Here is a 115343-nt window from a genome sequence, read left to right as displayed (position 1 = left end):
CAGCGTGACGTTAAATACACTTTTAGCGGGAATGCTTCCCACGCCCTTGGGCGTGCCTGTCATTACGATATCGCCCTCATCGAGACTGATAAATGCCTGTAGCTCGGACAATATGGTCTGAGGTTTGTAAATCATTAAATCGATATGCCCCTCTTGGACCAAGTTATCGTTGATACTCAAGGTGAAATGCAGCTGTGCCTCTGCATCATCAATCGCCACAAACGGACTGAATAACGCAGCACCATCGAAGGCTTTTGCTCGCTCCCAAGGTAATCCCTTAGCTTTTAACTTAGTTTGCAAATCACGTTTTGTGAGATCTAAACCGACGGCGACGCTACTGAAACGGCCATTTTGAAACATAAAACACAGCTCGGTTTCATAATGCAAGGTTTCCCCTTGATGCTCAGAATGAAGCACAGTCGAAATAGCCGAATTGGGCTTTAAAAATACCACCATATCCTCGGGGATTTCGTTACCTAATTCATGGATATGCTCAACATAGTTACGCCCAATGCAGAGAATTTTTGTCGGTACGATAAGGTTTTCACCTAACACGACTGATTTCATCTTTAATCCTTTTCAAGATAGGGTTGAGATTATTTTAAATAATAAAACCAATTAGTTAACCTAAATTAAATCTAAACGTTCAATTGAACTAATCACTGTACTTATGACGAACTCTGCTACACTTAAATCAATATTTCAACGAAAACAGCGATCTAACCATTAATAAACCCATTTTACAGGGACAGTCATAGAAGAGGTTTTCGCACTATGTTAACGCTTACCATAAAACAAAAAATCATCTTTAGTTTTAGTGCAATTGGCGCGCTGCTCATCGCTGGTAGTAGCTTTTTCTACTATTCACTCTCCCAAGTGCAAACCGCCTATCAAAATATTGAAACCTTAGCCGTACCCGTGCAAAAGCAGAGTAATAGCTTACAACTAGTGCTATTAAAAATGTCACGCCTTGCCACCCTAGCCCATAGTCAGCAAGACACTGCCGCCTTAACCAAAAGTCAGCAAGCATTTACCGCGCTGCAGAAGAAATATCAAAGTATCGAAAATGAGTTAATTGAGCGAGTTGCAGATCAACCTAAGATGCAAACATCCCTAAACGAAGCGCAGGCAAGATACCAAGCCTATTTGCAGCAAAGCCAAGCCATGTTTAGCGCTAAACTCGCCAATGAACAAGCAAAACGGCAGTACCTGCAACTCTTTGAGCGCTTTAACCATGCCAAGACCAACGCCAGTAATGCGATGATTGATCTCGAAACTCTTTCCATCCCCGATAATCCGACTTTACTCGAAGAAATTGTCGGCACAGGTACTCGCATTGACGACATGCTCTATACGCTAGCCAACACTATGGGGGAACTGATCCACACTCAAAGTTTGGATGTTATTCAATCGCACCAACAGGATGTCGGTATTTTACTGGGAAATCTCACCACTAACTTTACCTTTTTAAAACAACAAACTGATGGGCTTGATACCTTAGGCCTACTGCAAACATTCGAGCAAGAATATGCGATTATCAATACCTTACTCGCAGCGCCTGCCGAACTTTATAAAGTGCAACAAGCCGTAGTTGAGGCACAACAACAAGCAGAGCAACATTACCTCGATGCCGATAAAGAGTTTAATGCGAATAATCTCGCCTTAGATAAGTTAATCAACTTAGCCGACCGCCGATTTACCAGCCTGCAAACCATCGCCAGTAATGATATTCAACAGGGTCAAACCCTAGCGATTGTACTCGCACTGGTATTTATCATCATGGTGAGCTTTATCTCTTTCTTCACCTCCAAGGCTATGCTCAATCCCTTAGCCTTAGTGAACGGCGCACTCGCCAGTATCGCCCAAGGGGATTTATCTAAACGCATTCATAAACGCCATAACGATGAATTTGGTGCCCTAATCGATAACATGAATACCTTGAGTGACGATCTTGCCAAGCTGTTAACCAATATCAGCCAAAATGCCCATTCATTGGACAGCTCTGCCACGCAAACCAATGAGCAAGGCCAGCGCATCGCCAATGCCGCAACGGCGCAAATCAGTCGAGTCGATGAAACGAAAGCCTTGGCAGAACAGATGTTTACTAGCTCAAATCTAGTGACAGAACAGGCCAGTGAGTCGGCGAGACAAATCAGTCAAGCCTCGAAATACGGTAATCAAGTGAAGCAAATTGCCGATGATAATCGCAATAAAATTGCCGAACTGAGCGCCCGTTTAAGTAGCTCAGTTGAAGTCATGTCTCGCTTGAGCATTCAAAGCGATAATATTGGCAGCATTTTAACCACCATTAGCAGCATTGCCGAACAAACCAATTTGCTGGCACTGAACGCCGCCATTGAAGCCGCCAGAGCGGGGGAACATGGTCGTGGTTTTGCCGTCGTGGCCGATGAAGTGCGATCACTTGCCTCACGCACCCAAGCCGCCACCGCCGAAATTCAAACCATGATCACGGCCCTGCAAAAAGAAACGTCCACGGCAGCCGATGCAATTACTACGGGGCAAAATCAAGCAAATGAGTGTGTCGGACAAAGCCAAACCCTGCAGGATGCTATCGCTCACATAGAAAGCACCTTACATACCCTCAATAAAATGAGTCTAGAGATCACCCACGCCGCCCACGAGCAGTTAGATTACAGCCAACGGATTGAGTCGAGCATGAGTGAGGCGGCACAATCTGCAGACCAAAATGCCAATGAAGCTATGGACATGGCCAAACGCAGCAACGAAGTCACTCTGCTTGCCCATTCACTCACCTGCTCAGTAGAGCGATTTAAATTGTAGGGATGATGGGACCTAGAATCTAGGCATATTCCATCAGGAATTCATCGAGCTGTTCGTTGGCAATTTCAATCTCGTCACCTTCGAACTGGGCGATATGAAACATCCCCTCACCTTCGTTAGTCACAGGGATATTACTTATTCCTATGATAATACCGTCGGTTGGCGCGCGAATGGCCACACTGTCACCGCCGTGAGGACTAACGATATGGGCAATGATATAACCCTTAGTCACCCGCTGGCCGAGTTTAAGCTTCATATTCACTAAACCATCGGATTCACTGCGCACCCAATAACTGCGAATAGCACTGACACTCGCGCCTTTGTTACTTACTCGCCCTTTAAGCATATCTAAACTGCGCATCACATTGAGCACGCCCTTGAGACCGGATTTTATCGACAATTCACTGAAACGCAGTGCCTCGCCCGCCTCGTACAAAATACACGGAATGCCCTGCTGGTTAGCGTAGCCCCGCATCGAAACACTGCGCGCTTTAGAATGCATAATAAGCGGCGCACCAAAGGCATTCGCCATGGCGAGCATAGTCTCATCATTAGTATCACAGCGAATTTGCGGCAAATTATCCCTATGGACGGCCCCTGTATGTAAATCAATCACATGGGTTGCATGAACTAATAACTGAGTGGCAAACAGATTAGCTAAACGGCTTGCGAGCGCCCCTTTGCTAGAACCAGGAAAGCAACGATTTAAATCACGACGATCGGGTAAATAACGGGATTGCTGAATAAAACCAAACACATTCACTATTGGCACCACAATTAACGTGCCCGTCAGATTCTTGGGATTCACTCTGGCTAATAAACGCCGACAAATTTCGATACCATTGAGTTCATCCCCATGAATGGCGGCACAAACCAGTAAAGTCGGGCCAGGTTTGGCTCCGTGAAACACTTCCACATGAATATCAAGTTGCGTATCGGTATACAACTTAGCGGCAGGCAGCTTGATCCCTAATTGCGTCCCAGCTGTGACTCGTTTTCCCGCTAATTCAAATGCTTCACGTCTTTTTACCATGGCAACTCCCTTGTTCTATCAAATGTTATCCCGCGCGGTTGGCTCATGTTTACCGCATTTTGCCAAAGTGATCCGCTATTACATATCAGCCGACTTTAAAGACTAAAGTGGGATTTTAAACGAATTATTGCGGCTCAAATTGGTTCAGCCAAGATTTTAAAATCTGCAGTAACACAGGCCTATCTTCAGCACTCACGCCCGCGAACAACGCACTTTGACATTGAATATGCTGAGGTAATGCCTTATCAATGAGCGACTTACCCTCAGCAGTTAACGAGACATGGACGGCGCGGCGATCTTCCTTACTGTGCTCCCGCTCAATCAGCCCCTTATTTTCGAGTCTGTCTAAACGACTGGTCATAGCGCCAGAACTTAGCATCATGCTCTGATAAAGTTGCGAAGGCGAGAGTGTGAACGGCTCTCCCGAGCGCCTTAACGTCGCGAGCACATCGAACTCCCCCTGACCTAAGCCAAATTCGGCGTGGCATTGCAGCAGTACCACTTCGATATATTTCGTTAAACGAGCGATTCGCCCGAGCACAGCCATAGGGATCAAATCCTCAGTAACCCCTTGCTGTTGCCACTGTTCAACAATTCTATCGAGGCCATCTTCTTTAGTATTCGAATCCGCTTTCTTTTTATCCGTAGAACTCGCGTTAGTATCCGCAGGACTGGCATTAGTTAGCGTCATTTTAGCTGTCATAGGTTTATCTCAATATAAAGATTCTTTACATCATTCTTTACATCTTAGTCATTTTCTCGCAGAATTAAAATATCTTTATATCAAGATACATCTGAAAGAGATTCTTTTTGAATTGTAGTGATGTGGTTTCAACCTACTGTTGTTGAAAGGAAATCATCATGAGTATGCTAAATGCTGCTACAAATCACTTTTTCAGCAAATCAAACTCAGCTTATTTTTGGAGACAATCCATGCGATCCCCCCTGACAGAGAAAGTGAATTTATTGCTGCTCGGACTCGCGTTCATCCTTATTGGTCTAAATCTACGGCCCATTCTCGCCTCCGTTGGGCCTTTACTGCCCAGCATACAAAAGGATATCAGCTTAAGTTTTACCTTAGCATCTATGCTGACATTGCTGCCCGTGCTCGCCATGGGACTGGGTTGTTTTGTAGGCTTTAGTATCGCCAAACGCTTAGGATTCAATACCGTAATGACAGGATCATTGCTACTGCTGATCGCCGCTACTGCAATGCGATTCTGGACAATAGATGCCAATTGGCTTATCTGCTCGGCATTACTGGCAGGGGTCGCAATCGCCCTCATTCAAACCATAATGCCCGCCATGATTAAGCTTAATTTCGGTGAACGGGTGCCCTTAATGATGGGGCTTTACGTCACCGCCATTATGGGCGGCGCCGCATTAGCGGCGAGTAGCGCGCCTTTTATCGAGATGAACTTAGGTTGGCGCGCGGGTCTAGGTCATTGGACTTGGCTAGGCATATTCGCACTCGTGCTGTGGCTCCTGATTAAACATAAAGCCGCATTACCGAGCCAAGCAAAAGAGCAAGCTTTGCAACTTAACTTTTGGCGTTTTCGTCGCAGTTGGCTATTGGCGATATTTTTTGCATTAGGCACAAGTTGTTATGTCTGCGTACTTGCATGGTTAGCACCCTACGCGGTCGAGCTAGGTTATAGCCAAACTCAATCTGGATTAGTGTTAGGTTTTTTAACCAGCATGGAAGTGATCGCGGGCTTAGTGTTTCCTTGGCTTGCCAGCAAGTCGACGGATAGACGCGCCATCATAGCCCTACTCTGCTTGCTACAACTCATTGGCTTTATGGGACTGGCACTCGCCCCTCAAGTATCGCTATTTTTATGGGCGGGACTTGCAGGATTAGGTATTGGCGGGATTTTTCCACTCGGGCTGATTGTCACTATGGATCATCAACAGAATCCTATGTTAGCAGGTAAATTAACCGCCTTCGTGCAGGGTGTGGGATATACCATAGCGGCTATCTCGCCTTGGATTGCCGGATTAATTCGCGATAATTTCAACAGCTTTAACAGTGCTTGGTTATTACTCGGTGGCTTAAGTGTGATCGCGTGGATATTATCTTGGCAATTTAATCCGCAGGGCTATGCACGCCAATATCAAATCACCCGCTGTGTATCTTAACCATCTAATTTAAAATAAAAAAACCGCCATGTCGGCTAACGATCATGGCGGTTTTTATTGTGTTGAGCTAAATAAATCGCGCTCACACTAAGCGAAACTTAAGACTTTTTAACGAAGCACGTCAGAATCACAATACGAGTACCGTTAACGCGGCCTTCGATATGCTCTGGGTTGTTGGTCAAAGCAATGTTACGCACAGCTGTGCCACGCTTAGCCACAAAGCTAGTGCCTTTCACGTTTAAGTCTTTGATGATGACCACAGTATCGCCAGCATTGAGCACTGCACCATTACTGTCTAACGTTGGCGTAGCATCGTCACCTGCTGCGGCAACTTCGGCATCACCCCACGCTTTTAAATCGTCTTCAAGATAAAGCATATCCAGCAAATCTTGCGCCCAGCTTTCGCCATTTAAGCGCTTAAGCATACGATATGACATCACTTGAACTGCCGGTACAGGACTCCACATGCTGTCATTCAGACAACGCCAATGGTTCATGTCCATGGTATCCGGTGCCGCAATTTGGCCACTGCAGGTTTCACAAATCATGATCTCATTGTCACGGCCATCGGAGGCTGGCAGATCATAAATAGAGAGTTCAAGCTCGCTGCCACACAGTTCACACTTGCCGCCACAGCGACTTAGCAATTCATTTTCAGTCATTTTTCTGTTCTATATGCCTAGTAAAACGCGGATTATGCCATAAACTGGCATTTTTCGGCAGGGGGCTGAGGCAATATAACCCTATTTTTTATGAGCTATATATGCCTAGTCCACACAGCCTTAGTGATTAGTCTTTAAAATTCATAGGCTAAACTCAAACGAACATCACGCCCAGCTGCGGGGATCCCATCGGAGAGAAACGGCACCACTTGCAGATCCGTAAGATTTTTTACCATCAAACGCACACTTAATCCCTTTAAGATGGCTTGAGGTTCATAGGCGAGATACACATTCTGTAGGAAGTAATTTTCGCTTGGCGACTCGGCATTAAAGATATCACCGTGGGGAACATTGGTTTGCGCATCATACCAAGCGCCCTGCCAAGCGATAGAAATGTCATCTGTGATATACATGCCTAAACGCAGACGAATATCGAGCGGGGCTATGTTAGCTAAATATTCATCGTCATCTTGGCTATCTCTGAGTGACCCATTGTGCTGTCCTTGCAGCCATGAAACCGCAAGATCACTGAACACATCTTGATAGCGATATTGGGCTTCAAAATCGGCACCGTAAATATGGTAACCATCAAGATTTGTATAACCACTTTGAATTAACTGGGTTTTATCAGACTTAGCTCCGCGGCGCTGGGCAATATCATCACGACCTAAATTGGCAAACAGGGTGATTTGCGTCGACAAAGCATCCTCATTGGCAAGTACATGCTGATGCTGCGTCATTAGGCCTAATTTGAAGGCATGTAAGCGTTCGACATCAATGTCGCGACTCGTGCCGGTAATGCTGGCTTTAGCGTATTGCACGGCATAAATCTCATCCACCACAGGGGCTTGCAAGCTATAAGCGTAATCAAAGTTTAACCGAGCGTGATTTGTCAGTTGATAATCTATGCCTAATCTGGGTGAGAACCCCGAATGATGGGTTGAGCTATAGTCATGGCCCGCAGCAATATCATTGTAATCTGGTGCAATATTGGGTCGACCTATGCTGTAGATAAAGTCATATCGCAGCGAGGGAGTCACAGTTAAGTCATTAGTAAGATGAATTGCATCGCGAATATAGGCAGCATAGGTATCTTGACGGCCTTCAGGTTGGTAGTAAGGTGTGTACCAGCCAAAGTTTTTCTCGGGATTTGTTTCATAACTTTTGTTAAACACGAGCGAAGTGCGGTCGAGACTACGGTACTGTAATCCTGTGGTGATCTCATGGTCACCAATCAAGCTCAAGTTGTTAATATCAATGTAGTCACGTTTATAGTCTAGCCAAGATTCGTGACCGAAGTTGCCTACGGAAACCGTCATTTTCTCCCACGCGATATCGGGTCTTACCCAGTGGCGTGCATTCGCCGAATGGGAAATCACCACTTGGGTATCGATCAGGGGATTACTCGGCGAATAGCGATAATTTGCCGACCAAGTGTTGTCTTCATAGGTGTTGTAGGCGGTTGTGGCATACAGAGCCTGCTCGTAGGAACCGTACTTTTTAATGTTGTAGTCCGAAATTGCAGGCATAGGGCCACGGCGGTTAGCCCAAGGTTTGCGGCCCTCATCAAGATAATGGGTCACGCTCAAGGCTAATTGGTGATCGCCCTGCGCGTAATCCATCTTACCTAGGTAGTTATTTTGCTCATAACCTGAATATTCAAACTCTTCACCATTGGCTAAAGTGACATCCCCCGCATCGCGACGCGTAAGATGCAGCAAGCCAGATAGATGTGAATTCACGCGGCCATAAACTGTCCCCGTATAACCCATAGCGTCATTATTGCTGGCGTAGCTGGTTTTGACTCGCGCGCCAAGGGATTGATCATATTTAAGAAAATCATCAGCCGATTTAGTGACCACATACATGGCACCACCAAAACCGCCATTGCCCGAGCGCACATCATGGGCGCCTTTGATCACTTCCACTCGTTTGATGAGGTCAGGATCGAGGAAAAATGAGCCGTAGCGATACTGCTCAAATCCCACCGGAGCATTATCCACATAAACGTTAAAATCTTCAGTCTCGCCAAAGCCCCAAATATTAATCCGCTCACCGCCGCTGCGGGTACCGCCATCGATATGCGCCCCCGCCATATCATCGATCACTTCGGCGAAAGTTGTCGCCTGCATCTCCTCGATTTGATCCATGGAAATAATCGCTTCACCGGGTTTAGCGACTGTGATAGCCCTGCGATATTGCTGCCCATGAACCTGCAGGATCTCAATCGGCTCAACCTTAGGCTCGCCCAATACCTCAGCGGCGTACAACGGCATTGAGGGCAATATACATAATCCCATAAGCGACAGATTTCTATTCGCTTTCCACTTATCACATTTAGGCAGGCAACCCATTCAACGTCATCCTATTAACAAACCAATCTAAAAATAGGGCGGCATTATAGGCACTAACGAACAAGATAAGAATAGTTCTCACTTAGCTTTACGTGTAAATAACCGACTTATTGAAAACAAGGTAGAAGCGGCACAATGCAAAAATTTAAGTGAAGATCTTGCCGAAGGATGGCAGTATTGGCACCCAACTTGACAGTCTTAACTATCGTGTTTTAACTATCGTGAGAAGAACGGGCAGGCGATACGGAAGGATATGTCAGCAACTCACCTTGCTCCTCAATCGGCATTAATACTGCTTGTGCTCGGTTTATCTGCATTAATAAGGTTCCCTGATAATGGCCACTCTAACAACTAAAATCCCCATCGCGACTGGTGCAACGTTCAGCGCGGCGAGCCTGCAATTTTTAAATCAACTGGCACAAAACAACTCCCGCGACTGGTTTAAAGCCCATCAGGCGGAATACGAAGAAACAGTGCGAACGCCTGCACTGCAGTTTATCGAGCAAATGCAGCCCAGTATCCTCGCCCTCTCGCCTAGGCTCACTGCCGTACCAAAAAAAGTCGGCGGCAGCTTGATGCGTCCCCAGCGAGACAGCCGTTTTAGCAAAGATAAAACGCCCTATAAAACCAATGTCGGCATTCAATTTCGGCATTTTCAAGGTAAAGACGTACATGCCCCGGGACTGTATCTACATATTGCCGAAGATGGCTGTTTTATTGCAGCAGGGATTTGGCACCCAGAATCAAAAGCCTTAAATGCCATTCGCACTTGTATTGATGAGAACCCTAACGGCTATAAAAAGGCGCTACAGACCTTACAAGGTCATGGATTTAATATGGATGGCGACAGCTTAACTAGACCACCAAAGGGATTTGATAAAAACCACCCTATGCTGGCAGAGCTAAAACGAAAAGATTTTATCGCAGTTAAAAATATCGCCTTTGAGGAACTCTGCCGCCCAGATACAGCCAGTTTTTGTGCCGAGCAGTTTGCATACAGCACTCAACTGATGGCCTATCTGTGTTTTGCGCTAGACTTGGACTTTTAGAAATAGACTTTTAAAAATAAACTTTTAAAAAATAGATTTCTAAAAAATCATGGCCTAGGCAAAAACCTAGGCCAATCAAACTATGTCATTTGCAGTTATGCCGTCTGATTAGCACTCAAACTACGTAAATAGTCTTGCAATACAACAAATGCATTGTCTAACAACTCATATTCGCCCGCCTTGCCTAACACTCTAATCCCTTGTAATTGCAGCACTAAAAAAGCAGCAACTTGATGTGGTTGCACATGGGCTAATAGCTCTCCACGCGCTTGGCAAACTTGTAACACTTGGGTGAATGAGGTCTGTAATCGACAAAATAATCGCTGACATTCCTGCAGCACACTTTCATCGTTAAGGCTCTTTTCGAGCACGGCATTTTGCATAAAACAGCCGTACTTTTGCTCCCGCTGCAAAGCAACAAAGCGCGCTAAATAAGCTTCTATTTCAGCCAAGCCCGCTTTTTCATGCAGCAAAGTATCTGAAGCGCCAAAAGAGTAATGATCAAGGTAAAAACGGAGGCACTCGCGGTAAAGATTCTGCTTGTCGCCGAAACTGTTATAGAGACTAAATCGATTAATGCCTAAATGGCCGACGAGATCGGAAATCGAGGTTTCGGCAAAGCCCTTTTGCCAAAAAAGCTCCATCGCCAATATGAGTTTTTCTTGCCGATCAAAATTACAACTCCGTGCCATAGCCTGCGACCTAATCTCTTGAATACGCGTTCACGATCAGCTTCACCATTCCTCTTTACTACAGAAAGTTGAGGGGTAAATCATTCTTGACTGTTCGTTTAGATATAGCGTAAATTCTAACCTAACCGAACGTTCAGAAAAAGCCTTATGTGCCCGAATCGAGCATAAAGCACTGATAAAAACTACAGGACTTTAGATGAAACTCTACGAATTAGCTCCGACTCCCAGCGCACGCCGCGTCAGTATTTTTCTTGCGGAAAAAGGCATAGAAGTGCCAAGAGTGAACGTCGATATCCGTGGAGGAGAAAATTTAAGCGCCGAGTTTAAAGCCAAAAGTGTAAATGGCCGCATTCCACTGCTCGAACTCGATGATGGCAGCTACCTGTGTGAATCTGTTGCCATTTGCCGCTATTTAGACGAAATCCACCCGAGTAAGCGTTCACTGTTTGGTAATACACCGCTTGAGCGCGCCAAAGTAGAAATGTGGCAACGCATCATAGAGTTACAAGGATTAATGGTCGGGTTTCAAGCCTTTCGTAATTTAAGCGGTGTCTATAAAGACAGGGAAAATTGTGTCGAGTCTTGGGGCGCAGAATCACGCCAAAGGGTCATTGACTTCCTACCAACCTTAGACCAACAATTGAGCAAGTCACCCTTTGTGGCAGGCGATGCATTCAGTATTGCCGATATTTCGGCTTACGTTTTTATCAGTTTTATTAAAAATTTAGACATCGAAGTGACTGATAACTTGCCGCATCTCAAGGCTTGGTTCAACACTATGGCGCAGCGTCCTGCCATAGTATCGTTAACCCCTAAAAAATAGCGGCGCTAATGCCTGATGATGAATATTCATGGGCACTAAAGTGAGTAGCTATAAGCATTATAACCTAAAGGAATCATCATGATAGATTTATACACAGCCGCGACCCCTAACGGTTTTAAAATTTCCATCGCACTGGAAGAAATGGGACTTGAATATCGCGTCCATAAATTAGATTTCAGCACCAGTGAGCAAAAACAGCCAGAGTTTATCGCCATCAATCCCAATGGTCGCATTCCCGCCATTATCGACCGCGATAACGAGGATTTTGTGGTATTCGAATCGGGTGCGATTCTGCTGTATCTCGCCGAAAAAACAGGTAAATTCCTGCCAGCCGACCCGAAAAAGCGCTCACAGGTGATCCAATGGTTAATGTTCCAAATGAGCGGCGTCGGCCCCATGATGGGACAAGCCAACGTATTCTTTAGGTACTTCCCTGAAAAAATCCCCGCAGCCATTGACAGGTATCAAAAAGAAGGTCGACGTTTATTCGAGGTTATGAATACTCAACTAGCTACAAATCAATACCTTGCTGGTGACGAATACACGATTGCCGACATCGCAACTTGGCCTTGGGTGCGGATCCACGAGTGGAGCGGCATCAATATGGAAGGTCTGACACATTTGCAACGTTGGTTAGATGAGTTAGCACTCAGACCCGCGTGCCAAAAAGGCATAGTCACGCCACCACCGGTGGAAATGAGTGATGAAGAACGGGCTAAGCAAATCCAAAAGATGGTGACGAAATAATCACCTTCCAAGCGGTAATTGAGTGATAGTCTGCAAATAACCCTTTGGTACTGAATGCACTATAAGTCTCAGTGACTCAACCACAAAAAGCCCCGCAAGTTGATGCGACTTTGGGGCTTTTTTTCTGCCTGTTATCGGGCAAAACTGCTACACTCTGCGCCACTTATTTTTCCCCTCTGTTACAGTTATGCCTCCTACATAAGGCGCAGCCACAGAGAGCATAATTCAGGCTAAATTTATGGGTAATCCAAGCAGCTTCTCTTCCGGTATGGCATCTAACTCAGTCACATCATCGGCTTTAAATGTTCAGGCGAACACTCCTACGCAAAAACGTGCACTCAGTTACGCCAGTACAATTAAGCAATTATTCGATGAAATTCAAAGCAGTAAAATGCCCGCCGACCGTATTCTGGCCAACTACTTTAGAGAACATAAAAAACACGGCTCGAAGGACCGTAAAGTCATTCGTGAATCCTTATTTAGTCTGTTCCGCTGGTGGGGGTGGTTTCAGCGATTAGGCGATCAGCAAGAATCTGCCGTTTATTTTGCCAGCCTAAGCGCCAGTGCCCTATTGGAAGCCCATGCTTGGCAAGATATCGCCAACGCTTGGCATGAGTTATCGCAATCGCCCATCGATTATCAGCAAGCTCAAGCACTTGCCGTTGAAAGTCTCGACGACAAACTCACGCTAATGCAGCATTTATTTCCCGCGACTGAGTTTAAACCACAGGATTTATTACCCGACTGGTTCTGGCAAGTGTGCCCTGTAGATACGGCGCAGCAAACGCAATTAATTAATGCTATGTCTAGTCGCCCACCGATTTGGGGACGCGCGCAAGGGATCACTAGCCAAGATGCGGCGGCGCAGCTGCAAGCGATAGGTATCGATGCTAGTTATGGTCATTACTTTAACGATGCGATTAACCTTGGCAATAAGAGTATGAATCTTAATGAAATCGCCCTGTATATAGACGGTAACATCGAGATCCAAGATTTGGCTTCACAGGTCATAGGGCAAATTTGCGCGCCAGAACCCGATGCCCATTGGTGGGATGCCTGCAGTGGTGCCGGCGGTAAAACCCTGCAACTGCGGTCTTTGATGCTGACCAAGGCTGCTGATACTCAAACACCCTCTACGGGCAGCATTATATCGTCAGATATTCGCTCCAATGCCCTAGAAGAACTCACTAAACGCGCCCAAAGAGCTCACTTTAACGGTATTAGCGTTGCCCGTTGGAAGAGCGATGCCCTGCCGGTATCTGCGGATCATTTCGATGGTGTGTTAGTCGATGCCCCGTGCAGTTGTACTGGCACTTGGCGACGTAATCCTGATATGCGTTGGTTGGATGGTGTTGAAGCCGTGGCCGATAAAGCCGCGTTACAGCTCGATATTTTAAGCCGCAGTAGCCGCGCAGTTAAAGCGGGCGGCGTACTCGTTTACGCCACGTGTTCCCTGTCGCCGCTCGAGAACCAAGACGTGGTGACGGCGTTTTTACAGCAACATCCAGAGTTCATGCTCACGCCAATACGCAATCCTTTTACGGGTGAACAAACAGAAATGTTGACCGTATGGCCCTTTGAAGCGAATAGTGATGGTATGTTTGTCGCGCGTATGCTGCGCAACAAGTAACACTAACTCATTATTTTGTATCAAAACTTGGCGCCTTTCATTCTGGGCGCCAGTTTCAATCATATAATATAATTTCCGATGATAATTACACTTATCCTTTAATTATCATAAGGATAATCCACATATTCCCCATTGAAATCTCAGATACGGCCATTTCAGTGGCAAGATATAGCCTTTGGACAAAACTTTTCACCATCAGTGATGAAATATTTCGCTTTAGCTTCATCTCACCTTTGGGTAAAAAGATCGGGTGCTGCGAATGGCACAGGTATTTTTGGAATTTTGACCATGTCACACTCCTATGAATTTGACGACGATGATGCGCCATGGGGCGATAACGTCAAAGGTAAGCAAAAGAATAAACGCGTGAAACAGCGCCGCAGAGATACTAAGCGACGTTACTCGGACGATAATACAGAGGTGGATTTCTACCAAAATAAATCGAAGTAACTAAATCTAAGTACCCTTGCTCTCACGGGTTTGTTTTACAAATTCGTTCTGTGCTAAACCTGCCAAATCTGAGCAAGTTGGATAATATCCAACTTGCTACTCAACCCCGTTATCCCCTATCAAATACTTAATCACTCCAGTGTAAAATCAATGGGCTTAATTGCTTATTTGCCCTATGCTTTTTGGGCTATAACTCCCAAATCATTGGACTTACACTGAAATTTAAGGATGAACGCCATGGAAAAACAGCGCCCCGACTTTATTTATCCCCAAGGCAGTATGTTGATGCACTCGCCCTTAGTGCTAAATAAAGCCGATATGTACGGTTTTTTTCTTAAGGGGAAACAGGAAAACCTGCAACGCTCTATCGATAAAACCCTGAATCAAGTTGCCGGTAGCGCAATGTATTTTAAGGTGCTGTCTCCCTACGTACTGACAACCTTCACTCAAATTGAAAAAGCATATTCCGCTTATCCAGAGGACAGAGCTAAGGGCTGGATCCAAGAAACGGACATCATCACTTGGGTCATGGTCGGGCGCCAAGATAGCAGCGACAGTAAACAAATCAGCCAAGTGTATTTTCAGCCGCTACACATTTGGGTGAACGATGCCATGGCCTTAATTAATGGCAGAGAACTCTTTGGTTATCCTAAGTATTTATGTGAATACACTATGCCAGCGGTTGGCGAGCCTCTGACGCGATTATCCCTTGAGACCAAAAGTTTTTTACATTTCTCACCCGAAACCGAACTTGCCCTGCATCCATTAATTGAAGTGAATTGCAATGCCAAACCCGAGGCACAGCTCTCAACCCTTGAAGCGATAACCCAAACTTGGCAACTCTTTAAAGAACAAACCGATTTTATTCCAGAACTTGACCAGCTTGGCGAAGAGCAGCTATTTCATCTGTTATTTAAACCCGCTATCGATCAAGTATTTCTAAAACAGTTCCCCGACTCGTCAGGGCAAAAAGCCATTTATCAAGCCATCGTTGCCGCGCCAGCCCAAGTGAATAAAGTGCACAGTGTTGCCCTGCTAAAAAATGATTTTGTCGCGACCATTTTTGATAATGCCAGCTTCCCGTTAAAAGATACGCTCGGGGTCGAGATTGGTGAGCAGCACGTTTTACTCCCTTACCATGTGAACTTCGATTTTGAAGTGCCGCCCGGCGAGGTATTAGTCGATAACTCCGAAATCAAAAAACAGAAAATAGCCATTCTCGGTGGAGGTGTCGCGGCAATGACAGCAGCCTGTTATCTAACCGATAAACCCGGCTGGCAGAATCAATATGAGATTGATGTCTATCAACTCGGCTGGCGTATCGGTGGTAAAGGGGCAAGTGGCCGCAATGCCGCTATGGGGCAACGCATCGAAGAACATGGTTTACACATCTGGTTTGGTTTCTATCAAAACGCGTTTGCCTTAATGCGCAAAGCGTATGAGGAATTGGATAGGCCAGCAAACGCGCCGCTTGCGACTTTTTTTGATGCCTTTAAACCCCATAACTTCATCGTCTTACAGGAAGAAGTTGATGGCCGTTCTGTAAGTTGGCCAATCACTTTCCCAATGTTACCAGGCATCCCAGGTGATGGCACCGAAACCCTCACCTTCTGGAAAGTCGTTAAAGTCGCCTTTGCGTGGATCAAAGAATGGCTCAAAGACATGGATGACCTGCTCGATGCAGATGAAAATGCCATGGGAACACCTAAAAACTGGCTCGATAGCAGCTGGTTTGAACGCTTAAAAGATAAGTTAGAGGATTCGGTCGAAGATGCCAAAGAATCACTCGACGCGCTCGGTGATAAGCTTGAATGCCATTTTAATCAAATGATTGGCCGCGAGTGCGATGAGCATGTACACAGTGAAAGTGACGATGGTTTTGTAGAATCGGCCGTCGATGCCCTGCATCAAAGACTCGTGAAACGTTTTAGCGGACATTTAGATAATAATGACGAACTGCGCCACTTATATATAGCCGCCGATCTGGGGCTCACGATCCTCAAGGGCATGTTTGCCGACGATGTGTTTGAGAAAGGCTTTGACGCCATCAATGGTTATGATTATCGCGAATGGTTAACCAAACACGGCGCCAGCCTTAAGTACACAGTCGACAGTGCGCTAGTGCGCGGTTTTTACGACTTAGTGTTTGCCTATGAGAAAGGCAACTTCGACAAACCTAATGTCGAAGCGGGCACAATTATCCGCGCTATGTTGCGTATTGCCCTGTGCTATCAAGGTGGCGTGATGTGGAAAATGCAGGCCGGAATGGGTGATGTGGTCTTTACGCCTTTCTACGAAGTACTCAAACGCCGCGGAGTCAATTTCCACTACTTCAATCGAGTTGATAATCTCGAATGCCGTAATCAAAGTATTCAAGCGATTGAGATCACTGAGCAAGTAGCTCTGGCGCCGACTGTCACAAACTACGATCCCTTGGTCGATGTTAAAGGTCTCGCCTGCTGGCCGAGTACGCCCAATTATGAGCAACTTGAGCCTGAACAAGCTGCGCTGCTCAAAGCCCATAATATCAATCTTGAACACTTCTGGAGCGATTGGGACAGCGTATATGAAACGCACTTTGGGAAAGCCCTACCGAAAAAGCGCTTAGTCAAAGGTGTGGATTTCGACAAAGTCATCTTCGGTCTTTCCATAGGTTCTGTGCCCCATGTGGCGAGTGAAGTCATGGCACAAAGCCCAGCCCTCAAGCTTTGCGTTGATAAGGTGCAAACTGTCGCCACTCAAGCCTATCAACTGTGGATGAACCAAGATCTGAATGGGATAGGCTGGCCTAATTACTCTGAAGATGGCGAGGAACCCGTATTATCGGGCTTCACCGAACCCTTCGATACTTGGGCATCAATGAACCAACTGCTAGACAAAGAAGATTGGCGCGGCTTAGAACCTAAAAATGCCAGTTACTTTTGCTCGGCATTGCCTGTCGAGGCCTATCCACCAAGCTCGGATGTAGATTTCCAACAACGGAAAACCTTAGAAGCAAAAGCGGGTGCTATCCATCAACTCAATACCGAAATCCATAAACTTTGGCAAAATGTCGGTGATAGCTTCCCTTGGGAATGGTTACACGATGAACATGACCGTCAAGGTGTTGCCCGTTTCGATAGCCAATATTGGCGCGCAAATGTAGACCCATCCGAGCGTTATGTCTTATCGGTTAAAGACAGCTCGCAGTATCGCATCACGACGGATGGCACAGGGATAGATAACCTGTATATGACGGGCGATTGGATAAAGACAGGCCTTAATGCGGGCTGCGTCGAAGCGGCGACGATGGCGGGAATGCACACTTCAAAAGCGATATCGGGTCATCCTGCGGTGATTAAGGGCGAAAAAGACTTCTAAGCTCGTCCTTAAATCTAGCTAAGTCGCAAACTTGGACACTGCTGAGTCCAAGCAAAATGAAGCTAATAAATCTAAGATAAAAACATAAACGGCGCAGATAAATTCTACGCCGTTTATGTTTTCTAATGTTCTACTAAAACGATTATTTTAACTTTTTCAATAGCTAGCTTAAATGTAGCCTCACATCGACACCGCGAGTATCTGCATACTCTTGACGACGCTTATCCATACGCGATTGATATAAGTGAGTGTCAGCAGAACGCAACCACTCATGGGGATCTGCGACCTCAGTGTTTAACGACATCCCAAAACTACACTGGCACTCTTTAAAACCATGGCTTGCTAATTCTTCACCTAAGCCACTCAAAGCACTCTGTAATAACTGGATACCAGCAGAAGGCGTCACAATCACAAACTCGTCACCACTAATACGATAAACCTTCATGTGCGCTAAGTCTGTTGCTTGCAATAACTGCACTATCAACAGCAATAATCTATCGCCTTCTTGATGGCCGAGTGTTTCATTGACACTTTTCAGACTATCGATATTCAATAGTGCTAACGCCATCGGTTGCACGACTTTATCGGCAAATCCTAATTGTGAGTTCATATATTCGTCAAAGGCATAACGATTACCGACTCGCGTTAATCCATCTAAACGTGCCTTTTCCCATGCAATCGCTAACTCTTCAATATGCGCCTTACGTTCCTCAGCAAGTAATTTCAGCTTATTCGCTAACGCTAAGGACAGTAATAACGCATCAGCCGTACCGCCCATCAGAGTCGCAAGCTCTGCATGTTCAATGAAATCAGGAGTGAGCCCCATATTTCCGGGTAAAATAATCACCGCAGGCAACAGCAAGCAAGTAAAGGCAAGAATAAAATAACGCGCAGGAGCAAAGCCTTTCATCAAGCACACATTACCGCAGGTAATCGCTAAAGCAATCCATAGCATAATCAGTACAGAGGCAATAATTGCCGTATAGGATAACAACCAAATACTGGTCGGCAGAGCCACAATACAGGCAAACATTAAATACTGACTAAGACGCCACAGCCGCGGAGAGTAACTAGGCAACTGCAGGAAGTGCTTGTAAAACATGATATTAAAAATAGGCAAACTGATGAAAAACAGATGATGCAACTCAAGGTAATGGAAATTAAATAAGTGTGCGGGCAAATGGAAAGTCAGTGCCCAGCCACCAAAATAAGCAAATACGTAAAGGCCATAGTAGAGAAAGGCTTTATCAAGAATAGAGATATAAATCAAAATATTATATAAAGCGATAAACAATAATCCGCCTAAACACAGCAGCACTGCCATTGCGAGACGGTCAGACATAAGTTGATGATCCGCCACACTTTGCAATGCTATCTCAGGGGGAGAGGAGTAATAACGGCTGCTCAGCTTCACTACCAGCCAATAATCCGTGCCCATATTCAAGGTGACCTTACGGCCATAATCGAATAAAAACTGGTATGGAGCACTGTAGCCACTGTGGGCATGTTGTACGCTGCCGTCACTGCCGAGTATCCAATAATCTACGGATTCAATAATCGAATTACTTGCATCCACTACCCAGTTTGATTGACGTTGATTGACCATCACAGGTGTAATCATCCAATAATCGCCACCGGTTAAGCTGACCGAACTAGCTTCGTCGAGTTGTCCCATCCAATGGGGCACGGTTTCAAACCGCTCAGGAGGCTGTTGATCCGCTTTAACATGGAACAAATACGGGGAGTCCAACGCAATTTCAGCGCTTAATACAGAGGGACTTAATGTCCACAAGAAAAGTAAAAAACACCCAAATAGAGTTTGTTTAAGTTTGTTCATCGGCTTATTTAGTTAAAGGGCCATAGATCATTTTTACAGCTATGAAGAAAATGCTAATGCTGTCAATCTTAGTCGATAGTTGGATTTGTAGGTTAACTTTATGGCTACATTTAGTTTTTTACAATCAGTTAGGCTAAATTAGTCGGATATACCATACCTTATGATGCTATTTTAGTCTCAAAGTCCAAACTGCGGCATGAAATTCAAGATACACCTTAATACTGACTTATTTTTGCTGGGATCCTATGCAGCCTCTATTGATGATTTTAGCCGCACAACTCCTAATTGCCAGCGGTAACCTATTGGTTAAGTTGCTTGAAACCAATGCGCCTGTTTTTCAACTGGTGCTCTACAGGCAATTATTTGCCACTCTGCTTGTACTGCCTTTTGTGTGGCACTTACAGGGTAATCTTAAACTGAGTCCTTTTTACAAAGTGCATCTCGCCCGCGCACTATTGATTGGACTGGGCAACGCCATTTTTATGCTCGCTATTTTGCATCTTCCGCTCGCAACAGTAACAGCCGTGATTTATACCTCACCCCTGTTACTGCTAATACTATCGGCCATTTTTTTAAATGAACGTATTGGTTATCGACGCACGGTCGCAGGTCTTATCGGCTTTAGCGGCATTTTGCTTATCAGCCAACCAACAGAATTTAACCTGTACATAGGTTTAGCCTTTTTCGGTGCCATGACATCAGCGTTGAATAGTTTGATTTTAAAGGCCTATTCGACCCATGAACATCCTTTTTCCATGCTCTTTTGGTCTAATGCCTTTGCGATGATATTTCTGATACCTGCGACCTTATACGAAGGCGCCGAATTTAATTTACCAGTGGCGCAAGTGGGACTGACTTTGGGACTATTTTACATTGCCATGACCTATCTCATCATCCATGCCTATCGACGTGCCGATGCGAGCCAAATGGCACCAGTAGAATATACAGGATTGATTTTTGCAGCCTTGTTAGGCTGGTGGATACTCGATGAAGAACTCAGCCTAGTGATTTTAATCGGTATTGGATTAGTCATTTTCTCATCCATATTGCCAAGCTACAGTGAGCTAAAGGCGAAATGGAAAAGCCGGCGAAGTTAACCTCGGCCGGCTCTTTAATTCGACATCACGATCGCAATATAGCTAAATCAATATGCCTTGTGCTTAGAAACGGAATTTACCGCCAATATACACACCATCTTCGAAAGTAAAATTGCGAGCATCATCGTATTCGAAGGCAATCTTGCGGTAACCAACATAAAGTGCCATGTTTGGCGTTATACGGTATTGCACTTTTGAGTCTAATTCATAATGACCATCAACATTGCCAAATGACAATACAGACGGTGCATAGTAAGCCGCGGCGTGCAGTGAAATATTGGGTCCCATTGATAGTGCATAACGACCACCAACAGAAACGGCACTGCCATTGGGTGAATAGTCAGACCAAAGCTGGCTTAACTGAGCACCGACCTCAAAGTGATGCACACCCGCATCATGAGTCATGTGCATTGCACCTTGAGCGATATGGCCGCCTTCATCCGCATAGATATAACCCAAAACCGCGTTAGTATCTTTGTTCAATTGCAGTTCTAACTCAGTTGAAACCACATTGTTGTTCAACCCAAGATTAAATTCTGACGCATTCACTTGCAGCGCTGCTGCACTCAATAATAAGACACTTGCTACTCTGAACTTAGCCATAAAAAAACACCTCAATAATGACTGTGGGTAATAGCCGCGGATCATACCGAATAAATAAAGAAAATCAGCCTATTTGCGTATAAAGAGGGATTATTTGCGAGGAATATACAAATATAAAACAAGATTAAAACACATTAAGATCTAAGTATTTTCACTTACAACACAATTAGACCGCAGGAGTACGATCGCCAACTAAAGACTGCATTATCGCTTCAGCATCGACACTAGCGCTTAAAGCTAAGTAATACCAACCCACAGTATTTCCTGTGCCACGGATACTCAAATAATTACGCCAAAACTGAAAACCTGCCTTCAATAAATTAGCTTGACTCGACGTGTTCTCGGCGCGAATTGTGGCGTATAAAATCAATATCCCTAAAGCCTTAGCCACTTCGATACGTTTTTGCGTTAAACCTTGAGCTATGCCTTGACGCCGATAATAGGGCGACACCACCAGATAACCCAGTTCACCGACAGTGCCTTTATCGACAGTGCCTTTACCGGCTTTTATCGCGGCGCAACCGACAATCTCACCCTCGATAGTTTTCGCTAAGATCACCGCACGAGAATGGAAAAAAACCTGATGATCCAACGGATGAGCATTATCATCACGTCCATCAATTAATTGTGCCGCCAGCGCTAATTCTTCCGGCTTTTCACCTATAACAAACTGAATGTTATTCATATCCAGATTAAACCGTTAATGTTGCCAACATACGGTGAATGCACACCAAATTGCCGTGCATTCATCTTCCAAACTCACCCAAGAACCTACGCTACAGATATAACAACGTCGCCATACCTAAGAAAGTAAAGAAACCCACCACATCGGTCACAGTCGTTAAGATCACTGAACCCGATAACGCCGCATCTTGATTAAACTTCTGCAACACCATAGGCACTATCACCCCAGCAATAGCGGCAACGGCCATATTAATCAATATCGCACAGCCAATCACTATACCTATCGTCGCTTCACCGAACCACCAGCCAGAGACTAAACCTATCACTATCGCCCACAAAAATCCGTTAACTATGCCAATGCCGAGTTCGTTTTTCATTAGCGAAAACAAGTTACCCGCCGAAATCTGTCCCATGGCCATGCCACGGATCATTAGCGTTAGAGACTGGCTCCCCGCGATACCGCCCATAGAAGCGACAATCGGCATCAACACAGCTAATGCAACCACTTGCGATAGGACATTTTCAAATAAACCAATGGTCGCTGAGGCAAGGAAAGCCGTCAGTAAATTGATCCCAAGCCATACTGCACGGCGCTGAGCACCTTTCATAATAGGGGCGAACAAGTCGTCGGATTCATCCATACCCGCTGTTGCCATCAACTGCGCCTCATAATGCTCACGCACTAATGCCGTTGCGGTTCGTAGCGTCACTCGGCCGATTAACTCTCCGGACTCATCAATCACAGGCAATTCAATTTCGCGGCTGTGCTCTATCGCTTCGGCCGCTTCCAAAAGACTCGTATCGGCGGATAACGCACGGCAGTCCTCAGACAAAAGTGAAATCAATAATTCATCGGGATTATGTTTAAAAATATCATAACGACGAACAGTACCTTGATACTTATCCAGATCATCAACGATAAACAAATTGTCGTTACAGTCGAGCTCGATACGGCGAAAGAAGCGCTGAGCTTGAGCAACTGTCGCCTTATCACTGAGCACCAACATTTGATGATCGGTATAACGGCCGATTTCATTCTCAGAGTATTGATCATAAAGTTCGAATCGTTGTCGCTGACGCTCTCCCATCTGAGCCAAGGCACGATCGGTAAAACTTTCAGGAAGATAATCACTCCACTCAATTAAATCTTCTGGGCTTAATTGTGCAAATAACAGATCCACTTCATTGTCAGGCATCCGCTTCAGGATCCCCATACGTGGATCGGCACGCATTAGGCTCAGCACAGTCACTCTGTCAGCAAATTCAACTTGCTGCCAACGCTCGTAACGCTCATCCAAGGGCAAGGATTCAAGCGCTAAGGCTATGGTTCCAGGTTCTGAGTCATTCAGAATTTCACTAAACACTTCAGCCTGTTCTTCGCCTTCAACTTCAGTGAGTTGTTGAACTACTTGCCCCACATCCGCTTGCATGTTTGTTTCGTATTCTGCGTCATTTTCTATCACACAGATGCCCTTTTCTTTAGCCACAAAATTGCTGTAACTATATTGATAATTAAGTAAATTAGCAAACCCACAAAATAAATTGCGCGCAATTATATTGCTGAAAATTATTTTAAGGTTTATGCTGTTTGGCTAAGATCCTACGGAGGTGAACATGACTACGAATATATACAGCCAATCAGCAACAGACATTCAAGGCAACGCGGTAAGCTTAGAGCAGTATCGGGGCAAAGTACTCTTAATCGTCAACACCGCCAGTGAATGTGGATTTACACCGCAATACAAAGGATTAGAAGCGCTATATCAAAAATACAAAGATCAAGGATTAGTGATTTTAGGCTTTCCTTGCAATCAATTTGGCGCCCAAGAAAAAGCCGATGAACAAGGCATTCAAGCCTTTTGTGAATTGAATTTTGGCGTGACGTTTCCGCTATTTTCTAAAATAGAAGTGAATGGCGAACATACCCATCCACTTTATCAATACCTTAAGAAAGCCGCTCCCGGCGTATTAGGCACTCAAGGTATTAAATGGAATTTCACTAAATTTTTAGTTAATCGCCAAGGCGAAGCAATCGAAAGATTTGCATCAACGACCAAACCCGAAGCATTAGAAAGTAAAATTGCTGCTTTGCTAAAATAATTTAATCACTATCTATTTGAAATCTTGCAGTTTATAAAAATTTAGATTTATTTTAATTTTTTTATGGAACTTTAACCGTACAAGGCCCCTCAAATGTATTGAACAGTGAATGTCTTTTTCATATTCATCATCTCCCTGGGGCTTCTAGCGCAGCCCCCTTGACCTAGGAATAGGTCATTAGGCAACCATTAGGTTGCCTTTTTTTATCCCTTTATTTTATATGTAAAATAAATGTAACAACTAAGTGTGAGCACTCAATATCTCTCAAAAACTTTTTTTGTCTTTTTTCTGATATCGGTGAACTTAATTAAAAATGGCGACTCTGAGTATAGGTAAGGATTAACGGATAAGATTAAATGCACCTTGAGAATGAAATATGTGAAGTCGCAGTTTCATGCACTCAAATGACACAGTTTCTGTTTTATCGCATTGAGTCGAATTGGTTGGTCGTTCATCATCATCTCCCTTTTGGGGCACAATAGAAAACACGCTAGCGCACTGAATTCTATTTGTATCCCGCACTGATTTCCTTGTGGCAACCTTAGGTTGCCATTTTTTTTGCTCAAATTTCAACAAGTGCTAACGCTAGCTCATAGATTAATAAATCTGGCACGCGTTTAATTTTTATCCCCATGATTTTAATGTAAAACAAATGTAACACTTAAGTGTAAGCACTCAGTATTCCCCAGAAAATGCCCCAGAAAATCTTTTTGAAACTTTTTAGGATTTTTTTCTGATATCAGTGAACTTAATTAAAAATGGCGACTCTGAATATAGGTAAGGATTAACGGATAAGATTAAATGCACCTTGAGAATGAAATATGTGAAGTCGCAGTTTCATACCCTCAAATGACACAGTTTCTGTTTTATCGCATTGAGTCGAATTGGTTGGTCGTTCATCATCATCTCCCTTTTGGGACACAATAGAAAACACGCTAGCGCATTGAATTCTATTTGTATCCCGCACTGATTTCTTTGTGGCAACCCATAGGTTGCCATTTTTTTTACCTAAATTTCTATAAGCTGAGTGATTTGTCCAATTGAACTTGAATCGAAGGATGATAGCCTGCACGCGCCTTTGTATAGATGTCTTTTAATTCAGAGTGATATCCCGCAATTTGTAACTCAGCATAGAGTGGCCGCACAAATTTACCACGTCCAATACGCACTAAATAGGCACTTAATGCCGGCAACACAGGATCATAATGATTACGAATCGCGACTCGAAACCAATCACAGGCAATTTCTACATTAGTCGATTGGGTTAATTGGAAGGTTTCATCCAGATCCATCAATTGAACTTGACTAACGACTTCAGGTAATTGGGTCAGAAAATATTGCCAATGGTGCACTCGCCAATCTTTAACGCTTAACCGACCCGCTGCCGTTCCCTGTAGAAAACACGCCAGCGCATCATCGACTTTATCTAAACTCATGGATGTTGGTCCGCAATAGCCCTCAGGTAAGCCTTCACCATAAATCCACGTTAATAGTTCAGCTTCAGTGATTTTATCTGCATGTAATTGCTGTAAAGTTTGTTTTGCGTACTCGACAAACACTTCGGTGGTAATGGCTTTAAACGCAAAATGATTCACATAAGTGAGTAAAAATTTATCAAATTCTACTCGCCCTAGCCTGCGCTCTAAATCATGGACAAACATCGAAGCCTTATCATAAGTAAAACGATTAAAGGCAAGATTAGGATCGTCCTGCTGCACATTAGCGGGTAAAGTTTGCTTATCCTTAGGCAAAGACGCTATTTCTTCTTTTAAGCGACCAAACTCTATTACCCATTCTAATTCTGCCTGTTCTTTGCCGTAGACAGCCTCGACAATACGGTTAGTAAAATAGGTCGTGAAACCTTCGTTTAACCAGAGATCACGCCAAGTCGCATTACTGACCAAATTGCCCGTCCAAGAATGCGCTAACTCATGGGCAACGGTTGACACTAAGCTTTTATCACCAGCAATGAGTGTGGGCGTTAAAAAGGCTAAACGCGGATTCTCCATTCCACCGAATGGGAAACTCGGCGGCAAGATAATCATGTCATAGCGGCCCCATACGTAAGGACCTAACAATGACTCGGCAACGTCGAGCATGTATTCAGTATCTTCAAACTCTTTTGCGGCGGCCGCTAGCATGCTCGGCTCGGTATACACGCCGCATCTTGGACCTATCGCTTGAAAGGCAATATCACCCACAGCCAAGGCCATTAAATGGGTCGGAATAGGCTGTTCCATCTCAAAGTGAAACACACCATTAAGTGGCGTATCGGGATGATTCATCGCGCTCATAACGGCGCGCATGCCTTTGGGCACTTGCACCTTAGCATCAAAAGTGATCCGCGCCTTAGGCGTATCTTGTAATGGGATCCAACTACGGGCATTGATCGGTTGCGATTGACTAAAGAGGTAAGGTAACTGTTTACCCGCGGTTTGCTCAGGCACTAGCCACTGTAATCCTTGGGCGGACGGAGAGGTTTGATAGTGAATACAAACCTGCTTGCAAAGAAATGCAGGTAAAGTGATACACAATTTTTGCCCGAGTATGGGGTCAGCTTCATTAAGCACAAAGTCGAGCGGTTCTTCATCCATTTCTGTTAATGCATTCACCCCCTTTGTAGCATTAAAGCAAGTCACAGCAAGTATGGTTAGATCTCGACTATCAAGCCAAAGCTCTGTTACATCACACTCAAGAAAATCCAAGGACAGCGTCGCTTTAGCGAAAAGACGCTGCGCGTCAAAATCCACCATGACATCCAAAGAGACATGGGTCACTTGCACTTGTTCGGTATTCGCAAAAGAATGGTAATCTCGGGTTAAATCCCAAGGGGCTACATCAGCTAACATACTCTTAGTTGGTTGCAACACTGTCGCCTCGATATTCAAGTTTTGAGCGGTATGTTCTAAATAGTGAGTTATGAATTACCTTGCGGTGGTGACGGGCTTGATAACTTATCACTAATCATTGGAAGGTATTATCGACTGCAAATTTACTCAGAGGCAAATCGTAACTGAGCTTTAAAGATCCTTAGGAACAAGTTTTTTGTAACAGTTCATCTTTGGGTGTAGGTACCGAGTTTGCAATAAGCTATCTCTAGCTTGCTGGATTTATCGGTAGTCACAGTAGAAGCAGCTAAAATTGAGACGTGCAAACTTGGCAAAAAATCGAGTCAGCCTCTTTTTATAAAAACAAAATGCAAAATTATTTAAAATATTTCGCACTTTCCCTGAACTAATTTGATGATGCTGAGTCAGATATTATGAACCGAATCTTTGTAATGAGTTTCTTCGTTCATCATCATTCTCCTTTAGATGGTTTCTAGCGCGACCGTCCCAAGATTCCGAATTGGAATTTACAGCAACCTACTTAGGTTGCTTTTTTTATGTCTTTAATTTGTTCTAAATTCGACATCATCAAACATTTAAAACCACAAAAACAAAAAGGACCTCCTGAGAGGTCCTTGATTAACAAGCCGTTTGGCTTACAAGCGAATACCTACTTGCTCTAAATCTTTAGCAACTACGCTATTAGGCACAGGTACATAACCGTCTTTTTCTACCACTTGCTGACCTTGCTTAGACAACACATAACGCAGGAATTCTTTTTCCATTGGTGCTAAGTCTTTGTTTGGTTGCTTGTTCACGTAAACGTATAAGTAACGTGATAGTGGGTAAGTACCATTAGCCGCGTTTTCAGCTGTAGCTTCGATAAACTCATTGCCTTTCTTAGCGATGGCAACAGCTTTAACACCTGCAGTTTTGTAACCGATACCTGAGTAGCCAATCGCATTCAGAGATTGAGAAACAGATTGCACAACAGAAGCTGAACCAGGTTGCTCGTTTACGTTAGCTTTAAAGTCACCTTTACAAAGCGCGTGCTCTTTAAAGTAACCGTAAGTGCCCGATACTGAGTTGCGACCGTAAAGTTGAACGTCTTTGGCAGACCAGTTACCGTCTAAGCCTAAATCGCCCCAACGTTGGATGTCACTGCTACCACATTTGTGAGTTGAAGAAAAAATGCCATCAACTTGCTCAACGTTTAAACCTTTGATTGGGTTATCTTTATGTACGAATACGGCTAAAGCATCGATAGCTACACGAATCGCAGTTGGCTTATAACCAAAATGCTTTTCGAACGCTTCAACTTCATTAGGCTTCATCTTACGGCTCATAGGACCGAACTGTGAAGTGCCTTCAGTCAACGCTGGTGGCGCAGTAGAAGAACCCGCCGCTTGGATCTGAATGTTGACGTTAGGGTACATTTGTTTAAATTCTTCTGCCCAAAGTGTCATCATGTTGGCTAAGGTATCTGACCCTACAGATGATAAGTTGCCAGATACACCGCTCGCTTTTTCATAAGTAGGCAGAGATGGATCAATCGATGCCATCGCAGTGGCAGAGAATACACCAGCGGCTGTTAGAGTAATCGCGCCGACAAGCTTTTTCAGTTTCATTATGTGCTCCAGTAGTAAGCTAACTAATTTGTAACTTAAGTTTCTTCAGACGCAGCCAGTATCAATCGCTACAATGACAATTCTATGTCCGTGATATGACACTTAAATGACAATGCACTATTTATCGCTTTTTTCTGTCATTAAATAAAGACTCAATAAACCTAGAAATAAAAACAGGCCCTAATGGCCTGTTTTTATTATTTATTGTAAATATTTCACTCACACATACTATTTCTTACGTTCGATAAGATGCAAAGGGATAATAAAGCTAAAAGTACTGCCTTTACCGACTTCACTGCTGATTTTAAGCTTACTGTGATGGTGGTTAAGCGCATGTTTTACTATCGCTAAACCTAAACCACTACCACCAGTTTGCCTTGAGCGCGCACTGTCTACCCGATAAAAGCGTTCCGTTAATCGACCAATATGCTGAGCCGCAATACCTTCACCCGTATCCGTTACGCTAAAGATGGCACCCGTAGCCACACTGCACCACTGCACTGTAATTTTCCCGCCAGGTTCTGTGTAACGAATCGCATTAGAAATCAAGTTAGAACAGGCACTTCTCAGCTGCAATTCATTGCCGTGAGAATCAAGTCCAGGCTCACAATAGAAACTCAATTCATACTTATCTTGTGCCAGCGCCTTAGCTTCCTCCTTGAGCACCTCCATCAACTGCGTCATATTCACAGTGTTTTCGAGGTTAATATCCGCCGCATCTTCAATTCGCGATAACATCAATAGCTGTTCGACCATAGATTGCATTCGTCGTGTCTGCTGCTGCATCAATGCTAACGGCTTGACGTTCATCGAATCAGGCTCAGCCATGCTTTGCATCATTTCGAGGTAACCCTGTAGCACAGTGAGCGGCGTTTTTAATTCATGCGACACATTCGCGACAAACTCTTTTCGCATTCCCTCAAGCTGACGTATACGAGTGATATCCCGCGCAATTAACAGTAACTGCCTGTCACCGTAAGCCATTATACGGATTTCAAGCAAACGCCTATCCGATACCGGCGAAGGTAACTCCAGCGGCTCTTTGTATTGTGCGGATTTAATGTAAGCAGAAAAATCAGGATGACGGATTAAATTATCGATTCGTTGACCATTATCCTGTGGCCACACAAAACCGAGAATGAGTTGCGCTAACTTGTTGCACCATAAAATATTATGCTCTGAATCAAGCACGACAGCGGCATCGGGTAACGCCTCAGCACCTTGACGAAATCGTGCCAGCAGTGCGGCCAGTTGACCGACACGTCGACGATTCTTCCCTTGAAGGCGATAAATACCGTTAAATACACCTTCCCAGCTCCCACTGCCCTGCGGCGGCGTAAGTTTCCTATCCCGCCATAACCAAAAGTTAAGCCGTGATAATTGTCGGTAATGCCAGCAAACTAACCCTAGCGTGCCGATAAAGAGTATCCAGAGAAGTTTCCCTACCAATAAACCTATTAGCGCGCAAAGCAGTAGATATAAACCTAAGCGCGTAAACAACCGATACCCTGAATAAGAGTCAGACATAAATAAACCCAAACATCAGGCTAAATAAGAGGAGCACAAGATAGCGTAAAAGCTAACTTGTGCCTAACAGTTATTCAGCACTAAATGCGTGTAGAGAAACGATAACCAGCGCCACGAACCGTTTGGATCAAGCGGTCATGACCAGACTCTTCAACGGCTTTACGAAGGCGTCTGATATGCACGTCAACGGTTCTGTCTTCAACATACACATTGGTGCCCCACACATTATCGAGCAGCTGTTCACGGCTGTAAACACGCTCAGGATGGGTCATGAAAAAGTGTAATAAACGAAATTCGGTTGGGCCCATATCTAATACAGTTTCACCCACACTCACCCTGTGACTCACAGGATCGAGCATTAAGCCCTGTACATCAATGGTTTCTTCTAAACGAGTCGGTGCACTACGACGCAATACGGCTTTAATACGTGCGACCAGCTCTTTAGGGGAAAAAGGTTTAGTGATGTAATCATCGGCGCCAACTTCGAGGCCTTTGACTTTATCTTCCTCTTCACCGCGGGCGGTTAACATAATGATCGGAATTTGGCGCGTAAACTCATCTTGCTTTAAGCGTTTCGCCAATTGAATACCACTTCCGCCAGGAAACATCCAATCCAATAAAATCAGATCGGGGTAAGGCTCCTTTAGCAGCGCAATGGCCGAATCAAAATCTTCCGCCGCAGAGGTTGTAAACCCATGCTGTTCCATTACAAAAGTCAGCATCTCGCGGATGGCCAACTCGTCTTCTACTATCAATATCCTTGCAGTCATAAGTGATTTTCTGTCAGTGAATGTCAACACGGCTATTATTAGTCATTTTTATTACAGATTTATGAATAAGTGCGCCGCTTGAGCCATATAGTAGTAATATTTGTCATAATAAGTTTATATAACTGTTTGTTTATAGCAATAAAAAAGGAGGCTATATGCCTCCTTAATTGAGCTTTAATGCTAGATTTAGAATTTGTGTTCTAAGCCAACACCAATGTATTTGTCATCATCTGTAGACGCTTCTAACGAACGGTTCGTGTAGAAAGCGAATAGTTTAGTTGGCTTACCTAAGCTGTAGTCTGCACCTACCGACCATGAATCACCAAGTTCTTCCATATCTTGGAACTGAGCTTTTAAAGTAACAGCATCGATATCATAGGCAGCGCTTAATAGATAGCCGTTAGCACTTTCTGCAGTGACTTCAACTGGCATCGACGTTGCAGAATCAAATTTATAGGTTTGCTCTTGTTGCTGGTACATACCACCCAGTTTAATACTGGCTAACTTAGCTTGTAAGCTGGCACGAACAATCTCATATCCAGACACATCTGAGTCATAGGCAAGAGATGCATAAACTGGCGTTTTCTTCAGTTTCGCATCACCATACATGGCCGCTAAGCTAAAACCATCTTGAGCAAATTGACCTTTTACATCATTTCCTTCGGCAATATAGGTAACACCGAATACAAAATCACCAAAGGAAGGCGTAAGGTAAGTCGCCGTTTGAGCAGCGCGAACTTCACCCTTGAACAGCTTACCTAAGTCACCTGAAAGGTCGTTAAACTGATCAACATCACCTTGAGAAATTTTCAACAAGGTATCATTACGACCCACAGAGAACGAACCAAATGCGCCTTTCAAACCAACAAATTGGTTACGTGCAGTAAAGTTATCGCTTGATGCTGCACCTGTATCAACTTGATATTCCACTGTGTAGAAAGCTTCCAGCGAGCTAGACAGTGCAAAATCACCCTTCACACCAAAACGAGAAGCATTACTTTGAATAGTTGTTGTAGCATCACCTTTCTCATCATTTGATTGAGCAGTGACATTCAACTTACCATAAACAGTCAGTGGCTCAGCGGCATTAGCTGAAGCCAGAGTTGCAGAAGCTAGCGCAGAAGCAAGTAGAGTTTTACAAAAAACGTTCATCATTTAATCCTTTCGACGTTATGTTCGTCTTGGTTATTGGTTTGGAACGACCGAAAGTTTGCAATGAATGTGTTTCAATTTTATTTCAATTGTGACCATTAACGTTGGCGTGCAAAAAAGCTGACGCGAAGCCAGGCATAAAACCCAGTAAAAATGCAGGCTGCAGCTAAGCTAATTATTATGTTACAGTTTAATGAATTCTGATCTTCCGTTAAAAATCAGCTATTGAACACAGGTTTACCCCGTCCAAACTATGCCGTAAACTGCCACTTTAATTTTCAATGAGCGCCTCTTATGTGGTTTAAAAATCTTACTCTTTATCGTTTCAATAAACCTTTTGCCGTCGAAACCGAAGCGCTAGAAACTGCGTTGGCCGATTTCACTTTCTCCCCCTGCTCAAGCCAAGATGTCAGTAAATTTGGTTTCTCAAATGCGTTAGGCAAAAAAGGCAGTTCTTTGGTCCATAGCGCTGACAATCGCCATCTGATCTGCGTGACTAAAGAAGAGAAAATTCTGCCAGGCCAAGTCATCAAAGAAGCCTTAGAAGAAAAAGTGGCTCTCATTGAAGATGAAGAAAATCGTAAACTGGCGAAAAAAGAAAAAGATGCGCTAAAAGATGAAATCATCACTAGCCTACTGCCACGCGCTTTTTCGCGTCGAAGCCAAACCCACGCCTTGATTTTGCCTGAGCTAGAAATGATCCTCGTTGATAGTTCAAGTGCCACTAAGGCCGAAGAATTATTAGCGTTATTACGTAAAGCTCTCGGCAGTTTACCTGTGATCCCACTGAGCTTTAAAGCGCCAGTCGAATCCAATTTAACTGAATGGTTAAAACTTGGCAGCGCGCCATTACCCTTTGAAATGCAAGACGAAGCCGAGCTCAAATCTGAAGCTGATGAAGGCGGAATTGTGCGCTTTAAGCAGCAGGATTTGAAAGAAGACGAAGTGTTAGCTCACTTAGCAACAGGTAAGCAAGTACACAAGTTAGCGCTGCATTTCGGCCAATCGATTGCACTATTATTGCAATCAGATGCCAGCGTGAAGCGCCTTAAATTCTCTGAAGAATTTAGAGCAGGGAACGATGAAGTAGGCACTGACGATCCTATGGCTCGTTTAGATGCAGACTTTGCCCTAATGGGCAGCGAGTTAGTCGCCTTGATGCATGCACTCGTGGCCGCCCTTGGTGGACTCGAAGACGCACAAGTTTAAGCAAAACTCGTTAAGCAGACGAGATCTGCAACTCGCTTGTTAGACTGAGCCGTACAAGATAAGAAAAGGCGCCCCCATCAAAATAATGGTTGCGCCTTTTTTATGACGATTTTACTTTAGGTGGCTTTAAGACAAAGGCATTTAGATGCTAAATATGAAGCCCTAACCACATTAAGCTTTAGTCGCTAACTCGCCTTTATTGTCAAACGGCCAATCAATACCTAACCAAGTCTTGAAGAAAGCTTTTTGCTGTTTAGTCGCTTTTGCATCCCCCTTGAGCACTAGCTTACCGCTTTGTTGCTCGCCAAGGGTGAGCTGTACTTGCTTGATTTTATCGTTGCTAAATAATGTCACCTCTACACTATCGCCAACCTTAAAGTCTTTGATGCGCTTATAGAAACCCGCAGCAGTCACCTTGAGACCATTAATCGCTAATACTTCATCCCCCGCAACTATGCCTGCTTGCCAAGCAGGACCATTACGCAACACTTGGTCTAACACTAAAGAGCCATGGGTACTGCTAAAGGTCATTCCCGCAAATGCCTCAGCTTTTGAATCTTTACCATAGGACAGATTTAACCCTGCCTGTGATAATAATTCTGGGAAATCTAAACTCATGGGACTATTCACATTGGCTTGCCACCAAGACGCATAATCTTTGCCGGATAAGTCTTTAAGAATGTACTGAACATCACTAACACCATAGCCTTTTGGTACGCGATGATCTTGATATAAACGACGGTGCACATCGCGATATGAATACTTAAGCTCGGAGTCTTGCAGCAATGAAAAATCTAAGGCTAAAGAGGTTAAGTAGCCCTCTGAGTAAATATTTACACTGTGGTTAATGGCATAATCGCCACCGATACTGCTCCACTCCCCTGCACTCGCCTCTGCCACAGATTGAGTTTCACGACCCGGATTGAGTTGGTTTTTCTCGACGCGCTTGGCTAAATCTTCGAGGAACTCTTTAACTGTTATCACTCCAGCCCGCAACAGCAACTGATCTTGAAAATAACTGGTAGAACCTTCAGCCATCCACAGTAATTCCGTCATGTTTTCATGTTGATAATCGTAGGGAACTAATCCCTCGGGGCGATAAGCCTTCACGTTCCAGGTATGGATAAACTCATGGGATGCCGTGCTAATAAAGCGCAGGTAGTCCTTGCGTTCACGGAAACTAAAGCGCGGCAGCTGAATGACAGTAGAATTTAAATGCTCTGTCGCGCCACTGGCACCACTCGTTGCATGCACCATATAAACGTAACGATCAAAAGGATAATCATCCCAAATCACCTTAGTTTGACCGCTTAAGGCTTTAAGATCTTTTACTATTTTATCCGTGTCATAGTTACCTTCACCCCAAAACACCAATTCATAGTTTTTACCATTAGCACTAAATTGTTTATGGGTACTCACACCAGTTTCAATCGGGGAGTCGATCAACACATCATAATTAGGGGCAATAAAGGAATGAGCGGCCTTACCCGATGACATCCCAGAGTAACTTTGCCAATTTTTAGGTACTTTTAATTCTACGGATATTGGTTCAGAGCGAAATTGCGGACTGTACATGAACACACCGCTAGCATCTAAATAGGCATGGCTCGCGTCAATATGGCGCACCCTTTGGCCTAATTCATTAGCATACAATTGATAACTGACGGTAACACGGGTTGGCTGCGTGAGCGCCACTTGCCATTCACCGCTCGCGGTGCGCTTCCATTGCAGTTCATGACCTTGACTATCTTTAGCACTAAATAAGCGCACACCATCGGCCAAAGGCAATACTTGATATTTGCCCGTCCGCCACACAGGGAGATTCACCGTAAAATCGTTCGTCTTCACTTCAGGAAAAGTGACACTCACTTGGGCAATATGGTGTTCGGGTTTAATAAGGTCGATTTGGTATTTCACATCGGCCAATACTTGACCCGAAAATAATGCGCTCAATATCAAGATTGATAGTCTGTTGGGTTTCACTCTTGCTTCCTTCTGTTATTATGCTTCTTATGATTTTTCCAAGTATAACAAGTCGATGTAGCATCCTCATTAGGCGCTAACAAAAGCTAACAAAATAAGTTCCTTGACTAAAGGAATGAGGAATCACAGTTCAAATGCAAAAACTCACGGTTATTTTATTTACTCTGTTGCTGTCACTGCCTTTTACAGTCCAAAGCCGAGATCTCGAAGCGGATGAGGTTGAGTTAAGAGAATCACCGCAGCAAATGTATGATGCGCTCAACAAAACAATTTCCTTTCCCCTCGCTTTTCAAAACCGTGACCAATTTGAGCGCGCAGCCCAAGAGCAAGGCTACAATCCACTCGAATTTGAACAGATTTTGTATTTACTGGCCCGCCTCAATATGGAGCCAAACGTTAAAACCAAGGTCGATTTTCAAAACGCAAAAAGCTTGATTGAACTCCTATCGACTGCGGCGCAATCGCCCTACGAACTTGCAATGGTCGCCATGTTAAATGGCCGTTACCTTGGCCGTACGGAACAGAAATATCAAGAAGCGATAGGTCTTTATAATGAAGCGCTCACCCGCATCAACGACAGCTATGACATCGAAGCATTAATTCTTAAACACAATATTCATGAACATCTAGGTGGCTTACATTTATTGATCCGCCAGGAAGTGCCTGCACTGATGCACTTCCACACATACCGCGACATTGCCTATAAACTCAGAAACGATTACTTAATCGCGGCGGCTGAAGCGAGGCTTGGCTTTTATTACAATTTTAATCAGCAGCTTACAAAATCACTACAGCATTATAGTGAAGCGATTCGGATCTCCAATCGTTCTAATTACCCTTCAATGAAAACCAATCTGCAATTGCAACTTTCTAAGGTATACCGTGACTTAAAGCAGTGGGATGAAGCGCTTAAAAACGCTCATGAAGCCGCGGCTGGCTTTAAAAAGATGGGCAATGACACTTATCTTTCAAGTTGTATGACAGTGATCGCTATGGTCTATGGCGAACAAGGGGATTGGCATAAAGCGATTGATTACTACCTAAATGCCCAGCAATTAGATGCAAAACGCGGTAACTACATCGCACAGGGGCTTAATTTCCATAATTTAGGACAAGCCTACTCAAATATTAAAGACAATGTTAACGCCCTAAAATATTTACTGATGGCCAATCAAATATTCAAAGAAAAACAAAGCCATCACTATCAAGTTTATAACGAACTCTTAATTGGTGAAATCGCCCAAACCAACCAAGATTGGCCGCTGATGATGGCCCATGCCGATATCGCATTAGCACTCGCGGTCGATTTAAAACTGGTCGATGAACAAAAATCCGCACTCACCCTTATCGCCTCGGCGGCGCAAAAATTAGGTGAATTATCAAAAACCATCGATGCCCAAGCCCGTATCATTGAGCTAGGTAAAAAGCCAGCTGAGACAGATAAAGACTCCCCAGTGTCGGCCTCTGCCCTTGCAGAGCAACAACTTAAACTTGAGCTCAACATGCTACAGGGAAAACTCGTTGAGACAGTGAAAGAAAGCAACAACACTCACACGCTACTGCTCATTTGCAGCCTTATTGCCGGACTCTTGCTGCTCGTGATTATTTTCATGCTACAAAATCGTCGCAAAATAACAGCTAAAAACGCGGCATTAACTCAATTAACGCTACAGGAACCCTTCACTCACAATTTAGGATATGCCGCATTATTAGCACATTTAAGCCATAATCAAAGTCAGGAATCCACAACGGCACTCGCGATTATCGCCTTCCCCACCCAACTTACGGCGGATCTGGACTATGGCCAATATTTTAGTGATGCAGTAACAGCGCAAATTGCCAATCATCTAACGGATGCACTCGCAGCATCTGTTTATGTGGTACGCCAAGGGGTATTTGCGGTTCGTTTCACGCAACCTATTGAGCCGACACAAATACTCAGCCAAGTACGCCTGAAACTCGATCAACAGCAAATCACACATCATTTCCGTCTTGGCTTTGCGCATTTGCCACTTTTAGCGAAATCAGAAATTAAAATGGCCGCGAAATTAAAATTTGAAACAGTGCAGATGGCGCTTGCCTGTGCCCGTAGTTTAGGTGGTAATAACGACTATTATGTCGCTCTCAGAGCCCTCGACTTTGTTCCTTTGAGCTTATTTGCAAACCCGTTATTTTTGCACCTTGAAAAAGGCATTGAGCGTGGATTAATCAGATTAGAGACCAACGGCAATAAAGAGGATATTCGCTGGCCTTGCTGGGAAAATAACCAAGATAGGCAATTACTGGAAAATATTTGATCAATATCGGTAATTAATCACAGAGTCACTGGTAAATCGCATTTGCACTCTACGCCCAGTGTTATAACATTAGTATCATATGAGTTAACAGCTAATCTGGACATAGGATGGTCATGTTTTTTAGCCTTGCAGAGTTAGGACAATACTCAGGATGAAGGATTCAAGCGCTACAGTTTCACAACTTGCCTTGCTGCAACAGAAACTCCATTCGGCCAAACTTGCCCTTGATGAAGTTAATGAAGATAGAAATGCAAAGTTACAGACATTACTCCAATTTATTGGTCACTTAAGCCTCGCCTGTAAAGGGCAAAATCTTGAGCTGGATAATAAACTCGCCAAACTTCGCCATAACTTAAATACGTTTGAGCGAGTCGATGAGGCATTGCCAGAATTAGTTGATGTCGAGCGCCTGCTAAAAGGCCAATATCACCATGTGATGGTACAACTCGAAGAGAGTCGTACTGGTTTGTCACAGGTGATCCGTCAGATCCAACGCGTTAACTCTGCACCTGAAAAGCTCAAAAAAGAAGTCAATTACTTCAAGCAAGATCTGGCTAAACCTTTTCATACTGTGTGGGAATATATACCTAAAGTTAAGCAAATCATTGGCTTCTACGAAACCATATTACAGCTACAATTTAGCGAATCTGAAAAACTTGATGTCTTACCAAAGCACAGGCAACTAGCCCATGAGCTGGCGCAGATGATTTCGGAAATCGAGTTCCGTAAAGATCAACGTGACCAAGTATTAGTGATCAAAGAAGTACTCTCTTCTGAGATTGAAGTTGATAGCTTGCTCGAAGCCTACCAAACCATTTTAGCATTATTGCTTGATAACATCGCCCGCGAGAAATCGGCATCCCAAGAGTTTTTGTTTGCACTCAATGATGCCTTAACCGCGGTGCGTGAGGTGGTGAGCGAATCTTACAATCACAATCAACGTAGCTTCCAATTAAAAACCCAGCTAAATCGTGAGATTAACACCCGCGTCGACAACGCCGGTGAAATCATTATCGATGTGGAAGACGTCGTTGACCTTAAAGCTCAACTAACAGAGCAACTTAACTCTATCCGCTCGGCATTAGCCCGTAAAGAAGCCCTAGAGCAAAGAGAGCAAGCTCTGCTGCGCAAGTCGATGGAGACAATGCGCAAAGAGCTTAATGAGTTAAGTAGTGAGGCTAACACCTACAAAGAGCGTTTGTTTGAACAACAAAAACTCAACTTACTCGACAGCTTAACTCAATTGCCTAACCGTGCTGCATTAGAAGAGCGCATGGAGCTAGAATACCGTAACTATCAACGGCATAAGTCCCCGTTGTGGGTTGCCGTTGCCGATATCGATCACTTCAAAACCATCAACGACAGTTTTGGCCACAGCACAGGTGATAAAACCTTACAAGTTATAGCAATGGCATTGAAAAACTCCCTGCGAGATACAGAATTTGTAGCCCGCTATGGCGGCGAAGAATTTGTACTGCTATTACCTGATGTGGCCCCTGCTGATATCGCTCAACTTTTAAACAGAGTGCGCGAGAAAGTAAAAAATATTCCATTTAAATTTAAAAATCAGAGAATTACAGTTACAGTATCTATAGGGGCTGCGCAAGTTATGGGAAGTGAACTCATACATGAGACCTTTGAACGCGCCGATGCAGCACTCTACAAAGCGAAACACGAAAGCAGAGACAGGGTTGTGATTGACGTATAATTAAGCCCCACTATACGCCTCCTCTAATCACTCCTGTCATGACGAAGGAGTGGTAAATGATAGTAAAAGTCAGCCCAAAAGGCAGCATGGATCAGCTTTCGCAACTTGAAGTTGATCGACTCAAAAATAGTGCCAAAAGTGCCCTATACCAACTGTACCGCAACTGCTCCTTAGCAGTGCTTGCCGCGGGTTTAAAAACCGACAACTCTAAAGCCCTATTCGAGCAATACCATGATTTCGACATCAACGTTTTACAACGGGAGCGTGGGGTAAAATTAGAACTGATCAATCCCCCCGAACAAGCCTTTGTCGATGGTCAAATTATCACGGGAATTCAAGAGCATCTGTTCTCAGTCTTACGCGATATCCTTTATATCAGTGATAGATATGACTCACTAAAACACATTAATCTGACCAATGCCCACCATATCACCAATGTGGTGTTTGATATTCTGCGTAATGCACGGGCGATAGCACCGATGAAAGACCCTAATGTGGTCGTCTGTTGGGGCGGACACAGTATTAATGCCATCGAATACCAGTACACACGTGAGGTAGGTTATCAACTTGGCCTGAGGGAATTAGATATTTGTACAGGCTGTGGTCCTGGTGCGATGGAAGGTCCGATGAAAGGTGCGGCGATAGGTCATGCCAAACAACGGATTAAAAATGCACGATATATTGGTTTAACTGAACCAAGTATTATTGCCGCCGAGCCACCGAATCAAATAGTCAATGAACTGGTGATCTTACCCGATATTGAAAAGCGCCTCGAAGCTTTCGTGCGCTTAGGCCACGGCATTATTATCTTCCCTGGCGGTGCTGGCACGGCTGAAGAATTGCTCTATATATTGGGTATTTTACTTAACGAAGAAAACCAACAAACGCCTTTCCCCCTGATACTCACAGGCCCAACGGAGAGCGCAGATTACTTCATTAAGATTGATGAGTTTATTGCCTCAACCTTAGGACCCGAAGCTCAGAAAAAGTACCAAATTATCATTGATAATCCCACTGAAGTGGCACGCATCATGAAGCAAGGAATGGAGCAAGTAAAAGCCTATCGCCGCTCAACGGGTGATGCTTACCAATATCAGTGGGCACTGAAGATTGAGTCTGAGTTTCAGTTACCTTTTATCCCAAGCCACGAAGTAATGGCAAACTTAGATCTACACTTCCAAACCAATAAAGCCGAACTTGCCGCCAACCTCCGTAAAGCGTTTTCAGGTATAGTGGCGGGTAACGTCAAGTCGGAAACAATCAAGCACATAGAGCGTGATGGACCCTTCCAATTAAAAGGCGATCCTAAGCTCATGGATATGATGGATAAACTCTTAAGTGCATTTGTACAGCAACAAAGAATGAAGCTTCCAGGAAGCGCCTATATTCCTTGCTATCAAATAGTGAAATAGAGAGCGAAGCAACAACACCCCATGAACAAGTTTTTAATCATCGATGGTCTCAACTTGGTTCGCCGCATCTATGCGGCGATCCCCGATGAATCCGATATGCAAAGCCTCACAGAGCGCGTCAGTTTGGCGTGCACTAAACTGCTGCGTGTGCATCGCCCAACCCATGTAGCTATCGTGTGGGATGGGGATGAAGTCTCATGGCGTAAACAGCTTTACCCCGATTATAAGAAAGGCCGTAAACCTATGCCGGAGCCGCTGGCAAAAGGCCTTGCTGCGCTGCAAGATCACTTAACCATGATGAACATTAGCTCTATTTATGCGGCGGCTGAAGCTGATGATGTGATTGCCACTCTAGCGATAAAAACCGCCAAAGCGCAGGGTGAAGCCATTATAGTGTCCACCGACAAAGGTTTTAGTCAGCTTAATCATCGCCAAATCAGCCAGTGGGATCACTTTAATCAGCAGTACTTAGATATCGCTGCATTGGAACAAAAACTCGGTGTCGAACGCAGTCAATTTCTCGACTTGATGGCATTAGCGGGCGACAGCGGTAATAAAATTCCTGGTATTGCGGGCATAGGCCCTAAGTCGGCTGCCGAATTATTGAAAACCTTTAGAAGCTTACCAACCTTGTTTTCATCGCTATCTAACTTAGGCGCTAAACAAGCCAAAAAACTTGCCGAAGGTAAGGAGATGGCAAGACTCAGCTATAAGCTCGCACAGTTACAAACAGACCTGCCACTCAATATTAATTTAAAAGATTTTCGCGTGATGAACTCCTTGCCTGATAATAACTGCCTGCCTGAAAACCCAATCAATCCAGCCTAAACATCTGTTAATATAAAGTTGCAATTAACGCATTTACCTTAGAACAACAAAAGCGTATTTTATGGACGTAATAACGTGACTCATTTAATGAGGTAAAGGAATAACTGTAAATGAAATCAAAAGTTTCGGTAATCATCGGTAGCATTTTCGCCGCCTACGTCGCCTTTGTCGCTGTAGTGGTACTCGTTTATGAACCTACGCCAGATGACATGAGTTGGGAGGACAGACAATCCTATAACAGCCAAAAAATGAACGAGTTAGCGCTAGGGCAAAATATCGTTTCAGTAAAACAGTTACTAGGTAAAGCTGACTTTTCAGAGGCCAAAGCCGTAAAAGAAACCAAGCTACAGGTGCTCTTTTATCGCACTCACCATGAAAAATCAGACGGTGTGACCACGAAAGAGGAATGTACCCCACTGATTTTTAAAAATGATCAATTGATTGCTTGGGGCCAAGATACCTATAAGCAATATCTCGATGCAGATACTGACACAGCCCTCAGCTCTGCCCAAGAGACATTAACCAGTAAATAAATACGACTGACAGTTAAATAAAAACGCCACCGAATCGGTGGCGTTTTTATTTTAACAATCAACGAATTGACTCAGTTGTAAAACAACTAAGCCAATTGCCTATTCATCATCGGCCTTATACTCGACATAGGCTTCACCTTTGCTGAGCCATTCTGGCGCAGGTTTTCCCTTCAGATAATGGTCGAAATATTGCATCATGCGAATGCTGTAATCGAGCTTGTTCGGGTACTTTTTCAAGTGATGCGGCTCATCCTCGTATTGCAAGAACACCACCTCTTTACCCGCACGGCGCATGGCTAAGTACATTTCAACACCTTGTTCCCAAGGCACTGCATCGTCCTTATCACCAAACATGATCATCAAAGGCGTTTGAATACGGTCAGCATAAAATACTGGCGAGTTTTCAATGTACTTTTGCGGCGCGGCAAACAAACTTGCGCCAATACGACTCTGTCCGGTTTCATATTGGAACTGACGCGCAATACCTGTGCCGTGGCGAATACCGCTATAGGCACTGGTCATGTTCGATACTGGAGCACCTGCAACCGCCGCCTTAAACATCTTAGTTTGAGTAATGGCAAACGCCGTTTGATAGCCACTCCAAGAATGACCTTGCAAACCAATAGCATCGGGATCGGCAATGCCTATCTCAATCAGCTTTTGCACGCCAGACGTGAGCGCTTGTACTGAGCTCGCCCCTGGGTAACCAATTTCAAAGCGAATGTCCGGTAGGAACACCGCATAACCATTATTGATGTACCAAGCAAAGTTAGGTCTGTGGTTAATGTTCATCTGCGGAAAGGCGTGCAGTCTATCCGTCATAAAGCGATAGTAATAAACCAGTACAGGATAGCGCTTACCCGCTTGATAATTCGTCGGCTTGATCAGCACGCCATCTAACGGTTTACCATCGCCATTTGTCCAGTGAACTAACTCGGATTGGCTCCAGTTAAAGGCTTGACGCTGCTTATCTAAATCGGTTTGCTTAACTGCATTTTGCGGTGCGCTATAGCTGGCCGTATACACGTCAGGGAATAAGTCAAAACGCTCCTTAGAAAACACGATAGTATCGCCGTCTTTACTGCGTCCCAATACTGTCAGCTTATACTCACCTTGCATCAACGTCTTCACGCCTGCTTCGCCCAAGGTGGCTTGATAAAAACCATCGGCCTTGGTTTTATCACTATAACCGTGGAGTAAAACCGTGGCGTTATAGGCAAGCTCTGCCGGCTCATCGGGATTATCGACTAAGCCCTCAAGGCGATATTGAATTTTCTGGGTACGCCCTTTACCTGCGGTTAAGGCAAAACCCGCCTTAGATTCGGTATTAAACTGCCAAACATCGTATTTGTCGTAAACCAAGAAACCCGCATCATTTTTAAGCCAAGGACCAAAACCATATCCTGGAGCACTGGATGGATAATCGTGGTCTTCATCGGCAAAACTGACCTTTAGAGATTTTGTGAGATTAGTGCGACGGTCCTGTGCAATATCATAGAGATACACATTACCTTGCTGATAATAAGCCACATACTTGCCATTTCCCGACAGCGTAGGCTCGGCATCACTCGGCTGTTGTGTCAAAAATGGCACTTTACTGCCAGTATTAATATCGACCAGATAATAATCTTGGTAGAACCCTGCCCACGTCGCCATCTTGCGATAGGGCAAATCTGAACTGGCCAACATAAAGCGTTTATGTTGTGAAATCGTCACATCTGGAACAGTTTTATCGCCAAGCTGCACCACGTTATTCGAACCTAAATGCAATACCGCAAGGTAAGTGCGTTTTTGCTCGTCCTCATATTGCTTGATTTCATTAGGCTTAATACGAGGATCATCCCCATGCCATACCTTAAGCCCACGCTGTCCAGTGACAATATTTGTATCGAACAGGTCTTTTTCTTCGGTGATCTTCTGCAAACTGAGCTGCTGACTCACCTCAGGTACGCGGCCAAAAAACAACCGTTCGCTGTCCAATGAGAAGCTTAAACTTGTGTAGCGATTCAGTTTCCACTCGGGTGACTCAGGGGGGGTACTGATTTTGCCCGACTGCAAATCGACCAGCGATAACTGATAGCTGCGGCCATAAGGTAACTCGCTGTCTTTGCCCTGCGTAAATGCAAGCCAACGACCATTTTTAGCCAGCGCTAACGCACCAATCTGTTGGCTAGGCGAATCAAAGGCAACGGTTTTTTTGTGAGTGTTTAAATCGACTAACTGCAATTGATGTTGCTTATTGGTGATATCGTTCACTGCCAGCGCGAGTCTACGGCTTGCCTTATCAAAAACATAGCCAGTAACCTGCTCGACATCAATTCGCTTTGTTTGGTCTTCTAAACTGAGCAACGTAAAACGTCGACCTTGGTCAAACTTATCGACCTTTGGCTTATCAATATTCGCAGGGCTTTGTGTGCCTGCTTCAGCGAGTTTTTCGGTAGTTTTAGGCTCAGCATCTTTTTTGGACTCTTCATCAGCCTCAAACCAAATCGCCAGATGCTTACCGTCATCACTGAACACAAATTCCTTCACACGCTCGAAGCGAGTTTGCGTGCCAGTTTGAGTATCGAGCAACACCATGTCGGACTTAAGTTTTTTCTTCGCCTTGGCATCACTCGTTTCACGCGTGAGCAAACTCGGTTTAACCACCACAGCTACATAACGACCATCGTGGTTCACCAAGGGATCTGACCCCCCCGCGATTTGATAGCTTTGCTGCGACAGGACATTTTTCACAATGACGTGACTATCCCCGCGATCGGGCGCAGACTCGACCGCGATGACTTGCCCCTTATCTGAGATAACCGGCTTTTCAAGGGATTCAAAATGCATAATGTCTGTTAGGGTGAGCGGTTTAGTGCTGGTTTCAGCCTGCACTGCTGGCAATATTCCGAGGGATAACAAAACCAGAGATGTGATAGGGATTAACTTCAATGTCTTCCTCTTTTATATATTTGTTAGACTAAAGTAGACTTTTTTAACCATTGGCTCTCCATCATGGTTAGAACCCAGTATTTTTACAAGTTATACCACATAAAAAATCGTGATATTGCTCACTATTTCCTGTGAAGTTTGACCAAAGATGGTTAAAATAATAGGCAGAAAAAATACCAAATTCATAGTCCTGCTATCCAGTTAGCACTGGGGCAGACAATTGCAGTAACGACGAACCGTGGAAGGACTTCTCCATGTCAAAAAGAACGATAACCGTAATTCCAGGTGATGGAATTGGCCCAAGTATTATTGATTCAGCCTTAAAAATTCTTGATAAAGCGGGCTGTGATTTTGAATATGAATTTGCCGATGCCGGCCTGACTGCACTTGAAAAGCAAGGCGAGTTACTGCCAGCACGCACTTTAGAACTCATTGAAAAAAACCGTATCACGCTGAAAGGGCCGCTGACGACTCCCGTTGGTGAAGGCTTTACTTCTATCAACGTAACCTTGCGTAAGAAATTCGGTCTGTATGCTAACGTACGCCCAGTACTGTCTTTCAAAGGTACCCAAGCCCGTTACGAAAATATCGATATCATCACAGTACGTGAAAACACCGAAGGCATGTATTCTGGCCATGGTCAAAAAGTGTCTGAAGATGGTTTAACGGCAGAAGCGACCAGTATCGTCACTCGCCAAGGTGCTGAGCAAATCGCCACTTTCGCCTACGAACTGGCTCGCAAAGAAAACCGTAAGAAAGTCACTATCGTGCACAAAGCTAACATTATGAAGTCAACGTCAGGCCTGTTCCTGAAAGTGGCCCGCGAAGTGAGCCTACGTTACCCAGACATCAAAACAGAAGAAATGATCGTCGATGCAACGTGCATGAAGTTAGTGATGAACCCAGAAAACTTCGATGTGATCGTGACAACCAACCTGTTCGGTGACATTTTATCGGACCTGTGTGCCGGTTTAGTGGGTGGTTTAGGTATGGCACCTGGCGCAAACATTGGCCGTGATGCTGCGATTTTCGAAGCCGTTCACGGTAGTGCGCCTGATATCGCTGGCAAAAACCTCGCAAACCCAACCTCAGTGATTTTAGCGTCTATCCAAATGCTGGAATACCTAGGTATGGCTGACAAAGCTGAGCAAATCCGTAAAGCAGTATCTGCAGTGATCGAAGAAGGCGACCGTACGACTCGCGATTTAGGCGGCACTCACGGCACGACTGACTTCACGCAAGCTGTGCTTGAGCGTCTGTGATCTCAATGCTAAGCGCGTTTAAGACGAGTCTATAACGCGCGTGTTCAAGCAAAAGCTTAAAAGAAGCAAGCGCTTGAAACTCAAATGAGTAAACACGAAAAAGCCCCAAAGTTTCCTTTGGGGCTTTTTGTTATCTAGCTTTTAAACCTGCGTGGCTTTAAACCCGCCTGACGATTACCGTTCTAGCGACAACAAGATCATCGCAGGGTTAGCACTGGAATTAATTCCACGCGGTATTAGGACGTAGCCATAAATGCACAGTCACTTCATCACGGTCGTGATAAAGATGCTTACACTGCACTTTAAAATCCGTCACACCATTCTCTTTAAGAATCGTCTGCATTGTCTCAAGAATGGCTGTCACTTCTTTATAGCGGCTCTTCATCGGTAATTTAAGGTTAAAAATCGCTTCCTTAAACCAACCGTTAATCGCCCAAGCTTCAATCAGTTCGGCAACACGCGCAGGTTTCTCAACCATGTCGCACACCAGCCAATAGATATTTTTACGTTGCGGTTCGAAACGGAAACCGTCTTCACGGTAATGTTTCACTTGGCCCGTTTCCATCAGTTTTTCATCCATAGGGCCATTATCAACTGCCGACACAAACATGCCGCGACGCACCAGTTGATAAGTCCAGCCACCAGGGCAAGCGCCCAAATCCACTGAGTTCATGCCACTGCGAATACGCTCTTCTTGCTCTTCCTTAGGCACGAATTGGCCAAAGGCTTCGTCGAGTTTCAGACTAGAACGACTCGGTGCATCCGCCGCCATTTTAAGGCGTGGAATGCCCATAAAATGTGGCGAACTGTTATTGCTATAGGAATAACCCACATAGGCACGGCCGGGGCCAATAAAACACACGTGGATAATCGGACGTTTGGGATTTTCCTGCGCGAGCAAACTGCCCGATTTTTTCAAATGCTGGCGTAAAGGCACAGTGAACTTACGGCAAAAAGCCGAGAGCTCTTTCGCTTCGTTAGTGTCAGGTGTTTCAACCCGCACCTCACCCGCTTTGCTGACGTCACTGAGCGCCGCAACGATTGGGCTTATTCTGTCATTTTCAGGCAAGTCAACTAACAAGTCGCTAGCAGCAAACATCTGGCGAGCGAAAATGAGCGAATCTAAAGGTAATTGTTTGACTAACGTATCGGCAGCGTCGTCTTCAAAACATTGGTATACAACATAAGCGTCGTTATTGTTGGCCTTAACAAAGCCACCCACATTGAGCTCACCGGCTCGCTGTTGGATTTCTGCAGCGCATTCTTTTTCAAAGCCTGCGCGGCAAAATAAAAATAGGTTTTTCATGGGGATCCCTGAGAAATCCAAGCCAAAGCATTGGCTGACTATCAATTTGGGCGCCAGTATACCAATTTCAATCCACAAATGCCCTATTTGCCTACTGCGTTGCGATTAGAGAAATAAAAAAGGCTTAGGTGCACCCTAAGCCTGTTAACTCACATAAGCATCAGTGATTAAGACTCATGACCGTCGATAACTTTGTGACGCCATACCGCGGCGGCAAATAATAACCACCCCAATAAGAAACAACCACCGCCCATAGGCGTAATAGGACCTAACCACTTAGTCCCAAACAAGGCCAATCCATATAGTGAGCCCGAAAATAGAACTATGCCTGCGACAAAGAGATATGCCGACCAGTCCAGTAAACGCGAGGTTAACCATTGGCCCGAGAAGGCAACCATGATGAGGGCAAAGGTATGGTAGAAATGATATTGCACACCTAAGTTAAAGACTTCAATTAAGTTTGGTGGCGCGACCGCTTTTAAACCATGGGCACCAAAAGCCCCTAAGGCGACGGCTAAGAATCCGCTCACGGCGGCGAGTAACAATAAACCTTTACGCATTTAACGCTCCTGCTGGAATGGGATTAACTCATTCAACATTTATTCGCTCAACATCAAGCTCACGAATAAAATCACTTGATAAATCAATAGCACGTGCAAGGTTAGCGGCTTCACTGGTGCCTGACGACTTTCTTGGGACAAAACTATGATCGCCGTCGGTTATCCAAGCCAATCCTATCTCAGCTTTCAAGGGCCAGCTTGGGATCTGCGCTTTGCCACCAAACTTATCCCGCTCACCCTGTACGACTAATACTGGGACTTGGCATTCATTCAAAGGTTCCAATCTAGGCTCGCCGCCTTTGAGTGGCACAAAAGGATAACCTAAACAAATCACCCTATCGATGCGCGCCGCTAATGCAGGATCGCAGGCTAATAGGGCCGCCATACGACCGCCCATGGATTTCCCCATTAACACCACACGTTCAACTTGTGGTTGTGAGTGGGCGATATCGAGCATCTGTGTAAAACACGCGAGCAATTTAGGCGCACGGTCCGGTGGACGCCGTTTACCATCGACGGCATTCGCCTGCATATAGGGAAAATTAAAGCGCATCACTTGGTAGCCTTTAGCCACCAGCCCCGCCGACATGGCCTGCATAAACTCAGAATCCATGTTAGCACCCGCGCCGTGGGCGAATAAAACCACAGTGCTCGCAGGCTCACCCTCTAACACAAAACTTGGCTTATCCGGGCAACAGCTCACTGCGCGACTCCTCAGCAAACATATCTAACATCCATTCGCGAAACGCGACGACCTTACCAAGCTCAGCGTGATTCTGCTGGCAAACTAAGTAGTAAGCATCTTTACTGACCAAGACTTCTTGGAATGGACACACAAGCCGCCCAGCTTTGATATCGGGGCGTGCCAGCACGCTGTAACCCAGAGCAACCCCTTGACCGTGGGCCGCCGCCTGCAATACCAAAGACGAATGACTGAAAATAGGTCCTTGATTCACATTAATATCGGTAATGCCACATTGCCTAAACCACGCCTGCCAATCGTGACGATTCATATCATGTAATAACGTGTGATACTTTAAATCGCTCGGTTTTGAGAGTGGTTTAGGACCATTGAGCAACATGGGCGAACACACGGGAATAAGCACTTCGTTTCTGAGCTTATCTGCACGTAGCCCAGGCCAATTACCTAAGCCATAATAAATAGCCACATCCACATCATCGGTTAATGAACTCGCTTCGGTATCAACGGCCTTAATTCGCACATCGATATCGGGATTTTTCTCACTGAATTTAGCCAAACGTGGCACTAGCCATTGAATCGCAAAACTGGGTGACATACTGACCGTCAGCGAACCAATCGCACTGCGGGCGAGTAATCTGTCGGTAGCATCGGCAAGCTGAATAAAGATATCTTTGATGTCGAGAAAATAGCTTTGCCCTTCTTCGGTTAATAGCAAAGAACGGTTCTTTCGACGAAATAATTTTAATCCGAGGAAATCTTCTAATGCCTTTATTTGATGGCTCACCGCAGCCTGTGTAACAAACAATTCTTCCGCTGCCCGCGTAAAGCTCAAATGCCGCGCGGCTGCCTCAAAAGCTTTAACCGCATTAAGCGGTGGTAATCGTCTCGACATAGTGATCTCAGTCTCGTTTTTTAATTAGTTTTTCTAATCCGTATTGTTACATTTAATCGTTTGTAAAGGCCAGCGTTTTTGGTTAAATTTTGCGCCAATGAAACAGCTTATCAACGAAACACCAATAGCGATGAAACATCCATAGCTATGAAATACCTAAGTTAGACAATCTCAAAGTTGATGATGGGAATGTCTGACAGCGTTAATTTGTCAGCCCGGAGGCGACTATGTTCAATTTAAAATCGGCGTTTGCGTTAATATTAGTCTCAGCACTCAGCTTTAATGCCAGTGCAAATGTACTCGTTGACGAAATCGTCATCGACACAAGCGACTTGCAAGCCAATATCACTGCAGATTTAACCGCTGCAATGAATAAAATGCACCAAGAAGTGCTACAAGAAGCCACTCTGTTGATTGCCACAGATGATGTCACATCTCATCAGCAGGTCGTTAAAGCCGAATAACCTAAACGACACTGAAATTCAGGTCACGATCAGTAAGAGCAAAGAAAAAGCCGCATTAATATGCGGCTTTTTTGTACTTGAATGGAAAATCAATCCCACTGACGATATACGGCAATGGGCAGGTTTTCGCCCGACTTATGGGCGATACACTTTCACGTTCGTGTAACCTTGCTCGATTAAATACAATGCCTGCAATTTACTCATCACCCCACGCTCACAATAGAGCAAATAAGTCTTTTGCTTATCGAGATCGGCAAACTGAGTCGCTAACTTGAAGAATGGGATGCGCTTTATCTCAATACCTTCAATTTGCAGCGGTTTGCTTTCCTCTTCTTCAGGGGCACGAATATCAATGACCACTTGGTTGGTATCGATACTGGCAACCGTTTCTGTCTCAGTAATCCGAGTATCCATTTGTTCTGCGATCTCCCTGATATCGATAGTGACAGATTGGGCGATGATCTGATCAATCAAATCCTCAGAGAACTTTTTCTCTTCCGCTTCAACCTTAGCTAATACCGCTTTTACCGTTGGCTTTTGCGAAATTACGCCGCAATATTCAGGCATTGATTTAGCAAAATCTTCGGTGCCGATTTTACGGCTCTCGTTGATAATGTCTTGCTTATCCATGGCGATTAAGGGACGTAGAATCAATAGCTCAGTACAACGGTCGATGACGTTTAAGTTGGTCAGGGTCTGGCTAGACACTTGGCCTAAACTTTCACCGGTAACTAAGGCTTGAATGCCCATACGCTCGGCGATACGCGCCGCGGTACGCATCATCATGCGTTTCAATACAACGCCCATTTGACCGTTATCGATACGCTCTAAAATCTCAGCAACCACAGGCTCAAAAGGCACAGAGATAAACTTCACTTTATGGGATTCACCGTAGGTTTTCCACAAATGGTAAGCCACTTGTTTAACACCAATTTCGTGCTGTGCGCCGCCCAGATTGAAGAAGCAGTAGTGGGTACGAGCGCCTTTTTTGATAAATTGATAGCTAGAGACGCCAGAGTCAAAACCACCCGAAATCAAGGACAATACATCTTCCTGTGTTGCCATCGGAAAACCGCCTAGACCTTCAATACGCTTAGTCACCATATAAAGATTATCGCGCTCAATCTCTAAATTAACGGTAATGTCCGGATTCTTTAAACGCACGCCCAGCGCATCAGTAAACTGGTTTAAGCCACCACCGACATAACGCTCAACTTCAATAGAATTAAAATCATGATCGCCAGTACGCTTTACTCGCACGCAGAAGGTTTTACCCGCGAGTTGGTCACGGTAAACAGGCAAGACTTGCTGATAAATATCATCAACAGATTCAAAGCTGTACTCATCCACTTGCACTACGTGTGCAATGCCAGGAATACACGCCAGACGCTCACCGAAAGCTTGTGCCAATTCAGGCTTATCCTTTGGTACCATCACCATAATGCGGTCCCATTGACGCTGCACTTTTGCATCTTCGTCAACTTTTTTAAGCACATTACGGATGTTAGTTTCGAGCATTTTGGTGAAGCGCATGCGTACAGGCTTGCTCTTCATCATGATTTCTGGATACAGCTTTACAATAAACTTCATGGGATTTCCGCGGGCAATTTTAAAACAGCAAAATTGGTTAAAAGAATAATCGGGGGATTATATACCCAAGCAACCTAAAAAGGCGAGTTTCAGCGCACATAGCCAACAGCTACACAGGCCACATTTATGGCGTATTCATTGCGTATTAATGACTCAATCACGGCAGCTAATTAGGCTGAAATAATGTCACTAAAGCCTATTCGAATGGTGTGAATTGCCCTGCTTAAAATAAGTGATTTGAGATGAATTATTAACAATAAGTCGTTGAGGGATGGTCAAGGAAACTTAGGGATTACACACTCAATGTGATTAACGTAAAGCCCAAATGGATTTAAATCAACCACAGAAATTTGATGCATAACACGTTAACTAAAAGGGAAAAGTCCACATTAGCTCAATAAAAAAGCCGCAAGATTATTGCGGCTTTAGATTGGGAGAGTATCTAAACACTTAAGGCGAATTACCGATCTGAATTTCTTCAGACTCCTTAGCTTTACCTTGCTCAATAGCAATTTCAACCCTGCGGTTACGGGCACGATTTTCCGGAGAGTCGTTAGGCACAATCGGATTGTTAGACGCCATACCAACCACTTTCATTCGATTAGAATCAAAGCCGCTGACCTGCACTAACTCATGGGCCACTGCCACGGCACGTTTGCTGGATAAATCCCAATTAGAACTATAGAGCTCATCGCTTATTTGCATATCATCCGTGTAACCTGACACTGTGATGACACCTGGCACATCTTTTAACAATTCGCCGACTGAGCGCACCACAGGTTTAAATCGAGGCTGCAGGAAACCTGAGCCAGAAGCAAATGACCCCTTCTCACGTATACGAATAATAATCTGCTGACCTAATGACTCAATTTCAATCGCTCCATCGGTGATCTCTTTATTGAGCTCCTGCGCCATCTTCTTCACTTGCTGATTGATCTTTTCTTGCGCCGCTGCTGCTTCCGCTTTAACCGCATCGGCCACTTCTTGCGCCGTTGCACTCGCTTCGCCACCCCGCTGAGAACCATTTTGCTGCTGCACGCCGCCCGCACTATCGTCTTCACCCGCTTGGAAATCCAATACAGGTTCAGTCATTTCATTCGTTTGCTGGTTAATGATTTCAATCGGAGTCGGATCGGGGCGACCGGGTCTAAATTCTAAGGCAATGACAGAAGTCCCTTTCGGGATGTCTTTAACTTCCACCTTATTTTGCACACCAAAGGCATACTTCATTGAGCCCGCGATCTGCTTAAACTTCATCACGTCCATTTCAGAAAATGATAATAACAATACGAAGAAACACATCAACAGCGACATCAAGTCGGCAAATGTTGCCAACCAGAGCGGTGCTCCGGGCGGTGGACAATTGCACTTAGCCATGGGCTACTCTCCGTCCGTTGTATCGATTTTACGATTTTTTTCAGCGAGATAATTTTTCAAAAAGCCTTCAATCACCCGCGGGTTTTGTCCGTCTTGAATCGCCAATACCGCATCCATAATAAGGTTACGATTGAGCATTTCCTCCCCCATCCTGAGCGTTAGCTTATCCGCGATAGGAAGACAAACCATGTTAGCGACCATAGCGCCGTATAATGTGGTTAACAACGCAACAGCCATCGAAGGACCAATAGATTTAGGATCCGCCATATTTGATAACATGGCCACGAGACCAACGAGTGTACCTATCATCCCCATAGCTGGCCCAACATCACCAAAGGCTCTAAATATGCCAATCCCCGTCCGATGACGTTCTTCCGTTAGAGCGATATCCTTCTCTAGAGCTGCACGCACTACTTCACCATCATGACCATCGACCAACATATCGACAGCCTTTTGCATAAAAGTATTGCTAATTTGCGCTTCTTCTAATGCCAAAAACCCCCCTTTACGGGCAGCATCCGCCATAGTCACTGACTGTTCAATCAAGTCTTCTGGTTTATCAATCTTAAATACAAAAGCTTTCAAAGCAATTTTAACGGCGCTTAAAAACTGTTTAAGAGTGAACTTCATCATTACCACGAAGAAGGACCCACCGAACACAATCAGGATCGAGGGCACATCAACGAAAATCATCAAGCCGCCACTGGTCACCATAGCGCCGAGAATAAAACCAAAGGCTCCCACAATTCCGATTATTGTTGCTAAATCCACAACGGCTCCTCAATTTTCGTAATAAACGACATAATACTTACTCTGGGTAAGCAAGAACACTCAGTTATTCTACCGAATAAGATAATCCCACCGACACACATACGAGCCTTGTTTATCCAGTTAAAAATTACCATACAAATGATGATACTATTGTCAGTTATCGGACACACACTAAGCAAGTTTAGCGACAATTTATATTTTCTGGAAAAATTTCAGTAACAAAGCGTGCTATTGAGCAAATATCTTTAGTCTGAATTTGACCCTTACGCCGCCCTGATATACCTTGTGTCCGCTAAATCAAAGGAAACCTGAACGTGGCGAAGAAACCCGAAAATCTTAGTTTTGAAGAATCCCTTGGCGAACTTGAACGCATAGTTGCCGATCTAGAACAAGGCGATATATCCCTCGATGACGCGTTAAAACAATTTGAACGTGGCATCAATCTCGTTCGAAATAGCCAAGCAAAACTCGAACAAGCCCAACAAAAAGTGGCCATTTTACTGAAACAAGACGAAAATGCGCCCCTATCCCCCTATGCCGTTGAGGGCGAATAAGCGTGTTAGTCAGTACCATTCAAGAATATCAACAACGAGTTGATGATCAATTAAAACAGCGTTTTAGTACGCTTGAAGATACAGCTCCCCAATTAAAAGCCGCTATGACTTACGGTGCCTTATTGGGAGGGAAACGCATTCGACCGTTCCTCGTATACAGTGTAGGGCGCATGTTTGGGGTCGAACTTGAAAAGTTAGATGCTTGCGCCGCAGCCATTGAATGTATCCATGCTTATTCATTAATCCACGACGATTTACCCGCCATGGACGATGACGAGCTCCGCCGTGGCCAGCCAACAGTGCATATCGCCTTTAATGAAGCGACGGCCATTTTAGCGGGGGATGCTCTGCAAACCTTAGCCTTTGAAATTGTCACCGAAGCGGTACCAGGGATCAGCAGCGAACAACATATTGCTATGGTAAGAGTATTAGCCAAAGCCTCAGGTTATCGTGGTATGTGTGGAGGCCAAGCGATAGACTTAGCCTCGACCGATAAACATATTGATCTTAACGCGTTAACTCAGCTACATAATATGAAAACTGGCGCCCTTATCAGCTGCGCTGTTGAGTTGGCTTTAATCGCCGCAAACGCGCCAAAAGATCAGTATGCTGCTATGATGGATTTTGCCCGTGCGGTAGGGCTCGCCTTCCAAGTACAAGACGATATCCTTGACATCGTAGCCACCACCGAAGAGCTAGGTAAACCGCAAGGCTCTGATACTGAATCGAATAAGAGTACGTTTCCACAACTACTTGGACTACAAGGTGCACAAGACACCGCCAAACAACTGATCCAAGAGGCACTATCAGCGCTGGCTAAATTGCCATACAATAGCCAGTTAATTGCAGACTTCGCCCGCTATATCATTGAGCGAAGAATATAATAAGAGTCGAAGTATCTCGCTATGAGTTTGGACATTTCTCAGTTTCCCGTGTTGGCGCAGGCCAACACCCCCAATGAGCTCCGCCAGCTTCCTCAGGCACTTTTACCACAAGTAGCCGATGAACTGCGCGAGTTCCTTCTTAAGTCTGTTGGCATGTCCAGCGGACATTTTGCCTCTGGGCTCGGCACAGTAGAACTCACTGTGGCACTGCACTATGTCTACAATACCCCCTTTGATCGACTGATCTGGGACGTAGGCCATCAAGCCTACCCCCATAAAATTCTCACGGGTCGACGTGACAAGATGCACACCATTCGGCAAAAAGATGGCTTACATCCTTTCCCATGGCGTGAAGAAAGTGAATACGACACTTTCAGCGTTGGCCATTCAGGCACGTCGATTAGCGCCGCGCTGGCGATGGCGATAGCTGCAGAAAAAGAAGAAGCAGGTCGTAAAGTTGTAGCTGTGATCGGCGATGGCGCTATGACTGGCGGCATGGTGTTTGAAGCCATGAACCACGCGGGCGACTTGCACAATGACATGCTCGTGGTACTGAACGACAACGAAATGTCGATTTCAGAAAATGTCGGCGCCCTCAATAATCATTTAGCACAACTGATGTCAGGCCGTTTCTACACCACACTGCGCGAAGGCGGCAAAAAAGTGTTGAAAGGTATGCCAGTCATCAAAGAAATGGCCAAGCGCACTGAGGAACACCTCAAAGGTATGGTCGTTCCTGGCACTCTATTTGAAGAGTTAGGTTTCAACTACATAGGTCCTATCGATGGCCACGATGTAGACGCTCTGGTCGAGACCATGCGCAATATGCGTAATCTGAAAGGTCCACAGGTGCTGCACATCATGACCAAAAAAGGTCGTGGTTATGAACCTGCTGAAAAAGATCCTATCGGTTGGCATGCTGTGCCTAAGTTTGACCCATCGCTATTTAAAAAACCGGCCACCAAACCCGGTTTACCGACCTTTTCTCAAGTCTTCGGTAAATGGTTGTGCGACATAGCCGAACAAGATGAGAAAGTGTTAGCGATTACTCCTGCGATGCGTGAGGGTTCTGGCATGGTGGAGTTTTCCCAGCGCTTCCCGAAACAATATTTCGATGCAGCGATTGCCGAGCAGCATGCCGTCACCTTAGCGGCGGGTTTTGCCTGCGAAGGTTTCAAACCTGTAGTCGCGATTTACTCGACTTTCCTGCAACGCGCCTATGATCAGCTTATTCACGATGTCGCACTACAACAATTGCCCGTGTTATTTGCCATTGACCGTGGCGGTATCGTCGGTGCAGATGGTCCAACCCACCAAGGTGCATTCGATTTAAGTTTTATGCGTTGTATCCCTAATATGGTGATCATGGCGCCGTCCGATGAAAACGAATGTCGTCAAATGCTCTACACTGGCTATTGCTATGATGCGGGCCCAAGTGCGGTGCGTTACCCAAGGGGTAGTGCCACGGGAGCGATGCAAGTCGAGTCCATGACTGCGTTGCCAATTGGTAAAGGTGTCATTAAGCGCATCGGTAAGCGTATTGCCATACTTAACTTTGGTACCTTGCTCGCATCGGCATTAACCGCTGCCGAAAGCTTAGATGCGACGGTTGTCGATATGCGCTTTGTGAAACCACTTGATGTTGATCTGATAAAAGAAATGGCACTAACCCATGAAGTGTTAGTCACTGTGGAGGAAAATGCCATTATAGGCGGTGCGGGTGCCGGAGTGCTTGAACAACTTCAAAAGCTAAAAATGCCTAAAGCCGTACTCCAAATTGGTTTGCCAGACGAGTTCATTAAACATGGCTCGCCAGAGGAAGTCATTCACGACTTGCAACTGGATGCCGAAGGCATACTGGCGCAAATCAATGCTTATCTGGCGCAATAGGCTGAACTTGCTTATCTCGTTAAGACGCTAAATGTTATCAATAAAAAATTCCGCCCATAAAAAAGGACTGCAATTGCAGTCCTTTTTTGTTGCTGTCTTTTATAACAGCGGCTGATCCAATAAAGCTTAAGCTTCGATATCTATCGTCGCAGTTTCTTGGTTTGGGCCACCCTGTGACACCATCACCATCGCAGGGCGCAGCAAGCGACTGTTCAGCTCATAACCCTTTTGCATCACCAACATCACAGTGTTCGCAGGGAACTCGGCGCTTGGCTGCATGCCAATCGCTTGATGTTGATCAGGGTTAAATGACTGACCTTGTGGATCAATTTGCTTAACACCAAATTTAGCCACCGCAGTGAGTAAGCTTTTTTGAGTTAACTCAACACCTTGATAAATCGCTTTAGTCGCTTCATCTTCTGGGTTTGTACCCATTAGCGCGCGCTCCATGTTATCAAGCACAGGCAAAAGTTCATTGGCGAACTTTTCCAAGGCAAACTTGTTCGCCTTTTCCACATCCATTGCCGCACGACGACGAATGTTATCGACCTCGGCTGCGGCGCGGATGACTGAATCCTTCTGCTCTTCAACTTTCGCCAAAGCTTCAGCGAGTAACTGTTCCAGCTCTTCAATACGGAAATTGGCCTGGGTAAGCTCATCGATCAGACTTGCTTCTGCGGTAGATACTTCAGACTCTACACCCTCTTGGATCAGATCCTGTTCTGCTTTAATCGATTCGTTGCTCATTTTCACTCCAGCTAAAAATGCTTTGTTTCTGAAATACTCTGGGCATATTATGGGGATCAATTTTGACGTTTCAAGGCCTAAGGCCAGATCTAGCATAAATATGACCACAAAGTTTCATACTATCGGCCTTATCGGCAAACCTCACCACCAAGGGACCAACCAAACCTTAAAGCGTCTGCATTATTGGCTGACAATGCAGGGCTTTGAAGTCTTAGTGGAAGAGCGTGTTGCTACCGAATTAGGACCCAATATCATAGCGGTCGATTTACTAGAAATTGGCGCGCGTTGCGACTTAGCCATAGTCGTCGGTGGTGACGGTAACATGCTCGGCGCAGCAAGGGTATTAGCCCGCTTCGATTTAGGCGTGATTGGGGTTAACCGCGGCAATTTAGGCTTTTTAACCGATCTGCCGCCCGATGCCTTCGAAGAGGCGCTCGCCAAGGTACTCGATGGAGAGTTCGATACCGAGCATAGATTCTTACTCGAAGCCGAAGTCTATCGCCACGGTATGCTCAAGGCGAGCAACACCGCCGTCAACGAAGCCGTACTCCATCCGGGTAAAATTGCCCACATGATTGAGTTTGAGGTCTATATTGACGATCAGTTCATGTACAGCCAACGTGCCGACGGCATGATAGTGTCAACGCCTACCGGTTCAACGGCCTACGCCCTCTCCGCTGGCGGCGCTATCCTGACGCCTAATTTACAGGCCCTAATCTTAGTACCTATGTTCCCGCACACTTTGTCGTGCCGCCCGATTGTTGTCGATGCGTGCAGCACGATAAAAATGGTTGTGTCACCTGAAAATGGCGAAAACCTCGAAGTCAGCTGTGATGGCCACGTGCATTTAGCCGTGTTACCCGGCGATGAAATCATAGTGCGCCGCAGCTCTGAACGTTTACGGCTTATTCATCCTAAAGGACACAACTATTTCCACGTGCTGCGGACCAAATTAGGCTGGGGCAGCAAGTTGTTTTAAGTCTATATCTTTGGGCTAAATCACCAATAAAAGAGACATACCACGTCTCTTTTTTATTTTGTAAATTTAACCTAAAAGATTGCCATTAAAGCCTTATCTTTTCCCCTGCACAGTCTTTGGTGAACTTTTTAGCACCACACACAAACGGCTGATATTCACATTAATGACGTTTAAGCATTAATGACACTAACCAGTTTGATAAAAGTTCAAACAGTATTTTTTAGTTTTGTTACTTAAAATTTCTGCTTCAATTTCACCCTGTTCTCTCAATTTCTCCTCTTAACCCATTAGAAGCGGTCACTTTTTATTTCAACTTTTATGCTGTTCTCTCAATATACTTGAATATTTTGGCTGGCTGTTCGCTCAAATAAACTGAAATTAAATTAAACAATGGTTATAAAATTTCATATTAAAGTAAAATTCATTAAGTGATATCCATCACAATAAAATCCCACCATTCTAAAAGGTGCTCTAGATCACTATAAAAAACCATTCCAAAATGGACATATTAGGCAAATATTACAATAGCTTGATAAAAATAGAAGTAAATGAGTTAATCCAGCCACAACAATCTATGCGACCTTAATCACACCTTAAAAATGACTGAAAAAACCAATAACAGACTATTAATGAAATAAATGGATCAGTTAATTGCAATAATGACGATGAATATGAGTGATAGCTCTACTTTTAATAACCAGAAAAACAACAAATTTAATTTAATATAACCAAAGTAGATATACACCCAACAGTCTAAGTGATCATTGTCACATATAAGAAAATCCCCCGAGAGAAGCACCCCGCAGCACTGTAAATTAGCATTTCATATAACAGCCAAGATGATCTAGATCATATTAGTCAAGCTCACAATAGCGTCTAGTACACAACACAGAATGTCGAGACCGTAAGTACTTGCAGTATTAACTGCTGATTTATTGGTCTGGGAAGTCGACATGAAGGCAGATGAAAAATCCTAATATCAATAATAAGACAGACCACTTTATGAAGAGGCAAGCATGACAATACTTCAACTCCTCGCTAGCTTGACGCCAGTGCTCAGTGTAATGCTATTTCTAGTGTTACTCAGAATGCCTGCATCTAAGGCTATGCCTATCTCCATGATAATCACAGCGCTCGCCGCCGTGTTTATTTGGCAAATGGATACCACATTACTGGCGGCATCGGTCCTCGAAGGACTGCTCTCAGCCATCACACCGTTAACCATCATTTTTGGTGCCGTATTCCTACTCAATACCCTGAAATACTCAGGTGCCATGGACACTATCCGTGCTGGGTTTACTAACATCAGTGCCGATGCCCGTGTACAAGTCATCATCATCTGTTGGTTATTCGGTGCCTTTATTGAAGGTAGTGCTGGTTTTGGTACTCCCGCAGCCATTGGCGCACCACTACTGGTATTGCTTGGTGTACCACCCGTTGCCGCAGCTGTCGTGGCTTTGATTGCTGACTCGGCCTGTGTATCCTTCGGTGCAATTGGTCTACCCGTACTTTTTGGGATGGAACAGGGTCTGATCCAAGGTGGCGTGAGCATGGCGGCGGAGCAATTTGCTGCCCATGGTGGTAACTATGCTGGTTATGCTCGATATATCGTCATGCATATGATCACTATCGACTTAATCACAGGTTCATTAATTCCTCTCGTAATGGTGACTATGCTAACTGGATTCTTTGGTCGCAATAAATCCTTTAAGGAAGGCTTAGCAATTTGGAAATTTGCGATTTTCTCAGGTCTTGCCTTTACCGTCCCCGCATGGATCATCAACTACCTTGCAGGCCCAGAATTCCCTTCGGTTATCGGTTCATTGATCGGTATGGCCTTAGTAATCCCGGTTGCGCGTAAAGGCTACTTACTGCCTAAAACGCCATGGAATGATTTCGCAGAGAATGACAGTCAAGAAAGCGGAAAAGTCGAAACAACGGCTAAGTTTTCCCAAATTGCCGCTTGGACACCTTACATCATCATGGCTGCGCTTTTGGTATTGTCGCGTACAGTGGCACCGTTAAAAGCATGGTTATCAAGCTTTAACATCAGCTGGACAGGCCTAATGGGCACTGAGCTTAAAGCCAGCTTCGCAACCTTATATGCACCAGGTGCCTTCTTTGTTGCCGTGTGTATTCTAGGTTTCTTCCTGTTCAAAATGAAAAGCCCTGCGATTCAGCAAACGGTCGGTGTTTCATGTAAGTCCATGTTGCCAACCATTATTTCATTAGGTGCATCAGTGCCTATGGTGAAAATCTTCTTAAACTCAGGCGCTAATGGTGCAGGTCTTGCCTCAATGCCTGTCGCTTTAGCGGATATGTTGGCAGGTTCCATGGGCGCAGTGTGGGCTTGGATGGCGCCTATCGTGGGGATTTTTGGTGCCTTCTTATCCGGTTCAGCCACCTTCTCAAACATGATGTTCTCCAGCCTACAATACAGCGTGGCCGACAATATTGGCATGAACCACACACTGGTATTGGCACTACAAGGTATCGGTGCAAACGCCGGTAACATGATGTGCGTAATGAACGTGGTTGCCGCTGCAACGGTAGTGGGTATGGCAGGTAGAGAGTCAGAAATTATCCGTAAAACAATGCCTGTTGCCATTGGTTATGCCTTACTGGCGGGCACTATAGCTACCCTGTGGGGTGGATTCTAAGCCGTTTTATTTTATTGAATGCCCGAAGTCACTCCCAGTGACTTCGGCTTTAATCTATTAATAAAGAGAGTGATGCTATGTCGATTAACTATAAACTGGTCATCGATGATCTAAGAACGCAATTAGGTGATCATCCCGTGACGGATGATCCCGTTCGCCGTTTTGCCTGGTCCACCGATGCAAGCTACTTCAGGATAGTCCCAGAAGTGGTTGTCCATGCAGAAACCCTAGAACAGGTAAAGCTCACATTAGCCGTTGCCCGTAAGCATGATGCACCCGTCACGTTTAGGGCCGCTGGAACCAGTTTATCTGGCCAAGCTATCGGTGAAAGTATTTTGTTGATCCTTGGCCATGATGGTTTTAGAAAGATTGAAGTCAGTAGCGATGCCAAACAGATCACCTTAGGTGCTGCTGTCATTGGTTCCGACGCTAACGCCGTACTCGCGCCGCTTAACCGCAAAATTGGTCCCGATCCCGCCACCATAGGTTCCGCCAAAATTGGTGGTATTGTGGCAAACAATGCTTCGGGAATGTGCTGTGGTACTGCGCAAAACAGTTACCAAACTATCGCTTCCGCGAAACTTCTTTTTGCAGATGGTACTGAACTCGATACAGGCTGTGAAAAATCAAAAGCTGCCTTTGTTAAATCCCATGGAAAAATACTGGATGCACTGACAGAACTGTCGCACATGACTCGTCATAACACAGTGTTAGCGGACAGAATTCGTAAAAAGTATTCCATTAAAAATACCACCGGCTACGGCATCAATTCGTTACTCGATTTTACCGACCCATTTGACATCATCAACCACTTAATGGTGGGGATGGAAGGCACCTTAGCCTTTATTAATGAAGTCACTTATCACACAGTGAATGAAGCTAAATTTAAAGCCTCAGCTATGGCCGTATTCCATAATATGGAAGATGCCGCACGAGCCATACCACTGATAAACGGTGAAAGCGTTTCTGCAGCTGAACTCCTTGATTGGCCATCAATCAAAGCAGTAACGGGCAAGCCTGGCATGCCAGATTGGTTATCAGAATTACCGGCCCTATCCGCTATTCTACTGATAGAATCCCGTGCTGATGACGACAAAACCTTAGAAAATTATACTCAAGATGTCACCGCGAAACTCGCCGGTTTTGACTTTATCCGCCCAATGGAATTTAGTACTAATCCAGCGGTTTATGACAAATACTGGGCAATGCGTAAAGGCTTGTTCCCGATTGTAGGTGGTGAGCGTCCAAAGGGAACCTCAGTTATCATCGAAGACGTGGCCTTTGAACTAGAGCACCTTGCTGCTGCGGCGCACGATATCACTGAGCTTTTCCATAAACATGGTTACCCTGAAGGCTGTATTTATGGCCATGCTCTTGCGGGGAACTTCCACTTTATCATTACCCCCACCTTCTCGACTCAAGCCGATATCGATCGTTTCCATGCCTTTATGGATGATATTGCCGACATGGTGATTAACAAGTACGACGGTTCAATGAAAGCCGAGCATGGTACTGGCCGTGCTGTCGCGCCGTTCGTCGAAAAAGAATGGGGACAAGATGCTTACACTTTAATGAAGAGCATCAAACAAGTATTTGATCCACAGGGTATTCTAAACCCAGGCGTGATTCTTAACGACGATAGCAATGTCCACGTTAAAAACATCAAGCCCTGCCCTGTGGTCGATGATTTTGTTGATAAATGTATCGAATGTGGTTTCTGTGAAAAAACCTGCCCAACATCGGCACTCAACTTCTCACCTCGTCAGCGTATTGCAACTCTGCGTGAAATTGAACGTTTAGAACAATCCGGTGATAAAGCCGCCGCAGCAGAAATGCGCGCCGCCGCTAAATACGATGTAGTTGATACCTGTGCCGCCTGCCAGCTTTGTACTATTGCTTGCCCAGTGGATAACAGCATGGGCCAACTGGTGCGTAAACTGCGCACGCCGTACATCAGCACTACTGAACAAAAAGTCTTAGATTTCCAAGCCAAACACTTTGGCGCAGTTAACCAGGTTATCAGTTCAGGTTTTGACATGCTTGGCGTGATCCACAAGATCACTGGCGATAACATTACCAGTGCCCTAATGAAAACCGGCCGTTTGATTTCAAAAGAAGTGCCTTATTGGAACCCCGATTTCCCGAAAGGCGGCAAATTGCCAAAACCATCCCCCGCTAAAGTTGGCCAAGAAACAGTGGTTTACTTCCCAGCCTGCGGCGGCAGAACCTTTGGTCCGACGCCAAAAGATCCCGATAACCGCACTTTGCCAGAGGTGGTCGTCACGCTGCTGGAACGTGCTGGCTATAACGTCATCACGCCAGAAAAAACTCGCGATTTATGTTGCGGCCAGATGTGGGAATCTAAGGGCGACTTTAAAAACGCCGATGCCAAACGCCAAGAACTTATCGATGCCGTGAGCAAGATGACCAATGGTGGCAAGATGCCAGTGATCGTCGATGCCTTGTCTTGCACCTACCGCACTTTGTCAGGTAATCCAAAAGTACAAATTATCGACTTAGTTGAGTTTATGCACGACAAGCTACTGACTAAGCTCAACATCAGCAAAAAAGTCAATGTGGCACTGCACTTAGGTTGTAGCGCACGCAAGATGAAACTTGAACCTAAGATGCAAGCAATCGCCGATGCCTGCTCTGCACAAGTGCTCAAACCTGCGGGAATTGACTGCTGCGGTTACGCGGGTGAAAAAGGCTTGTATAAGCCTGAAATCAACGCCAGCGCACTGCGTAATATCAAAAAGCTCATTCCTGTCGAGATTAAGGAAGGCTATTACGCCAACCGTATGTGCGAGGTCGGTTTGACCCAACACAGCGGCATTTCCTACCGCCACTTAGCTTATCTGCTCGAAGAGTGCAGCCGCTAATCTGGTATGACAGTAGTAAACAACGGGGCTATTTTTAGCCCCGTTTGTTTATATAAGCGAACTATTCTCATTTATTTGTCATTAAGTATTTTTTTAGAATTTCAAACCTGAATAAATACATTTTAAAATCAATGTAATCATCAAGTTAAAATATTCTCATTTTTGAAAAAATCTACAAGCTCATTTACTAAATTAGGGCTACTTATTCCGCTAAGATAGGCCTATATTTGATCAACTACCTTAGCATTAGTGTGGATATTGGGTCACACTGCAAGGCAATGTCGTTCACTAACAAGAAAGAGAAAACACAATGAAAATCGCCCTTTTCATCCCGTGTCTAGTCAATCAAATGATGCCAGAGGTCGCGATTGCCACCTTGGAATTATTAGAGAAACTCGGGCACCAAGTGATTCTACCCGCGGGTCAAACATGCTGTGGCCAGCCGATGACAAACTCGGGTTGCTTCGATGCAGCACGCAGTACCACCCTTAAATTGCTCAACGCCTTTAAAGGAGTGGAATGCGACGCTATTGTTTGCCCTGCCGCCTCTTGTTTAGTGGCCGCCAAAGAAAACTTCCACGAGTTTGATAGCAGCCCAGAAGCACAAGCTGTGATCAACAAACTCTATGAACTCACAGAGTTTTTACACGATATCGCGCCGATCCCCGCCTTTACCAAGCCCTTCGCGCACAAGGTAAGCTTGCAACTGAGTTGCCATGGCATTCGCATGTTAAGCCTTGCCACCCCAAGTGAGCAAATGGGGCCAAGATTCAACAAAGTCGAAGCTGTATTGGCCAATATTGCCGGCATAGACATAGTGTATCCAGACCGCCGTGACGAATGCTGCGGCTTTGGTGGCACCTTCGCCGTCGATGAAGGCGCAGTGTCGGCCAAAATGGGCAAAGACAAGGCCCAAGCCCACGCCGCAACGGGTGCTGAGTATGTGGTGGGTTTTGATCCTTCATGCCTATTGCACCTCGATGGCATGATCCGCAGACAGCAATTGCCGATTGAAATTCGCCACATAGCGCAAGTGCTAAACGCCGCGCTCTAGGAGACTCACCATGGCTTACAATCATAATCACGGAGCTAATGGCTCCCAAGTCCATGCCCATAAAGCCGATATTTTTTGCCGCGACGAAACCCGTGTCGACTGGCATTCAAAAGCGCTATGGATGCTCAGAGAAAAACGCGACCGCGCCGCGGGTAGCATCCCAGAATGGGAACAACTGCGTCAGCTTGGCTCAGAAATTAAGCTCCACACGCTAACCCATCTTGCTCAATATCTTGAAACCTTTGAACAAAACTGTATCGCCAACGGCATACAAGTCCATTGGGCGAAAGATGGCGCAGAGCACAATCGTATCGTGCATGACATTTTATCCCGCCATAAAGTCAAAAAGTTGGTGAAGTCTAAGTCTATGCTGACCGAGGAATGTCACCTCAATCCGTACTTAGAACAACGTGGCATTGAGGTCATAGACACCGACTTAGGTGAGCGGATTATTCAGCTCGCCAAAATGCCACCATCACACATAGTCGTGCCTGCTATCCATATGAAAAAGGAAGAAGTCGGCGAACTCTTCCATGAAAAACTCGGCACTAAAGCGGGGGCAGCCGATCCCTTGTATTTAACCCGCGCCGCCCGTGCCCACCTGCGTGAACAGTTCCTTAGCGCCGATGCCGCGATGACAGGCGTGAACATGGCGATTGCCGATAAAGGCGCCGTGGTGGTCTGCACGAACGAAGGCAACGCCGACATGGGTGCTAACCTGCCTAAGTTGCAGTTGCATTCAATGGGCATCGACAAAGTGGTGCCCGATATCGATAGCGCAGCCGTCTTGCTACGCACACTGGCACGCAACGCCACAGGCCAACCTGTCACGACTTATAGCGCCTTTTACCGTGGCCCACAGCCCGAAGGTGAGATGCACATTATTATCGTCGACAATGGCCGCACTGAGATGCTCAAGGATAAAATCCTCGCAGAATCATTGAAGTGTATTCGTTGTGGTGGTTGCCTCAATACCTGTCCTGTGTATCGTCGCTCCGGCGGTTACAGCTACAACTACACTATCCCCGGCCCAATTGGTATCGCAGTGGGCGCTAAGATTGATGACACTAACTCGATTGCCTGGGCCTGTACCTTGTGTGGCAGCTGTACCTATATCTGCCCAACTAAGGTGCCGCTCGATAAGATTATTTTCCACCACAGACGCCTTAAGGCTGAAGCAGGAAAACTCCCCTATGGCAAAAACAGTTACATGCCATTAGTGGGTAAATTTATGGCAAGCGAAACCATGCTGAACTGCTCTATGAGTGTGGCGAGAACTGCGCTGCGCATTCTACCGGGTAGTCAGTTAAAACCCTTTAGCGGTGCATGGGGTAAATACCGTGAACTGCCCGTTGCCCCGAACTCCAGCTTCGAAGCTTGGTTTAAGAAACACAGGAGCCTATAAGATGTCTAGTAAACTTGAAATTCTCAATGCGCTCAAACTGTCGGCCTTAACAAATCATCCTATGCCAAGCATAGATGTGACGCCAAGAGTCGAAAATCTCGTCGGCCAGTTCGAGACCAACCTCAATACTGTCGCGGGTACGCTGCATAAAGAAGGTGGTATCAAAGCCCTGCAAGCCAAAGTCGATGAACTTATCGCCCAAGGGTTACAGGTCATCTCCCTTGTAGAGGGTGTCACGGCAAACCGTGAAATGCCACCCACAGCCCACGAGCTCAAAAACATAGATTATGCAGTGATCCCAGGTGACATTGGCGTTGCCGAAAACGGTGCCATTTGGGTTAACAATAAGAATCTAGGCCACAGAGTGACACCTTTTATCTGTGAAAACCTGATCTTAGCCCTGCCAACGAATAAGATTGTGCCGACCCTACATCAGGCAGCTAAAGAAATCACGTTAGCCTCAGGTGAGTTCGGGGTATTTATCGCGGGTCCATCAAAAACCGCCGATATCGAACAAGCCCTCGTCGTCGGCGCCCACGGCGCCTGCAGCTTGAACGTGTATTTGCTTTAATGCCTCGAGATTTAATGTAACCAAGAAAATTCAAGGGTTATGGAATAATCGAAACACAAAAGCCGCCTTCATTAGCGGCTTTCTTATTAAGACTTCGCTGAATGATATTTGAGTTGTAGGCTGATAAACCACTAACACAGCTTACCAATTAACGTTTATTGACTAACAGTTTACAAGCTTGCCATGGCATTCACTCGCCGACTTGGTGAATAGAAACCTAGGGCCTCTAAGCTTATGAACGAGAGCCATGGTCGTTCTCATGCATCCCTGCATTGCACGACATTCAGGCGTCCTGCCTATCTGATGGCGAACTGGCAGTTAAACACGGATGTTGTTCAAGTCAATCCGTGGATGCAGGGTCGCCCCGTCCTGCTCTTTGATGAACGGTGCCATCTCTGATATTTATCTGCGTACGTTAGTGAACACTTAAATATAAATCCAAAATTAAGATGTTGATTTAAAATGTGATATTACTACGTTATAAGGCAATCGTTAGTGATAGGCAGGGGATCTTTATCAAGTCGCTTTAACACGTGCGATAGCGCGCATACTGAGGATACCTTGGTAGTATCCTCGACTCGGTTGATAGTATTCTCGACTATGTCCATGAGGCATTTATAGTAAAGGTGAGTAAATGAACGAGGTATTACTACAAATAAAGGCGCTCACCAATGGTGATCCTTTGTTGACGGCTGTCATTGTTGGAGTATTAACATTAACGTTAATTGGACTCGTAGGCTACATGCTAAAAGATGTCCCCACGAAGCTGTTAAGTTGGCTCAGTAGTCTGCTGTTTGTGCGGCTCACTATAGACGATAGCCATCAGGCACGCACAGAGGTATTCAATAAACTGTCCTTTTTGATCAGTAATACTACCATTCCGTTTTTTTCACGCTCTATCTCTGAGGCTGTGTACTATGACTATAGTGTGAGTTACGACGGGCGTGTCAGTGTTAAGTCTATCGGCTACGGTATGCACCTGTTTAAATACGGTGGTTGTTTCATGTTGGCTACCCGATCTAAGGTCGATAGTACGATGGCATACGATACTATTACGGTAAGTGCACCATGGTGGGCAAAAGATAAACTATATCGTTTTTTAGAAGATACTCGTGGAGACATCTCTACAGAGCCAAAAGTGAATATTTTCGAAGAAACCGAATGGTGTCGCTACGGCACATTGAAATCATCGGGTTTTAGTGAATTAGTGCTAGATGAAGGGTTTAAGCAGGAGTTGATGAGGGAAGTTGATAACTTCGCAAGTAGGGGAAAATCAGTTGTAAGTAAGCTAACCATACTGTTACATGGCAAAACAGGTACAGGTAAGACGGGTATAGCGAGAGCCTTAGCTGTTGAGTATCATCGCGATCTTTACATATTGAATCTATCGACTGTAAATGATGCCACTATTCATAAGGCAATTAGAAAGGTACCACCCGGAGCTATGTTGTTAATAGAGGACTGTGACTGTGTAAAGGCTACGGTATCACGTACTGCTGAAAGCAATGTAGATAACCCACCACTCACTTTAGGTGGCGTTCTAAACGCGTTAGACGGAATCATTCCTCTTGATGACTGCCTTGTAATAATGACCACAAATCATCCTGATAATCTTGACCCAGCGTTGATACGTAAAGGTCGTGTAGATGTCAGTATTGAAGTACCACTTATCAGTGCAAAACAAGTTAATGAAGACTACTTTGAGCGTTTTGGCGCAGTTCTTAATAGAACTGAGCCATTGTTAGGTTGTGAAGTCTATGAACTCCATCGCAGAGCGAACTTAAGATATGGTGTGTGTTGTAAGCCAGTGTAGATGCTCTGGATTCAACAAACCATGAGGTCATGATAGCCATGAATAACAATAAACTGATCGTCTTCAATTAGTGGTAACTGGCCGAGTTGCTGTAATCTGATTTTTAATTCAGCAAGCAGAAATATATTGTCATCCGCCAAACCGGCGGGAAAAACGGTTTTCGCAATTCTAATCGCGTTAATGGATTTATAGCGAATACACCTTTGCACAAAAAGACAATCAGTAGCCATGATCTCGGATAACACTTGATTTGAGGCTTCATAATCGAGAGGAAAGTCCTCTTCACCGACCAACTGTAGTTGCAAATACACAGGACGAGAAGCTAACAGCGTCATACATTCGCGCCATTTAGTATTATTCATCATAGAACTCATAATGTTAAATTGCTTTTTTACCCCTGATGATTAACAAGTTACCTTTGGTGTTTAACAGCCCGTATAGGGATTAAAAATGGTAGCGAATAAAGTAAGCCGCTTAAAGTAATGGGCTAGACGTAAACTCGTTTAGTACATCTTCTGAGGTTGACTCATATTCAACCACCAGTTTATGGGGTGTAAGCCGATACACTCTCACCTCAATATTCCCTCGCACAGCATAAATTAAAGCGCCGCCATAGGTTGTTTCAGGCCCAAGATCTCCTGCTGGAACTTGCTCGGCGGCGCCAATATACAGGCACCCTGACAATACTGTTAAGTTTGCAGAGAGATAATTTGAATTGAGCCCAGCCTCACCTAGCTTACGGAAAATTTCAACCTCATAACAGCCATCGGCGCCAAGTCCTACGAATAGCACATGACCTTGATTGATTTCCAAAATTTCGTCACTCGGCACAGACCACCAATCAGCCGTATCTTCACAGCGATGAGTTAATGCCGCGGGATCAAATATCGCCATTGTGGCGGTATCTGTGTCAAACCGAGTTGTTGTATAGGGTTTACTCATCATCCTTGCCCACTAACAGAAATGATTCTGACTACCTGTTTTATCCTTGATAACTCCAAACCTAAAATAGAAAAATCGCCATAATTTTAGGCCGTTACTACCACTTACTTACAACAATCCTTTACATAAAGGCTTTAGTGAACGCTTCCTTCGACTGGCGAATGTAGTTACGGGCGCTTTTGGCGTGCTGCTCCCACACGGCGCGATCGCTAGGATCGGTAAAGGGGTTTTGCTCGGCGGCAATTGAGCGCTCAAATTTGTCGTAGAAGGTCAGCATGGCCGAAGTGATCTGATTAAAACGTTCCTTGAACTCTTGAAATTCATCAATCTTCTCAGTGGTTTTAATCATGTACTGCACTAACTCTGCATTGCTGTTCGAAGCCAATAGCGCCTCAGCTTTAGCACTGATATTGGCACTCGCCTCAGCAATCACCAGCGCGCGTGCCTGCTCGTCTTTACTCATCACTCGGCTGTAATTTTCAGGTGTGCGGGCAATACTGGCATGCTGTAAGTAACTGCGCAGATGCTTATCGAGATCCTTACGGAAATTATCTAAGTTCTTCTGCATACTGACTAAATCATTGTCGAGTGCAGTGACTTGTTGCAGTTCTTTTTCGATTTCAGACATAAACCGTTCGGCCTGCTGATAAATTTTCAGGCCATTTTCTTCAGCAAACTTTTTATCACTACGGCTTAAGTCACTGTTGTCATAATTAGAGCGATCAAAAGTCGCAGCTAAGAATGACTTAAAGGGTTCGGCAAAGGCGGAATACGCACCGGCACTGACCACGTTTAAGGTGGCAGTAGCTAAGTCACCAAAGGGTTTCACCATAGAGCCTAAACGCGCCTGTTGGAGAGGCGATGCCACACGTTTAGCGTCAGTTAAAACCGACCTAAAGGTGTTATATCCCATAGGGTTAGACATTTTATTGCGCTCAGACGTCGCCAACACAAAGGTGATACTTGAATAAATAGCATTCGAGTACTCGAGGTATTGTCTTTGGCTCTCGAGCTGAGCGGCATAATTTTTACCTAAAGTACGAAATGACTCAGACTGCACTTCGTAATTCTTATCAGCTTTCAGCTTATCTAAAATCCCGCCGATAATTTTCTGCTCATTTTTTTGCAGGGCCATATCAAGGCGAATTTTACCTAAGCTCAAATCGTCCAAACTGATAGGGCCATTAATGGCCTCAATATCAAGACGGATATATTGGCGACTCGGATCATCAATAGACACTCGGTGTGCTAAATATTCGTTAGCCCCAGGGGTGATATCGATTAAAGCAACATGCTGCCACTGGGCATCGAGCTTTAATACCGGAGAGGTCAATACATTGATTCGATATTGGGTTTGAGTATTCTGGGTTTTGACCCAAAACTCTAATAGACCCGCTTCAGAAATAGGGTACTTACTGACGATACTGCTATTGCCTTCGACGCAAAGCAGCGCACTTTCACCTGTGTGAGGTTCAGCGCCTTCAAATTGACAACCCATGATCCACGACCAAGGTTGAGATAAACGATTGCCTTCGAAGTCGCTGGCAAACACTAACTCATTCTCTTTGGCACTGGCATTAACTGTCGTTAACACGCCAAGCAACAGCATAGAAATGACTGAAGTGGTGCGCATAAGGGCCTCATAAAACATAAATTACTAAAATCAACGAGCGAGTCATTCGGCTCAATACCCAGTCATATCAACGATCAATCGACCCAAAAGCCTAAGCGAACTCAGTCTGTTAATTGAGGGCTATAGCCTCGGCTCAACAGCACGCTTGGATAAGTCATTTTTGATTGCAGATTAAACCAGCGAAATGTACCAGAGGCCATCATCCCACGCTAGCCCTAAGTCATGTTTAACGACGAAAGATATGTGGGCAATTACAATCGGGGCCATTAATCGCCCCAATTGTAAAATTTACGTAAAACTAAACACTTATGCCCCAGCTACAGGTTACTTGCCTCGCCCCTTGTCTTGTCAATAAATCAGGCGAAACCAATACAAACCAAAGCAAGGATTAATGCAAACGTGCCTCGACTCGCTTCATGGCGTAAAACATCCATATGGTCAAGATAGTGCTACAGGTCGCGAGCGACACCCACACACCAATCACGCCGAACGCCCATGCAAAGCAGTAGATGATCGCAGCGATAAGAATAAGCTTAGCGCCCGTCAGCATAGAAGCTTGTTTCGAACAGTTAATCGCTTGGAAGAAACTCGCACCGACTAAGATTAAGCCTTCCATAGGCAAGCCCCAAAAATACCAGCGCATACCTTCAATCGCCACTGGTGTTAAATTCGGATTATCACCGGCAAACAAATACACTAACCATTCAGGGCGAGAATAAATCAGCGCTAAACCTAAAGCTGCGGTGAGTAACGTCATACCAAAGGCAATATTGCGCGCTTGTTTAACCCTGTCAAAACGCCCAGCTCCCGCGTTAAAGCTATAAATAGGTTGAGTACCAAGCGCAATGCCCTCAAAAATCAGATAGAAAAACGCTTCTGTGTAACTCACCACACCATAGGCGGCCACATGTAATGGACCGCCAACCCACAAAAAAGCCGTATTATGCAGGGTTAACACTATCGACAAATACAGATTCATCAAAAAGCTGGGGAAACCAACGCGGGCTATATTAAGGCAATTATCGAGCTTGAGCTTCATCTGCTCAAAAGTGATTTTAAGCTGAGTGCGCGGACTGAAAAAATGCTGTAAACACAAAAGCCCCGTTACCGCCTGCGACAACATAGTCGCAATCGCTGCACCTGCTAAACCAAAGGGGAAAACCACAATAAACAGCCAGTCTAAGAAAGTGTTTAATACACCACCCAAAATCAGCACCCAAGTTACCATGGATGGCCTGCCATCATTACGCAGCAGTGTGGTGAAGGTCATTGAAATTATGGGGAAATGACACAGTGCAAAATACCAGAATAAGTATTCGTTAGCATTTTCGAGCATCTCACCTTGCGCCCCAAGGGCGACCAAAATATCTCGCGAGAATATCCCACCAACAAGGGCAAAAAAGCATCCCGTTAATAAACATAACGTAAAGGCATTACCCAGTAGTTTACGGGCCTTGACTACATTACCTTGGCCAAGATTGATTGACACTAATGCCGCGCTACCCATACCTATCATGGCGCCAATAGCGTATAAAATCGCGCCCACAGGGTAAGCTAGCATCATCCCCGCCAGCCCTGTTTCACCTAAATAGTGGCCAACAAAGATGCCATCAATTGTCACATATACGCCCGTGACCAACATAGAGGCAATGGTGGGTATGGTATAGCGCCAAAAAAGCTTCGCAATCGGCTCCTCGAGCAAGCTCATATCCGCAGGAGCATGATTAGATGTTGTTGCTGTCATTAGCGTTTCTCACAAAAAGGGGGGCTAGAGTCGTATCTATCTAGAAAAATGATCGGGTGAACAAAAATGCGACAATGGATTGTACCTAAAAATAGCGAGAACTCAAAGCATGTTCATTGTGAATAATTAACAATAAAGATTAATCATCACAATGACTTAAGCAGAAACAGTCCAATTTCAGCCAAATGACAAACTCAGTACAGTTCAATAACAGATGTGGGTTAATTCATCATTTTCTGCTACTTTTTTGGTGTTTAAGGCCGAATTAGGTAAAGTATCCGTTCAAGCAAGCCCATTATCGTATTTAAACAAGATGAAATCATTAACTTCATAAATTTAAGTTTTTGATAATTAATGGGTTAAACAGAAATAAATTCAATAACAATAATAAGGGAAGGACATGAGTCAGAATAGTCCAAATGCAGGCAACGATCTGCGAGAAGTCAAACAGCTCGGCATGTGGGCCTCCATTACTAGCTTAGGTTATGTGTTTTGGTTAGTTGGTGGTATGGAGTTAGTCGAGCGTATCGCCTACTACGGTGTTAAAGCCAGTGCTGGACTGTACGCTAAAGCGCCAGAGTCTGCGGGCGGCCTTGGGATCAGCCTAAGTGACTACGGCATTATTATTTCCCTCTGGGCGATCATGCAAACCTTTGTGCCCGTGTTCACCGGTGGCATGTCTGACCGAGTGGGCTACAAAGAAACCATCTTCGGCTCCACCATCATTAAAATCTTTGGCTATCTCGTCATGGCATTCTTCCCCAGCTTTTGGGGCTTCCTTGTCGGTGCATTACTCCTTGCCATAGGCACAGGGATATTTAAACCGGGCATTCAAGGCACCTTAGTGCTGTCCACTAATCGCAATAACACTTCAATGGCTTGGGGCATTTTTTACCAAGTTGTAAACATTGGGGGTTTCCTCGGGCCCTTAGTTGCCGTGCATATGCGCCAATTGTCGTGGGACAATGTATTTTTCGCCTGCGCCGCAATTATCTCACTCAACTTCTTATTCTTACTCACCTATACCGAGCCAGGTAAAGCCGAGCGACTGGAACGCAATAAGCAAATAAAATCGGGTGAAGTCGAACAAGAATCCCTGTGGCGTGATGCTTGGCGCGAGTTGAAAAAGCCGATTGTAATCTACTATATGCTCGTTTTTTCAGGATTTTGGTTCTTGTTCAATGCCCTATTCGATGTGCTGCCTATCCATATTTCCGAATGGGTCGATACCAGCGTAATCGTCACCACCCTCTTTGGCAGCGAAGGCACCAGTAACGGTATTCTACAATTTTGGCTTGGCCTCAATAACGAAGGCACTAAGGTGATGCCCGAAGGCATGCTCAACCTTAATGCGGGCCTGATCATGACCTGCTGTTTTATCGTCGCGGCACTGACGGCTAAATACCGTATTACTACCGCTATGTTTATTGGTTGTTTGCTGAGTATTTTAGCTTTTGTGTTTATCGGTGCTTTCCATGCGGCATGGTTTATCGTATTCGCGATAGCCATGTTCTCCATTGGCGAAATGATGATTAGCCCGAAGAAAAACGAGTTTATGGGTAATATTGCTCCCGAAGGTAAAAAAGCCATGTACTTAGGATTTGTGATGTTGCCCCAAGGGATCGGCTGGGGATTAGAAGGCTACTTTGGCCCTAAACTCTACGAGATTTATGCATCGAAAGAATTGTTTTCGCGGGATTTATTGCTAGAGCGCGGCATGAACAGCACTGAGGTCAGCGCCATTCCCCAAGGTGAAGCCTTTACTACCTTGGTGAGTTACACAGGTGAAAACGCACACGATCTCACCCAATTGCTGTACCACAGCCATAACATTGGCATGGCGTGGTACATCATCGCCGCCATAGGGACTATCTCAGCGGTAGGGATTTACATCTATGGTAAGTGGTTACTCACACTACAAAGAGCCCAGCAAGCCGCCTAAGCGAAACTCGCTGACCTCATTCTGGGCAAGGACGACAAAGACAAGATAAGGGCTAGATGATGGCAAGGTGAGGAGCGATCCTCATCTTACCTCATCAGTATCAGAAAGATCTTGTCAGCAACTCAGGCGTAAATTGTTCGGGCGACAGCAATAAGCCTAGGCTTTCGATTTGTGCATTCAAACGATTGAGATCTTGAGTCAGTGCCGGCAAGGTCAGCGTATTGTCATCGAGCTCATACACTTGCCTTAAACTAGTGTAATAAAACAGCAGTATAATCAAAGCATTCACATCATTTTGCGCCGCAGCGGCTTTAATCTTTATCAACTTGCGATAGATACGATTATGGAGTTGCTTTAATTGCCACACATAATAAATTTCGCTGAAAAAAGGTCGGTCTTTTAAGTTGTAAATCACGGCGCTACACAGACCCAAACTGAAAATCACGCCTAAGAGATTCAAGTGAAAATTACCTGTTGGCTCACCTGGCACTGGCGTCGCCCCAAACAGCGCAATGAGTCCAGTACCAAAAATCAGTGATAACACGACTAAGCTAACAACTAGAATAACAATGAATAAATTCATGTTTTTACGATACAAGGTTTTATCTATTTCCTGCAGCTTCATAACATCCCGCTCAAATAAACCGCCCAGCATTGGCGTATAAATCAATGAATGGCAGAGCATACCGCAATCCCCTTTATTCGGCCTTAACTGATTTAAACGCATAAGGAAAATACATTTATCCACCCCATCAGTGAATGATACAAACTGAAACCTTTAAGCGTAACTAAGCAGGCTGAGGGATAGGATGATGTATCGATTGAAGATCAACGGCTTAATGCCCTTACGATTAATCTTCCATTTATTTCAAAATATTAAAATGTTAACGTGCAATCAAATCTGGGTAAAATTTGCTAACCTTAACCTTAGTGAATTGCATAACGATATCGCCGCTTTTACGAGAGATAGTGTTCTAACCTCCTGCATTCAAACCACACAAGGAATGCCATGATACTCAGCAAAGGCTTTGCACAAGTCGTCCTTTTGGCGCTCAGCAGCCTTTGCTTGACTGCACAGGCCAAAGACCTGCTCGCAGTGGGTTCGAGTTTCAGTCAAATTTTTGAACTACAAGCCAATGGAGAATATACAGGCTTAGGTGTCGATATTTTGAATCGCTTCGCCCAGCAGCAAAGTGTGAACATTCACTATCAAATTACCCCATGGCGCCGCGCTATCTCTATGGTTGAACGTGGCCAAGCGGATATTCTTATTGGTCCCTACGATACCCCAGAGCGTAATGCCAACTTGGTTTTTGCGGCTAAGGCATTTTACCGCGATGATATGGTGTTTTATGCTCGGGCAGACAATGAAATAGTGTGGAATGGCGACTATGCCAGTATTAAAACGCAACGGATTGGAAAAATGCAGGGCTGGAGTTATGGCACAAGGTTTACTGAACAAACTAAATCATTAAATATCAATGAATTTGTCGATATTAAAAGTGGCATAGAACGGCTTTCGCGGGGTGATTTAGATTTACTCGCCACCAATAGTCGCAATACAAATGCAGTGCTCGCCCAAATCAAAATCCCTCAAGCAATTACGCCAATCATGCCGATAATCGATGTGCGAGACGGCTTTATGGCTTTTCCGAAACAAGCTAAATTTGATCCGCTAAGAACTCGTTTTGACAGCTTCTTCGAGGAGATGATCCAAAATGGCACACTCACGACACTCGGCCAAAAATACCGCGTGACCTTGCCTTACTGATCCGGCCTTACTATTCCCACCAAATCTGACCCCTCTTAGCGATGCTCACACCTGTAATAAAGAGTGATGGGGAACTCTGTTAGCTAAGACAAGCAATCAACTGCTGCTCAATCTCGTCCCAATTGACTTCGTCCATCGTAATCATTTCTAGCCTGGAATCTAAGGTGTCATCGAGTTCAACTACAGTAAACTCATGGTCAATCCAGTTAAATCCCGCAATTCCATCAGTAGTGATCATCACAGCCTTTAATCTAAGCAACACTTGCCCAACGTTGGATGACAGAGCTTGCCGCTGAATAAAATCCATTAATTTATCAAAATCAAATTCTTGGCTCGGTTCAAATACCCAGCCGCAGCTAAAACAACCTTCACCTTGATTCTGCTTTCGCACTATACCGCGATCATCAAAATCAAGTGCGGCTTCGATTGCACCTTCGGCAAAGAGGCTCAACTCACTCAAGCGCGAACCACCAGCACGAAACAAGCTTGGGGCAGTCGTCGGTAGACTACCCAGCTTTAGGCCCGCGCTAGCATGCCCATTTATATTGAGTGACACGCGCCTTGGTTGGTTAAGATAGTCCAGTAAAGCGCTAGGTAAAGGCTGTTGATTAGAGTGGCTCACTACAGGAATATCAGTACGTTCAATATGGCTTAAATAAGTCTGCAATTCATAGAGTAACTTAGTATTTTCAGCATCATACAAGTCAGACTTAGTTGCGATGATCACATCGGCCACTTGCAACTGTTGGATAAAATTTGCATGTTCGCGATAGCGAGGATCGTGGATCTTACGCGCGTCCACCAAACATAGGGTGCTACGCAGTGAAATCACATTCTGATAATGGGGCGCACTCAATACTTTAATGATTTCATTAGGATGCCCAAGCCCAGTCGGTTCAATCAATAAGCGGTCAGGTTTCGCTTTCGCAATCAACTGATTGATGGCCACTTGTGTCGGTACGCCCGCGGCGCAGCACATACAGCCACCCGCAACCTCACGAATTTGTATGCCGTTATCGGAGGAATTCAGTAACCCCGCATCAATGCCGACCTCACCAAATTCATTGACCAACACAGCCCAAATTTCATCCGCGGGTTTAGTCGCCAACAATTGCTTAATCAGAGAGGTTTTACCGACACCTAAAAAACCTGTAATGATATTGGTAGGAATCGCTTTGATAATCATAAGGAAACTCGCTCGAATAGAAAGCTTGGCGCTCGAGTGTAGAAGTATTGGCTTCGAAGCTCAACAAAAAGCGCATCGGTGAGGATGCGCTTTTAGAATAGCGACAGACTATGTAGCAAAATATGCAACTGACAATTCAACTGTCAAATCAACAAACTAGGTAACCGTTAGACGGCTAAACTAATAGGCACTTTGCACTTATTAGCCTTGATTGTTGAGTTTAGCTTATTTTGACTTAGCTTATTTTGACTTAACTTATTTTGACTTATTGGTGCGAGAGCCAAAACCTGACTTATTGCTCACCAAATTCGACTTAGGTTTAGTTGCATTAAACGGCTTACCTGAGCCAGAAGCTGGCTTAGCACGGCTAGAGGATTTATCGGCACTGGTTTTGTTATCCTGCGCTTTACCTTTCGCGTACTTACCCTGACGAGACTGACCAATAGTGCGATCCTGCGGCGCCTTATGGCTCCACTTTCCAATAGGCTTAATCGGTGCTGCGGGCGCATCACGGTAACGCGCAGGCAAAGGCGTGCCTTCTTCATAACCCGGTTGTACCGACACGGGCAGTTTCTGCTCAATCAAGGCTTCAATTTCAGCAAGCATTTCATCGTCAGAAGGTGAAACAAACGAAATCGCGCGACCCGTTAATCCCGCACGGCCAGTACGGCCAATACGATGGATATAATCTTCGGCAAGGAAAGGTAATTCAAGGTTGATCACCATAGGCAAGGCATGAATGTCTAAACCACGAGCGGCCACATCGGTCGCCACCAGCACCCGCAATTTACCAGCTTTAAACTCTTCCAACACCCGATTACGGGCGCCTTGTGTTTTATCGCCGTGGAATACACCAGCGGCTATGCCATCCAGCTTTAATTCTTGTAATAAATGCTCGGCGCTTTCTTTCGTGCTGGCAAACACCAGCACTTGGCGCCAATTGTTGCGGCCAACGAGTTCTGACAACAGCTCGGCTTTGCGACGTTTATCAACGCGATAGACTTCCTGCACAACTGTGGATGCGGTAGTCGTGTCAGCAACATTCACCCACTGAGGTTCATTCAGCATTTTCTCGGCGAGTTGTTTGACGGCATCGCTATAGGTCGCTGAAAACAACATGGTTTGATGCTGCGGCGCAATTAAGCGTTTCACTTTTTCAATGTCGCGCACAAAACCCATGTCTAACATACGGTCGGCTTCGTCGATCACTAATGTGGTAACGCTCGACAAATCTAACTGGAATTGGCCGATAATATCGAATAAACGACCAGGAGTTGCCACCAAAATATCAACGCCCTGCTCTACCCCTTTACGCTGGGGATTCATGTTGGCGCCACCGTAAACCGCTAAGGTTTTCAGTGGTAGGAACTGGCTGTATTTTTGGATATTTTCGCAGACTTGAATCGCAAGTTCGCGGGTTGGCGTCATCACCAACGCGCGTAAAATCGGTTTATCATTGCTATCGCTTGTTAAAGACTCAGCCGCCAACTTTTCAAGTACAGGCAGAGCAAAGGAAGCCGTCTTACCTGTACCCGTTTGGGCGCAGGCCATAATGTCTTTGCCTTCAAAGGCAAGCGGGATCACTTTCTCTTGCACTTGAGTGAGTTGCTGATAGCCACACTCAGTTATCGCATTCAAAATAGGAGAAGATAAACCGAGTGTTTCAAATTTCATAGGGACTCTTTAGCTAAGTAGTAAAACTTTGATGCGAGGTGATACTCAATGCCCCAACGCGGGGCCGCGGAGTCTAGCAAAATCCGCGGCGTTTTTATAGGCAATTATCGCCACTAAGTTAATATCTCCTCAGACATGGGAGACTAAAAGCGGATCCTGTAAGTATTTTTGGCTAAATTCACCCGCAGGCACAGGTCTTGAGAACAAGTAACCTTGGCCGTAGTCACAGCCTGCAGCCAACAAGACTAGCCGCTGCGCATCGGTTTCGACACCTTCGGCAATCACCTTCATTCCCAACTTGTGGGCCATCACGATAATCGCCTCGCAGAGAATTTGATCGTTTGAATCGGTATCGATATGGCGGGTAAAAGATTGATCAATTTTAAGATAATCAATGTCAAACTTTTTCAAATAGGCAAGTGACGAATAGCCAGTACCAAAATCGTCCAGCGACACTTGCACACCCGCATCGCGGTAGGCCAGTAGTTTTTCGGTTACACCCATACTGGCATCCAATAACAAGCCTTCGGTAATTTCAACGCACACGCCCGCGCCTGTAATATTAAGATCTTGCAATAACTTCAACCAATCATTGAGCAGCGTGCCTTCATCACGAAATTGGATTGGGGATTTATTGACGCTGATTTGGATTTCAACCCCTAATTCATGACGCCACGCCGCACTCTGGCGAGCGGCTTGCTCGAACACCCAATTGCCGATTTCAACAATCAAGCCAGTATCCTCCGCCACAGGAATAAACTCAGCAGGCGACACAGCACCACGCTCCGCATGATGCCAGCGGATCAAGGCTTCAGCCTTGGTCACTTCACCCGTTGCTAAGGCAACAATCGGCTGATAATGCAGTTCAAATTCTTTATTCACGACCGCTTGACGTAAGTCTTGGATCAAGCGCATGCGGTATTTGGCGTATTCCTGCATCGATGGGGTGAAATAGTTGAAGCGATTACGCCCTTGATCTTTCGCCGCATACATCGCCTGATCCGCATGCTTGAGAAGCCCTTCAATACTGGTCGAATCATCGGGATATAAAGTAATCCCAATACTGACGCTGATATAAGCGGTTTCTTCCCCTAACACATAGGGTTCGGCAATTCGTCGCAAAATATTCTCGGCGACGCGCTCAATCCCCTTATGGTCTTCCATCGAACTTAACACCACAGTAAATTCATCGCCGCCAAGACGCGCCACGACGTCAGCATCACGCACACAGGATTTCAATCGACTCGCGGTTTCTATCAGCAGTAAATCGCCCATGGCATGGCCTAAGGTGTCATTCACTTCTTTAAAGAAATCTAAGTCCAAGAACAGTAAGGCAAAGTGGTTGCGATTGCGGTCGGCATTTTTCACTTCACTGCTTAAATACTCCAACAACATGCGCCGATTGGGCAACCCCGTCAGCGTATCGTAGTTGGCTTGTTTCCAAATCAGATGCTCATTTTGCTTCTTATCGGTAATGTCTGAGAACAGGGCAACACGTCGATAGGGATGGCCTTCTTTATCATTAATCGTATTGATGGTTAACCAGATGACATATTCTTCGCCATTTTTGCGCCGCTGCCACATTTCCCCCTGCCATTGGCCTTTCTCGCGGATATCATTATTCATTTTGGTGTAAAAATCACGGCCATTGAGGTCACAATAAAGCAGCCGAATATGTTGGTCCCGCACTTCAAATTCGCGATAACCCGTCATCACACTAAAGGCGGCATTGACGGTAATAATTACACCCTTTTCATCGAGGACACTCATGGCTTCTGAGCTGTTATCGTAAACCAGTGCCGACAACTTTAAGGATTCTTCGATAAGTTTTGCGTCGGTAATATCGGTATAGGTTCCACACATACGCAGAGCATTGTTGTTTGCATCTCTGCTCACGACTTTACCTGTATCAAGGATCCACCGCACCTTACGGTTTACGGTATTTAAGCGGTACTCCATCTTATGTTGCGCCGTTTCGCCACGAATATGGGCCTCAATCGAATGCAGCACTTTAGGCCTGTCTTCGGCGACTATCGCATCCATCCATTGACGACTATTAGCGTTGAGCATATCAACATCGCAGCCTAGAATATCGGCGCTGCGGGCGTTACGTTCGATACGATCATTACGAATATCCCAATCCCACACCCCAAGATCGCTACTGCTTAACACCAGTTCGAGTTGCTCACGGCTAGCGAGCACCTCTTGGTCGGCAATGGCCTGTGAGGTGATATCTAAATATCCAGCAATAACAAGCAACACGGCATTATTACCACCACGCTTACAGGCGACAGTCATATGGGTGTAAACCACGCTACCGTCTTTAACGATAAAACGTTTATCCATCTCGTAATTATCGATATCCCCCCGCAGCATAAGCTCAAATTTCAGGGCATCCGCTTCTAAATCATCGGGATGAGTAATTTGTGCCCACGTCATCCGTAGCAATTCAGCTTCTGAATACTTGAGCATTTGACATAATCGTGGATTCACCTTTATCCACTTTTGATCTATCCCCGTTATTGCAATACCAATATTGCCCGCGTTGAATTGGCTCCTAAAAAGAAAATCATCCTGCAGACGAATTTGTTCATCACGCTCTAATTCAAAACGTCGCGATAACAAGCGGCTCAATAGCCAAGTCGCAATCGGGAAAATGGTCAATACAGGGAGGGTCACTTTGGCGAGTAATGGCATTGCTATGCCATCGGGTAGAAATAAGAACCACAACAACATCACGATATGAACGGTATAGGCAAAGAGAAAAATTTCTCCACCTGAAATATTGGCTAACAGAGACTTACGATATTGACGCCAGATCACCCCGATTAAACCGGATGACACTATGACGCCGACGCCAATCCATATACCAGCGCCACCGATACTGATGCGATACAACGCCGTCATCACGACAGCCACTAAGGTCGGTAAACCACCGAAAAATAGACCAGAAATACAAAGAATAACCGAACGGGTATCAAAGAAAACGCCAGGCAAATATACCCAAGGCGTACTCATAATAGTGATACCAATGCCACCGATGAGCATCCCAATAATGATGCGCCACAGTAAAAAATACTGCCGCTGGTGTTTTTTAGGGATCACATCGTACAAAAATACCAACGCCAGCAATAAAGCCGCATTTTGTACTAACGGAAAGAGAATACCTTTATCCATAACTCAGAGAGCGACTCCAAAAATGAGGGGGCTTGATACCATTTTAACATTCCCCCACAAGTGTAGCAGAATCACTTAGAAATCATGCGTTAATTCCCTTTGCCGCATCACACTTTGGACTTACCACATTACATTTTGCAATAGAGTTGTTGACGATATTGCTCTGCAATAGAATGCCAGTCAAAACGCTGTGCCATGGCCGCAGCACGCACTTGTGGCCATGTTTTCCCCTCGAAACAAGCAATGGCTTGCATCAACCTTTGCAAAAACGCTTCGGCTTGCTCATTTAAGCTATTGCCGTTAAAAGCAAAACCATTAATTCCATCCTCAACGGTATCCTTTAAACCGCCTACACTATGCACTAAACATGGCTGTCCCGCGCGCATGGCCAACATTTGACTGATGCCACAGGGCTCAAAGGAACTTGGCATCAAAAATAGATCGCCATGCTGATACAGCGCTTCGGATAACGCCTCGTTGTATCCTTGCAAAAATAATAGGTTATCGTATTTAGCCCCTAACGCTTGGAAAGACTTAGCAATCGATGCATCGCCACTGCCGAGTAAAATCAGCAGTGCCGTCGGTTTTGTCTGCTTCAATGCTTTAAGTAAGGTCTCAAGCACAGATAAACCCGAGGGCAATTGATGGCGCAGCAGTAAGACTTTTTGATCGGTCAAGCGGCCCACCGAAGTCAATAACAGACTCGGTACTTGCTCCGCCATTGCTTGACGCCAATGGGCTTGAGTGCGCGCAAAGGCGATCATGTCCACGCCACTCACTTGCGTTTGATGCCCCTGCCATTGCACTAACGCAGTTTCAATCGCACTGAGCAATTGCTTGAACTCGGGTACTTGAATACGCGCAGGTGGCTTAGCGGGTAAATCCGATACTGACGAATACACACAGCCATTTAAAATCCCCACCACTTTGCCGTCATTGGCCTTGGCCTGTAAGTCTTGCTCTAACCCTTCACCACCAAAAAATCCCGCTTCGGGTTTGGAGGGCTGCAACACTTCCTTGGCATAACTGGGTGAGACTAAATGCACTTTGTCGCTCAGCACTATGCCCATGCGCATAGGGTTAACACAGTAGGGATAACGGGGATCGGTGATCAGCTGTTTTTGCCCCTGCGTCAAAGTGGCAAACAGCTCGGGAAACCAAGCCGCAAAGGAGGATGAGTCTTGGCTTAAGGGACGTATCCCCTGCAGTGCAAGATTGTGGATAGAGAACACACACTCAATTTCTTTGAGAACACTGAACTCAGGCACGAATGCTCTTAACATGGCTAAGCAGCCCGCATGCCAGTCATGTAAATGCAGCACAGTCGGCATAGGCACTCGGCCAGTAACTAATGCTGTCGCGACGCTCGCACAAAGGAAAGCAAACTTAGTCGCATCGTCGGCGAAAGGACGCTCGGCGCTGCCTTGGCTATAAATCTGCCCAGGTACGGATTGCCATAATGCATGTTCGAGCAGATAAATCATCGCCTCTGGCACATGGGGATGGGGCATGGCAAACACATGCACCCGCTCCAATCGGCCGCCAAAAGCCACAGTTAACTCACCCAGATCTTGGGGTTGATTCGCTACCGCAGTCAAAAAGCCATAGCTTGGCATGATCACATCGGCGCACAAATCAACACCCGCCAAAGCGGCGGGTAAATCACGGATGACATCCGCCATACCGCCAACCTTGGCGCCCGCAAGGGCACCGTTTTCAGCCGCGACCATCAAAATGCGTTGTTTCAATTAATTGGATACTCCCGCTACTTCAACTGTGCAGCTTTTATTAAGCTGCCTATACCTAAGCCATTTTTACTTTAATGATCAATTTACTTTAATGATCAAAGCACTATTCATAGCCTACAGGCAAACCTAGCATGTCACGGGTCACTAAAGTCACGCCTTTTTCGGACACCCTAAAGCCTTTAGCTCTGTCGTGATCATGGTTATAACCTATCACCATGCCTTCGGGAATAATGCAGCCACGGTCAAGTATCGCATTCTTGATTTTGCAATGGCGCAGCACGACTACATCGGGTAGCACTACTGAATCTTCAACCAACGAATAAGAACAAACGCGTACTTCGTTAAACAATACGCTACGGCGCACTGTCGCCCCCGAAATAATACAACCGCCCGAAACAATCGAGTCCAACGCCATACCACGTCTGTCATCGTCATCAAACACAAATTTAGCGGGAGGTAATTGTTCTTGGAAAGTCCAAATTGGCCATTTCGCATCGTACAAATTCAGTGCTGGCGTGGGCGATAACAGTTCCATATTCGCTTGCCAGAAAGAGTCTAGCGTACCCACATCGCGCCAATAGGCTTGCTCATTTGGGAAAGCACTCTTAAAGGGATAGGCAAACACATTATGTTTTTCGATGATCGCAGGAATAATATCCTTACCAAAATCGCGATCTGAGCTTTCATTTAAGGCATCTTTCTTGAGCTGGTCAAACAAAAACTCTGTGTTAAACACATAGTTGCCCATAGACGCTAAACACATTTCAGGATTACCCGGAGAATGTTTAGGCTGCAGCGGCTTTTCTTCAAAGCCTAAAATGCGCATATCTTCGTCGACTTCCATCACCCCAAACGAACCCGCAGCTTCGGCAATCGGCACTTCAAGGCAAGAGACTGTCATATCTGCACCCGACTCGGCATGGGCGGCTAATAACCCAGCATAATCCATGCGATACACGTGATCGCCAGACAACACCATTACGTATTTAGGCAGCTCGTGGCGAATGATATCGATATTTTGAAATACCGCATCGGCCGTGCCTTGGTACCAGTTTTCCGAATAGCGTTGTGAAGCGGGTAAAATCTCCACCGACTCGCCCAGCTCCTTCTTAAAATGGCCCCAACCGCGCATCACATGGCGGATCAAAGAATGCGACTTATACTGAGTCACAACCCCGACACGACGAATACCCGAGTTGATACAATTTGAGAGCGGGAAATCGATAATACGAAACTTACCACCGAAATACAGTGCAGGTTTAGCACGCCAATCCGTGAGTTCATGCAAGCGAGACCCGCGCCCACCAGCTAAAATCAACGCATAGGTTTCACGAGTTAAATTACTGATATAACGAACATTAGACATAGGCTCTTACTCCGAAATCGGCAAACTGATTGCCCATAAATGGCTTATCGATACGGCAGACACTGCCGTACTCCCCTGAGTATTTCTCACTTGCATTCCCCATTCCTTCCATTGATTGCTGCATTCCTTTCAAACACTTAACCTTTATACCCAAGCTACCTGAAGATACGAGTCCTGCATCTTCAGGTTGTTTGGGTATATACTCATCCGCTATAACAAGACTTATAACCCAGAGCCCAACCCCTACAGTTTCCAAATTTCATCGCGATAACCCGCGATCGTCACATCACTCGAAAAACGTCCACTGGCGGCGGTATTGCGAATACTCATCTGCGTCCACACCTGCGGATCTTTATAGGCCCGCGCCACGGCTTCTTGCACGACTCGGTAACTGTCAAAGTCGGCGGCCGTCATCCATTGATCGTCGCTACTTTCGATGGCGGCAATAATGGGATCGAAAATCCCCGGCTCAAGCAGATTGAAGTGACCACTTTTGAGTAACTTCATCACCTCAGATAACGCCGGTGAATCATCAATAATACTGCGCGGATGATAGTGACTACGTACCTGCGAGACCTGCTCCGCATTGAGTCCAAACAGGAAGAAGTTCTCAGAGCCCACTTCCTCTAACATCTCGATATTGGCGCCATCCATAGTGCCGATTGTCAGGGCGCCGTTCATCATGAACTTCATATTGCCCGTGCCCGATGCCTCTTTGCCCGCGGTTGAAATTTGCTCGGACAAGTCAGTCCCCGGACAGATTTTTTCCATGGCGCTGACGTTGTAGTTTGGTAAGAAAGCAAAGCGTAGGTAAGGCGTCACCATAGGATCGGAATTGACCATATGAGCAACATTGCTGGCGAGTTTGATGATCAACTTAGCCATAAAGTAACCGGGCGCCGCTTTACCGCCGATCAATACACAACGTGGCACCATGTTTTCGGTGTGGCCTTGCTGGATCTGATGATAGAGATGAATCACATGCAATATGTTGAGTAACTGACGTTTATATTCGTGAATACGCTTCACTTGCACGTCAAACAGCATAGCCGGATCGAACTCAACCCCACATTCCTTAACAATCATCTTAGCCAGCAAAGCCTTGTTGGCTTGCTTCACATCACGCCATTTTTGGATAAACGCATTGTCCTGTGTGAGAGCATTGAGCGCCGTTAACTGGCTTAAGTCTGTCACCCATTCTTGACCTAAATGGGCAGTCAGTAACTTAGCTAAGGCAGGGTTACAATGGGCAAGCCAACGCCTTGGCGTCACACCATTGGTACGGTTATTAAACTTATGCGGCCACAACTCATAGAAATCCTTAAACAACCCAGATTTGAGTAGTTGCGTGTGTAAACCCGCGACACCGTTGACCGAGAAACTCGCCACAATCGCCAAATACGCCATACGCACATGGGGATGTGGGCCATCTTGAATAATTGACATACTCGCCAATTTCTCACTATTTCCTGGCCAATGGTGGGCGACTATATCTAAGTAACGGGCGTTGATTTCATAAATAATTTCTAAGATGCGTGGCAACATTTGCGCCATCATACGCACGGGCCAACGCTCTAATGCTTCAGGCAACAGGGTATGGTTAGTGTAAGCCATGGTCTGACTGGTAATCGCCCATGCACTGTCCCATTCCAAACCGTATTCATCGATCAATAACCGCATCAACTCAGGCACGGCAATGCTAGGGTGAGTGTCATTCAACTGCATGACATTTTTAGCGGCAAACTGCGTAAAATCATGACCATGACGACTCACCCAACGTTTGAGTAAATCCTGCAAACTAGCGGAGGATAAAAAGTATTGCTGACGTAATCGCAGCTCTTTGCCGTTCTCGCTCGCATCATTAGGATAGAGCACCATAGTGATCTGCTCGGCCAAGTTTTTACGGGCCACGGCTTCCGTGTAGTCGCCTTGGTTAAACTCAGCTAAATCAAAATCATCGGTCGCTTCAGCCTTCCACAATCTCAGGGTATTTACCCGCCCATTGCGATAACCAGGAACAGGCATGTCATAGGCGACGGCGAGCACATCTTGGGTTTCAACCCAAATAATGTGCCGACGGCCTTGTTTATCGACATAGGATTCGGTATGACCAAAAAATGGCACAATCACGTTGTGGGTAGGGACACGCACTTCCCACGGATTGCCTTCGCGCAACCAACGGTCAGGGCGTTCAACTTGGTAACCGTCGACGATCTTCTGGGCGAACATGCCATATTCGTAACGTATGCCATAGCCTGTCACTGATAAGTCCATGCTGGCGCAGCTATCGAGGAAACATGCGGCTAATCGACCTAGGCCGCCGTTGCCTAAACCGGCATCATGTTCGGCCTCTTCTAACTCTTCTAACGATACCGCATAGTTGCTCAAGGCATCACGGCTATCTTGTTGCAAATCTAAACTCAGTAGTGCATTACCTAGTGCTCGGCCCATCAAAAATTCGAGGGATAAATACGCCACTTGCTTGCGCTTAAAATGGCTGTCATCCACTCGAGTCTGACGCCAATTATCTAGCATCTGTTCTTTCACGCTGTAAGCTAACGCTTGAAATAATTCGCAGCTCACGCCTTCGCCACGGCTGAGTCCATAACGTAAATGGCGCTCAAAAGAAGCGGGCAAAGCATCGCAGGGTTCACAGGGCTCAGCGGCTTTAGACTTAGTCTGACGCTTAGCGGGAGCCTTCTTGCTCGCGGCTTTTGACTGAGCTAGTGTTACTGGTTTTTCGCTGGTATTGGGGCTCAGCTCGCTTTTGTCACTCATAGTTAATTCCTTCATTTCCTATAAAATCAAATCAGCATGAAAAAGCATGAGACTACGATCTTGCAGTAAGTATCGCGTCGCAGAGATCTGAACATCCAGCGGCTCAGTTTGGGTATGAATAAGGCATTGCCACGGACTCAAGTGCTCGAAAGTCGGCAGGGTAAAAGCGAGAGGGTTGTCGTCGGCATTAACCATCAACAGCAAAGCTTGCTGCTTGCCTTGATCTTCTAAATCACCGGAAAGCACCACAGACAAACTGCGGCACATAGATTCAGTCCACAAGCTCTTGGTCATTTGTTCACCTTGGCGACTAAACCAATCTAATCGAGTACCAATATCGGCTAAGGATTCAGCCAATAACTGTTCGTGAATGAAGCGCTTAGCACATAACAGCGGGAAACGTTTCCGCAGGGCAATAAGCTGTTGAGTAAAGGCCAACAGCTCAGTGTCCATGCCCTTTGCCGACCAATCAAACCAGTTCAGTTCATTGTCTTGGCAATAGGCATTATTGTTGCCTTGCTGAGTGCGGCCCGTCTCATCACCGCTCAACAACATAGGCACACCTTGAGATAAAAATAGCGTAGTCAATAAGTTACGTTGTTGACGACTGCGAAGTGCCAGAATTGAGCTATCTTCGGTTTCCCCTTCAATCCCATAATGATGGCTGAAGTTTTCTTGATGACCATCGCGGTTATCCTCCCCATTTGCCAAGTTATGGCGCTGGGTATAACTCACCAAGTCTTTAAGGGTAAAACCGTCGTGACTGGTTAAAAAATTAAGACTAGTCGCAGGTGGACGGCCACTGTGCTCAAAAAAATCCCCCGAGCCGTGAAAACGCCGAGCAAATTCGGGCAACATGCTGTGATCGCCGCGCCAAAAGCGGCGCATAGTGTCTCTATATCTGTCGTTCCATTCGCTAAAAGCCACGGGGAAATTGCCCAATTGATAACCACCGGGGCCAATATCCCAAGGCTCAGCAATCAATTTCACTCGGCACAAAACAGGGTCTTGCAACAGCGCATCGAAGAAACCTGAGCCGGGATCAAAACCATAGGCCTCGCGACCTAAGCAAGCCGCCAAGTCGAAGCGAAACCCATCGACGCCCATGATTTCTACCCAATAACGCAGCGAATCTAGTACGAGCTGTAACATGCGTGGATGGTTGATATTTAAGGTGTTTCCACAACCCGTATCATTAATATAAAAACGCTTATCATTCGGATGCAGGCGGTAATAACTGAGATTATCTATGCCACGAAAACTAAAGGTCGGCCCAAGTCGACTCCCCTCGGCGCTGTGGTTATAGACCACATCGAGGATCACTTCGATACCTGCGCCGTGAAGTGCATCCACCATGGCCCGAAACTCACCAATATCGTCGGATGATAGATAACTCGGCTCAGGGGCAAAAAAGCCGATACTGTTGTAACCCCAATAGTTAGTGAGCTTTTTCTCGAGCAAAAATGGCTCAGTGAAAAAGGCCTGTACAGGAAGTAACTCGACACACGTCACCCCAAGTTCGGCCAAATAATCGATAGCCGGCTGAGTCGCTAAACCCGCAAAGGTGGCACGTTTATGGGGTTCAATCTCAGGATGCGCCGCCGTAAAGCCTTTAACGTGCATCTCATAAATGATGCTACGCTCTAGGGGTTTGGGCTGAAACCTCGACGCAAGGGGCTGAATCGACTGCTTGGCAGCTATCTCGATTAATGGACGAATGTCCACGACCTTGCATTTTGGCACATGGGCAGCGTTATCTAACTTACTGAAAGATAAATCTTCATCCATGTGGTTCAGCTCGTAACCATAGTTAGACTCATGGTCGCGATATTCACCGACGAGCTGGCGCGCATAGGGGTCGAGCAATAATTTATTGGGGTTAAATCTGTGACCAAGCTGAGGCTCATAGGAGCCATAAACGCGATAACCGTAGAGTTGCCCCGCCTTAAGCCCTTGTACAAACACATGCCAGATTTGCTGGGTTTGTTCAGTTAACACAATACGCGCGACTTCTTGCTCGCCATTGTCATCAAATAAACATAACTCAACCGCTGTGGCGTTAGCTGAAAATAACGCAAAGTTGACGCCATCGCCCTCAACATTAGCACCGAGCGGAAAAGGCTCACCTACCCCTAACGCCCATTTTTCGCTTTGAAATGGGTGATTTTTAGCGTCTGGGTTGAGCTTAATATCATCAGCCGTGGGCTTTTGCATGCTAGTTCGCCTCAGCCAATCCAGTTGCAGGCCCTATGACTAGGCAGCCCAAGGGTGGCACAGTGATCAGCGCGCTCTGCGCCATTCCCTGCCACGGTAGCGACTCAGCAACCACAGTGCCCGCATTACCTTGATTACTGCCACCATAAATCTGGCTATCGCTATTAAGGTATTCGCGGTAATCTCCTGCCAAGGGCAAACCAATACGGAACCCAGTGTGCAATTGGGGCGTCATGTTGATGACAAACACTAACGGCGCATCACCTGCTAAACCGTAACGCACAAAGGTAAAAATGCTGTCGCGGCTATTCTCACAATCTAGCCAACTAAATCCTGCGCCCTCGTAATCCTGAACCGATAAGGCTGGCATTTTTTGATATAAGTGATTGAGATCTTTAAGCCAACGCTGCACGCCTTGGTGCGGCTCGTAAGCCAATAAGTGCCAATCTAAACTCTGGTTATGGTTCCACTCATTTCGCTGACCAAACTCGCAGCCCATAAAGAGTAATTTCTTACCTGGATGCCCCCACATAAAACCGTAATAGGCACGCAGAGTTGCAAATTTCTGCCAATCATCACCGGGAATTTTATGCAGCAACGAACCCTTGCCGTGGACCACTTCATCGTGACTCACGGACAACATAAATTGTTCGGTATAGGCGTACATTAAACTGAAGGTCAATTGATGATGGTGGAACTGGCGGTAAAGCGGATCACGGCCTAAGTAGCTTAAGCTGTCGTTCATCCAGCCCATATTCCACTTAAAACCAAAGCCGAGACCTTGCTGATCCGTCGGCTTAGTCACCCCAGCAAAGGCGGTGGACTCTTCGGCAATCATGCAAATGCCGGGGAAAGCTTGGTACAAGCGTTGATTCAAAATTTGTAAGAAACTGATGGCCTCGAGATTCTCCCGTCCACCATAGGCATTAGGCAGCCATTGGCCCGGCTCGCGGCTGTAATCGAGATACAACATAGAAGACACGGCATCGAGACGCAGACCATCAAAGTGAAATTCCCGCAGCCAGTAACAAGCATTACTCAACAAGAAGCTGCGCACTTCACCGCGATCATAGTTATAAATCAGGGTATCCCAATCGGGATGTGTGCCCTTGCGAGGATCTTCATGCTCATACAGACATGTGCCATCGAAACGCACTAAGCCGTGGGGATCCTTAGGGAAATGCGCCGACACCCAATCGAGGATAATACCAATTCCCGCCTGATGGCAGGCATTCACAAAGGCCTTTAACCCATTGGCATAGCCAAATCTGTGGGTCGGCGCATAGAGACCCACTGGCTGATATCCCCACGAACCATCAAAGGGAAACTCGCTGATCGGCATCAGTTCGATGTGGGTAAAGCCTTGCTCCTTCACATAGGGAATAAGCTGTTCAATCAAGTCTTGATAATCAAGATATTGCTCGCCTTGCTCTCCCTTACGACGCCACGAACCTAAGTGCACTTCGTAGGCCGACATGGGCGCTTTATGCCAAGCAGTCGCCGCTCGCTTACTCATCCAAGCGGTATCATTCCAGCTATGGTGGGCTTTTGGGGGCACGATAGAAGCATTGTGGGGCGCGCATTCCATTTGGGTTGCCATAGGATCGGATTTAGTATGGCGCTCACCATTTTGATAAACCAAATCAAACTTATAGTGTGCACCTTCAGCCACATTGGGTAAAAATAGCTCCCATAAACCATTGGCAATATGTTGGCGCATCACATGGCGAGTATCATCCCAATGGTTAAAATCTCCCACCACAGACACCCGCTTAGCATTGGGTGCCCACACACAAAAATGCACACCTTCGACGCCTTGGGTTTGACGCCAGTTGGCACCTAAAAATTCATAGGCGCGCTCGGCGCTGCCTTCACCAAACAGGTAAATATCATCACTATTGAGCAGTGAATTAAACTGATAAGGGTCGACTATATCTAACTGACACAGGGGATATTCCACCCGTAGCAAGTAGAGAAACGGCTTGACGCGTCGTCCCAAAGTGCCGGCGAACAGTCCCTGCTCGTTGACCTTGTCCAGACTCGCCACTTTGCGGCCATCTTTAATGCTGATCACATCCACACTGAGGGCATTGCGAAAAAAACAACGAACAATTAATGCCTTACCCTCGTTGGCACTGTGCATACCCAAGAGCGAAAAAACATCAGTGTATTGACCATTAAGTAGGGCGACGTCGGCACCATCGTAGAAATAGGCATTGGCTTGAGTCATCATTTTTCTTCCGTTTATCAGTCAATTAAACTTGCAAATTGGCACTCTTTACCCACATAACACCCCCTAATAATCTAATCTTTAGGGATGGCATAATGTGGTGCGACTTAGGCAGCCTTTCGCTGGTGCTAGATTTAGCTCGGTAGCTGTCTCGCCACAGCGATATTTTGTAATCGCTGCAGTATCTCTGGCGAAGTCGACACTTGCGTTAAATTCAGCGGCAGGCGACGCTGCCAATTTGGATATTCGAGCCAAGTACCGGGAATATTCACCGCATGGCGATCGGCTAATAAATCGCACAGTTGCACGCTGTATAGCGCACTATTACCGCGAGCTCCTAAGGTCATCCAAGCCGTGAGCAAGGTTTGAATATCGAGTTCGGCTATCGTCACATCGGCTAACAGACCTTGAGCGACTAACAGTGAAATGAGTTGCTGCTTTTCATGTTCACGCCCAGCGAGCGCCTCGCCTAGCTGGTCGTCAGTTTCAAACAGGGATAACTGTCGACGCAGGTGTAAATCACTGCCACACCACCAAGCGACTAAAGTCGGCACATCGTGGTTCGCCAGCATCATTAAGCTTTGGGACTTATATTGATCCGGTGATTTAAAGCCTTGATGGTCTTTGCAGAAATAGAACAACTCGTTGGAATAAATGCCAGAAGTGTAGAGACGATGAATAATGTCAGGTGGCACCAGTCCTAAATCTTCGCCAATCACCACACAGCGAGCACGTTGGCTCTCAAGGCAAACGATGGCAAGCAAGGTTTCGACGGGATAATACACATAGGCACCGTGACCGAGTTGCTTATCCAGCGGCCACCACCAGAGTCGCAGTAAGCCCATCACATGATCGATACGCAAGGCGCCACAGCTTTCCATATTGGCGCGGATCAAGGCGATAAAATGGCTGAAATTATGTTGTTTTAACTTCACAGGATCGAGTGGCGTTAAGCCCCAATTTTGTCCTTGGGGTGCAAAGGGATCGGGCGGTGCACCTATGCTGGCATTCAAACAAAACTGCTCGGCATTAGCCTGTACTTCACTGCCCTGCAGCGCTGCACCGACGGCCAAATCACGGATCAATCCCAGCCCCATCCCAACCTCTTTAGCTTTTAGCTGACAGAGGTGTAACTGCTTTTCAGCCACAAATTGCAGGTAAAGATAGAAACCTTCCTCTTGCACAAACGCTTTAGGACTACGCAAATATTCCGCTTGAGCAAACTCTTGTAGCGCACTGCCCTGCTCACGCACAAACTCATGGAATCTTTGCGCTCTGGGCGTGTCGTTCGCCAGATGCGTGTCACAAAAAACGCGATATAACTGCTCAAAGGCACGGTATTTCAGCTCGCTCACTTTAGGATAATCGAGCCAATTATCACGATTCAGTAAGGCGATAGCCTCTACCCAAGTAGCGCTTGAAAATTCAGTGGCAAGAGCTTGGTATTCAGGAACGCTTTGTAATTGAATATAAAGAGGATTAAGTCTGCGGCGATCGCACGGACTGTAGGGACTCGGATGCTCTGGCGCCGCGATATCGAGGGCATGCAAGGGATTGAGTTGAATAAAATCCGCGCCCTGCGCCGCCACCAGCCCGATCAGTTGTTCTAAATCACCAAAGTCACCAATGCCCCATTGGCTCTCGCTGCGCAAACTGTAAAGTTGAACGCTGATCCCCCAAGGTTTATGGCGTTTACCTTGGGCGACAGCCGTGAGTACGCCTTGGTAGGCGGCCCGCGGCGCCACCATTAAGGTGCCAGAAAACAAAGTGCTGGTATCAGCTTCAGCCGTCACACAGCTCTCTAGCGCCAAGCTTGGCGCTTGTGTACTTGTCGATAGGGCATGTTTTAAGCTTAAGGCTATGCGATGAAAGCCCAAACCTAACACAAAGAAATCACTCGCATTTTTGTCGGCTGCATGCGCAAATGAGTCTTGGTTTTTTGTGAATGCAGGGTTGTTAGTGAACTCTTGGCTGCTCAGGAAATAGGACGCTAAATTCACCGCTTCAGTCTCGGCGGGCATTAAGTTGTCAGGGAAAGCTTGGGTCTTGGCCTCAGCTAGATCGAGGCGTGCGAATCCCAGTTGCGTAAGATCAAGGCGATAGTGTAGATAAAGCGTTTGTTCAATGCGGTAATCGCCAATGGACTTAAGCGCCGAGAAAGGCACATCGAATACGATGGACTCACCCTGTTCGCATTCAATCGCCACACTCAGATCTGAGGTGTAGGTTTCTGGTAAACAAAGGCTTATCCAAGGTTCATCCACAAAACACCAATGGAATTCAGGTAGAACCTGAGTCCAAGGACGGGCATCCAGCAAGTCAATTTGCGACGCGATCAATGCTTCGGTCAATACCGCATCGACACAGGTCAGCCCAGCATCACTCGATAACGCTTCTGTAGCAGGAGCATCAATGGCAGTCCCTGCCACGCTGTTTTTTTCCTGTAACATACAGGTCAAGATACCTTGCCTGTCTACCTCGGAAATATGGATATTTTGGCCAAAACAATCAGTAAATTCTGCTCCAACTCCCCGCAAATACAGCAACTTTTCCAGCCCCATATTTTGTCGCCCCCGCGACCGCTCATCCATAGCTTTAGATATACAGTAACCATGCCAACGAAAAGTAACAAGAAGATGACATAAATATTTCAGAGAAATAACAAAAAACTTTTTCAAAAAATCAGTAACTTACTAGAAGCACTCAGTTAAGTTGGCACTCAGTGGCCATCAGGATATAAAGAGTGGAATGCACTAAATTGGGGCATGCGTTCAGCAAGAGGGCAAGCATGGCTCCTAAAGCATGCAATAAGTAAAGAGCAAAGGGATAGAAATAACATGACAAGCGTAAGTCATTTTTATGTCATTGCGTTCAGACTAATACTAACAAATACGTCAGGTGACATATTAACCACAGACATCAGTGCAACACTTTGTATCAATTGCGTTTTATAACTTGAACAGCCTATCTCTCCTCTGTCAACATCTCGTTTCGCTACAGCATAGAAACATAATAACAACATTAAATTCATGGAACCTGATATGCCCTCGCATATACGCCAGTGGCTCGCTCCCATGGAATGCTAAAGCAAAAACACCCCAATGATGATTGAGAATAAGGATATGAAATGAAGAAGTTATCAGGATTACTATTTGTCGGCTGCATTGCCTTGACGGGTTGTGAAGGAAGTACAGATGGTGATTTAACGCCGACGCCACCGACGCCCGATCCCACTCCGCCAGCCTTAGCTGCGGATGTGTGTTATTTAATGAAAACCACAAAAGGCGATATCACACTTGCCATTGACTTAACTAACATGCCAATCACAGGTAAAAACTTTAAGCAGTATGTTGATAAATCATTCTATAACGGCACCTTATTCCATAGAACCGTTAATAACTTTATGATCCAAGGCGGCGGTTTTACCACTGGGCTCAAAAGCAAACCAGGCGATGCCCCCATCAAGAATGAAGCCGCAGTCGGTATTAGCAACAAACGTGGCACTATCTCCATGGCTCGCACGGATGATCCTAACTCTGCAACATCACAGTTCTTTATCAATGTGTTAGATAATCCACATTTGGATGCGTCTGCGAGTAATTATGGTTATGCCGTGTTTGGCAAAGTGGTCGACGGCATGGATGTGGCGGATCAGATCAGCATAGTACCGACAAAAAACAGCGGTGGTTTTGCTAATACGCCAGTGCAAGAAATCCTGATTAACTCTGTTGCTAAAACAAGCTGCCCTGCTGCTTAAGCATCTAAAAGACGCACAGCTAAACGACATCTAACTAAAAGCAAAAAAGCACTGAAGATTCAGTGCTTTTTCATTTTAAAATCTAATCGATTTTAACGTCTAATCAATTTAAAGCATGAGCTAAACGATTACTCATCCCCTTGGATCTTCCCCACCAAGAGCATAGGCGCCGCATCAATTTTATCGGCGTCCATCATAGTCGCGATACGCTCAACGGCTGAGAGCAATTGACTCTGCTCCCATTCTTCAAGATTCTGATAACGCTTAATAAAATGATCCTGTAACGGTTTAGGTGAGTCCTGTAACAGTGCTCGGCCCGCATCGCTAAGATATAAATGCACCTTACGTTTATCAGTCTCACTGCGTAGACGGATCACTAAACCACGTCCCTCTAGACGATCGATAATGGTCGTCACAGTTGCAGGGCTGAGCGTAATTTCTTCCGCCACGGTTTTAGCCAATGGCGCATCCAATTGGGCGATTTTCTGCATCACCATCAATTGCGGCCCAGTTAAACCTGAGTGTTTGTTCAGCTGGCGAGAATGAATGTCGATAGCGCGTATCACTCGGCGCAGCGAAATAAGCAGTTGTTCGTACTTTTCCATCGTTCTTTTCATTCTCCCCATTCTAAGCAACGAGTGCACCTTACCAGAAAGCGCGACTGAACTCACCCACGGGAGGCGCTTTTACGGCAAAATTCCTGATGTTACAACATGAATTGACGCGATACTGACAACACTAGACGCTCGTCACTGGTATCTAAGTTCATGCTGGTATCTTCGGCGGCAAGACTGAAATCAAAGCCACTCCAACTGGTCAGATAGGCGATACGGAAATGATTAAAAGATTTGCCACCATCCCATGACCATTTATCCTCATCAAGTGATGTCGAGCGATCGACACTAAAGCGAATATCATGTCCTTCAGCGACACTGACAGTATGGCCAAGCAACATAGTGTAATGCTCACCACCCAAACCAAAGTAATCCCATGTATAGGTCAACTTAGCCTCAGAGTGACCCAGTGAACTATCATATCCTAACTTGCTATACAGCTCAGGATAGTTGTACTCATCGGAAAACGACTCGCCGTGGTAAGTATAATAAGCCAGTCCGACATCGAAACTCAGTTGCTCATTGAGCTGATAAAACTTACCCGCATAGGCATCGAGCTCCAACCAAGTACTGTCGTTTCCCCCAAAGTCGACGTTCGAGGTAAAGCCGCCCACGTACCATCCCGAATCAAAACCGTAATCCAAATTGCCTTGCAGTGCTGGGCCGCTGTCAGTTTGGCTGACACCGTTAAAAGTGTAATCCGACGTCGCCGTCACAGTGGCCGATAATCCGGCATTCGCCGCAGTCGACATCAATAACAATCCGCCGGTGACAAGATAAAAACATTTTGATTTCATTATTAATTTTCCATTAGTTGGCTAGCTCAATTTTAGTAAAGTCGATTTTGTTCTCTTTTGGCGAGCGCTCAATGGCACGAACTGTTTGCAATTGCGTCATCATGATGTAACCAAAACAGCTAAAGATCAGGCCCAGTGCGATTGCACCAACCCATTGAATTTGAAGAAAGTCTAATTGAAAGAGTAATGTCAGACTGCAGAGCAACACTAAGTTAAAGCTGACATATTTAAGCTTGCCTAAACGCTCAATCGTCAGGTTAAGATTATCGGTATAGAGGCGCACCAGTGAGTCGAGTGAGTTGATTACAAAGGTAATTCCCACAATCACCATCGCCAGATTATAGAAGCCCGAAGTATCTAAGCCATTGGCGCTGTAGTAATAAAGTACGGTGAACCAAATCGCGATGGGGATAGACGGAAACACCATCATGGCCAACAGCACTTGATAGGTTTTCATGCCGCCGACAAAGCGCGAGGTAAATTGACCGATCATAATGCTCCACGCAAACCACCAGAACAGATAAAACTCATGGTAGTCGTTGATGGGTAACACAAAATGTTGAATATTACCGAAGTAGTCACCTAACATGGCAAAGGTCGTAAAGAACTCACCGACACTCGAGTCAGCCGATAAAAATGCACTGGCCCACATGATGGCAATCAAGCCTAAAAATAACCAAGTGCTCGCCAGACTCAAGATACGCACATAACGTATGCTAGTGCTGGAATACACAGCCGCGGCGATCACCATAAATACGATTAAATAGAAGCTACCGACTATGGTTTCGCCATCACCTAATTCGGGTAAATACCAAGGTAAATTGCTCAATAGCAAATAGGCGGTAAAGGCGCAGGTGCCAATAATTACGATATTATTGATGAACTTAACCCAAGGAATATCGAAGAATCTCACCCTAGGCTCGATGACACAAAAATAAAAACAGGTTAAAAAGTAGAAGCTCCAAATCAAGAAGGCCCAGAAGCCAAACTCAATCGCCAGCGGATTACTAAAGCCATATTCAGGACTCGCCGCCACATTGGCGTAACCCGCAAACTCGGTGAGCGGAAACATGATCAAGCCAACATCAAGTCCTGAGGTAAACAGAATCGCGATAAAGGTAAAAGTACGCACAGGCGTCACGCCGATACAGCGAATATTGCCCCAGCGATAAATCACAAACGCAATCGCGGCAAAAGTGAACAGTATCCCTGCGGATAATAACCAAGTCATAATGAGCACTCAGTCCCAGTCGATACTGGGTGTAAGTCGGCATCTGGATATAAACCCATAAAATGTAACTCCATGTTTTTATTTAATAATAAAAACTGAACCATTTTTAAAGGCAACGTTCTGCCCTCAAGCCTTAAATATCGCTACTTAAAAACACTCCGCGATAGTTAAACCCTGATAGATGATCAGTCGTGAAAGCGGTCATTTGCACACTCACTGCGGGCTGACCGACCCTTTAGTAAAATGAATCATGACCCTTTTGAGTCATCAATTAATGAGTCACTTCAAAATTGAAGCCGCCAGTCCGTCGATACGACGGACCGAGCAGGCGTGTTGTTAACTTATGGCTTTAACTTGTTGCAGTGCTTCTTTGTGTGGTTTGCCAAGCGTCGGCAACCACAACGGCGGAATCTGCTGGCGCTAACATCTCAGCCTCTAAGATCAGATCCGCGGCGCGCTCAGCCAACATTATGGTCGGCGCGTTCAAATTGCCGTTCGGGATAGTCGGGAAAATAGAAGAATCCACCACCCGTAAATTCTGCAATCCATGCACGCGGGTTTCGGGATCCACCACCGCCATCGCATCAGTGCCCATCTTGCACGAGCAAGAAGGATGATAAGCACTCTCAACCGATTGACGCACAAAGGCATCGATTTGCGCATCGGTTTGCACTTGTGTGCCGGGTTGAATTTCCTCACCACGATACTCATCGAATGGCGCTTGATTGATGATCTCACGAGTCAAACGCACGCAGGCCCTAAAACCTTCAATATCATCGGGATGCTGTAAATAATTGAACTGAATTTTGGGCGGCGCTTTAGGATCTGCCGACACTAAGGTCACGGCACCACGACTCTTAGGCTTGTTATGGCCTACATGTACCTGAAACCCATGACCCGCAAAGGCTTCTTTGCCATCGTAACGCATAGCCGCAGGTAAAAAGTGGTACTGTAAATCTGGCCATTCCAGACCCGCTTTTGAGCGAATAAAACCACAGGACTCGAAGTGATTCGTAGCCCCTAAACCGGATCTATCTAAAATCCACCGAGCACCGATTAAGAACTTGCTGAAAGGATCTAACTTGCCATTGAGTGAAATCGGTTTAAGGCATTTGAATTGGAAATAAAACTCTAAATGATCCTGTAAATTCTGACCAACACCGGGCAACTCATGTTGTAACTCGACCCCTGCATCGGCCAATACTTGGGGATCGCCAATGCCTGATAATTGCAGCAAATGCGGCGAACCTATTGAGCCCGCGGCTAAAATCACGTCTTTGTTACAACGAATATCTTCAACTTTACCTTTGTGTTCGATGCGAACGCCAACGGCCGTTTGTCCTTCCAATAACACTTTATGCACTAAAGCGTGGGTCACAACCGTGAGGTTACGTCTGGCCATCGCCGGACGTAAATAGGCATTGGCGGTTGACCAGCGTACGCCTTTTTTGACCGTCATGTGCATAGGGCCAAAACCTTCTTGCTGCGCCGCATTATAATCGGCGGTCGATAAATACCCCGCCGCAATGCCCGCATCCACAAAGGCTTGATATAAAGGATTCTGCATCTGATTACCGTTATTCACCCCTAACGGCCCTGACTCACCGCGATACTCATCACCACCAAAGGCCCAGGTTTCCGCCTTTTTAAAGTACGGCAAGCAATGGCTATAATCCCAATCGGTCGCCCCTTGCGCCTGCCACTCATCAAAGTCCCTGGCATGACCACGAACGTATACCATGCCGTTGATCGACGATGAACCGCCAAGCACCTTGCCCCGAGGACAATGCATCTTGCGATTATCTAAATACGGCTCAGGCTCAGTTTCAAACTGCCAAGCATATTTAGGGCTGTTCATCGGAATTGATAACGCCGTAGGCATTTGAATAAAGATGCTCTTATCGCTGCCTCCGGTTTCTAATAACAGCACTTCGTTTTTAGGATCCTTTGACAAGCGATTGGCAAGCACACAACCCGCTGATCCTGCACCAACTATGATGTAGTTATAATATTTTTGCTCTAATGACTGAGTCAAAATGCCTCCTTAAAATGGGCTTTCTAAGGGCTGCAGACCCACATAAACGGCTTTAACTTGGGTGTAATGCTTGAGTGTCTCACTACCGTTTTCACGGCCAATACCCGACAACTTATAACCTCCCACGGGCATTTCGGCTGGCGAGGCGCCATAGGCATTGATCCAGCAAATACCCGCCTGTAACTGATGAATGACCCTATGAGCACGGCTGATATCTTGGGTAAACACCCCAGCGGCCAAGCCCATGACGGTATTGTTTGCCCGAGCAATCACTTCCGCTTCCTCTTTAAAGGTGAGTACCGACATCACAGGGCCAAAGATTTCTTCTTTACAGATGCGCATCTCGTCGGTGCAATGGGTGAAAATCGTCGGGGCGACGAAGTAACCATTGGGAGCATTTTCAGGTGTTAATGCTGTGCCACCGGTGAGCAGCGTTGCGCCGTCATCGATACCTTGCTGAATATAATCGAGCACTTTTTGCTGGTGGTCTTTGGAGATCAAGGCGCCAAAGTTAGTCTCTGGCGCCATAGGATCGCCTACCACAATATTGGCTTGAGTACGGGCAAGCAGTTTTTCGATAAAGCGTGGATAAACTGACTCATGGACAAACACCCGCGTCCCATTAGTACAGACTTCACCTTGGGTATAGAAGTTACCGAGCATGGCACCTGAAACGGCATTATCGATATCGGCATCGTCAAATACGATAAGCGGTGATTTACCACCGAGTTCCATAGTGACGTCTTTTAATGAACTTGCCGCCGCGGCCATGACTTTCTTGCCAGTACCGACTTCGCCAGTGAAGGACACTTTGGCAATATCCGGATGTCCCGTTAACCAAGCGCCAACCTTGCCATCGCCCATCACGACGTTAAATACGCCATCGGGCAGACCCGCCTCACTAAAGAGTTGCGCCAATTTCAGTGCGCCAAGCGGCGTTTCTTCCGAAGGTTTAAAAATCATCACATTGCCGCTAGCTAAGGCAGGTGCGGCCTTCCAACAGGCGATTTGCAATGGATAATTCCACGCGCCAATGCCAGCACAAATGCCTAAGGGCTCGCGGCGGGTGTAATAAAAATCCCCACCGACTTGCTGCTGCGCGCCTTCAAGCCCAGGGGCAATATGGGCGAAAAACTCGATAGCATCTGCGCCTGTGACCACATCAACCACTGAGGCTTCTTGCCAAGGTTTACCTGTATCGCACACTTCGATTGCCGCGAGTTCATCATTACGGGCGCGCAATAATGCGACCGCGTTTAACAGAATACGGCTGCGTTCAGTGGCACTCATGGCAGACCAAATCACAAAGCCTTTTTTGGCGCTCTCGATGGCCGCTTGCTGAATTTTTTCATCGGCCACTTGCACTCGGTACGCCAATTGCCCGGTGGCAGGATTGACGACGTCGAAGGTTTCGCCGCTGTCGTTAGCGAGCAACTGACCCGCAATAAAGTTGTACTGAACTTCTACTGATACTGACATGTATTAACTCCATGCTGCTTTATCACGTTATGGATAAAGGTCTTGCATAATTTTTCGGCCTGAACAAAATCCTGCTCAGGGGTTTCACTTAAGGCGCTGCGTAACCAAAATCCATCGATCATCGCCGCCGTTTGCTCAGCAGCCATCAGGGCAAACTCTTTGGGCAACACGTGCCGAAAGGAAAAATGTAAGTTGCTGTATAAGCGGCGACTATTGATATTCTGCAAACGGGCTAACTGAGGATCGTGGACGGCCTGTGCCCAAAAACTCAGCCAAGTGTGAGTGACATTTCGTGAGCGCTGTAACTCGGTAAAATTCGCTTCAACTATCATCATTAAGCGCTCTGTTGGCGCCAACACTTGTCCTTGGATTCGATTGAGCAATGCTTGCTTTAACTGCTCGAGCAAGTGGCGCAGCGTCGCTTGGATTAAGCCCTGCTTACCACTGAAATAATGACTGATGATCCCCGACGACATCCCCGCCAACTGACTAATGCTGTTGATGGTCGTGTGCTGCAATCCATGCAAGGCAACCGATGCTAATGTCGCATCGATAAGCTGCTGTCTGCGTATCAATTTCATTGCGGCTTTAGGCATAAATACTCAAGGAATAACCACTCTCTCAATACTCTGAACGACGTTAATTGAACGTTCAATTAACAATCATAATAATGATTAGTGATGTAACTATCAACCTAAAATAGCACAGTGACAAAGCTCACAAGTTAGTTATGTAAAAAAGAATTAATCCGTAAAAATAAGATAAATCTATAGATTTCTTTGACTTGCGGCCCTACCACAACCACAGCAGCACGCATGAATTAATATTAGATATCAAACTAATTAATTGGGGTTAATGCTACAAATGAGAGTGTTTATGAGGTTTAACCTCTGTTAGATTTAACAATTGAGCCGTCAAACTCTGGATAAAAAGTGGGATAAAAAGTAAACGAAAAATGCACAGAAATGATGCATCACAAGGGGCGCTAACAACGCTAAAAAAAAACATATCGTACGCCAACACTAATACCCGTCATAAAAGTCCGAAATTTAGTTACCCAGTTCCAACTTTAGTGGGAAATTGCCCCCAGATAAGCGCCGAACTCGATCGAGCTCACACTTTCACTACCTCCAAATTGGTAGCTTGATCACCAGAAAAGAACACAACTTAATCTTTACAAGCAAATAGGTGGATTTTATGGCTGCTAAATTTTTTATTCCTTCTGTCAACGTGTTAGGCCAAGGCGCTGTGGATGACGCTATCGGTGACATCAAAACCTTAGGCTTTAAGCACGCACTCATAGTGACAGACAAACCCTTAGTCAAAATTGGCTTAGTCGGTGAAGTGGCCGAAAAACTCGGTCAAAATGGTATTACCTCCACCATTTATGATGGCGTACAACCTAACCCAACCGTGACCAACGTCGAAGCGGGTTTAGCCCTATTAAAAGCCAATCAGTGTGACTTTGTGATTTCACTCGGCGGCGGCTCCCCCCATGATTGCGCCAAAGGTATCGCCCTTGTTGCCACCAATGGCGGCAGCATTAAGGACTACGAAGGGTTAGATCAATCTGCAAAACCACAGTTGCCATTAGTGGCCATTAATACGACGGCAGGTACTGCCAGTGAAATGACGCGCTTCTGTATCATTACCGACGAAGCCCGCCACATTAAAATGGCGATTGTCGATAAACACACTACGCCTTTGCTGTCGGTCAATGACCCTGAGCTCATGCTGAAAAAACCTGCGAGCCTCACGGCCGCAACCGGTATGGATGCACTCACTCACGCAGTTGAAGCCTATGTGTCTATTGCAGCTAATCCGATCACCGACGCCTGTGCGATCAAGGCCATAGAATTGATTCAGGCTAACTTAGTCAACGCGGTTGAAAACGGTCAAGACATCAACGCCCGTGAACAAATGGCCTACGCCCAGTTCTTAGCGGGTATGGCCTTTAACAATGCCAGCTTAGGTTATGTGCATGCGATGGCGCACCAATTAGGCGGTTTCTACGATCTGCCCCACGGTGTGTGTAACGCCCTGCTGCTGCCCCATGTACAGGAATACAACGCCCAGGTCGTCCCTGCTCGCTTAAAAGACATTGCCAAGGCTATGGGTGTGGATGTGTCTGGCATGACCGATGAGCAAGGTGCCAGTGCGGCGATAGCGGCAATCAAAAAGCTGTCTGTTGCGGTTAAGATCCCAGAAAATCTGACCTTGTTAGGCGTGAAAGCGGAAGATATTCCAACACTTGCGGATAACGCGTTAAAAGATGCCTGTGGATTCACCAATCCAAAACAAGCGACCCATGCGGAGATCTGTCAGATCTTCACCAATGCGCTGTAATTGTGCGCTGTAATCGCCATACTTTATCAATCGCAAGTTATCGCACAGCAATCGTGCGCTAACTTGCTGGATAACGACTGATTATCCTGCTAGTGCGTAAACACGACTTCATCCTCCAATGAATTCGTTTTAGGCTCCAATAGTGCACAGATTATTGCTGCACTATTGGGGCCTTTTTTACACCTGTATCAACAAGATGGTGAGGTAAGTTACTATCTTAAAAATTGAGTAACAAAAACCAACATAAAACTCAGTGTCTATGCACCTTTGCACTGACAAAACACTCACAAATCAGCATATTCAAGAAGAAAGGATCTGAACCTAAAATATTCATAGCAAAATGATATAAAAAACGTGATCTCTGTGGGTTACAGACTGTTACAGATCCGATAAGATGGCCCCAGTTCGCTTTTTCCCTGCAAAAGATGAAGCCAGCTGAGAGGCCCGTTCTAACGAATGGGCCTCTGTCCATTCTGCCTTCTGCGTTTCCTCTGCGACAACTTATGCTGCCAGTTACCCGTATAGCTCCCATCAAAGTTTAATTAACCTATTTACTCCGCTGTTAACTCTTTTTATCAATAAGACTTACTGACGACCAAGTTGTTGCTTTATTAATCAGTAATTCAGCAAAAGCGAAACTTCACCCAAAACTGAGATCTAGCACAAAGTTATTGGCATAAAACTCATGCTAAATAGAGACATGACAGATTAAGTAAATGGTTAATTTTCATGCAGTAACTATCCTTCTCCGTCAAAAAACATCAAGGCTATATAGACTTAATTAATGATTGACCGAATTCAAAAACGATGCCTATGATGGCAACAATATCCTCGAACAGGTAGGTACGCTATGACTGCAATCACCCATGTATATAACTACACAGTTAGATGTCCACATTACAAAGATCCTGAACATCCCGTTACTTGGTTAAATCATATTGAAATGAACCAGTCCTGTGAGATCGCGTTAAATCGCATCACTAAATGGCACGAGCTTTCTGGGGAAAAAACCTTCGAAACGAATAAGTTTGTGGTTCGTAAAGCCGAAAATGAAGATGCTTACTTCTCAATGCAGAGTGACAGACTCAAAAATGACGGCCATGCCTTAGTCACCTTTAAAATCTTTTTAGACGATTGCTGTGACGATGCGGCGCCAGAAGAAATCATGCAGCACCTGATTGAAGACTATCAACAACGCTTAGCCAAACTCGAATAATCTTTGCAGTATTATTTAGCGACCTTAGACGCCAGTGCGCAAAACGCCACTGGCGTTTTTATTTGTCGAGTTCGATAACTCAACCCACGACGTCATTTAATGCTCTTAGTTTCACTCACTCGGTTGATACTCGAACAGAAACATTGCAACAGCGGCTCAGCAGATAATGTCGCCATAGCGTGATTCAGCTCAAGATCTGTTATATTGTCCCGAATGTCATTTTGCACAGTAAAAATGGCAAGGCCCAGTAAATTGAGTTACGAACTTAAATTGAGGATTGGCATCACAATGAATAAAGCGACGCTCATTATTATTCCTTTATTACTCGCTACATCCGCCTGTGCGGATTTAAAGGACGCAGGCCGTGCCATCGGCACAACGACTAAAGAAGTCACCACTGAGATAGGCCACGCGACTAGAGACACGACAAAAGCCATAGGTCATGCTTCACGGGATGCGGTCAAATCGGTAAAAGAAGATTTAACCAAAGACTAATGACAGTGACGCCTAGGCGTCACTGCTCATTTTAAGCATCTTATACATTTAAGCATCACGCATTTTAAGCGCCACGCCCCTTAAGCCGCATTCGCCCGAATACCATGGGGCACAGGCAATCCTTGGGCATTCACATGCACAAACACCATCTTATCTATACTCACCACTGGCGCCTGCGTCATCTTATTGCGTACTTGACAGCTGACAGTAATCGAGCTGTGGCCGAGACTCACGAGCTCCAGACCAAACTCAATCACATCCCCTTGATGCGCTGGCGTCATAAAGTTGATTTCAGAAATCAGCTTAGTCACATGGCTGGTGCTCTTCATCTGACAGGCAGCAAAAATGGCGGCCTCCTCATCTATCCAACTGAGCAACTGACCGCCAAACAGGGTATTTGCTGGATTTAAATGTTCAGGTTTAACTAAACGGCGACTGTAATATTTCATGGCGGTGACCTCAATGTGAATGCCAATAATCAGCTTTAATGCACTGTAACTTCCCGTAATATTCAGAGCATTATTCAGGCCACATTTGATAGCTATTAAATAACAATGAGATAGCAATAAGTTACTGTAAAATAATCCGATTATTGCACCAAGTCGTATCAGAGTTGCACCATATTAATCAGCGCAATAGTGAACCAATAAGCAAAAAAATAGCGACTCATAGAGTCGCCAAGCTAAGGCAAGCAAAAACTTACAGGGTAGGAAGTTAAGTCACAAGGTTTGACTTAAAAACCCGCGCAGCACATGTAGGCGAACTGTACGGGGACAACAGCTGCAAAGCAGCTAAACACAGGCTTACGGGTAACACTCTTTCATACTCAACTCGAGATTTAAGCTGCAAGCTCGGTAACTCATCACAGTCCGCTCTTGCCCTCTATTTCGAGTTTTTAACCACGCCTCACCAGATACATCAGCATAAGGCGTGCTGAGGAGTGATCCACAATCACAATGGACCATCCTAAGCGCTGCTTACTGCTTAAAACTGCTCTTCTTCGGTAGAACCTGTCAGTGCGGTCACTGATGAATGGCCACCTTGAATAACCGTAGTCACTTGGTCGAAATAACCTGTGCCCACTTCCTGTTGATGCGCGACGAAGGTGTAACCTTTCTTCGCTGCAGCAAACTCAACTTCTTGAACTTTTTCAACATAATGCTTCATGCCTTCGCCACGAGCATAGTCGTAAGCGAGGTCGAACATGTTGTACCACATGTTGTGGATGCCGGCTAAAGTGATGAACTGGTACTTGTAGCCCATGTCTGACAATGCTTGTTGGAAGCGCGCGATAGTGGCGTCATCCAGATTTTTCTTCCAGTTGAACGAAGGCGAACAGTTGTAAGCAAGCAGCTGATCTGGGTACTGAGCATGAATCGCTTCAGCAAAAACACGTGCTTCTTCAAGATCCGGTTTAGCGGTTTCACACCAAATCAAATCTGCATAAGGGGCATAGGCAAGACCACGAGAAATCGCTTGGTCAAGACCCGCTTTCACACGGTAGAAACCTTCATTGGTGCGCTCTCCAGTCACGAAATCACGATCGTATGGGTCGCAATCTGAAGTTAACAAATCGGCCGCGTTAGCATCGGTACGTGCGATAACCAGCGTATCGACACCGCTCACGTCCGCTGCTAAACGTGCAGCAACCAGCTTTTGTACCGCTTCTTGGGTTGGCACTAATACTTTGCCGCCCATGTGACCACATTTCTTCACTGAAGCTAACTGATCTTCAAAGTGAACACCGGCAGCGCCTGCGTCGATCATCGACTTCATCAGTTCGAAGGCATTTAATACGCCGCCAAAACCCGCTTCTGCGTCAGCAATAATTGGCAGAAAGTAATCAACAAATTTTTCATCTTCTGGATTAACACCATTGCCCCACTGAATTTGGTCAGCACGACGGAATGAATTATTGATGCGTGACACCACAGCCGGCACTGAGTTGGCTGGGTATAAAGATTGATCTGGGTACATAGTGCCGGCTAAGTTAGCATCGGCTGCCACTTGCCAACCTGAAAGGTAAATCGCTTCGATACCCGCTTTCGCCTGTTGTACCGCTTGACCACCCGTTAACGCACCCAGTGAATTCACATAGCCTTTTTTAGCGCCACCGTTAACCAATTCCCATAACTTAGCAGCACCGCGCTTAGCGATAGTATTCTCAGGCACGATTGAACCGCGAAGCGCAACCACTTCTTCTGCGGTATAAGGACGACGCACGTGTTTCCAACGTGGGTTTTCTGCCCAATCTCTCTTGATTGCATCAATCTGCTCTTGACGTGAAGTCTGAGTCGTTGCCTTAGTCATAATGTCGCTCCTTTCTCTTTGCTGTTGTAGCTATCATGAAACTGCCCCCCAGTTTCACTCTGCTAAATTGTTTGGTTGGCGGTAGCCCCGCCACAGCTAAATCTGGTTTACCTAAAACGGTTCAAGCAAATGGGTTCATCCTAGGCTGTCAGCATTTCGTAACCGGGTAAGGTTAAGAAATCGACCAGCTCGTCGGAGGTGGTAATGTCTTCGAGCAATACCGCAGCTTGGGTGAATTTGCCATGGGTGAATCTGTCGCTACCCACTTCTTTTTTCACGTTCGACAGCTCTTCAACCAACATGTCTTTAAAGAGTTGTTTGGTCACTAATTTGCCGTTTGACAGCGACTTACCATGTTGGATCCATTGCCAAATTGATGCTCTAGAGATCTCAGCCGTAGCCGCATCTTCCATTAAGCCGTAAATGGGTACGCAACCATTGCCACTGATCCACGCCTCTAAATACTGCAGGGCGATACGAATGTTCAGACGCATCCCTTGTTCAGTGCGCTCACCATCGCAGGTTTTAAGTAACTCACTAGCCAGAATTGGCGCGTCTACATCACGGGTAATATGTAATTGATTACAGTGATCTTGGCCTATGTATTCGTTGAAAATCCCCATAGCGGTGTCGGCAAGGCCAGGGTGCGCTACCCAAGTGCCATCGTGGCCGTTACGCGCCTCAAGTTCTTTATCCTTACGCACCCGCTGCAATACGGCTTCGTTCTGAGCAGGATCTTTGGCTGGAATAAAGGCTGCCATGCCGCCCATCGCTAAGGCGCCGCGTTTATGGCAGGTCTTAATCAAGAGTCTTGAATAAGCGCTTAAGAAAGGCGTATCCATAGTGACGGCTTGGCGATCCGGTAAGACTCGGTCGCTATGACGTTTTAATGTTTTGATATAGCTGAAGATGTAATCCCAACGACCACAGTTCAGTGCGACGATATTGGAACGTAGCTCATAGAGAATTTCGTCCATTTCGAACACAGCAGGTAAAGTCTCAATCAAGCAAGTACATTTAATCGTGCCCGCTTGCAGACAAAACCTTTCCTCAACAAAAGCAAATACTTTTGCCCACCAGCGCGCTTCAATATGACTTTCTAACTTAGGAATATAAAAATATGGACCACTGCCCTTGGCCAAAAGTTGGCGATAGTTGTGGTAGAAATACAGTGCGAAATCAAACAGTGAGCCAGGAATCGCTTTGCCATTAAACTGCACGTGTTTTTCTTTAAGGTGCAGACCACGAACGCGGCAAATAAGCACTGCAGGATTTGGCCCTAATTTATAGTGCTTACCCGTGTCAGGTGCTGTGTACTCAATATCACCACGCACGGCATCACGTAGATTGATTTGACCTTCGACGACTTTTTCCCAGCTCGGTGCTAGGGAATCTTCAAAGTCGGCCATAAACACTTTGGCGTTGGCGTTGAGTGCGTTAATCACCATTTTACGTTCAACGGGACCTGTGATTTCCACGCGGCGATCGAGTAAGTCATCGGGAATACCGCGAATCTGCCATGCACCATCACGGATAGCGCGGGTTTCAGGCAGAAAGTCAGGTAATGATCCTTTATCAATACGCGCTTGCTTTTCTTTACGCTTAGCGAGTAAGGCAGGTACTTCGTCGGCAAACTCACGACAAAGGGATTCGAGTAAGGCGACAGCCCCTTCGGTAAAAATGACTTCTTGGCCTGGAATGTCACGCCCCACAATATTCAGCGTGGCGTTTGCTGTAGCTTTACCCAGTGTTGAATTCAATTGCTGTTCACTCAAAGTGTGTTCCGTCATCTTGATGCCCTCCCAAGAGGCTCCACTATCACAGGCTTAACGCTGACATATAAAGCAGTAGCATCCCCAATCACCACTGCTTATAAACTCACCAAAAAACCATCAAATGTTTGTTTCGAACTAAAACTTACCGACAAACGTTTGTATTTGCAACAGTCCAAGATTGACAAAAACATGCATTAACCTAAGTGAAAACCATGCTAAAATTGGTCTGACCAAACAATAAAATAAACAACAAATAACTGATAAACATACAATTAAACATTTTAACCACATATGACAATTGCAGTTAAATGAAACTTGTCAGACAACTTTACCAATCAATACGCAAAGTAATTAATTACGTAATTAAATAACTAAGAGTAAATTTATTATTACATCATTTTTACTCTATTAGACCTAAGTAGAAAATGCTCAATGTTTTGAACTAACCTAGAGGTAAGTCAGATAAATTCATATAAATCATAATGATAAAGACTGTTGCCATTGCCATGAATTAAAACAACCGTTTCATTTTGACGTTTACGTAAACGAAATAAGTGTCATGTGCGATTCAAACTAAGTACCAGGTTGCGTTTCCCGATCAACAAGGTGGGATGTGATGGTTAACTCAAAAAATAAATCACTTTTTTATAAAAAAAATGAAACAAATTTGACATTACAGTGGGATGGAACTTAGACGCGACTTTTTATGAAGCTTTTCTCCTGCGAGAACCCATACCTTACTTCCTCAAATACATGCCTTTTCGTAACACTTATTCGCAGCACTGCACATTTCAACCACGACATCTGAAACATATGTTGCCAACTTAAATGCAAATCATTACTATTCGCGACCTATTTATTTGGGGGAACCATTAATGAAATCATTTCGTTTGTCACTAACTGCACTCGCCTGCCTTTCCGTTTTATCGCAAACTGCATCCGCCGAAGCTAACTCGGTATCAGCAAATACTGAAGCCAACGTTGAGCGCATCACGGTTTATGGCAGACAAAACTCAGTGGTGAAAAATTCAGGGCTAGCGACTAAATCCGACATGTCTCTCATGGAAACACCCGCTGCAGTTGTAATTGTTGACCAAGAACTGATCGAAACCCAAGGTACAGATAATCTGCAAGACTTGATCCGTAACATCAGTGGTGTGACTCAAGCGGGTAATAACTATGGCATCGGTGACAACATAGTCATCCGTGGTTTAGGCGCAAATTACACCTATGACGGTATGTATGGCGGTGCTGGCCTTGGTAACACTTTCAACCCCACGCGCTCTTTAACCAACGTTGAATCCGTAGAAGTATTAAAAGGCCCAGCGACTGGACTCTATGGCATGGGGAGTGCTGGTGGCGTCATCAATTTAATTGAGAAAAAACCGCAATTCGAGTCAAAAAACAAATTTACCGCCGAAGTTGGACAATGGGATACCTACTCCCTTGCTCTGGATAGCACGGGCGGTCTGAGCGATGATGTCGCCTACCGTTTAGTGGCAAAATCCGGCCGCAGTGATGGCTATCGCGATATAGGTACAGACAGAGACGAAATCTATGGCGCCTTAAAATGGGTATTAAGTGATAGCCAAGATGTAATGCTTTCAGGTGCTTACATTAAAGATGCTATCGCCGTTGACTCTATTGGCCACCCGATTCGAATTTACAATGCCGATTCAGTCGGCGGTAAGAGCGCGGGCGAGGTCACGTGGCAAGATCTGGTTAATGATCCCAACGGTAATGGTCTACAACTCACCGATGCACAGCGTCAGCAGTTAGCGGCCTCTTTATCTGGCGCAGACGGCTTAACCCCTTATTCGTTTGGTGATGCAGGGCTGATTTCGCCGATGGCGAAGGACAATGAGGGTGAAGAGTTAAGATTTAAACTGACCCATAATATCTATTTCAGCGACAATTTGTTCCTCAATCAACAATTGCAGTATCGCGACTACACGTCAGGTTTCGCCCGCCAAACTGGTGCCTATAACTATGTCTATTGGAAGCGTAACATCAAGATTAAAAACGTACCTACCGACGTGATTAACGAAGAGCCTAGATCGCCTTTAGTTGAAAACGGCGTACTTTATCCTTTTGCTGCAAGACGTCAGGAATACCGTAAAGTGGATGCCGACGAGACTTCGTGGCAGTACTTTGCCGATTTACGTTATGACTTCCAAATTGGCAATATAGACAATGAATTATTGGTCAATGCCAACTACGAAGACCGTAATATTCGCTTCCAGCAATATTCTATCTTCGATGCCGATCAAATCTATAAAAACAAAGATGGCAAAATCATTTACCAAGGATCTCTGCCTTATATATACGACATCCGCAATCCTAACTGGGGCACAGGTAAATTCGAGGACTATGACCCACTCAAAACCGCTAACTATGACAAAAAAGTCAGTGCTTGGGGCGTAGGTTTACAACATGTCAGTTATCTGCCATACGGCTTTACCACGCGTATTGGTGTTGCCTTTAATGAGATTAAACAAGCCTATGAGCACTTTGGTGTTGATCCACGCTATAGCACTAGCCAATCCCAAGCGACACCAGAAGCCGATACCACAGATAACGGTATGACCTATAACCTAGGGTTAACCTACATGCCGATTGAGGATTTATCATTTTTCATCAACCATTCTAAAGGGCGCACCGCTTACAGTGTACTTGATGCAGTAAAAGATAATGCTACCGACCGAGATGATTCAGAATCAATTAGCAATGATCTAGGTATGCGCTTTAAAGCATTTGAGGATCAATTGCTTGGCTCACTGGTATTCTTTAAAAGCTCGCGTACTAATGTCGCCTATAACAACCCTGATTATACCAATGGCATATTAACCCCTAATATTCCCGTGTATTTTTATGATGGTAGCGAAGATACTCAGGGGGTCGAACTCGATCTCAATGCCCACCTGAATGATCAATGGCGCGTTAACCTTAATGGCATGTACCAAGATGCAAGGGATAAGCAAAACCCGAATGACGTCGCAAATTACGACAGCCGTCAAAAAGGTGTACCTTATGTCACTGCCAGTGCTTGGGTGACCTATGGCGCCGATTGGTTTAGCTTATCAAGCCCAATCGAATTAAGCCTTGGTGCTAAATTTGTCGATGATCGCAGCACGCACTCTAGCTCATTTGGTATTCCAGACGGTTATGTGCCTAGCTATACCGTTGTCGACTCGGCGGTGAGCTACAACGCGGATTCTTGGAAAATCCAGCTGAACATCAATAACCTTTTCAATAAAGACTATTACAGTAAAGCCATGTTCCTCGGAGGTATGCCGGGTGAAGAACGCAACGTCAAACTGCAATACAGCTATAGCTTTTAACACCTAAACATCAGCGTTAAATTTGATGTTGTAAACCAATAAAAAAGAGAGCATTTATGCTTAATGCCGTTCACTTAAGAGTGAACGGCATTTTTCTTTGGTCTAACCGGGAACTTGTTTTTGCTCATTTTAAGAACTCGTGGATATGCCCTTTCCCGTTTACCATCCAGCTTAAATTGCCGTGCATTTCGTTCTATATCCAATACGTCTCTCGGGACATTCCCCGGTGTTTGTGATGACAGTTGTGTCAACTTGAAGATGATATAACTCGCCGCATCCCGAAAACTCAGTTGATTGGGATGGACCG

At 45.5% G+C, this 115343-nt stretch carries 83 protein-coding genes and 1 pseudogene (1 of these 84 running past the window's edge); 35 read left to right on the top strand and 49 right to left on the bottom strand.

What is annotated here, in order from left to right:
• On the bottom strand, positions 1 to 567 hold the 5' portion of the coding sequence (locus tag L5L77_RS02945; RefSeq protein WP_131525338.1) for a fumarylacetoacetate hydrolase family protein. It extends 60 nt beyond the left edge of the window; the window shows 567 of its 627 coding nt (coding positions 1-567); the start codon lies at positions 565 to 567; its stop codon lies beyond the left edge, outside the window.
• Between the two features lie 207 nt (positions 568 to 774).
• On the opposite strand from L5L77_RS02945, the gene L5L77_RS02940 reads away from it, so the two are divergent.
• Complete coding sequence (locus L5L77_RS02940; protein WP_263221996.1) at positions 775 to 2802, top strand: methyl-accepting chemotaxis protein; 2028 nt, start codon at positions 775 to 777, stop codon at positions 2800 to 2802.
• A gap of 19 nt (positions 2803 to 2821) precedes the next feature.
• Here the strand turns inward: L5L77_RS02940 and L5L77_RS02935 are convergent, their stop codons facing one another.
• Both L5L77_RS02935 and L5L77_RS02930 read right to left on the bottom strand, forming a co-directional pair.
• Entirely contained in the window at positions 2822 to 3835 is a 1014-nt protein-coding gene (locus L5L77_RS02935; protein ID WP_028760658.1) for a succinylglutamate desuccinylase/aspartoacylase family protein, read from the bottom strand.
• Between the two features lie 124 nt (positions 3836 to 3959).
• Positions 3960 to 4538: a MarR family winged helix-turn-helix transcriptional regulator gene (locus L5L77_RS02930; protein ID WP_198572063.1), complete on the bottom strand. Its 579-nt coding sequence runs from the start codon at positions 4536 to 4538 to the stop codon at positions 3960 to 3962.
• A 230-nt stretch (positions 4539 to 4768) separates the two neighbouring features.
• On the opposite strand from L5L77_RS02930, the gene L5L77_RS02925 reads away from it, so the two are divergent.
• Positions 4769 to 5974, top strand: a complete 1206-nt coding sequence (locus tag L5L77_RS02925) for an MFS transporter (RefSeq protein WP_263221994.1) — start codon at positions 4769 to 4771, stop codon at positions 5972 to 5974.
• Positions 5975 to 6072: 98 nt separating this feature from the next.
• Here L5L77_RS02925 and L5L77_RS02920 read toward each other — a convergent pair whose 3' ends face one another.
• Both L5L77_RS02920 and L5L77_RS02915 read right to left on the bottom strand, forming a co-directional pair.
• Positions 6073 to 6636, bottom strand: a complete 564-nt coding sequence (locus L5L77_RS02920; protein ID WP_011790067.1) for a PhnA domain-containing protein — start codon at positions 6634 to 6636, stop codon at positions 6073 to 6075.
• A 134-nt stretch (positions 6637 to 6770) separates the two neighbouring features.
• The gene (locus L5L77_RS02915) at positions 6771 to 8990 is read right to left on the bottom strand and encodes a TonB-dependent receptor (RefSeq protein WP_263191336.1); all 2220 of its coding nucleotides are present in this window, start codon (positions 8988 to 8990) and stop codon (positions 6771 to 6773) included.
• Positions 8991 to 9325: 335 nt separating this feature from the next.
• Between L5L77_RS02915 and L5L77_RS02910 the strand changes: the two genes are divergently transcribed.
• Entirely contained in the window at positions 9326 to 10039 is a 714-nt protein-coding gene (locus L5L77_RS02910; RefSeq protein ID WP_263191334.1) for a DUF2461 domain-containing protein, read from the top strand.
• Positions 10040 to 10134: 95 nt separating this feature from the next.
• Here the strand turns inward: L5L77_RS02910 and L5L77_RS02905 are convergent, their stop codons facing one another.
• Positions 10135 to 10731, bottom strand: coding sequence for a TetR/AcrR family transcriptional regulator (locus tag L5L77_RS02905; protein ID WP_219234247.1), 597 nt, complete (start codon positions 10729 to 10731; stop codon positions 10135 to 10137).
• Positions 10732 to 10927: 196 nt separating this feature from the next.
• On the opposite strand from L5L77_RS02905, the gene L5L77_RS02900 reads away from it, so the two are divergent.
• The 5 genes from L5L77_RS02900 to L5L77_RS02880 all read left to right on the top strand — a co-directional run bounded on the left by L5L77_RS02900 (position 10928) and on the right by L5L77_RS02880 (position 17741).
• Positions 10928 to 11554, top strand: coding sequence for a glutathione S-transferase family protein (locus L5L77_RS02900; RefSeq protein ID WP_263191333.1), 627 nt, complete (start codon positions 10928 to 10930; stop codon positions 11552 to 11554).
• A 78-nt stretch (positions 11555 to 11632) separates the two neighbouring features.
• Positions 11633 to 12301 (top strand): glutathione S-transferase family protein, encoded by a 669-nt coding sequence (locus tag L5L77_RS02895; protein WP_014610189.1) that lies wholly within the window; start codon positions 11633 to 11635, stop codon positions 12299 to 12301.
• A gap of 238 nt (positions 12302 to 12539) precedes the next feature.
• Positions 12540 to 13931, top strand: coding sequence for an RsmB/NOP family class I SAM-dependent RNA methyltransferase (locus L5L77_RS02890; protein ID WP_263191332.1), 1392 nt, complete (start codon positions 12540 to 12542; stop codon positions 13929 to 13931).
• Positions 13932 to 14219: 288 nt separating this feature from the next.
• Positions 14220 to 14381 carry a hypothetical protein gene (locus L5L77_RS02885; protein ID WP_006080915.1) on the top strand — a complete coding sequence of 54 codons (162 nt, stop codon included), beginning with the start codon at positions 14220 to 14222 and terminating at the stop codon, positions 14379 to 14381.
• A 237-nt stretch (positions 14382 to 14618) separates the two neighbouring features.
• The gene (locus tag L5L77_RS02880; protein WP_263191331.1) at positions 14619 to 17741 is read left to right on the top strand and encodes an NAD(P)-binding protein; all 3123 of its coding nucleotides are present in this window, start codon (positions 14619 to 14621) and stop codon (positions 17739 to 17741) included.
• Positions 17742 to 17904: 163 nt separating this feature from the next.
• Here L5L77_RS02880 and L5L77_RS02875 read toward each other — a convergent pair whose 3' ends face one another.
• Positions 17905 to 19578 (bottom strand): diguanylate cyclase, encoded by a 1674-nt coding sequence (locus L5L77_RS02875; RefSeq protein WP_263221992.1) that lies wholly within the window; start codon positions 19576 to 19578, stop codon positions 17905 to 17907.
• A gap of 245 nt (positions 19579 to 19823) precedes the next feature.
• On the opposite strand from L5L77_RS02875, the gene L5L77_RS02870 reads away from it, so the two are divergent.
• On the top strand, positions 19824 to 20675 hold the full coding sequence (locus L5L77_RS02870) for a DMT family transporter (RefSeq protein ID WP_263221991.1): 852 nt from the start codon (positions 19824 to 19826) through the stop codon (positions 20673 to 20675).
• 63 nt (positions 20676 to 20738) lie between these two features.
• Here the strand turns inward: L5L77_RS02870 and L5L77_RS02865 are convergent, their stop codons facing one another.
• The 3 genes from L5L77_RS02865 to L5L77_RS02855 all read right to left on the bottom strand — a co-directional run bounded on the left by L5L77_RS02865 (position 20739) and on the right by L5L77_RS02855 (position 23425).
• Positions 20739 to 21278: a YfaZ family protein gene (locus L5L77_RS02865; protein WP_263221989.1), complete on the bottom strand. Its 540-nt coding sequence runs from the start codon at positions 21276 to 21278 to the stop codon at positions 20739 to 20741.
• A gap of 166 nt (positions 21279 to 21444) precedes the next feature.
• A complete protein-coding gene (locus tag L5L77_RS02860; protein ID WP_263184738.1) occupies positions 21445 to 21963 on the bottom strand; it encodes a GNAT family N-acetyltransferase in 519 nt (172 codons plus the stop codon).
• Positions 21964 to 22054: 91 nt separating this feature from the next.
• On the bottom strand, positions 22055 to 23425 hold the full coding sequence (locus L5L77_RS02855; RefSeq protein WP_028760672.1) for a magnesium transporter: 1371 nt from the start codon (positions 23423 to 23425) through the stop codon (positions 22055 to 22057).
• A 151-nt stretch (positions 23426 to 23576) separates the two neighbouring features.
• Between L5L77_RS02855 and L5L77_RS02850 the strand changes: the two genes are divergently transcribed.
• Positions 23577 to 24062 carry a glutathione peroxidase gene (locus tag L5L77_RS02850; protein WP_106651117.1) on the top strand — a complete coding sequence of 162 codons (486 nt, stop codon included), beginning with the start codon at positions 23577 to 23579 and terminating at the stop codon, positions 24060 to 24062.
• Between the two features lie 1016 nt (positions 24063 to 25078).
• Here the strand turns inward: L5L77_RS02850 and L5L77_RS02845 are convergent.
• From L5L77_RS02845 to L5L77_RS02825, 5 genes are all read right to left on the bottom strand, one after another.
• Positions 25079 to 26932: a M1 family metallopeptidase gene (locus L5L77_RS02845; RefSeq protein WP_263184741.1), complete on the bottom strand. Its 1854-nt coding sequence runs from the start codon at positions 26930 to 26932 to the stop codon at positions 25079 to 25081.
• A gap of 614 nt (positions 26933 to 27546) precedes the next feature.
• On the bottom strand, positions 27547 to 28518 hold the full coding sequence (locus L5L77_RS02840; RefSeq protein ID WP_131522972.1) for a PstS family phosphate ABC transporter substrate-binding protein: 972 nt from the start codon (positions 28516 to 28518) through the stop codon (positions 27547 to 27549).
• 228 nt (positions 28519 to 28746) lie between these two features.
• Complete coding sequence (gene phoR / locus L5L77_RS02835) at positions 28747 to 30045, bottom strand: phosphate regulon sensor histidine kinase PhoR (RefSeq protein ID WP_105249762.1); 1299 nt, start codon at positions 30043 to 30045, stop codon at positions 28747 to 28749.
• Between the two features lie 80 nt (positions 30046 to 30125).
• Positions 30126 to 30815, bottom strand: a complete 690-nt coding sequence (gene phoB / locus L5L77_RS02830; RefSeq protein ID WP_006085167.1) for a phosphate regulon transcriptional regulator PhoB — start codon at positions 30813 to 30815, stop codon at positions 30126 to 30128.
• Between the two features lie 186 nt (positions 30816 to 31001).
• Positions 31002 to 31970: a porin gene (locus tag L5L77_RS02825; RefSeq protein ID WP_263184744.1), complete on the bottom strand. Its 969-nt coding sequence runs from the start codon at positions 31968 to 31970 to the stop codon at positions 31002 to 31004.
• Positions 31971 to 32261: 291 nt separating this feature from the next.
• Here L5L77_RS02825 and rdgC point away from each other — a divergent pair, with 291 nt between their 5' ends.
• Complete coding sequence (gene rdgC / locus L5L77_RS02820; RefSeq protein WP_113941038.1) at positions 32262 to 33176, top strand: recombination-associated protein RdgC; 915 nt, start codon at positions 32262 to 32264, stop codon at positions 33174 to 33176.
• Positions 33177 to 33347: 171 nt separating this feature from the next.
• On the opposite strand, the gene L5L77_RS02815 is transcribed toward rdgC, so the two are convergent.
• Complete coding sequence (locus L5L77_RS02815; RefSeq protein WP_263221986.1) at positions 33348 to 35159, bottom strand: M61 family metallopeptidase; 1812 nt, start codon at positions 35157 to 35159, stop codon at positions 33348 to 33350.
• 134 nt (positions 35160 to 35293) lie between these two features.
• Between L5L77_RS02815 and L5L77_RS02810 the strand changes: the two genes are divergently transcribed.
• From L5L77_RS02810 to L5L77_RS02790, 5 genes are all read left to right on the top strand, one after another.
• Positions 35294 to 37456, top strand: a complete 2163-nt coding sequence (locus L5L77_RS02810) for a tetratricopeptide repeat protein (RefSeq protein WP_219250139.1) — start codon at positions 35294 to 35296, stop codon at positions 37454 to 37456.
• 151 nt (positions 37457 to 37607) lie between these two features.
• A complete protein-coding gene (locus L5L77_RS02805) occupies positions 37608 to 39164 on the top strand; it encodes a GGDEF domain-containing protein (RefSeq protein WP_113941035.1) in 1557 nt (518 codons plus the stop codon).
• 56 nt (positions 39165 to 39220) lie between these two features.
• Positions 39221 to 40576 (top strand): nucleotide 5'-monophosphate nucleosidase PpnN, encoded by a 1356-nt coding sequence (gene ppnN / locus L5L77_RS02800; protein ID WP_028760679.1) that lies wholly within the window; start codon positions 39221 to 39223, stop codon positions 40574 to 40576.
• A gap of 21 nt (positions 40577 to 40597) precedes the next feature.
• Complete coding sequence (gene xni / locus L5L77_RS02795; RefSeq protein WP_263160739.1) at positions 40598 to 41404, top strand: flap endonuclease Xni; 807 nt, start codon at positions 40598 to 40600, stop codon at positions 41402 to 41404.
• Positions 41405 to 41514: 110 nt separating this feature from the next.
• Positions 41515 to 41937: a DUF3192 domain-containing protein gene (locus tag L5L77_RS02790; RefSeq protein ID WP_113941033.1), complete on the top strand. Its 423-nt coding sequence runs from the start codon at positions 41515 to 41517 to the stop codon at positions 41935 to 41937.
• 99 nt (positions 41938 to 42036) lie between these two features.
• On the opposite strand, the gene L5L77_RS02785 is transcribed toward L5L77_RS02790, so the two are convergent.
• Positions 42037 to 44871 (bottom strand): S9 family peptidase, encoded by a 2835-nt coding sequence (locus tag L5L77_RS02785; RefSeq protein ID WP_263221983.1) that lies wholly within the window; start codon positions 44869 to 44871, stop codon positions 42037 to 42039.
• 254 nt (positions 44872 to 45125) lie between these two features.
• Here L5L77_RS02785 and L5L77_RS02780 point away from each other — a divergent pair, with 254 nt between their 5' ends.
• Positions 45126 to 46133, top strand: coding sequence for an isocitrate dehydrogenase (locus L5L77_RS02780; protein ID WP_113941031.1), 1008 nt, complete (start codon positions 45126 to 45128; stop codon positions 46131 to 46133).
• 220 nt (positions 46134 to 46353) lie between these two features.
• On the opposite strand, the gene rlmM is transcribed toward L5L77_RS02780, so the two are convergent.
• The 4 genes from rlmM to L5L77_RS02760 all read right to left on the bottom strand — a co-directional run bounded on the left by rlmM (position 46354) and on the right by L5L77_RS02760 (position 49594).
• Entirely contained in the window at positions 46354 to 47439 is a 1086-nt protein-coding gene (gene rlmM / locus L5L77_RS02775; protein WP_011846285.1) for a 23S rRNA (cytidine(2498)-2'-O)-methyltransferase RlmM, read from the bottom strand.
• A gap of 167 nt (positions 47440 to 47606) precedes the next feature.
• The gene (locus L5L77_RS02770; RefSeq protein ID WP_011918954.1) at positions 47607 to 47999 is read right to left on the bottom strand and encodes a DUF423 domain-containing protein; all 393 of its coding nucleotides are present in this window, start codon (positions 47997 to 47999) and stop codon (positions 47607 to 47609) included.
• Positions 48000 to 48027: 28 nt separating this feature from the next.
• On the bottom strand, positions 48028 to 48702 hold the full coding sequence (locus L5L77_RS02765; protein WP_263184747.1) for an alpha/beta family hydrolase: 675 nt from the start codon (positions 48700 to 48702) through the stop codon (positions 48028 to 48030).
• Positions 48683 to 49594, bottom strand: a complete 912-nt coding sequence (locus tag L5L77_RS02760) for a transcriptional regulator GcvA (protein ID WP_105249769.1) — start codon at positions 49592 to 49594, stop codon at positions 48683 to 48685. Before L5L77_RS02760 ends, L5L77_RS02765 begins: the two co-directional genes overlap by 20 nt.
• A gap of 227 nt (positions 49595 to 49821) precedes the next feature.
• On the opposite strand from L5L77_RS02760, the gene L5L77_RS02755 reads away from it, so the two are divergent.
• Positions 49822 to 50058, top strand: a complete 237-nt coding sequence (locus tag L5L77_RS02755) for a hypothetical protein (protein ID WP_198572079.1) — start codon at positions 49822 to 49824, stop codon at positions 50056 to 50058.
• 135 nt (positions 50059 to 50193) lie between these two features.
• On the opposite strand, the gene thiI is transcribed toward L5L77_RS02755, so the two are convergent.
• From thiI to pomA, 3 genes are all read right to left on the bottom strand, one after another.
• Positions 50194 to 51648 carry a tRNA uracil 4-sulfurtransferase ThiI gene (gene thiI / locus L5L77_RS02750; RefSeq protein WP_028760687.1) on the bottom strand — a complete coding sequence of 485 codons (1455 nt, stop codon included), beginning with the start codon at positions 51646 to 51648 and terminating at the stop codon, positions 50194 to 50196.
• A gap of 450 nt (positions 51649 to 52098) precedes the next feature.
• Complete coding sequence (locus L5L77_RS02745) at positions 52099 to 53025, bottom strand: flagellar motor protein MotB (protein WP_113941028.1); 927 nt, start codon at positions 53023 to 53025, stop codon at positions 52099 to 52101.
• Positions 53026 to 53028: 3 nt separating this feature from the next.
• Positions 53029 to 53796: a flagellar motor protein PomA gene (gene pomA, locus L5L77_RS02740; RefSeq protein ID WP_173497062.1), complete on the bottom strand. Its 768-nt coding sequence runs from the start codon at positions 53794 to 53796 to the stop codon at positions 53029 to 53031.
• Positions 53797 to 54110: 314 nt separating this feature from the next.
• Here pomA and xseB point away from each other — a divergent pair, with 314 nt between their 5' ends.
• From xseB to dxs, 3 genes are read left to right on the top strand one after another with little or no spacing between them, the layout of a single operon-like run.
• Complete coding sequence (gene xseB / locus L5L77_RS02735; protein ID WP_006080884.1) at positions 54111 to 54350, top strand: exodeoxyribonuclease VII small subunit; 240 nt, start codon at positions 54111 to 54113, stop codon at positions 54348 to 54350.
• 2 nt (positions 54351 to 54352) lie between these two features.
• The gene (gene ispA / locus L5L77_RS02730; RefSeq protein WP_263184751.1) at positions 54353 to 55234 is read left to right on the top strand and encodes a (2E,6E)-farnesyl diphosphate synthase; all 882 of its coding nucleotides are present in this window, start codon (positions 54353 to 54355) and stop codon (positions 55232 to 55234) included.
• Between the two features lie 21 nt (positions 55235 to 55255).
• Complete coding sequence (dxs, locus tag L5L77_RS02725; protein ID WP_263184754.1) at positions 55256 to 57124, top strand: 1-deoxy-D-xylulose-5-phosphate synthase; 1869 nt, start codon at positions 55256 to 55258, stop codon at positions 57122 to 57124.
• Positions 57125 to 57250: 126 nt separating this feature from the next.
• Here the strand turns inward: dxs and grpE are convergent, their stop codons facing one another.
• Positions 57251 to 57871: a nucleotide exchange factor GrpE gene (gene grpE / locus L5L77_RS02720; protein WP_113941025.1), complete on the bottom strand. Its 621-nt coding sequence runs from the start codon at positions 57869 to 57871 to the stop codon at positions 57251 to 57253.
• A 100-nt stretch (positions 57872 to 57971) separates the two neighbouring features.
• Here grpE and nadK point away from each other — a divergent pair, with 100 nt between their 5' ends.
• The 7 genes from nadK (at position 57972) to L5L77_RS02685 (ending at position 69235) form a co-directional block, all read left to right on the top strand.
• Complete coding sequence (gene nadK / locus L5L77_RS02715) at positions 57972 to 58850, top strand: NAD(+) kinase (RefSeq protein WP_081729057.1); 879 nt, start codon at positions 57972 to 57974, stop codon at positions 58848 to 58850.
• A 1016-nt stretch (positions 58851 to 59866) separates the two neighbouring features.
• Positions 59867 to 61510 (top strand): L-lactate permease, encoded by a 1644-nt coding sequence (locus L5L77_RS02710; protein WP_049821741.1) that lies wholly within the window; start codon positions 59867 to 59869, stop codon positions 61508 to 61510.
• A 77-nt stretch (positions 61511 to 61587) separates the two neighbouring features.
• Complete coding sequence (locus tag L5L77_RS02705) at positions 61588 to 64392, top strand: FAD-binding and (Fe-S)-binding domain-containing protein (RefSeq protein WP_263221982.1); 2805 nt, start codon at positions 61588 to 61590, stop codon at positions 64390 to 64392.
• A gap of 310 nt (positions 64393 to 64702) precedes the next feature.
• A complete protein-coding gene (locus tag L5L77_RS02700) occupies positions 64703 to 65446 on the top strand; it encodes a (Fe-S)-binding protein (RefSeq protein ID WP_006085148.1) in 744 nt (247 codons plus the stop codon).
• Positions 65447 to 65456: 10 nt separating this feature from the next.
• Complete coding sequence (locus L5L77_RS02695; RefSeq protein WP_263221979.1) at positions 65457 to 66851, top strand: lactate utilization protein B; 1395 nt, start codon at positions 65457 to 65459, stop codon at positions 66849 to 66851.
• A 1-nt stretch (position 66852) separates the two neighbouring features.
• Positions 66853 to 67422, top strand: a complete 570-nt coding sequence (locus L5L77_RS02690; RefSeq protein WP_028760696.1) for a lactate utilization protein C — start codon at positions 66853 to 66855, stop codon at positions 67420 to 67422.
• 634 nt (positions 67423 to 68056) lie between these two features.
• Positions 68057 to 69235, top strand: a complete 1179-nt coding sequence (locus tag L5L77_RS02685) for an AAA family ATPase (RefSeq protein ID WP_263184756.1) — start codon at positions 68057 to 68059, stop codon at positions 69233 to 69235.
• Positions 69236 to 69246: 11 nt separating this feature from the next.
• On the opposite strand, the gene L5L77_RS02680 is transcribed toward L5L77_RS02685, so the two are convergent.
• From L5L77_RS02680 to L5L77_RS02665, 4 genes are all read right to left on the bottom strand, one after another.
• Positions 69247 to 69597 (bottom strand): hypothetical protein, encoded by a 351-nt coding sequence (locus tag L5L77_RS02680; RefSeq protein ID WP_263184758.1) that lies wholly within the window; start codon positions 69595 to 69597, stop codon positions 69247 to 69249.
• A gap of 112 nt (positions 69598 to 69709) precedes the next feature.
• Entirely contained in the window at positions 69710 to 70177 is a 468-nt protein-coding gene (locus tag L5L77_RS02675; RefSeq protein ID WP_251071031.1) for a DUF6386 family protein, read from the bottom strand.
• 121 nt (positions 70178 to 70298) lie between these two features.
• Positions 70299 to 71810, bottom strand: coding sequence for a hypothetical protein (locus L5L77_RS02670; RefSeq protein WP_263145081.1), 1512 nt, complete (start codon positions 71808 to 71810; stop codon positions 70299 to 70301).
• A gap of 388 nt (positions 71811 to 72198) precedes the next feature.
• Complete coding sequence (locus L5L77_RS02665) at positions 72199 to 73554, bottom strand: MATE family efflux transporter (protein WP_028760699.1); 1356 nt, start codon at positions 73552 to 73554, stop codon at positions 72199 to 72201.
• A 400-nt stretch (positions 73555 to 73954) separates the two neighbouring features.
• Between L5L77_RS02665 and L5L77_RS02660 the strand changes: the two genes are divergently transcribed.
• Positions 73955 to 75496, top strand: a complete 1542-nt coding sequence (locus L5L77_RS02660; protein ID WP_212600343.1) for an MFS transporter — start codon at positions 73955 to 73957, stop codon at positions 75494 to 75496.
• A gap of 100 nt (positions 75497 to 75596) precedes the next feature.
• Here the strand turns inward: L5L77_RS02660 and L5L77_RS02655 are convergent, their stop codons facing one another.
• Positions 75597 to 76121 (bottom strand): DUF3087 domain-containing protein, encoded by a 525-nt coding sequence (locus L5L77_RS02655; RefSeq protein WP_113941071.1) that lies wholly within the window; start codon positions 76119 to 76121, stop codon positions 75597 to 75599.
• A gap of 384 nt (positions 76122 to 76505) precedes the next feature.
• Here L5L77_RS02655 and L5L77_RS02650 point away from each other — a divergent pair, with 384 nt between their 5' ends.
• Positions 76506 to 77267, top strand: coding sequence for a substrate-binding periplasmic protein (locus L5L77_RS02650; RefSeq protein WP_263172349.1), 762 nt, complete (start codon positions 76506 to 76508; stop codon positions 77265 to 77267).
• Between the two features lie 79 nt (positions 77268 to 77346).
• On the opposite strand, the gene L5L77_RS02645 is transcribed toward L5L77_RS02650, so the two are convergent.
• From L5L77_RS02645 to malQ, 9 genes are all read right to left on the bottom strand, one after another.
• Positions 77347 to 78453 carry a CobW family GTP-binding protein gene (locus L5L77_RS02645; RefSeq protein WP_131522992.1) on the bottom strand — a complete coding sequence of 369 codons (1107 nt, stop codon included), beginning with the start codon at positions 78451 to 78453 and terminating at the stop codon, positions 77347 to 77349.
• A 255-nt stretch (positions 78454 to 78708) separates the two neighbouring features.
• Positions 78709 to 80127, bottom strand: coding sequence for a DEAD/DEAH box helicase (locus L5L77_RS02640; RefSeq protein WP_263184764.1), 1419 nt, complete (start codon positions 80125 to 80127; stop codon positions 78709 to 78711).
• 129 nt (positions 80128 to 80256) lie between these two features.
• Positions 80257 to 83304, bottom strand: coding sequence for an EAL domain-containing protein (locus L5L77_RS02635; protein ID WP_263145090.1), 3048 nt, complete (start codon positions 83302 to 83304; stop codon positions 80257 to 80259).
• A 128-nt stretch (positions 83305 to 83432) separates the two neighbouring features.
• A complete protein-coding gene (locus L5L77_RS02630) occupies positions 83433 to 85052 on the bottom strand; it encodes a glycogen synthase (RefSeq protein WP_263221977.1) in 1620 nt (539 codons plus the stop codon).
• A gap of 103 nt (positions 85053 to 85155) precedes the next feature.
• On the bottom strand, positions 85156 to 86418 hold the full coding sequence (glgC, locus tag L5L77_RS02625) for a glucose-1-phosphate adenylyltransferase (RefSeq protein ID WP_263179079.1): 1263 nt from the start codon (positions 86416 to 86418) through the stop codon (positions 85156 to 85158).
• A gap of 243 nt (positions 86419 to 86661) precedes the next feature.
• Entirely contained in the window at positions 86662 to 89196 is a 2535-nt protein-coding gene (locus L5L77_RS02620) for a glycogen/starch/alpha-glucan phosphorylase (protein ID WP_212600350.1), read from the bottom strand.
• An 18-nt stretch (positions 89197 to 89214) separates the two neighbouring features.
• Positions 89215 to 91410: a glycogen debranching protein GlgX gene (gene glgX, locus L5L77_RS02615; RefSeq protein ID WP_263167172.1), complete on the bottom strand. Its 2196-nt coding sequence runs from the start codon at positions 91408 to 91410 to the stop codon at positions 89215 to 89217.
• Position 91411: 1 nt separating this feature from the next.
• Positions 91412 to 93643 (bottom strand): 1,4-alpha-glucan branching protein GlgB, encoded by a 2232-nt coding sequence (gene glgB, locus L5L77_RS02610; RefSeq protein WP_263167168.1) that lies wholly within the window; start codon positions 93641 to 93643, stop codon positions 91412 to 91414.
• 131 nt (positions 93644 to 93774) lie between these two features.
• Entirely contained in the window at positions 93775 to 96201 is a 2427-nt protein-coding gene (gene malQ / locus L5L77_RS02605) for a 4-alpha-glucanotransferase (protein WP_263221974.1), read from the bottom strand.
• Positions 96202 to 96767: 566 nt separating this feature from the next.
• Between malQ and L5L77_RS02600 the strand changes: the two genes are divergently transcribed.
• On the top strand, positions 96768 to 97397 hold the full coding sequence (locus L5L77_RS02600; RefSeq protein WP_173497052.1) for a peptidylprolyl isomerase: 630 nt from the start codon (positions 96768 to 96770) through the stop codon (positions 97395 to 97397).
• Positions 97398 to 97525: 128 nt separating this feature from the next.
• Here the strand turns inward: L5L77_RS02600 and L5L77_RS02595 are convergent, their stop codons facing one another.
• The 6 genes from L5L77_RS02595 to betI form a co-directional block, all read right to left on the bottom strand.
• Positions 97526 to 98002 (bottom strand): MarR family winged helix-turn-helix transcriptional regulator, encoded by a 477-nt coding sequence (locus L5L77_RS02595; RefSeq protein ID WP_006080852.1) that lies wholly within the window; start codon positions 98000 to 98002, stop codon positions 97526 to 97528.
• 101 nt (positions 98003 to 98103) lie between these two features.
• Complete coding sequence (locus L5L77_RS02590) at positions 98104 to 98808, bottom strand: TorF family putative porin (RefSeq protein WP_263200254.1); 705 nt, start codon at positions 98806 to 98808, stop codon at positions 98104 to 98106.
• A gap of 13 nt (positions 98809 to 98821) precedes the next feature.
• Entirely contained in the window at positions 98822 to 100039 is a 1218-nt protein-coding gene (locus tag L5L77_RS02585; RefSeq protein WP_263221972.1) for a BCCT family transporter, read from the bottom strand.
• A 349-nt stretch (positions 100040 to 100388) separates the two neighbouring features.
• The gene (betA, locus tag L5L77_RS02580; protein WP_263184778.1) at positions 100389 to 102074 is read right to left on the bottom strand and encodes a choline dehydrogenase; all 1686 of its coding nucleotides are present in this window, start codon (positions 102072 to 102074) and stop codon (positions 100389 to 100391) included.
• Positions 102075 to 102083: 9 nt separating this feature from the next.
• Positions 102084 to 103553, bottom strand: coding sequence for a betaine-aldehyde dehydrogenase (gene betB / locus L5L77_RS02575; RefSeq protein ID WP_263221971.1), 1470 nt, complete (start codon positions 103551 to 103553; stop codon positions 102084 to 102086).
• Positions 103538 to 104149 carry a transcriptional regulator BetI gene (betI, locus tag L5L77_RS02570; protein WP_263145113.1) on the bottom strand — a complete coding sequence of 204 codons (612 nt, stop codon included), beginning with the start codon at positions 104147 to 104149 and terminating at the stop codon, positions 103538 to 103540. Before betI ends, betB begins: the two co-directional genes overlap by 16 nt.
• A 601-nt stretch (positions 104150 to 104750) precedes the next feature.
• Between betI and yiaY the strand changes: the two genes are divergently transcribed.
• From yiaY to L5L77_RS02555, 3 genes are all read left to right on the top strand, one after another.
• Positions 104751 to 105899, top strand: a complete 1149-nt coding sequence (gene yiaY / locus L5L77_RS02565) for an L-threonine dehydrogenase (protein ID WP_263193083.1) — start codon at positions 104751 to 104753, stop codon at positions 105897 to 105899.
• Positions 105900 to 106749: 850 nt separating this feature from the next.
• A complete protein-coding gene (locus tag L5L77_RS02560; RefSeq protein ID WP_028760718.1) occupies positions 106750 to 107115 on the top strand; it encodes a hypothetical protein in 366 nt (121 codons plus the stop codon).
• Between the two features lie 288 nt (positions 107116 to 107403).
• Positions 107404 to 107610, top strand: coding sequence for a hypothetical protein (locus tag L5L77_RS02555; protein ID WP_028760719.1), 207 nt, complete (start codon positions 107404 to 107406; stop codon positions 107608 to 107610).
• A gap of 80 nt (positions 107611 to 107690) precedes the next feature.
• On the opposite strand, the gene L5L77_RS02550 is transcribed toward L5L77_RS02555, so the two are convergent.
• The 3 genes from L5L77_RS02550 to aceB all read right to left on the bottom strand — a co-directional run bounded on the left by L5L77_RS02550 (position 107691) and on the right by aceB (position 111710).
• Positions 107691 to 108059 (bottom strand): acyl-CoA thioesterase, encoded by a 369-nt coding sequence (locus L5L77_RS02550; protein ID WP_006080843.1) that lies wholly within the window; start codon positions 108057 to 108059, stop codon positions 107691 to 107693.
• Positions 108060 to 108594: 535 nt separating this feature from the next.
• Complete coding sequence (gene aceA / locus L5L77_RS02545; protein ID WP_028760720.1) at positions 108595 to 109920, bottom strand: isocitrate lyase; 1326 nt, start codon at positions 109918 to 109920, stop codon at positions 108595 to 108597.
• 140 nt (positions 109921 to 110060) lie between these two features.
• The gene (aceB, locus tag L5L77_RS02540; RefSeq protein WP_263184781.1) at positions 110061 to 111710 is read right to left on the bottom strand and encodes a malate synthase A; all 1650 of its coding nucleotides are present in this window, start codon (positions 111708 to 111710) and stop codon (positions 110061 to 110063) included.
• A gap of 860 nt (positions 111711 to 112570) precedes the next feature.
• Between aceB and L5L77_RS02535 the strand changes: the two genes are divergently transcribed.
• Positions 112571 to 115036 (top strand): TonB-dependent receptor, encoded by a 2466-nt coding sequence (locus L5L77_RS02535; RefSeq protein WP_263184782.1) that lies wholly within the window; start codon positions 112571 to 112573, stop codon positions 115034 to 115036.
• Positions 115037 to 115110: 74 nt separating this feature from the next.
• On the opposite strand, the pseudogene L5L77_RS02530 reads toward L5L77_RS02535, so the two are convergent.
• Positions 115111 to 115343: pseudogene (locus L5L77_RS02530) on the bottom strand (IS4 family transposase); the annotation flags it as partial.

This window comes from Shewanella sp. SM29, assembly GCF_025654245.1.
Lineage (GTDB): Bacteria > Pseudomonadota > Gammaproteobacteria > Enterobacterales > Shewanellaceae > Shewanella > Shewanella oncorhynchi.
This window is presented reverse-complemented; position numbering and strand designations above follow the sequence as displayed.

What these genes read in the sequence shown, in the direction of transcription:
- L5L77_RS02920 (WP_011790067.1), bottom strand. Translation starts at nt 6,636, where the DNA reads ATGACTGAAAATGAATTGCTAAGTCGCTGTGGCGGCAAGTGTGAACTG.
- L5L77_RS02535 (WP_263184782.1), top strand. Translation starts at nt 112,571, where the DNA reads ATGAAATCATTTCGTTTGTCACTAACTGCACTCGCCTGCCTTTCCGTT.
- L5L77_RS02890 (WP_263191332.1), top strand. Translation starts at nt 12,540, where the DNA reads ATGGGTAATCCAAGCAGCTTCTCTTCCGGTATGGCATCTAACTCAGTC.
- L5L77_RS02685 (WP_263184756.1), top strand. Translation starts at nt 68,057, where the DNA reads ATGAACGAGGTATTACTACAAATAAAGGCGCTCACCAATGGTGATCCT.
- L5L77_RS02790 (WP_113941033.1), top strand. Translation starts at nt 41,515, where the DNA reads ATGAAATCAAAAGTTTCGGTAATCATCGGTAGCATTTTCGCCGCCTAC.
- thiI (WP_028760687.1), bottom strand. Translation starts at nt 51,648, where the DNA reads ATGAAGTTTATTGTAAAGCTGTATCCAGAAATCATGATGAAGAGCAAG.
- L5L77_RS02700 (WP_006085148.1), top strand. Translation starts at nt 64,703, where the DNA reads ATGAAAATCGCCCTTTTCATCCCGTGTCTAGTCAATCAAATGATGCCA.
- L5L77_RS02865 (WP_263221989.1), bottom strand. Translation starts at nt 21,278, where the DNA reads ATGGCTAAGTTCAGAGTAGCAAGTGTCTTATTATTGAGTGCAGCAGCG.
- rdgC (WP_113941038.1), top strand. Translation starts at nt 32,262, where the DNA reads ATGTGGTTTAAAAATCTTACTCTTTATCGTTTCAATAAACCTTTTGCC.
- L5L77_RS02675 (WP_251071031.1), bottom strand. Translation starts at nt 70,177, where the DNA reads ATGAGTAAACCCTATACAACAACTCGGTTTGACACAGATACCGCCACA.
- L5L77_RS02915 (WP_263191336.1), bottom strand. Translation starts at nt 8,990, where the DNA reads ATGGGTTGCCTGCCTAAATGTGATAAGTGGAAAGCGAATAGAAATCTG.
- L5L77_RS02925 (WP_263221994.1), top strand. Translation starts at nt 4,769, where the DNA reads ATGCGATCCCCCCTGACAGAGAAAGTGAATTTATTGCTGCTCGGACTC.
- glgX (WP_263167172.1), bottom strand. Translation starts at nt 91,410, where the DNA reads ATGCAAAAGCCCACGGCTGATGATATTAAGCTCAACCCAGACGCTAAA.
- L5L77_RS02660 (WP_212600343.1), top strand. Translation starts at nt 73,955, where the DNA reads ATGAGTCAGAATAGTCCAAATGCAGGCAACGATCTGCGAGAAGTCAAA.
- malQ (WP_263221974.1), bottom strand. Translation starts at nt 96,201, where the DNA reads ATGGGGCTGGAAAAGTTGCTGTATTTGCGGGGAGTTGGAGCAGAATTT.
- phoB (WP_006085167.1), bottom strand. Translation starts at nt 30,815, where the DNA reads ATGACTGCAAGGATATTGATAGTAGAAGACGAGTTGGCCATCCGCGAG.
- L5L77_RS02940 (WP_263221996.1), top strand. Translation starts at nt 775, where the DNA reads ATGTTAACGCTTACCATAAAACAAAAAATCATCTTTAGTTTTAGTGCA.
- L5L77_RS02935 (WP_028760658.1), bottom strand. Translation starts at nt 3,835, where the DNA reads ATGGTAAAAAGACGTGAAGCATTTGAATTAGCGGGAAAACGAGTCACA.
- L5L77_RS02695 (WP_263221979.1), top strand. Translation starts at nt 65,457, where the DNA reads ATGGCTTACAATCATAATCACGGAGCTAATGGCTCCCAAGTCCATGCC.
- L5L77_RS02755 (WP_198572079.1), top strand. Translation starts at nt 49,822, where the DNA reads ATGTTCAATTTAAAATCGGCGTTTGCGTTAATATTAGTCTCAGCACTC.
- L5L77_RS02710 (WP_049821741.1), top strand. Translation starts at nt 59,867, where the DNA reads ATGACAATACTTCAACTCCTCGCTAGCTTGACGCCAGTGCTCAGTGTA.
- L5L77_RS02885 (WP_006080915.1), top strand. Translation starts at nt 14,220, where the DNA reads ATGTCACACTCCTATGAATTTGACGACGATGATGCGCCATGGGGCGAT.
- aceA (WP_028760720.1), bottom strand. Translation starts at nt 109,920, where the DNA reads ATGACTAAGGCAACGACTCAGACTTCACGTCAAGAGCAGATTGATGCA.
- glgC (WP_263179079.1), bottom strand. Translation starts at nt 86,418, where the DNA reads ATGTCTAATGTTCGTTATATCAGTAATTTAACTCGTGAAACCTATGCG.
- yiaY (WP_263193083.1), top strand. Translation starts at nt 104,751, where the DNA reads ATGGCTGCTAAATTTTTTATTCCTTCTGTCAACGTGTTAGGCCAAGGC.
- L5L77_RS02910 (WP_263191334.1), top strand. Translation starts at nt 9,326, where the DNA reads ATGGCCACTCTAACAACTAAAATCCCCATCGCGACTGGTGCAACGTTC.
- L5L77_RS02705 (WP_263221982.1), top strand. Translation starts at nt 61,588, where the DNA reads ATGTCGATTAACTATAAACTGGTCATCGATGATCTAAGAACGCAATTA.
- L5L77_RS02895 (WP_014610189.1), top strand. Translation starts at nt 11,633, where the DNA reads ATGATAGATTTATACACAGCCGCGACCCCTAACGGTTTTAAAATTTCC.
- L5L77_RS02600 (WP_173497052.1), top strand. Translation starts at nt 96,768, where the DNA reads ATGAAGAAGTTATCAGGATTACTATTTGTCGGCTGCATTGCCTTGACG.
- dxs (WP_263184754.1), top strand. Translation starts at nt 55,256, where the DNA reads ATGAGTTTGGACATTTCTCAGTTTCCCGTGTTGGCGCAGGCCAACACC.
- L5L77_RS02905 (WP_219234247.1), bottom strand. Translation starts at nt 10,731, where the DNA reads ATGGCACGGAGTTGTAATTTTGATCGGCAAGAAAAACTCATATTGGCG.
- L5L77_RS02745 (WP_113941028.1), bottom strand. Translation starts at nt 53,025, where the DNA reads ATGGCTAAGTGCAATTGTCCACCGCCCGGAGCACCGCTCTGGTTGGCA.
- L5L77_RS02690 (WP_028760696.1), top strand. Translation starts at nt 66,853, where the DNA reads ATGTCTAGTAAACTTGAAATTCTCAATGCGCTCAAACTGTCGGCCTTA.
- L5L77_RS02805 (WP_113941035.1), top strand. Translation starts at nt 37,608, where the DNA reads ATGAAGGATTCAAGCGCTACAGTTTCACAACTTGCCTTGCTGCAACAG.
- ppnN (WP_028760679.1), top strand. Translation starts at nt 39,221, where the DNA reads ATGATAGTAAAAGTCAGCCCAAAAGGCAGCATGGATCAGCTTTCGCAA.
- nadK (WP_081729057.1), top strand. Translation starts at nt 57,972, where the DNA reads ATGACCACAAAGTTTCATACTATCGGCCTTATCGGCAAACCTCACCAC.
- L5L77_RS02585 (WP_263221972.1), bottom strand. Translation starts at nt 100,039, where the DNA reads ATGACTTGGTTATTATCCGCAGGGATACTGTTCACTTTTGCCGCGATT.
- L5L77_RS02860 (WP_263184738.1), bottom strand. Translation starts at nt 21,963, where the DNA reads ATGAATAACATTCAGTTTGTTATAGGTGAAAAGCCGGAAGAATTAGCG.
- L5L77_RS02930 (WP_198572063.1), bottom strand. Translation starts at nt 4,538, where the DNA reads ATGACAGCTAAAATGACGCTAACTAATGCCAGTCCTGCGGATACTAAC.
- L5L77_RS02555 (WP_028760719.1), top strand. Translation starts at nt 107,404, where the DNA reads ATGAATAAAGCGACGCTCATTATTATTCCTTTATTACTCGCTACATCC.
- xni (WP_263160739.1), top strand. Translation starts at nt 40,598, where the DNA reads ATGAACAAGTTTTTAATCATCGATGGTCTCAACTTGGTTCGCCGCATC.
- aceB (WP_263184781.1), bottom strand. Translation starts at nt 111,710, where the DNA reads ATGACGGAACACACTTTGAGTGAACAGCAATTGAATTCAACACTGGGT.
- L5L77_RS02825 (WP_263184744.1), bottom strand. Translation starts at nt 31,970, where the DNA reads ATGATGAACGTTTTTTGTAAAACTCTACTTGCTTCTGCGCTAGCTTCT.
- L5L77_RS02880 (WP_263191331.1), top strand. Translation starts at nt 14,619, where the DNA reads ATGGAAAAACAGCGCCCCGACTTTATTTATCCCCAAGGCAGTATGTTG.
- L5L77_RS02650 (WP_263172349.1), top strand. Translation starts at nt 76,506, where the DNA reads ATGATACTCAGCAAAGGCTTTGCACAAGTCGTCCTTTTGGCGCTCAGC.
- L5L77_RS02655 (WP_113941071.1), bottom strand. Translation starts at nt 76,121, where the DNA reads ATGAAGCTGCAGGAAATAGATAAAACCTTGTATCGTAAAAACATGAAT.
- L5L77_RS02635 (WP_263145090.1), bottom strand. Translation starts at nt 83,304, where the DNA reads ATGGATAAAGGTATTCTCTTTCCGTTAGTACAAAATGCGGCTTTATTG.
- L5L77_RS02810 (WP_219250139.1), top strand. Translation starts at nt 35,294, where the DNA reads ATGCAAAAACTCACGGTTATTTTATTTACTCTGTTGCTGTCACTGCCT.
- grpE (WP_113941025.1), bottom strand. Translation starts at nt 57,871, where the DNA reads ATGAGCAACGAATCGATTAAAGCAGAACAGGATCTGATCCAAGAGGGT.
- L5L77_RS02840 (WP_131522972.1), bottom strand. Translation starts at nt 28,518, where the DNA reads ATGAAACTGAAAAAGCTTGTCGGCGCGATTACTCTAACAGCCGCTGGT.
- L5L77_RS02620 (WP_212600350.1), bottom strand. Translation starts at nt 89,196, where the DNA reads ATGAGTGACAAAAGCGAGCTGAGCCCCAATACCAGCGAAAAACCAGTA.
- L5L77_RS02665 (WP_028760699.1), bottom strand. Translation starts at nt 73,554, where the DNA reads ATGACAGCAACAACATCTAATCATGCTCCTGCGGATATGAGCTTGCTC.
- L5L77_RS02590 (WP_263200254.1), bottom strand. Translation starts at nt 98,808, where the DNA reads ATGAAATCAAAATGTTTTTATCTTGTCACCGGCGGATTGTTATTGATG.
- L5L77_RS02670 (WP_263145081.1), bottom strand. Translation starts at nt 71,810, where the DNA reads ATGCGCACCACTTCAGTCATTTCTATGCTGTTGCTTGGCGTGTTAACG.
- L5L77_RS02870 (WP_263221991.1), top strand. Translation starts at nt 19,824, where the DNA reads ATGCAGCCTCTATTGATGATTTTAGCCGCACAACTCCTAATTGCCAGC.
- L5L77_RS02850 (WP_106651117.1), top strand. Translation starts at nt 23,577, where the DNA reads ATGACTACGAATATATACAGCCAATCAGCAACAGACATTCAAGGCAAC.
- betB (WP_263221971.1), bottom strand. Translation starts at nt 103,553, where the DNA reads ATGTCAGTATCAGTAGAAGTTCAGTACAACTTTATTGCGGGTCAGTTG.
- L5L77_RS02680 (WP_263184758.1), bottom strand. Translation starts at nt 69,597, where the DNA reads ATGAATAATACTAAATGGCGCGAATGTATGACGCTGTTAGCTTCTCGT.
- glgB (WP_263167168.1), bottom strand. Translation starts at nt 93,643, where the DNA reads ATGATGACTCAAGCCAATGCCTATTTCTACGATGGTGCCGACGTCGCC.
- L5L77_RS02780 (WP_113941031.1), top strand. Translation starts at nt 45,126, where the DNA reads ATGTCAAAAAGAACGATAACCGTAATTCCAGGTGATGGAATTGGCCCA.
- L5L77_RS02560 (WP_028760718.1), top strand. Translation starts at nt 106,750, where the DNA reads ATGACTGCAATCACCCATGTATATAACTACACAGTTAGATGTCCACAT.
- betI (WP_263145113.1), bottom strand. Translation starts at nt 104,149, where the DNA reads ATGCCTAAAGCCGCAATGAAATTGATACGCAGACAGCAGCTTATCGAT.
- L5L77_RS02550 (WP_006080843.1), bottom strand. Translation starts at nt 108,059, where the DNA reads ATGAAATATTACAGTCGCCGTTTAGTTAAACCTGAACATTTAAATCCA.
- L5L77_RS02900 (WP_263191333.1), top strand. Translation starts at nt 10,928, where the DNA reads ATGAAACTCTACGAATTAGCTCCGACTCCCAGCGCACGCCGCGTCAGT.
- L5L77_RS02770 (WP_011918954.1), bottom strand. Translation starts at nt 47,999, where the DNA reads ATGCGTAAAGGTTTATTGTTACTCGCCGCCGTGAGCGGATTCTTAGCC.
- L5L77_RS02875 (WP_263221992.1), bottom strand. Translation starts at nt 19,578, where the DNA reads ATGAACAAACTTAAACAAACTCTATTTGGGTGTTTTTTACTTTTCTTG.
- L5L77_RS02640 (WP_263184764.1), bottom strand. Translation starts at nt 80,127, where the DNA reads ATGAAATTTGAAACACTCGGTTTATCTTCTCCTATTTTGAATGCGATA.
- L5L77_RS02595 (WP_006080852.1), bottom strand. Translation starts at nt 98,002, where the DNA reads ATGGAAAAGTACGAACAACTGCTTATTTCGCTGCGCCGAGTGATACGC.
- L5L77_RS02760 (WP_105249769.1), bottom strand. Translation starts at nt 49,594, where the DNA reads ATGTCGAGACGATTACCACCGCTTAATGCGGTTAAAGCTTTTGAGGCA.
- L5L77_RS02645 (WP_131522992.1), bottom strand. Translation starts at nt 78,453, where the DNA reads ATGATTATCAAAGCGATTCCTACCAATATCATTACAGGTTTTTTAGGT.
- phoR (WP_105249762.1), bottom strand. Translation starts at nt 30,045, where the DNA reads ATGTCTGACTCTTATTCAGGGTATCGGTTGTTTACGCGCTTAGGTTTA.
- rlmM (WP_011846285.1), bottom strand. Translation starts at nt 47,439, where the DNA reads ATGAAAAACCTATTTTTATTTTGCCGCGCAGGCTTTGAAAAAGAATGC.